Source organism: Thermaerobacter subterraneus DSM 13965 (genome assembly GCF_000183545.2).
GTDB lineage: Bacteria > Bacillota > Sulfobacillia > Thermaerobacterales > Thermaerobacteraceae > Thermaerobacter > Thermaerobacter subterraneus.
This window is the reverse complement of the sequence record NZ_JH976535.1, coordinates 1667179-1782521: the sequence shown is the minus strand read 5'-3', so window position 1 is coordinate 1782521 and position 115343 is coordinate 1667179. Positions and strand designations below refer to the sequence as shown.

The window sequence follows — 115343 nt, the reverse complement described above, 5'->3', positions numbered from 1 at the left end:
GGCCTGGGATCCGGCGGAGGAACCGGCCCCGCCGGCGGGCGGGAGGGCCGGGGCGGCGCCCGCCGGGTCCGGGGTCGCGCCGGCGGCGGCCGCGGTCACGGGGCCGGGAGCGGTCCCGGGGACGGCCACGGCGGCGGGGGAGGCGGCCACGACGGGGCCGGTTCCACGCGCTGGCTGCTCACCTATGCCGACCTCATCACCCTCCTTCTGGCCTTCTTCGTGGTGATGTACGCCATGTCCGAGGTCAACGCCGCCCGCTACCAGGCCCTGGCCGCCTCCCTGCGGGCCGCCTTTGCCACGGCCGGCGAGACCCTGATCGATACGGAGGGGATTTCGCCCGACGCCCGCAAAGTGCTGGACGGCCTCAACCGCGATACGGGCCAGCCCTACCCGCCCGCCCTTCCACCTGCCGGCTCCCCGGAAGCACCCGGCGAAGGTTCCGGTGAACCGTCCGGGGAATGGCCCGGCCTTCCCGGCCTGCCGTCCCCCGGCCAGGGAGCCGGTACCGCGGTGCCGCCCATGTCGGCGGAGGAGCGGGAACGGATGGAGGGGCTGGTGGAACGGGTCAACGAGGCGCTGCGGGAGGCGGGCCTGGGCGGCCGGGCGTCGGCCCGGCTGACCGAACGGGGCGTCGCCATCATCTTCGACGACCAGGTCTTCTTCGACCTGGGCCGGGCCGAACTGCGACCGGAGGGGCGGGACCTCCTGCGCCGCCTGGCGCCGATCCTGGCCCAGGTGCCGGGAACCATCCTGGTGGAAGGGCACACCGACAACCTGCCCATCCGCAGCGGCCGCTACCCCTCCAACTGGGAGCTGTCGACGGCGCGAGCCACCACGGTGGTGCGCTACCTGGCCGAGCAAGCCGGGCTCGACCCGCGGCGCCTGGCGGCCGCCGGTTACGGCGAGTGGCGCCCCCGCTACCCCAACACAAGCGCCGCCAACCGCGCCCGGAACCGGCGGGTGGAGATCGTGCTCCTGCGTCCCAGCCTGGATCCCACGGCGCGGATCGGTGAGGGCGCAGGCGGGGGGACCGGGCCGTGAGCCCGGCCCGCGCCAGGTCCGGCGCCCTGATCTGGGACCCGTGACGCATCTTCCGCCCGAAAGACAGGTCCCAGGTCCCAGGACAATTCCGTTGATGTTCCCAGGGGACCCCCTTAATGTGGTTTACAAATGATGGGTCTGCAGCCGGCAGGCGGGGCCAGATGCCGTCAGGAGCGGCGCAGTGGAACTGGGGGACGCGGCGTTCCGAGCCCCCGGCTCCCCGGACCCCGCCGGGATGGGAGGGGACGAGGTGGTCCGTCGAGGAGGCGGTTCCGGCGAAGCGGCACACCCTGAGCACCGGGGTTCATCCTGGCATCCCCACCCGCGGAGGGATCCAGCCGGTTCGTCCCGGGGAGAAGGGGATACGCCCGGCGCGCAGGCCGCCGCCGTCGAGGATACGGTCTTCATGGTCCGCGAGTCGGCGGCGACCCTGGCCGAGGCGGCCGCGGCGGGCCGGTTCGACCTCCTGGACGAACCGGCCGCCCTGGAGTCCTACACCGTCCGCACCTTCGGGGACAGCCTGCGCCGGACGGGGCCCGCGGCCATCCGGCAGCTCCTCACCGTCCTGGCCCTGTACGACGACCTGACCTACCGGCATAGCCGGCGGGTGGCCGCCCTGGCCTGCCGCCTGGCCCGGCGGGTGGGATGGCGGGGGGAGTCCCTGCGCCTCCTCAACCTGGCCGGGATCCTCCACGACACCGGCAAGCTGGCGGTGGATCCGCGGATCCTCCACAAGCCGGGCCGGCTCGATGCGGAGGAGTGGGAGCTGATCCGGCGCCACCCCCTGGTCAGCGAGCAGCTGGCCCGGCGGGTGGCCGGGGTGCCCACGGTGGCGGCCTGGGTCCGTTCCCACCACGAGCGGTGGGACGGCGGTGGTTATCCCGACGGCCTGGCAGGCCCTGCCATCCCGCCGGCCGCCCGCATCCTGGCGGTGGCCGACGCCTTCGACGCCATGGTGGGCGGGCGCCCCTACCACCGGCAGGTGATCACCGTCGACATGGCCGTGGCGGAGATCGAGCGCAACGCCGGGCGCCAGTTCGACCCCTACCTGGCGGAGGTGTTCGTCGGCATGATGGCGACCGCCCGCGATGCCGCGGCGGGGCTCGAGCCGTAGCGGGCCGGGCCGAACGGGGCAGGGGGGAGGCCCGGTGGCCGCAAGGGGGGGCGAACCGGCCCCGCGGCGACCGGCGATCCGCCCCCATGGCGTCCGGTGAAGGACGGCACGAGGCGCCGTGAACGCCCGGAGCGGTTCGGCGGCGGGAGAGAAAGGGGGGATACCGGTGAAGCGGCTGGTGAAGTGGCTGGTTGGTGCCGGCGTGGCGGCGTTCCTGCTGGCCGGTACGGGCGGGACGAGCGAGGCGAAGATGATGGCCAGCCCCTGGCGGCCTTCCTTCGCGAGCCCGGCAGACTTCTACGACATTCAGGTCGATTGGGGTACGCCGGCGGCGCCCGTGGTAAAGCCGATTCACGATCGCCAGGAGGCGATCTGGCCTGACGCGGCGGATAACGCCGGCCCCAATAAGTAAGGGCAAGGGGGCATGGGGGCGGGCGGTCGGGAGCACGAACCCGGCCGCTCCGCCCATTCCCGCGCGGCCCGTTACCTGATGTCGCGGAGGGCATGATTGTGGGGAGGCGTCATCCAGGCACGATCCCGACCGCTGACGTCAACGCCGACAGGGCCCTTCACGCGGCCTCCATGCGCCGGCTTGTCGAGCGCGGCCTCCAGGCCATGGATGAGCGGGACGGCCTGACCGCCTTGAACTGCTTTCAACGGGCCAGCGACATGGCGTTCAAGTACCGCCTCGGTGCCGAGGCACAGGCAGGAACGCAGCTGAACCTGGCCCTAGCGTACCGGCTCATCGGCGACCTTGAGGGGGCTGCTTCGGTCCTGCAGCGTCTCCTGCAGGGCGACGACCTGGTCCCAGACCAGCGGGCCATGGTTTGGAACATCCTCGGCACCGTCCATTTCGCGTCCGGGCGGTACCGGCCCGCGGCCCACGCCTTGTTGCGAGCATGGCGCTTGATGAGGAACCGCCGCTACGTTTCGGAACTTCGGGTCGAGGTGGCAGGAAACCTGGCTACGGTGTATCTGGAGCTGCGCCGTCCCACCAGGGCCTTGACCTGGGCCTCCCGCGCCGCCTGGCAGGCCCGCCACGCCGGTACGCCCCACCGCCAGTTCGCCACCCTCCAGCTCATCGCCGCCCGCCTCGCCCTAGGCGAGACGGAGCGGGCCGCCAGGGGCATTGCCCGCCTCGAGCGGTCGATCCTGCCCGAGCACGCCAGCCTCTTCTGGCGGCTCTACGCAGACCACGCTTTGCGCACCGGTGACCCACGGCGGGCTATGGCCCTAGCAGCCCGGTCCCTTGATGCAGCCGTATGCGACCTCAGCGCCGAAGACATCACCGCCGCCGCCCGGGCCTTGGCCCGGCACAAGGGCTGTGATGCCGCCCCACATGCGGCCGAGACCCTGATCGCCTATTCCCGCACATACCGCTCCTGGATCACCGCCTTTGCCACGGCCTGTCAGCAGTTGGAGCTGGCCCGCGAAAAGCAGGTCGTGGCCTTACTGGTGGCGGCCGATGGACTGATCCTCACCCGGGCGGGAGGCGAGGAAATTCTTCACAAGCTCACTCTGCAGGGGTACCATGCGGGCGGTCGAATGGATGCCATGCCCGGCGCCGGTCTTTCCCTTGATGAAGCCCCAGCGGACTTATCCACCGGGAGTAACGGGATGTGGGGCTGGGCGCAGATCATAGCAGACCACCACACCGATGGTGTTGCTCCTGCCGGTGGTGGGACCAGCACCCGGGGTCCGACCGCGTTCCGCACGGAGCGGAGGGCCTCGGGAGATTCGCCGCCTGCCTGGGTGTTCGTCTGGCCACCGCAACCCGCCATGGCCAGGGCGATCGCCACTCTGTCCGCCCACATTCGGCAGGTTACCGAAAAGGAGCAGCAACACCACGAAGAGGCCCAGGCCCTGGCCAAGCTTACTGCGTTCCACCGTGCGGCGGTCGCCCTTGGTGGACCTCTGCCGACACCGGAACTCATCGGACGGCTCCTGGCCCTGACCCAGCAGCTCAGCCGCTCCGACGGGGTGGCACTGCTCTTCACCGAGCGCGACCGTGGGATCTGGGATGACGGCTTGGACGGCCGGAAGCTGTGGCGCAGCCGGGTGACTAGGCGGGTGGCCACCACGGGCCGTCCCGGCCGGCTCTCGGTGCACCGGCCCCGGGACCGGGAAGAACTCGGCCGCCTCGGTCTCTCGTCGCTTCTGCTCGTCCCCGTGTTCTTCGGTGGCGACTCGTGCTCCGCCGTCCTGGCCGCAGGCCGCCTGGCCGGGCCCGAATATACCGAGGCGGAATTGGAGTTGGTAACCTTCATCAGCCGGCAGTTCGGTCTCGCCCTGGAAAATGCGGCCCTGCGCGACGACCTGAGCCAGCGACTGGATACCCTTACCCGGGATATGCAGTTGGCTCGGCGGTTGCAGGAGGCATTCCTCCCCCCGCCGGTTCTGCGTCACGAGGGGATTGAGGTGGCCGGCCTGAGCTTGCCGGCCAAGTTCGTCGGGGGTGATCTCTATGACTATGTACGGTTCCCCGGCGGAGGGTGGGCGCTGGTCTTGGGGGACGTCATGGGGAAAGGTGTGGCGGCGGCCATGTTGGCTTCCATGCTTCTCTCTCTGGTCAGGGAGGTGTGGGCTCGCCAGGTGGTCGGTGAGGAAGTCATTCGCCGCCTTGACCTGCGTTTCGCACCGGACCTCCATCGGGCACGTGCCTTGGCGACCTTGGTCATGGCCCATCTTGACCCAGGCAATGGAACCCTTCGGGCTTGGCTCGCCGGCCACGACGGCCCGATCCTCTGGCACCACAAAGGATGGCGTCCCTTGAGCCGGGGAGGGGGTACCGCCCTGGGACTTCAGGCGGGGATCGGGTCCGTAGTCCAGATCGAGACGCGGCTTGAACCTGGGGACGTGGTGCTGTTCTACTCGGATGGCCTTGGTGAACTGCTGCTTGGGCGCCGTGGCGCCGGCCGCTCCAATGAAGTGGCGGGCGTTCTGAACCGATTGGGGCTCAGTCCGCAACCAGAGCGTCTGCAGGCGTTGCTTGGCAAGATTCGTTCGCTGGCCGTCCACCGTACGTTGCAAGACGATGTGACGGTGGTGATGATCAGTGTCGCACAAAGTGTTTCTCGAAGAGTCTCAAGCTGTGCTGACGGCGTGTTGCTGGTATGACGGCGACCGCCTGACGTGGATTTCTTTCCGGGACGATGGGGTATCCGGCGGGCCAGGAACCCGCGGTAACGATCCTCCCGCCACCGATCCGCCGGGGGCCGCTTCCTGTGACGAGGCGGATGCGGCGGATGTCCAGTTCATCGTCTTGGGTACTCGGCACCGGTTAGGCCTGCTCTGGGGGCCGGCGGGGATCCCCCTTTCCGAAGCCCAGCGCCAGATCATTCGCCTCCTGGCCCAAGGACGGCTCGAAGTTGCCGGCGACGCGTTGGCACCGCCCCCCTGGGGTCCGGTGAGAAGTGTCTCGTGCAGAACAGAGCACGGCGATGTTGAGGAAAAAACTGTTAACGGGGGGGGGGGGGGTAATTTCTCCCACTCCCAGGCGATAACCTCTCGGATCTACCGGGCCCGGTTTCGCAAGCCATCGGGTGTCGCGATCGCTCGACGCCGTCTGCAACAACGGCTGCTGGAGCTGGGTTATCCATCCACCTGCATTCAACGGGTCGTCGTCGCTACAGCGGAGGCGATGATCAACGCCGTTCGCTACGCCGGCGGTGGGGAGCTTGACGTGGTCTCCTCCGATTCCCGATTACATGCCGTCATCACAGACTCCGGCCCTGGTATCGCCTTTGACCGGCTCGCCCAGGCCCTCCTGCGGCCCCGAAACCGGTGGAACCTGGGACGGGGTCACGGGTACTGGCTCATGGTCAGTATGGCGTCCCATTGCCGGGTCACGTCGACTCCCGGAAGAACCTGCGTTGAGCTGGTTTTCGATGTTGGTACCTAAGCCGATCCTGACACGGGGGGAATCCCATGGACGACGTCCTGCAACTGCCTGCGGGTTCGGGTCACCGGCTTCTCCTTAACGGCGACCTGGACTTCGAGCGGGCCGAGCGGATTGCAGCCGCGTTGCAGCGTTACGCCGGCGGCCCGGTGGTCCTCGACCTCAGCCGGTGCCAGTTCATCGACTCGACGGGCATCGGGGTTCTCGTCGATGCCCTCCGCTCCTACGCCGCCCGCGGCATCGAGGTGACGGCGGTGCGAGTGCGGCCGGCGGTGTTCGAGGTGCTAGAGATCGTGGGGGCCGTCGACGTCTTCGGCCGCGGCCTGTTCGAGATCGTGCTCGATGAGGGGGAAGACGCGTAGATGGAGGCGGACGACGCCTAGAGGGTGCGCCCTCCGTCGTTCACCACCCTCCATGACCACCCCACCTGACGACGGCCGGTTGCCAACGGCGGTAGCGGGAGGAGGCGGTATCCGGTGCCGGGCACGACGAGCGGCAGTAGTCGGATCATGGAAGAACTGGCCTTCGCGGTCCCGGCCCGCAACGCCGTCGAGGCCTTCGCCCGCGCCATAGAACGCTCCGGTTATCCCCCCGAGCGCCTCGTGCCCCGCCGGGCGGAGGTGGTCCGGCCCGGCCGGCGGCTCGCCTGGTGGTGGATCCGGCCCCCGCTGATGCGGGTGATCCTGGCGGTTCGGCCGGTTCCACCGGCCGAGGGTGCCCAGCCCGAGCAGGATCCGCCGGCTCCGGGTACCCCCGGCCCGGTCCAAACCCCGACCATGGCCCGGGTCCGCCACGGCCGTCTCGAGATCCTGCCCGGTTCCCCGGACGAACCCGCCATCCTCGTCCCCGGCCCCGGGGTGCGGCTGAACGTCAACGGCACGGACGTGGACGAGGCCGTGGCGGTCACGGCGGCGGACCGGGTGGAAGCCCAGGTCGCATCCGGCGCCGGTTGGGCCGCCGGTTCTGCTACAGATTCCATTACCCACCCCCATGCAGACTCCGTTACCGAAACTGTTACCGGTGCCGGTTCCAACGCCAGTGTTGGTGCTGGTGCCGGTGCCGGCGCCGGTTCCGCCGCCGCGCCCATCGAGGTCCGGCTTGCCCCTGACGGGCTGCAGGCCAGCGTACGGGTGCCCCTGGTTCGTCTCCGGGTGCTGAAGGAGGCGGGGCCCACCCGGGTGCTCCACCTGGAGACGGCGACCCTGCAGCGGCCGCCGGCCGGTCTGACGGTCGAGGCGATCATGGATGCCCTGGCCGAGGCCGGCGTCACCGAGGGCATCGACAGCGAAGCGGTGGTCCAGGTGGCGACGGAGGGGGCGCCGCTGCCGGTGACGGTGGCCCGGGGTCGGCCGCCTCGGGACGGCCGAGACGGGAAGCTGGTCGCGGTGGTGGGGGCCTGGGGCTCGGCGAGCCGCAAGACGGCAGCCGAGGCCGGTCCCTGGCCCGCGACGGGGGTCGCCGGGACCGAAGAAGACGGAGCAGCAGGTGGCATGCACGAAGACGGCGCGTCCGCTGGCGCCGCCGATCCCCTGGCGATCGCCGTACCGAAGGCGGATTCCGTGGAGCCCGGGGGTCCGACGCACCCCGACCCCTTCGGCCTGTCGGGCCCGGCGGGCCGGGCCGGTCAGACCGAGCCATCTCCGCGGCCCGTTCGGGACGGCCGTGCTCGCAGTTCGGGTCGGGCCGTGCTTTCGATCCCCGAAGGCAGCCTGGTGGGCTATATCGTGCCCCCGGAGCCGGGGCAGCCCGGGCGGGGCGTCGACGGCCGGGTTCTTCCGGCGAGGGACGGGCGGCCGGCCCAGGTGCGCTGCGGGCAAGGGGTTGTCGTTGTCAAGGGGCCTGGCGGGCGCCAGGAGCTTCGCGCCCTGCGCCAGGGCCGGCCGGTGGTGCAGCGGGTGGGGCGCCTCGCCTGGTACGTCGACGTGGTGCCTCTGCTGGTCCACGACGGCGACCTGACGGCGGCGACGGGCTCGGTACGTTTCGACGGTGACGTCATCGTCACCGGCAGCGTCAGCGAGGGGGCGGCGGTGGTGGCCGGCGGGCGGATCCAGGTCTTCGGCGGGGTCGACCACGGCTTGCTCGAGGCGGCAGGGGACGTGACGGTCGAGGGGGCGGTGATCCAGGCGCGGGTCGTCGCGGGGGCGCGGGCGCGGTTCTACGGTCGGCTGCGTGGGCGGTTGGAGCCGTTGCAAGAGGTCTGCCGGCGGGTCCAGGCGGCCATGCGGCTGGTGGAGGGGGCGGCCTCCTTCCAAAACCGGGACATCGCCCGGTTTGGCCCTGGGCGGCTGGTCCGGTTGCTGGTCGAGATGAAGTTCCGCGACGTGCAGGAGCAGGCGCGGAGCGTCCACCGCCTGCTGGCTGCCCACCGCGGTCCCCTGGACCCGCCCGTCGAGGCGCTGCGGCAGCCCCTGGCCGAGCTGGCCGGCACCGTCGGGGACGGGTTCGACCTGCCCGGGCTCATCGCCGCCCTGGGGGAGGCGGCGGCGTTCCTCCAGTGGTTCGAGACGCCGGCTCCAGCGACGGCCACGGTGGGGTACGTGCACAACGGCGTCGTCGAGGCGACGGGGGCGATCCGGGTCGGGCCTGCGGGGACCTATCACGCCCGGCTGTGGGCGGGGGAGCGGGTGTCGGTCCAGGGGCCGGTGGTGGGCGGGACGGTGGAAGCCGGCCGGGCGGTCCACGTCCTGGAGGCCGGGTCGACAGCCCTCCCCGCCACCGTGCTGGCGGTGGGGGAAGGCGGGATCATCCGCGCCGGGTTCGCCCACGAGAACGTGTGGCTGCGGGTGGGCGAGCGGCAGCGGCGCCTGGCCGAGCCGCGGGCCGACCTCAGGGTGGGCAGCGGGACGAACCGGTCACCGAACCCCGTCCAGGGCCGTGCGGCCAAGGCCTACCCGGATAGCCCGATGGCCAATCCTGTTTCGGGGCACGGCGCCGCGGGGTGAAACCGCCTGGGACGGTGTTGTGGGTTGCTGAGGACCCTGGCCTGGGGGTCCCGGGGTAACGCTGGGTGCTGCGGCTCTTGCACCACGAGCTGAGCGCGCCCCGCCGATGGCGCCCCGCCGATGGTATAAAAGGAGGTGTTGGGGGGCGAGGCCTTGTCGTCGTCGCGGCTGGCCAAATCGGTAGCCATCATCTTCATCATCGGCGTCATCAGCCGCATCCTCGGGTTCTTCCGGGAGATGGTGCTGGCGGCGGTGTTCGGGGCCAGCCCGGTGACGGACGCCTACACCATCACCCTGTCCATCCCCTTCGTGGTTTTCGCCGCCTTCGGCTCGGCCATCACCACGGTGGTCCTGCCTCTGCTCGCCCACTACCGCGCCCGGGGCCAGATGGCCGACCTGGAGCGGGTGGCCTGGACCCTGTTCCACGCCCTTCTGCTGCTGCTGGTCGTGTTCCTGGCCCTGCTCATGGCGGGGGTCGACGTGGTGCTGCGCGTCTTCGCCCCCGGCTTCACCGGCGAGACCTTCCTGCTGGCGCGGGAGCTGGCGCTGATCCTGCTGCCCGGCATCCTGTTCATGGGGATCAACGGCTGGCTGCAGGCGGTCCACAACAGCGCCCGCAGCTTCACCGCGCCGGCCGCCGTGGGAATTCCCCTGAACTTCATCATGATGGCGGGGACCTACTTCTTCGGCAGCTGGTACGGCATCGAGGCGGTGGCCTGGGCGTCCCTGGTGGCCATGGCCTCCCAGGTGCTGGTCCTCTGGCCGGGCCTCAAGCGGCTGGGGCTTACGTACCGGCCCGTGCTGGACTGGCGCCACCCCGACCTCCGGCTGGTGCTGAAGCGCACCGGGCCGGTGCTGCTGGGCACGGGGGCCGTGCAGCTCAGCCAGATCGTCGACAAGGCGCTGGCCTCGGGCCTTCCCGCCGGCAGCGCCGCCGCCCTGACCTTCGCCCAGCGGCTGCAGGGCCTGCCCCTGGGCCTGATCACCTTTCCGATTATTCAGGTCGTGTATCCGGAGCTGGCCACCCGCATCGCCCGGGGTGAGCGCCAGGGCTTCGGCTCCGCCCTCAACCGCGGCCTGCGGGTGCTGATCTTCGTCCTGGCGCCCGTCAGCGCGGGGCTGATCCTCCTGCGGATCGAGGTCACCCGGCTGGTCTTCGAGCGGGGGGCCTTCGACTTCCACGACACCCAGCTGACCGCCTTCGCCCTGCTGTTTTATATGCTGGGGCTGGCCGGCTACGCCTGGCGCGAGCTCCTCAGCCGGGCCATGTACAGCATGGGGGACACGTGGACCCCGGCCTCCACCGCCGCCGTGGCCATGGGGCTCAACATCGCCCTCAACCTGGTCCTGGTGCGGTTCCTGGCCCAGGGCGGCATCGCCCTGGCGGCGTCGGTGGCCATGTGGTGGGGTGCCCTGGTGCTGATGGTGCGGATCCGCCGGCGCATGGGGCAGATCAGCTACCGGGCCGTCGGCAAGGGCGCCTTGCAGGCTCTGGCCGCCACGGCCGTCATGGCCCTGGCGGTCGAACTGGCACGCCGGCTGATCTTCGGCGACCTGGCCCGGGCCGCCCTGGCGGGCGAGCCCGTGGGGTTCGTCCCCCTGGCCCTGGAGGTCCTTGCTCTCACGGCCCTGGGCGGGGTGGTCTACGCCGCCGTCCTGAGGGCCATGGGGGTGGAGGAATGGCAGCTGGTGCAGGACCTGGCCGGCCGGGCCGCAAGCCAGGCGGGCCGGATCCTGGCCCCCCTTTGGCCGCGGCGCCGGCGGGCCGCCGTGGAGGCCCGGGAGCGGGTGGGGGAGGCCGAGAGAGGCGCCAGCCGGGGCCGCCTGCCGCAGCCGGCGCCGCAGGAGCCGGCGGGTCACAGCGGGGCCGCCACGGGGCAGGGTGCGGCGGCCGGGGCGGATGAGGCCGCGGGTCCGCAGGTCCATCTCCGGCCGGGCCCGCCCTGAACCCAACCCGCCACCCCCAACCCGCAACCTCGAAACCCCCGCCGGGTTCCCGTCCAGCCGGCCCCGCCTGCAACAAGCCGGCCGCGTCAACGCGACGGAGAGACGCCGGCCGCGTCACCCGGCTCTCAAGATGTGGATCGCGTCGCCCCACCCCCGTTAAGAAGCCGGGTCCGTCAGGGAGCGTCACTAAGACTTTGGCGCCTTCTGTCGAATACCGGGGAAGACGGCAAAAATGTCCGGACATGGGGCGCCGGCGCCATAGCGCAGCCGGTGGGCAGCAGGAGGGACCGGCAGGATGGGTTGTGGGCGCAGCGGACACGACCAGGCGGGGGGTTGGAGGGGTGCGGCGGCGAAGACGGCCGGGCGGGTGCCTCGGGCGCTATACGGGGCGGCCGGGCCGGCGCAGCGGGCGCCTTCGGAAACAGCCGGGGGCACGCGGGAGGTGCAGCGGGCGCCTTCGGAAACAACCGGGGGCAGGCGGCGGGTGATGCACCGGTTGCAACCGGAGACGGCCCGGTACGCCGGGCGGGCGCGACCGGGATCCCTTTCCCGCACCGCACGCCGGGCGGCCACTACGGCGCTGGCCGTCGCCCTCACCCTGGCGGTCCTCGGGCTCGTGCCCGCTCCTGCTCCCACGTCCGCACCGGTTCCGGCGCCCGCAGCCGCTCCGACGCCCATGGGCGCTCCCGGATCCACGGCCACCTCCACGCCTGCCCCGGCTTCCACCGCAGTCGTCGCGGCCGGCACGGGGCCTGCGGCGACGCAGCCCACATCCACCGGACCTGCGGCGACGCCGCTGGAAACCCCCACCGGGCTCGCGGCGACGCCGCCGGCAACCCCCACCGGGCCCGCGCCGGAGCCCGCCAGCCACCCCGGGACCGCGGCCCAGGCAACCTACCGCCTGGCCGCCCTGCCCGACGACCCCGGCTTCCCCCTCCAGTGGGGCCTGCGCAACGACGGCCAGGCCATCAGCGGCCAGACGGGCACCCCCGGGGCCGACGTGGGCGCCGAGGCCGCCTGGGTCCTCAGCCGGGGCGAGGGGGTCCGGGTGGCCGTGATCGACACCGGTGTCCAGCTGGACCATCCCGACCTGGCGGGCGCCTTCTGGACCAATACGGCCGAGGCCACCGGCCAGCCGGGCCGCGACGACGACGGCAACGGTTACGTCGACGACGTCCACGGCTACGATTTCGTCCACCGCGACGCCACCGTCTTCGACCCCGCCGACGGGGAAGAACACGGCACCCACGTGGCCGGCATCCTGGCCGCCCGCACGGGCAACGGCGAGGGCGTGGCCGGCCTGGCCCCCGGCGTCAAGCTCATGGTGCTCAAGGTGTTCGACGGCGAGGGGCAGAGCGACACCGCCACGGTGATCGAGGCCATTCGCTACGCCCGGCGCATGGGCGCCCGGATCGTCAACATGTCCTGGGGCGCGCCCGGCCCGGCGGACTCCCGGCTTTGCCAGGTCATCGCCGAATCGCCCATGCTGTTCGTCGCCGCCGCGGGCAACGAGGCCCAGGATCTGGACACCACCCCGTTCTACCCCGCCTCGTGCGACGCCCCCAACCTGATCGCGGTGGCCGCGGCGGACAACCGGGGGCAGCTGCCGGTCTTCTCCAACTACGGGCGGCAGGCCGTCGACCTGGCGGCGCCAGGCTGGTTCGTCCTGAACACCGTGCCGGTGCGGGACGAACCGGCCGCCGCCGGCCTGCCGGGGCCCGGCCCCCTGGAGCCCGGCCTGGGCCGGGGCAGCTACGCCTGGCTGAGCGGCACCTCCATGGCCACGCCCTTCGTCACGGCCACCGCGGCCCTGGTGGCCAGCCGCTATCCCTGGCTGACCCCGGTCCAGCTGGCCCAGCAGGTGCTCTCCACCGTACAACCCCTGCCCGGCCTGAGCGGCTGGGTCGCCACGGGCGGGATGGTCTCGGCCCGCGGGGCGGTGTGGGCCGAGGCCGTGGCCCCGCCGCCCTTCGCCGACGTGAGCCCCAACATGGCGCTGGCGGCCGAGATCCTGCGGGCCGCTCGGCTTGGCCTGGCCCAGGGGTACACGGCGGAGCGCTTTGCCCCCAACGAGCCCGTGACCCGGCACCAGTTCGCCAAGCTGCTGGTCGGTGCGGTGGAACGGGCCACGGGCGAGCCCTTGCCCGACCGCCCGGCGGACGGCAGCCCGTCGCCCGATTTCCCCGATGTCGACGAGGAGGACGGCAACCTGGGGCCTTACGTGCGAAAGGCGGCGGTGGCGGGGTTCATCCGCGGCTATGCCGACGGCACCTTCCGCCCCGAACAGCCCATCCAGCGGATCGAGGCGGCTCTCATGGTGACCCGGGCCCTCGGCCTGTCCCAGGACGCCCCCAATCCCTTTGCCGATGTCTCGGGCGCCCTGGCCGGCACCGCCGGGGCGGTGGCCCGGGCGAAGATCATGGTCGGCACGCCGTCGGCCGGCGGGGACGCGGTGTACTTCTTCCCCGGCCGGTCCATCACCCGGGCCGAGGCGGCGGCGGTCGCCCTGCGCGCCCACGATGCGGTGGTGCGGGAGGCGCCGTAAGGGGGGTGTTGAACGCCGAGTCTTGGTGTCCTGGTGAGATGGTGCAAGCGGCGTCGCGACGGCGCCGCGGACTTGAACCAGTCCAGCCGCCTGGTGCGACACCCAGAAAGCGGACTTGTGGAGACAACTTCTAAAAACGTATCCATGAATTTTCGATACCAGGGAGAGGAAGGTTTGCTCCGAGGGCGAATCCTTATCGTGATCGGTTGATCCTGCTGGGGGCAGGGGTACCCGAACTGCGCGAGGTCCTCGAACGGGGCCGGGACCTCGCAGGACCAGCGGTGGTGGGAGGTGGCAGGACCTCCCCCACTTTCGGGGAACAGACCGGTCAACCCGGGGCGGGCCTTCACTGCCGAGGCCCGCCCCGATCCCTTGGTACGGCGCTGGGTGCGCGGCACCGGATCCGGCCGCGCCACCGGGTCGGGGGCGGGTGGGGAGGAGCCCGCCCATGCGCGGATCCCTGGTGCCGTGGAGGACCCAGCCTTCGGCCGTTCCCGCCATCCTGCCTGCGGCGCCCGCCGGTGACCCTCTCAGAGCCCGGGGTGTGGTGCTGGTGGTCACCCGCGCCGACCGCACCGGCGGCGCCCAGGTGCACGTGCTCCACCTGGCGCGGGGCCTTCAGGCCCGGGGTGTGCCGGTCCTGGTGGTCACCGGCCCACCGGGCCCTTTCGCCGAGGCCCTGCGCCAGGCCGGCATCCCGTACCGGTCCTTGCCGCAGCTGGTTCGTCCCATCCGGCCGGTGGCCGACCTGCGAGCCCTGCTGGCCCTGCGCCGCACCCTCCGGCAGGCCAACCCCGCCCTGGTGGCTGCCCACTCCACCAAAGCAACCTGGCTTGCCCGGCTGGCGGCCGCGACCCTGAGGATTCCGTGCGTGATCACCGTCCACGGCTGGCCCTGGGCGACGGGCCAACCCCGGGCCCGGGCGAGCGGGCGCAAGGGGGTGGGGGGTGCCGGCGGGCTGCCTCCCGGCGAAAGGGCTGTCCTGGCCCTGGCCCGGTGGGGCGAGCGCCTGCTGGCCCGGCTGGCTGCGGCTGCCGCGACCATCGCCGTCTGCCACCACGACTACCAGGAGGGCCTCCGCCATGGCCTACTGGATCCCCGGCGGGCGGTGGTGATCCCCAACGGCGTAGCCGACCCGGCCCGGGCCACCCCTGCCAATCCGGCGCCGGCTCCCCCTGCCGGTTCGGGGTCGGTGGCCGCTGCCTATGCGGGCGCCACCGGTGTTGCCGGCCGAGGCCAGACCGCCGCTACCGCTCCGGGCCCGGTTGCCCCTCCCGGTCCAACCCGGACGGCTGCTGCTGAAACGGGTCGCGTTGCTGCTGCCGCTGCAGCCCAGGCCGCCGCTGCCGCTCCAGGCCGCACTGGCCTTGCTGCTCCGCCCTGGACGGACCCTGCCGGTCCGGCCCCCGCGACCCCGCTGCGGATCGTCATGGTCGCCCGCTTCGAACCACCCAAGGATCACCCCACCCTGCTGCAGGCCGTGGCGCTGCTGGAGCGGCAGGGGCTCCAGGCCCCCGGCCGGAGAGCCGGCTGGGTGGTCGAACTGGCCGGCGACGGCCCGCTGCTGCCCGCCGCCAGGCAGCTGGCCGCCAGCCTGGGCATCGACCACCGGGTGCGGTTCCTGGGGGCCCAGCCCGAGGGCGCCGCCGTGGTCCAGGGAGCGGCCGTGGCCGTCCTGTGCTCCCGCCGGGAGGGGTTGCCGCTAGCCATCCTGGAAGCCATGGCCGCCGGGGTGCCCGTGGTGGCCACCGCCGCGGGCGGCATCCCCGAAGCCGTCGAGCCCGGCATCACCGGGTTTCTCGTCCCCCCGGGCGACGCGGTGGCCACCGCTCGCTGCCTCGGCCGGCTGCTGGCCGATCCCAGCCTGCGGCGGCGGATGGGCGCGGCCGGCCGTGCCCGGTACGAAGCCCGTTTCACCGTGGAGCGGATGGTCGCCGCGACGTTGGCCGTCTACCGCCAGGTGTGCGGTGACTGGATCCCCTCGCCAGCCCGCGATACCATGGTCGGCGGAGGCGATGGCGCTGAGCAACCTGCTGCTGCGAGCCGCCGGTCTCGGCCGGCGCCTGCCGGGCACGGGTGACCAGCCCGCCCGGTGGGTGTGGCGCGGGGTGAACCTCACCCTGGCGGAAGGCGAGAGCGTGGCCGTCACGGGCCCGTCGGGCACCGGGAAGACCCTGCTTCTCCGCGCCCTGGCCGGCCTGGATCCAGTGGACGAGGGCGCCGTGTTCCTTGAAGGCCGGCCCCAGGCGGACTGGCCCGCACCGCTGTACCGGAGCCGGGTGGTCTACGTCGCCCAGCGCCCGGCCCTGTTCGACGGCACGGTGGAAGACAACCTGGCCCGTCCCTTCACCCTGGCCGTTCGGCAGCGGGCGCACCGCGGCCGGCGGCGGTGGCCCGCCACGGGTGCCGGCCACCCCGGTGCCCGGCACCCCGGCCGCGCCGCGGCAGTCGGGTTCGAGCGGCAGAAGGCGCTTGATCTGCTGGCTGCCCTGGGCCGGGACGCCAGCTTCCTCGAGCGCCCGGTGGCAGCCCTCTCAGGTGGCGAGGCGCAGATCACCGCCCTGGTCCGGGCGCTGCTGGTGGAACCGGCCATCCTCCTGCTGGACGAACCCACCGCCTCCCTGGACGAGGCCACCGCCCGGGAAGCGGAGGCTCTGATCGCCCGCTGGCGGGCGGCGGCTCCCGGCCGGGCGTGTCTGTGGACCAGCCACGACCGGGACCAGCTGGCGCGGGTGGCGGACCGGGAGGTCGCCCTGGCAAAACCGGTGGGGGAGGCACGGCCGTGGATGTGGGCTACATCCAGCTCGGTTACGGAGAAGTCGCCCTGGCGGCGGGCCTGATCCTGATCAATGGCGCCCTCTCCCTGGCCCTGGGGCTCGGCCTGGAGCGGCGGCTGCTGGTGGCGTCGGTGCGGACCCTCGTCCAGCTCTTGCTCATCGGCTACGTGTTGAAGTTCATCTTCGGGCTGCGGCACCCCCTCTGGGTGGTCCTGCTGGCCCTGGTGATGGCCACCCTGGCGGGCCAGGCGGCGGTGGGGCGGGTGAGCGGCCGGTTCCGGGGGATCTACGCCGGAAGCACCCTCTCGGTGCTGGCGTCGGCCTTCCTGGTGACGGGCCTGGCAGTTGCCGCCATCGTGCGGCCGCAGCCCTGGTACGAGCCCCAGTACGTGATCCCCCTGCTGGGCATGGTGCTGGGGAACGCCCTCAACGGCGTGTCCCTGGGCCTGGACCGGTTCCTGGAGGGGCTGGCCCGCCGCCGCGACCAGGTGGAGGGCCTGCTGGCCCTGGGGGCCACGCGGTGGGAGGCCTGCCGCGACGTGATCCGGGATGCGGTCCGGACGGGCATGGTGCCGACCCTGAACAGCATGGCCGTGGTCGGGATCGTCAGCCTGCCCGGCATGATGACCGGCCAGATCCTGGCCGGCGCCGACCCGGCCGACGCCGTCCGCTACCAGATCGTGATCATGTTCATGATCGCTGCCGCCACGGCCCTCGGGACCCTGGGGGCCGTGGCGTATGCCTACCGGTCGCTCATGGACGGGTATCATCGGCTCCGGCTGGACCGGCTGAGCAGGGCAAAGAGAGACTGAACTCAGCCGATACACTTTATGCTCCATAAGAACTAAGCAGTAATCCCTAAAGTTCCAGGAGGACTGAGGACTTGATAAAAGGAAACACACTCCACTTCAAACACCCATGCAATGAACGGGATCCGAACCTTGCCGTCGATTTTGCGAAAATCCTGACGATACTGAGGTAGATATAAGCCTTCGAATGTAACAAGAGGGATGCCGTACGTCTTTGCAAGGGCAATGTACCATCCATCGTATCCGCGGCTAAAGTCATCCGCCTGGTGTTCCCGGAAATGCGCTCTAACAAATGCTTCGATTTGCGTCAGATAATCAAATGTTGCCGGTAAGGGATCAAGAAGGCGAATTAGTTCGTTATCTGCTAGCGTTTGTATTAACTGGCTAGCAACATCTTTCCGCTTTTCGACCTCACCAATGAGTTCACGTGAGCCAACCAGGTGCCCGCTCGTGAAGGCACTCGTAAACCATTGCTTGAGCCATTCTACAACGGCATCTGTCGAAGAATAGCCCAAAGCCAAGCGAAGCGTGTGCAATGATGGCGTTGCGAACGGTGTGATCATCACATTGGCATCCACAAGGTATGCCATTTATATCCGACGCTCCAAATAAGCGACGAATGTAGAGATCTTAAGCCCCAATAGGGACGCCGCCTGGCCGTATCCCAGCTCACCCCGCAGGGTGGCATCAATCACTTCGCTAGTGAACGTGGGACTGTTATACACCTCGATGTTTCGGAAGGGATTGCCGCCGCGGTTTTCGCTTCTCCGCCGGCGGAGCGCGGTTTGGTAACGTTCCATTAAATCCCGATATTCATCCCTGGCAATGAGGCCAAGTTCTAACGCCCGGCGTGCTACGACCCAGAGGCTGACACAGAACACCCGGCTGCAGTGTTCGGCAACCTTGTGCGGATCGCCGGATGCACTCGCCCAGACGTGCCGGAAGTCCTCTTCCGGAACCAGCAACTCGGCTGCTGCACGGTCGCAAAATTTCTCAACGTCGGTGGGCGTCTCGAGCTCCAAATTGTCGTCCACGCCGCTCTGGCCGAGCCATATGTGCACCAATTCATGGGCAAAGGTGAAGTTACGTCGCGCGACGTAATCCCGCGTGTTGATGAAGATCAGCGGTGCCGTCAGATCGGCCAGGGCGAATCCTGCGAAGTCCTCCGGGTCGAGGGGGCGGTGGGTGTTGTAACCGAGGATTCCACGGCGCAAGACCAGAATGCCGGCCTTTTCCGCAGCGGCAGCAAGCCGGCTCAGAAAGTCGCCCCAATCGCGGGCCTGGCGCTGCTCCTGCTGGACTGGAATGACCTTTCGGATGGCTTCCGCCACGTCGGTAGGTCGGGCTTGCCTCCAGTTGAAACTGCCGACGAAATCCAAGTGCCTTCCCCGGTGTACCTCATGCCACCAGTCCTGCTTGCGCAGGGCGTCATAGAGGATGGTCAACAACGCGGGGCTAGGTTCGTCCATGGCCAGGCGACCACGGCGGAAATCGGCGACGGGCAAGGTGACCCGTTCAGGTGGGGGGAGGAGCAACTGCCCAAGGGAAACGTCAAGCCGCCGGGCAATCTGGCGCGCCTGCCTGTACGTGGGCCGTGCCCTTCCCTCCAGCCACGCCAAGGCTCGTTCGGGCGTCACGCCGACCGCCCGCGCCAACCCCTCCGGCCCGACCTGGGCCCGCTGTACCGCCCAGCGCAAAGTCGCTGGGTGAACCGGAACCTCAATCCTCTGGGCCATGGCCTGGCCCCTTTCCTTTGCCAAACCGCCCGCAGTAACGGGTTCGCGTCATACCGCAGCATACACCAAGATTTACCTGGACGTAAAGATGCGCGATGAAGGTTCTCATCAGGTTCTCATCCGGCCGGCCCTTCAGCGCAGGTTCTCCGGTGCAGGTTTCCCGGTGCGGGCCGCCCCGTCCCACATCCCATTGCCGAGCCCCGCGTCTAGTTACCGGAGCCGGCCCGCCAGTTGCTCTCCGGTCTTGGCGCCCCCACAGCCGGTTCACTGCGGCCCGGTCCCGTAAGCCCAATCCACGCGACCGCCACAACCGGCACAATTTGGCGTCCGCCTCGATCTGTTACACCTCCCCGCCAATTCCCGATCTCCAGGATATCCCGAATCAAGGGACATCCTGGGACCCGTCCCGCCCGAGTCCGGCCTTCCCCGCACGGACCACCGCCGGGACGGATTCCACGGCCGGTCGGCCGCTCAGAGATCGACGGCCGCGCGGCGATCCACGGAAGGAGGACGCGGGGTGGACGGATTCCTCACCACACCCGGCGCCACGGCTGTCCTGGCCCTGGCGCATTTCGCCCTAGTTGCTTTCGCCTTCTGGCGCACCCGCCGCCCGCTGTTCACCGGCTTTCACGTGTTCTTGGGACTCGAGGCGGTGGCCTATGGCGCCCGCCCGCTGCTCAACCTGCTGACCGGCCGCTACCTGCTCTACGGCACCCCCGCCATCCTCATCCCCGGCGGCGCCCCGGTGTCCTTCCTGCCCCCGGCGCCGGTCGAACCGGCCGCCTGGGCGGCCTACAACCGCGGCCTGGCCATGCAATTGGTCTTTGCCGCCATCCTGATGGCCGCCTATGGGTTGACCGCCTATGGGTTGCCCGCCCGGATGCCGGCGAAACGCAGGACGAAGGATGCCCCCGGGCGCCGGGAAGGCGGGGAGAGTGTAAACCAGGATACACTGCCGGCCATTCTGGCCATGCCGGCCACCCCGGCCTCACCCTCGCTGGCCGTTGCTTGGCTCGTGTCCCTGTTGCTCGGCACGGCGGCCGTCGTCGCGATGCACGTCCTCTCCGGCGGCGCCTGGCTCCCGGGTCACCGGGCCGGAACCACGCTGACCGCCGCCGTCCCCTATGGGAAGATCCTCTTCCCCCTGGCCGTGATCCCGCTGGCCGCCAGCTTGCCCCTGGCGCGGATAGCTGCCGCTGTATGCACCATTCGCGAAACCCTCGGGCATCGTACCGGTGACGGTGGTGAGGATGGTGGTGGCAGCGCTGGCGGGGGTGGTGACCGTGATCGCCACCGGAGGGGCTTCCTTTGGGGGCCGGCAGTCTCGGCAGGCTCGGTAGCCCCGGCGGCCCTGGTGGCGGGAAGCCTCTGGGCGGTCGTCTTGCTGCTGCTCCTTTACCAACGTGGCTACCTCTTAACCGCCCTGGTGACCACGGCCTTCGTGGACGAGCGCCTCCGCCCCTGGACCTTCCGCCGCCTGGCCGTCCTGGTCGCCGGGCTCCTCGTCGTCCTGGCCGGTGCCCGGCCCCTGGCGACGGCGGTGGCCGGGGTGGTAGAAGGGGGGCGCCCTACAGCGGCCGCGACGGCCCGATCCGACGGACCCACGATCCAACCCCCTTCCGGGCAGGCGCCGGGTGGGGTTCCCGTCCCAGTCGCAGCTGCAGGTGACGCCGCAATCCCAAGGACGGCCGCGGCCGTACCCGCCTGTGCCCAGCCCTGGATGGCACCCCCTGCCCAGGCTGTACGGCCGGCGTCCGCGGCCAACGCCTCGCACTCCGAACCGCAGCCGGCGCCGCGCCCCGTCCCGGCCGCCCTTCACTTCTTTGCCCGCACCCCCAACTTCGACGGGCCCGACGTCTGGGTGCTGGCCCAGGGCCTCACCACGCAGCACGGGTTCCTAGGGGGCCGGACCCTGGCCGCCGTCCCGGCCCGCATCCTCACCCCCGCCGCCCGCGGCGAGCGTTGCCTGCTGACGGCGGCCGATGTGCTCAACACCTACCGCTGGCGCCAGTTCTACTGGCAGACCGGCTTCGGCTTCAACGTCTCCCTGGCCCAGGAGGTCTACCTGAACTTCGGGCCGGAGGCGCTGCCCGCGGCGGGCGCCCTGGCCGGCCTGCTGGCCGCCGCGGGGGACCGCTATATCACCCGCAGGCGCCCTTGCCCCCGCTGGGACCCTCGATGCAGAGGCTGGCGCCGGCTTCGGCTCGTTGGCGCGCCCTTCCAGATCTACACCGCCTGCGCGGTGCTGGCCGCCGCGGCCTTCACCAAGGAACCCGCCGCCACCCTGCAGTGGACCGCGGCCTACCTGCTGGTGGGGGCCGCCATCGAGGCCGGCGCCCGGCTCGTGGTCGGGCTTGGCTCCCGATTCTTCGGCGGGGATCCTGGCGATGGGGGCGGCACCAGCCGCCGGATCGCCGACGCCGGGCCTCGCCTCGTGGTCCGCCCCGTGACGGCCGATCCGGCCGGTGCCACCGCCCCCCGCCGGACGGGGGCTCCACCGACCCTCCTCCGGCCCGCTTCGACCCCGAGGCAAGCTCCACAGTCCGCCCACCCGCCGGTTGCCCCAGCCCGGATGCCGGCGCCGGGGCAGGCCCGCCAGCTTGCCACCCCCGCTTCCTGCCGCCCCGTGCGGGTGGTGATCTGCCGCTCCAACCCCGTCGACCCCGACCCCCGGGTGGAGCGGGTGGCCCGCAGCCTGGCCCGGGCGGGCTATGAGGTCCAGGTGGTGGGGTGGAACCGAGCCGTCTACGGCCGCGGCCTGCGCCACCTTCCCGCCTGGCTGGGCTGGCAGGCCCGCCTCCTGGGCTGGCTCCTCCGCCACCGCCGCCAGATCGACGTGATCCACGCCTGCGACTTCGACACCCTGGTTCCGGCCTTGCTGACCAAGGCCGCCTCGTACCGGCCGCGGTGGCCCGGCCTCGCGTCCCGGATCTGGACCCGGAGCCGGTCCCCCCACCCGGGTGGCCACCCCACCTGCCGCCCGCCCGGTGCCATCGCCGTGATCTACGACATTTTCGACTGGTATGCCGACACCGTGGCCGGCCTGCCCGGCCCCGCCCGCCGCCTCCTGGCCGTCCTGGACCGGCGCCTCCTCACCCGGGCCGACGCCGTGATCCTGGCGGACGAACGCCGCCTGCCCCAACTGGGCGCCGCCCGCCCCCGCCGCCTGGCGGTGATCTACAACAGCCCGGACTGGGAGGGGGAGCAGCAGGCGAAGCGGGAGGGCGAGGGGCAGCCGGAGCGCCGGGACCAGCCGGAGGGGAAGAGGCAGGGGACCACGCCATCCACGGCCAGGGCACCATCCCACGGAGCCCATCAAGGGAAGAAGCCGGAGGGGGAGCGGCAGGGGGAGAGCGAGCGCGAAAGGGCCGGACGGGCCCCGCGGCAGGGCGAGGGCGAAGCGCCAGGGCCACGGGACGAGGCAGGGACGGGGTGCCGGGATTGGACCGAGGGTCGGGAACAGAGGACAAGGCAAATTCTGCACCGGGCCGCGGCGGGAAGGCCTGCCCTGCGCCTCGCCTACGTGGGAACCCTCCAGCCCGGCCGGGGCCTGCAGAAACTGCTGGCCGTCCTGGCCCGTCACCCCGAATGGCACCTGGACCTGGCCGGCTTCGGTCCGGAAGAACCGGTCCTCCGCCGGCTGGCGGCGGGCCTACCCAACGTGCGGTTTCACGGCCGGGTCTCCCACGCCGGCTGCCGGGAGCTTGACGCCCGGGCCGACGTGATCCCCGCCCTCTACGATCCCGCCATCCCCAACCACCGCTACGCCAGCCCCAGCAAGGTCTTCGAGGCCATGGCCCTGGGGAAGCCGGTGATCGTGGCCCGGGGGACGGGCATCGACCGCCGCGTCCGGCGCCACCGGCTGGGGTGGGTGGTGCCGTACGGGAGCGTCGAGGCGCTGGAGGCCGCCCTGACCGAGGCGGCGGGGTGGACCCCGGCCCGGCGCCGGGCCTTCTCGCGCCGAGCCCGGCGGCTGTACCGCCGTCGCTGGGGCTGGCCTCGGATGGAGCGGCGCCTTCTTCGGCTGTATCGGGACGTGGTGACGGTCCACGAGGAAGAAGGGCATCGGCAGCCCGAACCCTTCAAATCCAATGCATGGGGTTGTACCAGTGGACTGGATTGCACCGAACCCGGGGGCTGCGAACCCGCGAACCCTTGGGCCTACGAACCCGCGGAACCCGGCGGCTGCGAACCCCCGGGCTCCGTGTCCAGGTCCAACGCCGGCCTAGGCCACCCGTCCGTCCACGTTGCCCCGAAGCAAAGCGCCCGACCCAAGGGGACCAGCAACCCGCCACCGGACTCCCCGCCACCAAAATCCCCGCCGCCGGTCTCCCGGTCGCCCGAGCGCCGTCTTCCGGCTCTCCGGACCTCCACCCGCGTTCCCCGGGTCCTCATCGGCCGCCACGTCCCCCCGGCCGCCCGCCGCCAGATCCTCCTGTGGGCGCTGGGCAACGGCATGGCCGTCGACCTCATCCCCGACCCCTACGAGGTGCTGGTCGCTAGCGCCCGGTGGAGCCGCCTGGGGGACGCACCCCTCCTGCGCATTGGCCCCCTCAAGCCGCCCCCGCTGGCCCGCCTGGCCAAGCGCCTTCTCGATGTGGTGGGGAGCCTGGCGCTGCTGGTCCTCTTCGCCTGGGCCTTCGCCCTGATCCCCCTGCTGATCTGGCTGGACGACCGCGGCCCCGTCCTCTACCGCCAAACGCGCCTGGGCCTTCACGGCCGCCCCTTCACCATCCTGAAGTTCCGGACCATGGTGGTTGGAGCCGAACGCCGCACCGGACCCGTCTGGGCCCGGCAGGACGATCCAAGGGTGACGCGAATTGGACGACTATTGCGGGCCACGCATCTCGACGAATTGCCCCAACTGGTCAATGTGCTGCGGGGCGAGATGAGCCTGGTGGGCCCCCGGCCCGAGCGCCCGGAGCTGGCGGCGCGGTTCTCCCTGGACGAACCGGCCTTCCGGCTCCGCGAGGCCGTCAAGCCAGGGCTGACAGGCCTGGCGCAGGTCGAAGGGCTGTACGAAACTTCGCCTGCCGCGAAGGTTCTTTGGGATCTCCGGTATATGGCCGGATGGCGACTGGTTCGGGACATCAGGGTTCTGCTACGCACGGTGGTGAGGCGCCTATTCCGGGTATGGGTCCCCTCCTCCAGGGCTTCAGTTTGGACCACGCTAACGGGTGGGGCCTGGCCCGGGGCTATGCGGCCGAGCACGGGTTCCGCCGCGGGTCGACCCTGGCCGCCATCCCGGCCCGGTTCCTGACTCCTCCCGCCCGGCAGGCTACCCGCTGGCGGACGGCCGCCGACCTGCTCAACGAGCACCGGTGGAAGCGCTTCTACGGGCAGACCCGCTTCGGTTTCAACGTGACCCTGCCCCAGGAGGGCTACCTGAACTTCGGGCCCTGGCCGTTGCCCGCGGCGGGGGTCCTGGCGGGGCTGCTGGCGGCCGGGGGCGACCGGTGGCTCTGGCGCCGCGGGGCCAGGAGAAGTTGTCCCTCCGGCGGGCCGCCGGGACAGCACCGACATCAGCACTGGGTCCGCGGCATGCCCGGCGTAGCCCGGCCCCCTGCGACCAGCCGGAGCGAAGGAGGGGCTTCCCAAGGCTTCAGGACAGGCGCCCGCCTGACGGTGGCCAGTGCGAGGCGCCTGCACCCCGGCATCCCGCCTGTGTTGCCTGGTGGACCCGGCTGGGTCTACGCGGTCTGCGCCCTCTTCGCCGCGGGCGGCTTCGTCAAGGAGCCCGGGGCGACGCTGCAGTGGACCCTAGCATACCTCTTCCTGGGCGGGGCGGTGGACCTCGCCGCCCGGGCCGTGACACGGGCGGCCGCTCCCCGAACGAAGGGAGTGGTGATCCTGAGGTCCAATCCCGTGGCACCCGACCCCCGGGTGGAGCGGGTCGCCCGGACCCTGGCCCGCGGGGGTTTTAAGGTTACGGTGGTGGGGTGGGACCGGGAGGGCGCCTTCCCGGAACTAGAGGGGACCCCCTTTGGCATACTGGTGCGCCTGCGCACGCCAGGCCGCTACGGTGGGGGAACGCGCAACTTGCCGGCCCTGCTGCGCTGGCAGTTGCATCTCGTGTACTGGCTCCTGTTCCACCGCCGGTACTATTCGATGATCCACGCCTGCGATTTCGATACGCTGGTGCCCGCCCTGCTGGTGAAGCTCCTCCTGGGGAAGCGGGTGGTCTACGACATCTTCGACTGGTGCGCCGACACGGTGCGGGGACTGCCTGGATTCCTGCGCCGTTGCCTGGCCCGGGTGGATCGCTGGCTCCTGGGGTGGGCTGACGCCGTGATCCTGGCGGACGACAACCGCCTCCCCCAGCTGGGGAAGGCCCGCCCTCGCCGGCTGGAGATCGTCTATAACAGCCCGGATTGGGATCCGAAGGATGTGATTCGGGGGCTGCCGCCCTGGCGGGGGCTCCGCCTGGCATACATCGGCCTGCTGCAGGCCGATCGGGGACTGCTGGAACTCCTTGAGGTCATGCGCCGGCACCCGGAGTGGGAACTGGACCTGGGCGGGTTCGGGGCGGAGGAATACCTGATCCGGAAGGCGGCTGCGGCCTTGCCCAACGTTCGTTTCCGTGGGCGCGTGCCCCATCACCGCTGCATGGAGGTCTACGTCCGGGCCGACGTGTTGCTGGCTACCTACGACCCGTCCGTCCCCAATTACCGGTACTCCAGCCCCAACAAGCTGTTTGAGGCTATGCGGCTGGGGAAGCCCATCGTGGTGGCAGAAGGCACCGGGATCGACCGGCGGGTCAAAGCCTGGGAGTTGGGGTACGTGGTGCCCTACGGTGACACGGACAGCCTGGAGACCGCCCTGCAGGATGCCGCTGGGTGGACGGGAGAGGAGAGGCGGGCCTTCGCGGTCCGAGCGCGCCGGATTTACGACGAGCATTTCTCGTGGAGGATCATGTCACAGCGTTTGCTAGGCTTGTATGATGACATGCTCACGTCAATCGCGCCCCCGACAAGTTCCCCGTAATGCGGGTTGCCAGCCGATGTCCCGGACAACGGCCGGGAGCCGCAGGAGGGGAGGAGGCAGGAGTGAGGAACGTGCGAAAAAGTAAATCTTTCATCAGGATTGGTACGTAGGAGGAAAATCGACAATTCGCACGAACTGAATGGAATGTTCATGCAAGGGATGGCTTGATACAGTATCCTTAATCTGGGTTTACTAGGGGAGGAGCCGCTGGTTCTGGATGGATTTGCCTCAATGAGCCTGCCATTGTCCGCACAGGCTGATCTTCCTTGAAAGTGGCAGCGACGTGGCATATTCTGGTGAGACGGCTGGGGTTCCTCACGGACGTTACGTTTGTATAAAGGGGACCGGCGGACAAGTTGGGGGGGAAAGTGTGTCATGCGCAGCACCGGGGAGGCCGGGGAACGGCCAACCGGCGACTCACTGTCAGGATTGATCACCCAACCCCACAGGTCCGTCAAGGGCGCGGTTGTACCCGAACTAGGAGCCTTTACCCGTAACGAGCCCGTCATATTACGACGGGTATTCGGCCGACGGTCACGCCGGGTCCTGCTCCTGGCAGGCGACATGATCATTGCCGTAGCGGCCCAGGTGGGGGGGCATTTGCTAGCCGGCGACATGGAGGAACTCCGGGCACTGCTTTTCCGCGGGCCAGTCTCACCGGACGGTTTCGCGGCGGCCGTTGCTACGGTTTCTACCATTGTTCTCCTTGCTCTCTACAGGGGTTATCGCGACCTGCACCGGCCCTTCATGGAGTTAGCTCGGGATGTCACCACGGCGACTCTGTGGTCGGTCCTTATCACCATGGCCGCCCTTTATTTCTATGTGCCTGATCGTGGGGTTTCGAGAGCAGTGGAGGTGACCGCGGGTACCCTCACCGCGATCTCCCTTTCTGTATGGCGGATTCCGTTCGTACGCCGTGCAAAGCACGCGTATTACCAACACCACGTCACCCTTGTGTCCGCCGACCCCCTTGGGTGGCAGGCACGACTACCCGACTACGTTTCGATTCGCCATGCGCTGACGCCGGCTGACTTCCTCGAGGCGCCACCGGCGACTGACCGTGTGGTCCTTGCCCCTGATGTCCCAATGGAGTACCGGGAACGCATCGTGAGTTGGGCGCTACGGCATCAGGTGGACCTCTATGTCGTGCCCAATACGTATGAGATCTTGATGGCTTCTGGGCGGCTGACTCACGTCGGTGACATACCGTTGATGACCGTGTATCGTTTGGCATTGCCGATTGAACTCAGAGCGGTTAAGCGGACCCTGGATCTGGCTGGAGCGCTGTTGCTTTTAGTTAGTCGCGTTCCTTCCCGTCCTCCTGATCGTGCCGCTCCTAATCTGGCTGGAGGACCGGGGACCTGTGTTCTACCGCCAGCGGCGGGTGGGCCGTGACGGGAAGATTTTCGAACTGATCAAATTCCGTACCATGGTACCGGACGCCGAAAAGCTCACGGGTGCCGTCTGGGCCCAAGAAGACGACCCGCGGGTGACTCGCGTCGGAAAGTGGTTGCGAGCGACTCGGCTCGACGAATTGCCTCAGGTCCTCAATGTGTTGCGGGGAGAAATGAGCTTGGTGGGCCCGCGGCCGGAGCGTCCCGAACTGGTGATGGAGTTTGCAGGGCGTAATGCGATGTTCCGGGCCCGGGAGGCCGTCAAGCCCGGGATCACGGGACTGGCCCAGGTACTGGGACGATACGATACCGACCCCGATTCAAAGCTCCGGTTTGATCTGCTCTACATCACACGGTGGGGACTCGGTCTCGACCTGCTGATCATGTTCTGGACGATTCCCGTAATGTTATTCCCGCAGAGCGTCAGCAAGGCAGCCGAGCGGATCACACGACGATTACGTCTGGAGGTATGGTCCTCAGCCGGCATATCTGGCCGTAGGTAGGTCTCTCCCCACTATGTGGCGAGTGTGTTACTCTCGTATACGCACACGGGGGTTAACGTACGGGGCGTGCACTGATGACGGGCAGGATTTAGGGTGGGACTTGCTCTAAATTAGATGGGGACTTGGGCTAGGTGTTCTGCTTTTGACTCGAACGGTAACTACGCATTAACAAGGCGGTTGTTCAGCGTCGATATCCGGAATTGATTAACCAGATATGGAATGTGCATGACGAGTCTAGATCCTAGAGAGACTTGGCACACCGTAGCACTACCCCGCCATAGAAACCGAGTAGGGGCGGGAAGGCGGTTACTCGATTCGGTATGTGATGTATTGGCTTTCAGGGCGAATGGATCATTCTATGGGTGCAAATATAGGGGCACGGAGACTTTGGAGGCGTTACCGTTGGAGAGTCGAGCATGGCCTCTCACTTCAGATTTTGCGGCTGATCCGCGGACGAGAGACCTGACAGCACGGATCGCGTACCCTTTAAGGACTTTGGTTTGCACTCGATCGAGGCCATGGAGATGAGAGATGATGCACAAGATGCCCACTGTGAGTGTGCTCATGACTGTTTATAATGGTGAAAGGTATTTACCAGATGCCCTTGAGTCGTTGAGGAATCAGACCTTTCGTGACTTTGAAGTAGTAATCGTCGACGATGGATCGACGGACCGGTCCAGAGAAATCATCCAATCCTATATCGAAAGAGACAAACGTTTCAGGATGATATGCGCTCAGCGCGTGGGGCGGGCCGCTGCGTTGAATCTGGGGCTGCGACACTGTCGTGGGATTTTTGTTGCCGTCAACGACGCGGATGATATATCTGTGAACAATCGCCTCGAAGTTCAGGTGGAATTTTTGCGTAGCAATCCCAATGTTGTATTGGTAGGCGGATGGGCTGAACTGATTGACGAAAATGGTCGTATCCTTGGAAGGCGGTGCCCGCCCGAAGGTGGTTGGCGCATTAAGAGCCTGCTTTCTTTGGGAAATCCTATTGTTCACTCCACAGTAATGTATCGACGGGAGATATTGTCATTGATTGGTGGTTTTGATGAGACGTTAAGCTGTGCAATTGATTACGATGCCATCGAGCGGTGTATGCGATACGGGCCAGTGTCGTGCTTACCTGTAATCGTAGCGCGGCACCGTCGCCACAAGGGTCAATACTTCCGCGGCAGTATTGCTGCACAAATGCGTTTTCGAACAGCAGCCAAGACTGCTGTTCGAATTGCGTGGAATCATGCGACATGGATGGTGCCGTTGTCCATCATGATATATATTGGGGCCTTCGCACCTTTAAGTTCTCCGTTCATGCGCGTTGCTCAATGCATTCATACACGCATGGTACACGGACGGCACGCCGGTTAGAAGAAAGTGTTAGCGTGATGGTTATCCAGGTTTTCATGGCAGTATATGACTGTGGGTTATCCACAGCGGCGTTGACCCCGGCCACGGGATCGTCGCACGATAAAACGTTTGACAGGTATTGGTTTTTGCTCATGTTTCTGTAGAACGGGGAAATCATGACGTTAGACGACGTAGTAAAGCTCAAGTTCCGTAAGGAGAGGAGAATTTATAGCTTGGTGTACCGTAATGTTGCTGGGAAGGGGCTGCAAGGAAAACGTTAAGTCATAGGACAACGGCGTACACGGCGCGGCATTACTCAGGTTGCTAGAATTGAAGACGCAATTGGAGGCGGCGATGGTGGAGCGCATAGCTCTGTTCATACCGAACCTTGGAGGAGCTGGTGCGGAACGAGTATTTGTACACTTGGCCCGCGGCTTCACGGAGAGCGGTGTAACGGTAGATTTAGTTGTCCTTGATGGAAATGGTCCAATGCGCGAATATCTGGCCCCGGGTGTACGGCTGATCGAGTTGAATGTCCGGCGAACCTTATTGGCAATAAGGCCGCTGGTACGATACCTTAACGAAGTCAGGCCAAGCATATTGATTTCGGCGTTGGACCACGCCAACATCGTGGCTTTGTTGGCGCGTCGTATGGCGAAGAGTGAGTGTAAGGTGGTCGTGACCGAGCATAGCACGCTCTCAATTCATTCGAAAAATGCGAGAAATTTGCAGGGACGTGTCATGCCAATGCTTGTTCGGCGATTCTATGCCGAAGCGGATGCTATTGTGGCGGTATCGGAGGGGGTGAAGAGGGATTTATTGGCTCATGGGTTGCCTGAGGATAAGACGTATGTGATTTACAATCCCGTCGTAACTCCCGAGATGGAGTTATTAATGAGGGAATCCGTAGATCACCCATGGTTTCAGGACGACCAGGACATCCCGGTGGTAATAGGGGCCGGCCGCCTTACGAAAGCGAAGGACTTTCCGAACCTGATTAGAGCATTTGCAAAGAGTTGTCGGAAAACGCCTATGAGACTAGTGATTCTCGGTGAAGGTGAGGAACGCCCGCAACTTGAGGCCCTTGTTCACGAGTTGCGGCTCGAGTCATCTGTATGGTTGGCTGGCTTTGTTTCGAACCCATATAAATATTTTGCACGTGCAGATTTGTTCGTGTTGTCTTCCAGATGGGAAGGATTCGCCATGGTGCTGGTAGAGGCGTTGGCGGCCGGTCTCCCCGTTGTGTCAACAGATTGTCCTCACGGTCCACGCGAGATTTTAGCTGGGGGCGTCTATGGTAGGCTTGTGCCTGTTGGAGACGCCGAAGCTCTGAGTGATGCGATGCTCAGTGCCTTGAGTGAAGATCATAATAGGTCTGTGTTGATTGAGCGTGCTCAGGAGTTTTCGTATCAAGCGGCAGTGACGAGGTACCTTGAACTGATTCAAATGCTAGTCGGTGAATGACACGCTGCAGATGAGGGCGTTCGGTGAGGTCAATATGGAACGAACGATTGGGGGACAGTCGACTCAAAACGCGTGTGTGATGTTATTCATTCTCATCTCTCTGGCACCAGTGTTGCTCTATATCGTGCAAAATGCTATGGCAATGGCACCAGATATCCCGGATAGTAAGCTGTACATGAGCCAATTCGTAGATGGGCTGAGAACTGACAATTTGGCCGTCCGATTCTATTATGTAGTCTATGCTCCTTTGCAATTGGCGTTTGGGCCGGATCCCATAGTCTCTGTCATGCTTAACGGAGTTTTTAATGCGTTAACCGCCGGTGTTTCGTGGCTGGCATATCGCGAGTTGGCTTTGAGGGCTAACGTTAGAGTATTGTTTATTTTCGGTATGCTGTTTTTATTGTGGCCAGCGCTCGCACGATACAGCAGTGCGCCTGTTCGGGAGTCGATGTTCTTGATGACGTGGTCTCTATTTATCTACGGAGCGTCGCGTGGCACAGGTATGCATCTGTTTATGGCGGTTATGGGCGGATTGTGCGTCGTACTGTTGCGGCCCGAGTTTTTACCTGTAGTCCTGTTAGTTCATCTGGTTTTTGTGGTTGCAAGAATAAAGTCTCAGTGGCGAATTCCAATGTTGGTCTTCGGTAGCGTAGCAATGGTGTGGGCCGGGCGGTGGGTAATGGGCTTGTTGAACCTCGATCATCTTCTCTCCCCTGAGAGGATTGCCTGGGAAAGGAACTATGCAGTCATCCGGTACGGTGAGGACAAGGTATATGGCCAAGTCCAATGGACATCGTGGGTGGACGTAGTCAAAGATGCTCCAAAGCTGTTGCTTTGGTTCTTGCTGTCGCCGTTCGGTACTAGTGATAGACCGTTTCAAATGGTGGTAGCGGCCTTGGATGCCGTCTTTTCGAGCTTGGTGATTTTGGCCGGTCTTTGTTCTTTTGTCACTCAAAAGCAACGTAGGGAGACGGTGTGGATGGCGTGCGTGGCGATGGTGGCTATCTCAATGGCGATCGTGGAGTACCATGTAGTGGGCGCGGTACGACACAGAATGCCTGTTATCTTGATGCTTCTACCTCCAGCTGCGAGCGGCATTGAGCATGGCATTCGTAACATTATCCGGAAGTCGAGATTGGGCGGAGAAAGCGTGAGAAGGGAGTGGTCGAATGGTAAGGGCTTTGTCGGTGTTAATCGCTACGAGGAATCGTCCTGATGCGCTAAGGTACTGTCTTTCTAGTGTTGCTCGGCAGGCACGTCCGCCAGGTTGGAATGTAGAGGTAGTGGTGCTAGATGATGCGCCAGAAATTAGTGCTCGCGAGGTCGCTGAAAGTTTTTCGGAGAGTTTACCTATACGATATGTACGTACCGACGCTCGGTTGGGGGTTTCTGGAGCACGTAATCGTCTGGCTGAGGAAGCAAAGGGCTCTGTATTAGTCGTACTAGACGATGACGCAGCATTTGTCGATGATGATGCGCTGGTGCAGGTTGTTAATGCGCTTGACCGCGACAGCTCTATTGGTCTTATTGCATTCTACATTTACGACGATCCAGGTGGCACGTTACACGTGCCGTTTTCGAGGCTAGCGATACGGCGGGATCCGAATATCGTCAGTCAGGAAGGGTATGTTTCCTATTTCAACGGTGGAGGTTATGCCGTTCGGCGTGCCGTTTTGAATGCTGTGGGATTGTATGGTGCGGACATGAAGTATGGATGCGAAGAGTTGGACTTAGCATTTCGGCTAATCGAAACCGGATGGACTATCCTTTATAATCCCAGAATTAAGGTTCGGCATTGCGTGGCCACGAGCAGTTATTCAAGAGAATGGAAAGCATTCTATGGCTTGCGCAATCATCTGTGGGTTGGTAGAAGGTACCTACCGCTTCCTTATAGAGTAGTGTACCTGGTGTCATGGATAGTCTATATGGGTTCCGAATTGATGGTTCGGTACCGACGACCAGACATGGTTTGGGTAGCAATTAAAGAGGGGATTGGTGCCCCGCAACCCAGGCGTATTCTGTCTAGAAGGGCAATGAAATACTTAAGGCAGCATTATGGAAGGCTATGGTGGTAACATGACGACTAATTAGTGGCGTTGTGGTGGAAGTGGTTCTGAATGCAAGGTTTACGGTCCCTTCGCGGGTGCTGTGAGATTGAGAACTTGCACGCGACAGGATGTTGGAGTTTGGGAAGGACCGAAGGCGAGAGAAAAAGGGTTCTAGGTTCAAAGGAAGGGGCCGGGTACCGGTATTATTGTGAATGAATGTTGCAGGTGAGTCCTTTAGGTATGTAGGCTTTATTGTGATGCGAGGTGGTCTAGTTGAGTTGGGAAGTTGGGGATGCCAGTGTTTCGGTTGGCGACTTGATGTCGCCCATATTCCGGCGCTGGCGAACCGTGGCGCTATTGGTAGTCTTCTCTATTCTGGTGGCGGTGGTGCGAATCATAATTGTTACGCCCGAGTTCGAAGCCAAGGCCCGGCTCATCGTCCTGGCTCCTAACGAGGCGGTCACGGATTTGCAAACGTTGCAACTGTACCGCAACTTGGTCCCGGCCTATCAGGAAATCCTGTCCAGTCGGAGGGTTATGGTTGCTGTTCTACAAGAGCTCAAGCTAGATTGGTCCCCGAGTGAGTACCGAAGGAGGGTTCGGATTGAAGCACACGAGGAATCACAAACGTTGGATGTCGTGGTTCGGGCAGGGTCGCCCGCAGAATCGGCCTGGATCGCCACCGCCGCGGCACAGGTTATGACGCGTGTGGCGGCGGACGTTATGCAGGAAGAGCGGCTCGTCCTGCTCGATCCCGCGGCACCGCCGGAGAAGCCCGTGACTCCGCGGCCAGTGCTAGAGCTTGTGCTGGCGTCGGTGTTAGGCCTCATGGTGGGGACCGGAGTTATCTTTGCGTTGGAGATGTTCGACCGCCGCATCAGGGACGAGGTTGCCGTCGAAAGGCGACTTGGCTTGCCCGTCCTCGGCGTGATCCCGCATATTGACCTGTAGAAGGGAGGCGCCGCCTTGGCGGAAGCTTTCGGAGCTGAGCACCAAAACCTGGCTTTACGGTACCGGTCGAGCGGCTCGGAGCGGTTCCGTGCTGCGGATGAAGGTCACGAAGCCGGCTTTTTGGGCGGGCTACAGTCGCATTCCCCGGCCGTGGAGGCCTACCGGCTCGTCCGTACGAATCTGCAGTACCTAGCAGTAGACAAGCCGCTTCGTAGTATCATGATCACCAGCGGACTGCCGGGGGAAGGTAAGTCTCTGACTGCCGCGAACCTGGCTTTGAGCTTCGCCAACGCCGGGAAAGCAACCGTTCTCGTCGATGCAGACATGCGGCGGCCGGTGCAGTCGGCACTGTTCGGGCTGCCGAACGTGTATGGCCTCTCCGCGGTCCTTGCTGGTTCCTGCACCCTGGAAGAGGCGCTGCAGCCTGTGCCCCGTGCCAAGAACCTGTGGGTCCTGCCCGCCGGTCCGACACCGCCCAACCCGGCAGAGCTGCTGGGGTCACGTCGCGCCCAGGAGCTATTCACCGGGCTGATCAATGATTATGAGGTCGTGATCTATGATACTCCGCCGCCAGGTATGGTGGCGGATCCCCTGGTACTGGCACCGCAGGTGGATGGCGTGATTCTGGTGGTCAGTGCCGAGAACTCTGACTACGTGCAGTCTCAGAAGGCTAAGGAGGCTCTGGAGAAGGTCGGCGCCCGCATTCTGGGGGTCATCCTGAACGACGTGCCACTCAAGCGGATGGGTTATTACGCCCGTTATTACCGGCGGCGCTGAGGTCGGAGGTCGGGGGGTAGCCAAGCGAGCCGCTGGCCAAAAGGAGAACACGGTAGAGATAGAGATAAAGAAATGCCGGTCCTGAGTTTGACCGGCACTTTTTCTAGGGTCTAGGTGCCTTCAACGGAACCCGAGCGACTCCACCATCCACCAGATGGCCAGCAATCCGCCCACAGCGGTGATTCCCGCGAGCACCAGCATAGCTTCCGTTAGGAGGGCTCGCTCGGAACCGGAAAGAACCTCTTCCGGGGTTGGACGGTCGTTACGGCTTTCGCGCAGGGCCTTGACGACAACGCGGAACAACTTACCCAACGCCTATTCCTCCGTGAATCTAAAACTTGTCAAGAATGATTGATGTTCTCGAAAGCTGTTGATTGGTGTCTATACAGATTTCCACGGTGGTGCCCTGTTGCCAGATTGGCTACCTCCCCAATGCTGGAGGTCCGGAAACGTGGCTCTGCGGGTGGGATGCCGGTCCTACCACCGGAAGGCAGAAAGGAGGACTCGCCTTGGCCTGGCTTGGTGATACGCCCCAACCCTCCGTGGCTTCCAACGGGTCGCCGTCGTCCCGGTCGTCCCTCTTCAGTAATCGGGATCCATCCCGTCCTGTTTACCCCGTTCGCCACGAGTTCAACGTCCGCGTTCCCATGCGGGACGGAATCACCCTCTCCGCGGACATCTATCGCCCCGATGCCCCGGGCCGCTTCCCCGTGGTCCTGGCCCGGACGCCGTACAACAAGAATTCGCAGCGGGCCTGGCATTACGGGAACTTCTTTGCCAAGCACGGCTATGTTTTCGTCTGGATGGACGTGCGCGGGCGGGGGGACTCGGAGGGGGAGTTCGTCCCTTACCGTAACGACGCCCGGGACGGTTACGACGCCATCGAATGGCTGGCTAGCCAGCCCTGGTCCACGGGTGACGTGGCCACCTGGGGTGGCTCCTATCTTGGCCGCATCCAGTGGCTCACTGCCCTGGAGAAGCCGCCGCACCTGAAGGCGATGATCGTCCACGTGACGCCGTCGGACCCCTACGTGGAGTGGCCCACGGGCACGCCCGGGCCTATGCACGTGTGCTGGAACCGCATGACCGATGGCCGGGTTCTTCAGTACGTGGACAAGATCGACTGGATGAAGGTCTACGAGCACATGCCGCTCTTGACCATGGACGAGGCGGCGGGGTTCGTCAGCCGGCACTGGCGGGAGGACTGCGCCCACCCCACGCTGGACGAGTGGTGGGAGCCCCTGCGCTACCAGCACCGCTTCCACGAGATCGACCTGCCGGTGCTGCACGTCTCGGGCTGGTACGACGACGAGCAGATCGGCACGCCCCTGAACTTTGCCGGCATGGTGCGGCAGGCCCCCAGCGAGCGGGCCCGGCGCGGACAGAAGCTGATCATGGGGCCCTGGGGGCACCAGGTGAATGCCAGCCGCAAGCTGGGCGAGGTGGACTTCGGCCCTGACGCCGTGATCGACCTGGACGGCTACGAGCTGCGCTGGCTGGATTACTGGCTCAAGGGCATCGACAACGGCATCGGCGACGAGCCGCCGGTCAGCCTGTTCATCATGGGCGCCAACTACTGGCGGGACGAGTACGAGTGGCCCCTGGCCCGCACCCAGTGGACCAAGTTCTACCTGCGCAGCGGCGGCCGGGCCAACAGCCGCTTCGGCGACGGCGTGCTCTCCATCGAGCCGCCAGCGACGGACGAGCCGCCGGACGTCTACCTCTATGACCCGGCCCGGCCGGTGCCCTTCATCACCGACCCGCTGTGCCGGTTCGAGATCCCCCTTTGGAGTACCCTCGCTACGGCTCATGCCGGGCGTCCTGGTATGGCGACCGCTGAATGCTGAATCTTTTTGGGATAAGGCTGCCGTAGGCTCCGCCTAGACTTGCCTGTCTTGGCGGGATTCGACATATTGACCTTGTAGACGATCGAGGGGAGGCAAAGCTTTTGGCTGAAGGGCATGCTGTACCGGCACGCGAATCCGGCGGGCCACGGCGGGGAAGGCTGGAGGGGTTCCGGCGCCAGCGAAGGGGGGAGCCGGCGGCAGGCGCAGAGGCGGGGATGATCGGAGGGATTCAGGCTCATTCCCCTGCCATCGAGGCGTACCGGATGATTCGCACCAACCTCCAGTACTTGGCCGTGGACAAGCCGTTGCGGAGCATCCTGGTCACGAGTGGCCTGCCGAGCGAGGGGAAGTCGTTGACCTCAGCCAACCTGGCCTTGAGTTTCGCCAACGCCGGCAAAGCGACCGTACTGGTCGATGCCGACCTGCGCCGGCCGGTGCAGGCGGCGATGTTCGGGCTTCCCAATGTCTATGGGCTGTCGGCCGTACTGGCGGGCTCGTGCACGCTGGATGAGGCGCTGCAATCGGTTCCCCGCGCCCGGAACCTCTGGGTTCTTCCCGCCGGGCCCACGCCCCCCAACCCGGCGGAACTTTTGGGGTCGCGGCGGGCCCAGGAGCTCTTTGCCTCCCTGGCGGGGGACTATGACATCGTGATCTACGACACCCCGCCCCCGGTGATGGTGGCCGATCCTCTGGTGCTGGCGCCCCACGTGGACGGGGTGATCCTGGTGGTCAGCGCCCAGAACTCCGATTACGTGCAGTCGCAGAAGGCGAAGGAAGCTCTTGAGAGGGTGGGGGCATGGATTCTAGGCGTCGTGCTCAATGATGTACCGCTCAAGCAGCTGGGTTATTACGCCCGCTACTACCGCCGGCGATGAGATACCCCGCCGCCAGGCCGAGAACCAGTGGGCGATGGGCGACAGGTGGCCAATCGCCGATACGGGGTAATGGATGGTGGTAGATAAGAGGCCTGGTCATAATTGGGATCGGGGATAAATAATGACGCTTAATGGTCCTGGCAGGTGTGCATCACATGACAGGTGTGCATCACAAGTGTGCATAACCGCAACTACGGCCGGACGCTCCCGTCGATGAGCCACCACAGGCCGAGCACCAGACCCACCATCAGGATCCCTGCGGCCACCAGCAGCGTCTCCCGCAGCAGGGCTTTCTCCGCGTTGGAGAGAACGTCTTCCGGCGTGGGACGGTTGATCCGGTACTGTCGCAAAGCCTTGATAAGGACACGGCAGAATCGGATCAACTTGCCTTCCTCCTGCCATCCGGATTGTGGAAGGAACCCGGCCTGTCGAACCGCGTCGCTCCACGCAAAGGTCTGTTCGCGCTGGCAGGCCCGGTTCCTGTAGCCAGAAGGAGGTTCCCCTTTGGCCCGGCTTGGCGACATGCCCAGACCCAGTGATCGGGCGGCGGCGGGCGGGGTTTACACCGTCCGCTGCGAGTTCAACGTGCGGGTGCCCATGCGGGACGGGATCACGCTCTCGGCGGACATCTACCGTCCCGATGCCCCGGGTCGCTTCCCCGTGGTGCTGGCCCGGACGCCCTACAACAAGAACACCGAGCGGGCGTGGCGGTACGGCCACTTCTTCGCCCGGCACGGCTACGTCTTCGTCTGGATGGACGTGCGGGGGCGGGGGGACTCGGAAGGGGAGTTCGTCCCCTACCGAAACGACGCCCGGGACGGCTACGACGCCATCGAGTGGCTGGCCCGCCAGCCCTGGTCCAGCGGCGACGTGGCCACATGGGGTGGCTCCTACCTTGGCCGCATCCAGTGGCTCACCGCCCTGGAGAAGCCGCCGCACCTCAAGGCGATGATCGTCCATGTCACGCCGTCCGACCCCTACGTGGAGTGGCCCACAGGCACGCCCGGGCCCATGCACGTGTGCTGGAACCGCATGACCGACGGCCGGGTTCTTCAGTACGTGGACAAGATCGACTGGATGAAGGTCTACGAGCACCTGCCGCTTCTTACCATGGACGAGGCGGCGGGGTTCGTCAGCCGGCACTGGCGGGAAGACTGCGCCCATCCCACGCTGGACGACTGGTGGGAGCCCCTGCGCTACCAGCACCGCTTCCACGAGATCGACCTGCCGGTGTTGCACGTCTCGGGATGGTACGACGACAAACAGATCGGCACGCCCCTGAACTTCGCCGGCATGGTGCGCCACGCGCCCAGCGAGCGGGCCCGGCGCGGACAGAAGCTGATCATGGGGCCGTGGGGGCACCGGGTCAACGAGAGTCGCAAGCTGGGGGAGGTGGACTTCGGCCCCGAGGCCGTCATCGACCTGGACGGTTACGAGGTGCGCTGGCTGGACTACTGGCTCAAGGGCATCGACAACGGCATCGGCGACGAGCCGCCGGTGAGCCTGTTCATCATGGGCGCCAACTACTGGCGGGACGAGCACGAGTGGCCCCTGGCCCGCACCCAGTGGACCAAGTTCTACCTTCACAGCGGCGGCCGCGCCAACAGCCGCTTCGGCGACGGCGTGCTCTCCACCGAACCGCCGGCGACGGACGAGCCGCCGGACGTCTACCGCTATGATCCGGCGCGGCCGGTACCCTTCATCACCGACCCGCTCTCCAGCCAGATCGGCGGTCCCGACGACTACTCCGCCATCGAGACCCGCGGCGACGTGCTGGTCTACTCGACGCCGCCCCTGGAGCGGGACGTGGAGGTCACGGGGCCGGTGAAGCTGGTGCTGTACGCCTCGTCATCGGCGGTGGACACCGACTTCATGGCCAAGCTGGTGGACGTGCACCCCAACGGCTTCTGCCAGCGGCTCTGCGACGGCATGGTCCGGGCCCGCTTCCGGGAGGGCATGCACAAGGAGGTCCTGATGGAGCCGGGCAAGGTGTATCGCTTCGAGATCGACCTCTGGAACACGGCCCAGGTGTTCAAGCGCGGGCACCGGATCCGCCTGGAGATCGCCTCCAGTGCCTTCCCCAAGTACGACCGCAACCTGAACACCGGCGAGCCCCTGGCCACCTCGACGCGCATGGTGGTGGCGGAGAACCGGGTCTGGCACACGCCGGCGTGGCCGTCGCACCTGATCCTGCCGGTGATCCCGGAGTAGGCGGCGTAGGGGACCGGAGCAGGGGTTGAAACGCGTGGTTCAGGCGGCGCTTCCCGGGGGTTGGAACCGCGGGGCGCCGCCGTTTCGGTCCGGGGGCCGGGGTCCGGGCTGCCCCCTGGACCGTTGGATTTTCGTTCCGGAAGGATTCGCCCGCCCGAGGACGAAACCACGCCCTGGCGAAGTTCGTTTCGTCATTAACAAAAGTTAGTTCTCGCCGGTTGGTTCGCTGGCTGGAAGAGGGTGCGTCGGGTGGCAGGTGCGGCCGGGCGGTTTCCCGCCCAACGGTTCCCATCGTCTCCTTCCGGGCATCGCTGGGCCATCCTTCACCTGCTGCGCCAGCATGGACCCCTGTCCCGCAAGGATCTGGCCCGCCGCACGGGGCTAAGCCAGCCCCGGGTGTCGGCCCTGGTCCGGGAATTGCTGGACGAGCATCTGGTCCAGGAGGTGGGGACGGGCCGGTCGTCGGGCGGGCGGCGTCCCGTCCTGCTGGACCTCAACCCGGCGGCCTACTGGGTGCTGGCGGCCATGGTGGAGGCGGATCGCTGCGACGTGGCCATGGCCGACCTCAGCGGCCGCCTGGTGCGGGTCGAGACGGTGGACCTGCAGCTGGCGGCCGGGCGGCCCGGCAACGGCCAGGAGGCCCTCGACCGGCTGGCTGAAGCGCTGAAGGGGGTGGTCAAGCGCGCCGGCCTGCCCCCCGACCGCTGGCTGGGAACCGCCGTCGGGGTGCCGGGCATCGTGGACCCGGACACGGGCAGGGTGCGCCGGGCGCCGGGGGTTGGATGGTGGCAGGATGCCGCCGTCCGGGAAGGACTGGAGAGCCGGCTGCCCGGGCCGGTGCTGGTGGAGAACGACGTGAACTTGATGGCCTTGGGCGAGTATGCCCGCGGCGCGGGGCAGGGCGCCCGGTGCCTGGTGCTGATGTACGTGGGCACGGGCATCGGCGCCGCGGTGGTGGCTGGCGGGCGCCTGTTCCGCGGCGCCACCAGCGCGGCGGGCGAGATCGGCTATCTCCCGGTGGGCCTTGTGCCCGATGCCGTGGAGGCCGGGGAGGCCGTTGACGCCAAGGAGGCCGTTGACGCCGAGAGGGCCGTTGGCGCCGGGGACGCCGGGGACGCCCGGGATGCCGGGGATGCCGGGGAAGGTTCGGTCCAGCCTGGCTTCGGTTGCTTCGAAGCGCGCTACTCGGCCCGGGCGGTCGCCCGGTTCCTGGAAGGCCGGGGGATCGCCCCGGATGGCAGGCCGGTGGCGGTCCTGGCCGAGCTGGCGCAGCGGGACGCGGAAGCGCGCCGGTTCTTCCGCCGGCTCATCGCCCACTGGGGGCTGGCGGTGGCGAGCCTGGTGGCTGTGATCGACCCCGACCGGGTGCTTCTGGGCGGAGAGGCCCAGGCCATCGGCCCGGAAGGGCTGGCCGAGCTGCGCCGCGTGGCGGCCCGGTACGTGCCGGACCTCCCGCCCATCGCCTTTGCGGCCCTGGGGGCCCGGGCAGGCCTCGAGGGCGCGGTGTACCAGGTGTTGAACAGCGCGGGCCCCGGGATGGGGCATGGGGCCCGCCCTACCAGTACGGGAGCTGCCAGTACGGGAACAGGAGGGACGCCGTGATGCGTCTTTGGGGCAAGAAGGCCGCGGCCGCGCTGGTCGTGGCCGGGACCCTGGCCTTGACCGCCTGCGGTGGCGGCGGCCCGGCGCCGGCTGGGGAGCAGGGCGGCGCCGGCAGCGGCGGCGGCGAGGAGAACAAGCTGGTGATCTACACCGCCCGCGACAAGGCGGTCTTCGAGTACGTGATTCCCAAGTTCGAAGAGAAGTACCCCGAGTACAAGGGCAACGTGCAGGTCGTCAACATGGGCGCCCAGGAGATCCTGGAGCGGGTGCGGGCGGAGAAGAGCAACCCGCAGGCCGACTTCTGGTGGGGCGGCACCCAGCAGGCCCTGGACCTGGCGGCCCAGGAGGGTCTGCTGGCTCCGGCGCCCGAGTCGGTGACGGCCAAGGTGCCCGCCCAGTACCGGCACCCCGAGGGTCTGTGGGTCGGCGAGATCCTGCTGCCCGAGGTGATCATGTACAACACCGACGCCCTCTCGCCGGATCAGGCGCCCCAGGACTGGGACGACCTGCTGAAGCCCGAGTGGAAGGACAAGATCATCATCCGCGCGGTGCCGGCGTCGGGGACCATGCGGACCATCTACTCGGCCATGATCTACCGCCAGTACAAGGAGACGGGGTCGGTCGAAGCCGGCTACGACTGGCTGCGGCAGCTGGATGCCAATACCAAGGAGTACGCCGCCGACCCGACCACCCTGTACCTGAAGCTGGCCCGCCAGGAAGGCCTGGTCAGCCTCTGGAACCTGCAGGACATCCTGATCCAGGCCGAGACCAAGGACATGCCCTTCGGCTACGTCATGCCAAAGAGCGGCGCCCCCATCCTGGTGGACGGTGTGGCCATCGTCAAGGGCGCCCGGCACCCCGAGGCGGCGCGCAAGTTCATGGAGTTCCTCTTCGACGAGAGCCTGCGCCTGGAGCTGGCGTCCAACCTGTTCCAGATCCCGACCCTGGAGGACCTGGATCCCGCCCAGATGCCGGAGTGGCTGGCCGGCCTGGAGCTCAAGCCCATGGATCTGGACTGGGCCATGCTGGCCGAGAAGGAGCAGGAGTGGATCCAGTACTGGGATCAGAACATCAAGGGCAAGGGCGGCCAGTGACGTGAAGACCGGCCGGTGACGAGCGGGCCGGCCGGTGGTGTGAGGGCCGGGGCGCCGGGTGCGGGACCGCCCGCCCGGCGCCCCCACCCCGCCGGGGGGAGGGGAACGGTGAAGGCGCTGACGCTGGACCGCGTGTCCAAGGCCTTTGGCGACAACTTGGTGGTCCAGGACGTGAGCCTGCGGGTGGAGCCGGGGGAGCTCTTCACCCTGCTGGGGCCGTCCGGCTGCGGCAAGACCACCCTGCTGCGCATGGTGGCCGGGTTCTACTACCCCACCCGGGGCCGGATCCTCTTCGGCGACCGCGACCTGACCACGGTCCCGCCCCACCGGCGCGGGGTCGGGATGGTCTTCCAGAATTACGCGCTGTTCCCCCACATGACGGTGTTCGAGAACGTGGCCTTCGGTCTGCGGCTGCGGCGGGTGCCGCGGGACGAGCTGGCCCGGCGGGTGCGCCGGGCGCTGGCGCAGGTCCAGCTGGAGGGCTACGAGGGCCGCCGGATCGACCAGCTCTCGGGCGGCCAGCAGCAGCGGGTGGCCCTGGCCCGGGCCCTGGTGATCCAGCCCGACCTTCTCCTGCTGGACGAGCCCCTCTCGAACCTGGACGCCAAGCTGCGGGAGGACACCCGCTCCGAGATCCGGCGGCTGCAGCTCTCGGCGGGGATCACCACCCTCTACGTGACCCACGACCAGGCCGAGGCCATGGCCATGTCGGACCGCATCGCCGTGTTGAACCAGGGGCGGGTCCTGCAGGTGGGCACGCCGGAAGCCATCTACCACCGCCCGGCCAGCCGCTTTGTGGCCGGGTTCATCGGCAAGAGCAACCTGGTGGACGCCACGGTGGTGCAGCGGCGGGCGGACGGTGCGGTCCAAGTGCGAGCCGGGGACGTGCTGCTCTGGTGCGAGGCGGGGCGCAGCAATCCGGGCGTGCCCGTCGATGAGGGACGAATCGTCACCCTCTGCATCCGCCCGGAGGCTTTCCAGCCGGCGGCGGCCGGGGCGGCGAACGTGCTGCGCGGCCGGGTCCTGGTGGCGGAGTATGCAGGGTCGCACACCCGTTACCGCCTGGAGGCCGGGGGTCTAGAATGGCTGGTCGACCTCCCGGCGGGAAGCGGTGCCGCGGTGCGGCCGGGCGGGGAACTGGAGGTGGCCGTGGCGCCGGCGCAGATTTTCATCGTCGAAGCGGCTGGCGCCCAGGCGGGCGGTGCGCCGGCCGCTTGAGCAGGCCCGGGGAAAGGGGGGAGACCGGTGGGCAACGGAGGGCGCAGCGGGGGGCCGGGCGCTCATGGAGCGCCGGCTATCAGGTCAAGGCAGGAGGCCAAGGCCGCCCCGGGCGGCGGGCACCGTGCAGGGAGCGCAGGGGCCTGGGCAGGATCGCCGGGGCCGGCCACGGCCGGTGCGGCGGTCCCACACCGCCGCTTGCGGCGGCTGGTGCCGTACCTGGCGGTGCTGCCGCTGGCGCTCATCCTGGGCGGTTACGTGATCTATCCTTTGTGGGCGACCTTCGTCACCAGCCTCCAGGCCGGCGGCCGGTTCAGCCTGGACCACTACCGGGCCTTCTTCGACCGCCAGTACACGGCACCCATGGAGGCCCTGGTCACCAGCCTGGGGATCTCCCTGCTCAGCGTGCTGCTGGCCGGGTTCGTCGGGGTCAGCCTGGCTTTCCTGCTCAACCGCCTTGAGTTTCCGGGGCGGCGGCTGCTGCAGACCCTGGTGCTGGTTCCCATCTCCCTGCCGCCGCTGGTGGGCGTCCTCTCCTTCATGTTCCTCTACGGCGAAAGCGGGATCGTGCCGCGGGCGCTGCAGCATCTTCTGGGCCTGGAGCAGGTGCCCTTCGCCCTGCGGGGGATCGCGGGCGTGCTGGCCGTGCACACCTTTACGATGTATCCCTTTTTCTACATGACCACCGCCACGGCGCTGCAGGGGCTGGACCCGTCCCTGGAGGAGGCGGCGCGCAGCCTGGGGGCCACGGGCTGGCAGGTGTGGCGGCGGGTCACCATGCCCATGCTGACGCCGGCCCTGGTGGCGGGGTCGCTGCTGGTGTTCATGCAGTCCATGGCGTCGTACACCGCGCCGCTGCTCTTTGGCGTCGACCGCACCCTGACCATGCAGATCTACGTGGCACGGACCAACGGCGACCTGGCCATGGCGTCGGCCTTCTCGTCGGTGCTGTCCATGGTGTCCATCGCCTTCCTGTTTTTCATGCGCTGGTACCAGGACCGGCGGGTGTACCGGAGCCTCTCCAAGGGGGTCGCCTACCACCGGGCCGAAGTGCGCAGCCCGCTGCTGCGGTGGGCGGCCATGGTGCTGTCGGTGCTGGGCACGGTGCTGGTGCTGTTGCCGGTGTTCGTCCTGGTGCTGGTCTCCTTTTCGGTCAATGCCCGGTGGACGGTGCAGGTGCTGCCGCCGGAGTACACGCTGGAGAATTACGCGGCCATATTCAGCGACCCGCGTTTCTGGGAACCGGTGCGGACGAGCCTGGAGACCAGCTTTCTGGCGACGGTGGCGGCGGCCCTGTTCAGCGTGGCGGCGGCTTACGTGGTCCTGCGCCTGCCCATCCGCGGGCGCGGGCTGCTGGACGCGGCCATCATGCTGCCGTGGGCCCTACCGGGCACGGTGGTGGCCATCAACCTGATCGCGGCCTTCAACCAGCCGGGGCCCCTCACCCTGGGCCGGGTCCTGGTGGGGACCTTCTGGATCCTGCCCCTGGCCTACTTCGTGCGCCTGATGCCCCTGGTGTTCCGGTCGACCGCGGCGGCCCTGGCCCAGCAGGACCCGTCACTGGAAGAAGTGGCCCGCAGCCTGGGGGCCACCTGGCTCTACAGCTTCCGCCGGGTGGTGCTGCCGCTGATGATGCCGGGGGTGCTGGGCGGCGCGCTGCTGGCCTTCGTGGAGGGGATCGGCGAGTTCGTGGCGTCGATCCTGCTCTACACGCCGGACAACGTGCCCATCTCGGTGGAGATCTTCCGGCGGATGTACTCCTTCGAGTTCGGTACCGCCACGGCCTACGGGGTGCTGCAGATCGTGCTGATCCTGATCGTGCTGGGCATCAGCAACCGGCTCCACGGCGGCGGGCGGGCGCCGGCGGTGATCTAGGCTGGTGGTGCGGCGGCCAGGCCGGAGGCCCGGGGGCCGGGTGGGAGCCCCGTCGGCCCGGGTGGGAGGCGCGGCGGCCCGATGGGAGGCGCGGCGGCCGGCCGGGCTCGTTAGCGTGCCGGCCAAGGGGAAGGCCGGCTCCCGGCGCCGGCAGGCATGGAGCCCGGAGGGGCCCGGAGATGCCGGGGAGACCGCGCCGCGGGCTGCGGGAGGAGGCACGGCGATGCGCAACAGGCAACGCGAGATGGGACCGGAGTCGGCGGCTGCGCCGTCCTGGGCACCGCCGGAGGGACCGGCGTGCGTGGTGCCCATCCACCGGATCCCGGGCGGCCACCTGGAGGCCTGGATCGCCAGGGCGGACTTTGCCCTGCTGCCCCTGGCCAGCCTGGAGTGGCACGGGCCCCACATGCCCCTGGGCACCGACCTGATCCTGGCCGAGGGGCTGGCCCGGCGGCTGCGGGGCGACTTCACGGCGCTGCTCTACCCGCCCTTCACCTACACCGCCTGCCCCGGCAAGACCCGCCACTACCCGGGCACGGTGGCCCTGCGGGCGGAGGTGGCCCTGGCGGCCTTGTGCGACGTGCTGCGGGGGATCCTGGGGGCCGGATTCGTGCGGGTGATGATGCTCAACGCCCACGACGCCAACATGGCCATCGGCCGGGCGGCGGCGGAGGCCGTGTCGGGCGAGTTCCGGGCCAGCATCCTCCTGGTCAACTGGTGGCAGATGGTCACCACCGAGGAGACGGCGGGCATGTTCCGGGCAGAGGCGGGGGATGGGCGGCCCGGGCGCGGCCACGGCGGGCCCTTTGAGGCGGCGGCCACGGCGGCGCTGGACCCGGGCTCGGTCGACCCGGCCCTGGCGGCCGAGCTCCCGCCCCGGCGCCCGCCGGCGGCGGAGCGGCCCTTCGTGCTGGTGGAGAGCCACCCGTCCCCCTGGGCGGGGTACGCGGGGTTCGTGCGGGATGCCACGGAGGCCAAGGGCCGGGTCATCGTGGAGCGGGCGACCCGCCACCTGGAAGACCTGGTGGCCGCCTGGCTGCGGGCGCCGCTGCCGGACGAGCCCGGGCCCCGGCGCGGGGGGCCGGCGGGGGCCGGCGGGTAGCGCCTGGCAAAGCGGGGCAGGGCCGTCCCGCGCACGGAAGCCGCGCGCCCGCTGTACGGGGCCTAGGAAGCCACGGGCGGGGCGGCCGCGGTCTAGGCAGCCGCGGGCCTGGAAGCCGCGGTCTGGGTAACCGCGGCCCTGGCGACTGCGGTCCTGGTAGCCCCGGGTGTGGCAGGCGTAGCCCTGGGCATGGCGGGCGCGGGCGTGCGGCCGAGGCAAGCGAGCCGGGGTCGGGGCGGCCCGGCCCGGTGCGCAAGCGCCGAGGGGCGGGCGCGGCGGCGGGTCGCTCCGGTGCGGCGGCGAGAGGACAGGACGAGGCGAGCCGGGCCGGTGCACGCCGGCCGGTTCGACCGGTGAAAGAGGGCAAGGGAAGTGGGGAAGGGCATGGGGATGTCCATGGAAAGGGAAGAACGGCGGCCCTGCTTGCGGGAAGCGATTCTGGCCCAGGATGGGCGCCGGTTCCCAGGAAAGAGCTACGCCGATGCCGTGCTGGTGCCCATCTTCGAGCAGGCCAAGCGGTATCTGCTGCAGCCCATGCTGGCCATCCACCGGGCGCACCTGGTGATGCTGGTGGAGCAGGGGCTGCTGGAGGCGGACGCGGGACGGCGCATCCTGGCCGCCCTGGATGGCATCGACCCCGCCGAGGTGGCCGCCCGGTCGTACGACGGGCGCTTCGAGGATCTTTTCTTTTACATTGAACAGTTGCTGATCGAGCGGGCGGGGGAGGTGGCGGGGAACCTGCACATCGCCCGCAGCCGCAACGACATGGGCGTGGCGATGTACCGCATGGTCCTGCGGCGGCAGATCCTCCAGGTGGCGGAGGCGATGCTGGCCCTCTACCGCACCCTGGCCGAGCTGGCCGCCGAGCACGTGGACACCCTGACCCTGGCCTACACCCACACCCAGCCGGCCCAGCCCACCACCCTGGCCCACTACCTGGTGGCGGCGGCCGACGTGCTGGGCCGCGACCTGGCCCGCCTGCAGCGGGCTTACGACCTGGTGAACCGCTCGCCCCTGGGCGCGGCGGCCCTGACCACGTCGGGCTTTCCGGTCGACCGCCGCCGGGTGGCGGAGCTCCTGGGCTTCGACGGGCTGGTGGAAAACTCCTACGACGCCATCGCTTCCGTCGACTACCTGACGGAGACCGCGGCGGCCCTGCAGCTGGCCTTCGTGCACACGGGCCGGTTCGTCCAGGACCTCCTGGTCTGGTGCACCCACGAATTCGGGGCCCTGAAGCTGGCCGACGCCTACGTCCAGTGCAGCAGCATCATGCCCCAGAAGCGGAACCCCGTGGGTCTCGAGCACGCCCGGGCGCTCCTGAGCAGCGGGGCGGCCAGCGCCGCGGCGGTCATCGCCATGCTGCACAACACGCCCTTCGGGGACATCGTCGACTCCGAGGACGACCTGCAGCCCCACCTCTGGCAGGCGGCCGAGGTGGGTGCCCGCGTGTTCCGGCTGCTGGCCAACATCACCGGGACGGTGGAGGTGAACCGGCCGCTGCTGGAGCAGCGGGCCCGCGCCAGCTTCGCCACGGTGACGGAGCTGGCCGATGCCCTGGTGCGGGAGAAGGGGCTGGATTTCCGGTCGGCCCACGGGGTGGTCAGCCGGGCGGTGCGCCGGGCGGAAGAACACGGCCGCCAGGCGGCGGGCATCACCGCCGCGGATGTGGCCGCCGCGGCCCGGGAGGTCCTGGGGCGCGAGCTGGCGGTGGACGACGACCTGGTGCGGCGGGCGCTGGATCCGGCGGTGTTCGTGGCGGTGCGCCGGGTCACCGGCGGCCCGGCGCCGGACGAGGTGCGGCGGATGCTGGCGGAACGGGAGGCCACGGCGGACCGGCTGGCCGGCTGGCTGGAGGCCCGGGAGCGGTCGCTGGCGGCCGCCCGGCAGCGGCTGGAGGAGGCGTGCCGGGCGGTTCGCGGGGAGAGGGGGGCCCCGACTTTTCGAGATTGACGGGTGTCTTTTGGCTGGGATAACGTGGTAGCTACAGGGGAGGAGGTGCGCCCGTGTCCGTGTATCCGGGTCCCGGCCGGGCAAGGCCGCTCGGGGGCGCAGAGTTGTACTCCGGCGCCCTTGAGGTTGCTGCGACGCGGTCCGGGGACGATTCGTCCGGGGACGATTCCGAGGCTGAGCTCATTACCCCTCTAGTGGCCGCAGCTCTTCTTGGGATTGGTTCGATCAATACCGTGAAACGGTGGGTTCGTGACGGGCGGCTTGCGGGCACCATTCGGAACGGGCGTTACCTGGTGTACCGCAGGTCGGTGGACCGGCTCATGACGAAGCCAGGGTGAAAGGAGCGGCAGCCGGACACATTCGAGAGGGGATCCCGTTGCCCTCCATTCGTGCCCTGGTCGATACCAGCGCCCTGTTTGTTGCTGGTGTTTATTTCTCCGGACCAGCTGGTCCGGATTGCGATGGACCGTTGGGGAACGTAGCCAGTGCGACCCGGGGAACCGACTTCGTCATCGAGTGGCGGGTTCCGGATGTTACGATCGTTGCTGGATGGGTTCGTGACGAGGCTGAATGGCTCCTTGCCTGCCCAGTGGGCTTGCCCTTTTGACAGGATGCATGTGCCCCGGTATGGGAGTCAGGTTTCCCCGTATTGCGGTGCTTGTCCAACCTGGCGCTAAGGAAACGAAGAGTGTGTTAAACACTGCTCCAGCCTGTCCACTGCCGTCAGGCGGTAGCGCAAGGCGGGGTATCGCTTTTTCTTGCTGTCATCCCCGCCGTGGCAGGCAGCGGCACGCAGCGCCAACAGGGGGTTCGGTTCGGTGCGCATCACGGTGCTGGGCATGGGGTATGTGGGCGCGGTGGCGGCCGCAGGGCTGGCCCGCGACGGCCACCAGGTGCTGGGCATCGACGTGGATCCGGCCAAGGTGGAACGGTACCGGCGGGCGGAGGTCCCATTCTACGAGCCCGGCCTGGACGAGCTGGTCCGGGAGGGGGTCGCGTCCGGCCGCCTGCAGTTCGCCCTTCCCGCGGAGGTCGAACCCGGCCGGCTGGGCGACCTGGTCTTCGTGGCCGTGGGGACGCCGTCGCGCGCCAGCGGGGCCGCGGACCTCAGCCAGGTGGAGGCGGCCGTCGCCTGGGTGGCCGAACAACACCGGAAGGTCAAGGCGGTGGCGGCCGGCCCGTCCGCAAGCGCCGGCCGCGATCCGGCCGGCTCCGATGGCCTGCCCGAGGGCGGGCCCGTGGTGGTGATGAAGAGCACGGTGCCGCCGGGGACGGGCCGCCGCCTGCGCCACCGCTACCTGGAAACCGCGGGGATCGCCTACGTTTCGAACCCCGAGTTCTTGCGGGAGGGTAGCGCCGTCCACGACTGGTTCCACCCCGACCGGGTGGTGGTGGGCAGTGACTCACCATCTGCTGCCCAGCAGGTGGCCCGCCTGTTCCAGCACTACGGTGCCCCGGTGGTGGTCACGGACACCGCCACGGCCGAGATGATCAAGTACGGCGCCAACGCCTTCCTGGCGACCAAGATTTCTTTCATTAATGAACTAGCCAACATGTGCGATCGGGTGGGCGCCGACGTGGAAGAGGTGGCCCGGGGCATCGGCCTCGACCCGCGCATCGGGAGCCAGTTCCTCCGCGCCGGCCTTGGCTACGGCGGCTCCTGCTTCCCCAAGGACGTGGCCGCCCTGGATCATCTGGCCCGGGTGTACGACTACCCCTTCGAACTGCTGCGGGCGGTGATCGCGGTGAACGCCCGGCAGCGGCTGCTGCCGCTCTATGCCTTGCGGGAGGCCCTCGGGTCGCTGGCGGGCGTGCGGGTGGCCGTGCTGGGCCTGGCCTTCAAGCCCAAGACCGACGACGTCCGGGAGGCTCCGGCGCTGGACCTGATCCCCTTGCTGGTGGAGGAAGGCGCGGAGGTGCGGGCGGCCGATCCCCAGGCGGTGGAACGGGCCCGGCCCCTGCTGCCCGCCTCGGTGCATCTCACCCCGTCGGCTCTGGAAGCCTTGGAGGGCGCCCAGGCCGTGGTGCTGGCAACGGAATGGGACGAGTTCGTGCGGCTGGATTGGGAAGAGGCGGCCCGGCGGATGGCGGAGCCGCGGCTGGTGTTCGACGGGCGCAACGCCCTGGATCCCGAGCGGATGATGGCCCTGGGCTTCCGCTACCGGGGCGTGGGCCGCGGGCGGTTCACCGCGCCGTGGGCGGCTGCGGTGCCGGCCGGGCAGCCTGCGGTAGATGGGTTCGGCCGGGACGGTAAAGCGGCGGCTAGGGCCGGGGCGCCGGGAGCGGTGGTGCCCGGCGCCGTGGCGGGCCGATCGGCGTCCAAGGCTGCGGTCGGCGATGTGCCGGTGCACGGCGCTGCATCAGCCGATGGGGCGGGCCCGGGCGGTGCGGCACAGGGTGTGCTGGCGACCCCTGAGGCGGTGCCCGGTGTGGCGGCGGCCCGCGACCGGGATTGAGTTAGGGAACGCAGGGGGAGGGCGATCCGGCTCGTGCGGGTTCTGGTGACGGGTGCGGCAGGATTCATCGGCTCCCATGTGGTGCAGCAGCTAGTAACGGGGGCGGAGTGTGGGGGTGCGGCCGGGGGCGCAGCGGCCACGGGTGGGCCCGGCGCCTCAGCAGCTGGCGGTGAGGCTGGCCCGGCGGAGCCGGGGGGTGGATCTGGCCCGGTGGCCGGAGCAGCAGTTGGCGCGGCACCGGCCGGCGGAGGAGATGAATCCCCGGGTGCCGGCGCTCCCCGAGCCGGCATGGAAGTGGCCTCCGCCGGCGAGGCGAGGGCGGCAGCGGCTGGCGGCGATGGAGTGAGACTGGGCGGCGAAGTCGAACCCGTCGAAGTGCTGGCCGTCGACGACTTCTCCGCAGGCCGGGTCCGGCGGATTGCCGGCGTGACGGTGGAACGGCTGGACATCACCCAGGCCGGCGAGGTGGCGGCGGTCTTTCGTGACTTCCGGCCGGAGGCGGTGATCCACCTGGCCGCCCAGGTCAGCGTCGAGCGCTCCCTGGAGCGGCCGGACCAGGACGTGGACGTCAATGTATACGGCACCTTGAACCTGGTGCGGGAGGCGGTGGCCGCCGGGACGCGCCGGGTGGTGTTCGCCTCGTCGGCGGCGGTGTACGGGGATCCGCAGCGACTGCCCGTTGACGAAGACCACCCGCTCAAGCCCCTGTCCGTCTACGGCCGCTCCAAGCTGGCGGCCGAGTGGCTGATCCAGCAGTACGCCCAGGGAACGGGGCTGGAGGCCGTGATCCTCCGCCTGGGGAACGTGTACGGCCCGGGCCAGCGGCCCGAGACGGGGCCCGTGGTGGCGCGGTTCTTCCTGGATGCCTTGAGCGGCCGGGGGCCGGTGATCCACGGCGACGGCCAGCAGACCCGGGATTTCGTGTACGTGGGCGATGTGGCCCGGGCCTTTGTCCTGGCTCTGGCGGGGCCTGCCGGCGTGGTGGCGAACATCGCCGGCGGCCGGGCCACGGCCATCGGCGAGCTGGCCCAGCGCATCGGCCGGCTGGTGGCGGGCTCGCCGGCGCCCCGTTACGGCCCGCCGCGGCCTGGGGACATTCGCCACAGCGTCCTGTCCAGCGACCGGGCCCGCCGGCTGCTGGGCTGGACGCCGCGGGTCGGTCTGGAGGAGGGCCTGGCCGCCACGTACCAGTGGTACCGGCGGCAGGTGGCGAAGGCCGTGGAACCGGTGGCGGGGTAGGGTGTATGCCGGCCTCACGGGCCTCACGGCTCCGGACTGAGGGTTTCGGCCTTCGCTGTTCACAGCACCCTACAAACCGTTGACCGCCACCTTCAAATGCGACCGGTGTACCAGGCCACGACGAAGCCGAGCACGGTGAGCGCCAGGCCGAGGAACAGGATCAGGGTTTCGCGCATCAGTTGCCGGTTCTCGGGGTTGATGGCCGCCTCCCCGGGGGAATCGGGCGGCTCACCCACCAGGAAAACCTTCGTAAGGGACTCCACGATCACTCGCCAGACCTTCTTCATGCTCGCTCTCCTCACCATGGGGGCTCCAGGATTCGACCCGCGGCCGGACCCGTGCTGTCATCTTTTGTCGAACCCCGTCGATGGAAGACACTTCGGTGTCCAGAAGTGGATCCCTGTAGCCGTAGCGGCTACAAAGCCCCGGCCCGTTGGAAGATTCCGCAGGCTGGATGAGGCGGGCTCTGGCGGCCAGCGGCGAGGCTGGCCGCATGGTGAGGACAGCGCCATGGTGAGGACAGTGGCAAACCGTGGCAACGGGGTCTGGGCTCGCAGGCCCACAAAAGAGGGACGGCGCCCCTTCAGGCCCGTCCCTCGAATTGGGTGCCGTCTGTTTCTTGCAAGGCCTGCCGGGCTCTCTCAGCGCTTTGCTGCAACCACTCGCCAATGGCCCGAGCAGGTTCTGCCGGCAGGAACACTCGTGCAACGACGGTACGCCGCAGGCGGTCCCACCGGCAGCTGCCACCCTGCTGCTCGGGCCTGCGGCGTTCAACCATCGCCGGCCGCCACGCGCCTAGGGGATTCATCCGCCTTCGAGCCTGCGCCTCAACTGCTTCTCCCGCCGCCCTCGCCGGTAAGGGCGGGCCCCTCGCCGGCAAGGGCGGCCCGGTACGCTTCCACCGGATCGCCGGGCAGGTTCCACCCAAAGTGGTGCAGGGTGGCCGCCAGGGCCCGGACGAAGCGCTCGCCCTTCTCGGGCCGGGCGTTTTCGCCCATGTGGCCGGCGCGCCAGATGCGGCCGGCGGCGTCGCCCCAGCTGCCGGCCATGAGGACGCCGTGTTCTTCCCACATGAAACGGCGGATCGCCTGTTCCCGCGGGCGCAGGGCGTCGGGGATGAGCCAGGCGGTGACCGAGCGGGCGGCCGCCTGCGGCGCGGGGTACAGCTCAAGGCCGGCCGCCTCCCCGGCGGCCCGGATGGCGCGGGCCAGGCGCTGGTGCCGGGCCAGGCGCGCGGCCTCGCCTTCTTCCAGGGCGGCGGCGACGGCCGCGTAGAGGGCGTAGACATCGGAGGTCGAGGGGGTGTAGGGGAACTCGCCCTTGTCCAGCCAGAGGTCCTTCCACAGCCGCAGGTTCAGGTAGACGCCGCGGATGGGCGTCCGGCGGCGGGCCATGGCCTCCCAGGCGGCGGGACTTACGCTCAGGAAGGCCAGGCCGGGCGGCGCGGAGAGGGCCTTCTGCGAGCCGCCCAGGACCACGTCGGCGTGCCAGGCGTCGGCCTCCAGGGGCTCGGCGGCGATGGCGGAGACGCTGTCCATTACCGTCAGGATGCCGTGCTCGTGGAGGACGGGCAGGATCTGGTCCACGGGGTTGGTCAGGCCGGTGGGCGTCTCGCAGTGCACCAGGGTCGCCAGCTTGAAGGGCTTCTGGTCTCGGAGGAACCGGCGCAGGGCGTCCGGATCCAGGGGCCGGCGGTCGGGAGCCTCGAAGACGGTGACCTCGGCGCCGTAGTCCCGGGCGAAGTCGGCGAAGCCGTGGCCGTAGAGGCCGTTGGCCAGGGCGAGGACGCGGTCGCCGGGTTCGACCAGCGAGGCGATGGCGGCCTCGAGGCCCAGCAGGCCCTCGCCGGCCAGGATCAGCACGTCGCTCCGGGTGTGGAGCAGCTCCTGCAGCCCGGCGCAGGTGGCCCGGTACAGCTCGGCGAAGTCCGGGTCGAGGTCCGAGTTGGCCACGGGCAGGGCCATGGCCTCGCGGACGCGCGGGGAGACCTCTGTCGGGCCCGGGGTGAAGACCAGCCGTTCTTCCAGTTGCCGCGCGAAATCGAGGGGATGGCGGGTCGTCCGGCGGGCACCGGGTTCCGCGAAGGGCTGGGTCACCGGTCGATCACCCTCCCGGGGGATATGTCGCTCGAACCTTGCCCATCGTTGGCGCAACCTCGGGGAACATTGGTGGTACGACGGCGCCTTGAAATTAGGATGTGCTCGCCGGGCCAGCTTGTCAACGGTGATCGACGTTTCCAGAACAGGATTCATCACACTGGATGAGAATTATTGTACATCCTAACGTGCAAGCGGCCGGCCGCTCCCGGAGGCCCAAGTCGGTGTACGAACTGAGGATGGGTGTCCGCTTCAGCAGGTGGCAGGTGAGCCTGTTGCGAGGTGTGGGGTGTTACAGCACACATGATCGCGAGCGGGGATGAGTGGAGCAGGAAGCCCCTCGGCCCATGGCGATGGGATGTTCCGCATCGTTCGGGCCACGTGGCTTGCCTCATACTTCGGCTATGAGGTGGTGCGCATGAACGAATACCAAAGCCAATATACGATCTATGCAGTCAAGCCAAAGCAACCGTGGGAAGACGGTGCTTCATACTGGCTCCCGCTGTTATACAGCGAGTTACAAGAGGGTAGAGCACGTTTCGGTTGGGGTTACGGGCCTACGTCTGATATCCGGGTTATTAAGAAAAAGATTCAAGACAATGGATTCGATAACCTGACTTCGGATGAACGAGGTGTTTGGTCTCGCGCAGGATTCCTACTAGACGTGAGGCCTGGCGACTATTTCGTTTACATCAATATGCCGGAGTGGGGCCAGTGCACGGTCGTGCAGATTGACGGGGAATATGATTACGATGACGAACCCTGGGATCCAGATCGTGAAGATGACTTTCGCCACCGGCTACCGTGCCACTTTGTGGCCCAATTCGGTCGCAATGACGAGATTGTCCCTCCGATATTATCGCAGAGGCTGAAGCTTCAGGGTGCAAGATACCGCATCGGCTTGCATCGCGAGTTTGAGGAGCTATTAAGACGGCTTGCAGCTGGAGAGAAAGGAACGAACCCCAACGATGCAATTCGCAACATTGTCGGACGTTCCCTTCACGCCATTTCGGAAGAGATCTATCGCCACTTCCCGCGAAAAAATCTTGAGGAATTTGTTGCTCAGCTTTTGAAGAGTCAGCCGAATATTAGAGAAGTGCGTAAGGGACCGGACCGAAACGGAGCAGATTTAGAGGTGGATATTGAAGTGCCTATCGGCCCAGTGTCGTTAACATTATGCTGTGCCGTGCAAGTCAAAGCGTACACCGGGACCATGGACTATACGAGAGCCATTAGGGATATTGAAAAGGCGCTTACGTCTGATTCGCGCTATGACTGTGGGCTCATCGTAACCACTGCGAGTGAATATACACAACAATTCGAGCAGGCCCTCAACGAGCTTCGGGAGAGATGCAAAAAGCCGGTCGAAGTGCTGTTGGGGAGTGACTTGGCCTACACGTTAGTATCGGATTACGTTAACTCGACGAAATAACGGGATGTAACGGTTCGTCGTACGATCGAGTGACAAAACGGGCAGAACTTTCTCTGCCCGTTATGTTTTGGCGTACACAGTATCGAGAAGGTTGCGCTTGACTTCAATCACAAGTGCTGCCCCTCAGGCGGAGAAGCCACCGGGCCCGGCCGCCAGGCGGGCGAACGCCTCCCCGAGGCTGCCGCCGCCCGCGTACCGGCGGCGGATCTCCCCCGGCGGTGCCTCGGCCACCAGGCGGCCGCGGAGCATCATGCCCAGGCGGTCGCACTGCTCGGCTTCGTCCATGTGGTGGTTGGTGACCAGGACCGTCGTGCCCGCGTCGGCCATGGCGTAGATCATCTCCCAGAACTGGCGGCGGGCCCGGGGGTCCACGCCGGAGGTGGGCTCGTCCAGGAGGAGCAGCGACGGCTCGTGGAGGATTGCGCAGGCGAAGGCCAGGCGCTGGCGCAGCCCGCCGCCCAGGCTGCCGGCCCGGGCCCGCCGCTGGCCCGGGAGGCCGGTCCGCTCCAGCAGCTCCGCGATGCGCCGGGCCAGCCGGTCGCCGTCCAGCCCGTACACCTGGCCGTAGAAGCGCAGGTTTTCTTCCACCGTCAGGTCCGGGTAGAGGCTGAAGCGCTGGGACATGTAGCCCACCCGGGCGCGGATGGCGGCGGCCTGCCGGGCGGGGTCCAGGCCCAGCACCCGTGCCCGCCCCGTGGCGGGTATGAGGCCGAGGAGGGCGCGGATCAGGGTGGTCTTGCCGGCGCCGTTGGGGCCCAGCAGGCCGTAGACGGCGCCCGCCGGCACCCGCAGGCTCACGCCGTCCACCGCCACGAAGTCGCCGAAGCGGCAGGTGAGGCCTTCCGTCTCGATGGCGAGCTCGCTGCCGTTTCCGGTCCCGTTCGTGCCCGTGCCGATCATGCGCGTGCCGTTCATGCCCGCGCCTCCTCCTTGCCGGCGGGCTCCTTGCCGGCCAGCTCGCCGGCGAGCCAGACGTAGACGTCTTCCAGTTCGACCTCAGCGGGGACGGCCCGCACGCCGGGCGGGAGCGTGGGATCCGGGGCGCCCACAGGCAGCGCCACGCGCACGCCCTCGCCGGCCGGCCGGGCATCCTGCACGCCGGGCAGCTCCCGGGCGAGGCGGAGCAGTTCCTGGCGCCGGCCCTCGGCCTGCAGGAGCAGCACGCGGCAGGGGACCCGCGCCCGCAGTTCCTCCGGGCTGCCCGCCGCCAGCAGCCGGCCCCGGTGGAGGAGCGCCACCCGCCGGCACCGGCCCGCTTCGTCCATGTAGGGCGTGGCCACCAGCACGGCCATGCCGCCGGCCGCCAGCTGATCGAGGAGCGCCCAGAGCTCGCGCCGGGCCACCGGGTCGACGCCCGTGGTGGGCTCGTCCAGCAGGGCGACGGCGGGCCGGTGGATCAGGGCGCAGGCCAGGGCCAGCTTCTGGCGCATGCCGCCGGACAGGTGGCGCGCCGGGCGGTGGCGGAAGGCCTCCAGCCCCGCCCACGCCAGCAGGCGGCCGGCCTCGGCGGCCAGGGCCCGCCCGTTCATCCCGTAGAGGCGGCCGAAGAAGGTGAGGTTCTCCCATACGGTGAGGTCGGGGTAGACGCTGCTGGCGCCGGCCAGGTAGCCGATGCCGGCGTCCCCGGGGCGCTCCACGCGGCCGGCCGCCGGCGTGAGCACCCCCGCCGCCACGCGGAGCAGCGTGGTCTTGCCCGCCCCGTCGGGACCCACCAGGGCCGTCACCGTGCCCGCGGGCAGGTCCAGGTCGACGTCGCGCAGGACCTCCACCGCCCCGAAGCGGTGGCTCACCCCGGCCAGGCGCAGGACCATGTCCATGGCGGACCGCCTCCCTCAAAGGTCAGGTCACCCGGCCAGCCGCCGCCGCAGGCGCACGGTGGCGACGGCGAGTCAGCAGCACGCCGTACCCCGCCAGCACCGCCGCCTGGGGCCAGAGCACGTCCAGGCCCTGCCCCTTCAAGGAGATCCCGCGGGCGATGGGCACGAAGTAGGTGAAGGGCAGGACCGTCGAGATCCACTGGATGACCCGCGGCATGGAGCTGATGGGGAAGATCAGGCCGGACATCAGGATCTGCGGGAACATCACGAAGAAGGCCAGCTGCATCGCCTGCTGCTGGTTCTCCGAGACCGCTGAGCCGAGCACGCCGAGGCCGACGGTGCTCAGCAGGAACAGCAGGGTCAGCCCGGTGAACAGCGCCAGGCTGCCCGCCGGCTCGAGGCCGAACACGGTGAGGCCTGCCACGAGGACCAGCACGAAGTCGACGCCCGCCAGGACGATGTAGGGCAGCAGTTTGCCGACCTCGAACAGGCGAAGCGGTGTGACCGCCAACTGTTCGAGGGTCCCGTATTCGCGTTCGCGAACGATGCCCAGCGCCACCAGCAAGGTGGTGGCGAGCATCGTTACCATGCCCAGGAGGCCGGGGATCATCACCGGGGCACTCTTGAGGTCGGGATTGTAGAGGATCTCCACGTCGGGCACGAGGTTGGGCGGTTCCGGCAGATCGGCGGGGGCTACGTCGAGGGCGTCGACGTCGGGCGCATCGGTGCGATGGTCGGACCGAAGAAGACGATTTTCCCGGTCGATCGGCTGGGTGTGCCGGAGGTCGAGGGGTAGGCGGAGGCGAAGAAGAACGACCCGGCGACGCTGCATTTGGTGCGGGACGTGGCCGCGGAGGGGACGCTGCCCGGAGCGTACAGGTTCCGTGGGCTTGCACCTGCACCTGCATCTAGACCCGAAGCCGACACGGAGCGGAAGCGGAACATGAACCGTCCCGATGGATCCGCCGATTGCCCGGATCCGGCGGAGCTTCGGCCCTTGATCCGCACCCTGACCCAGGCCGGCTGCCCGGTGGTGCTCGGAGGCAGCGGGCTACTGGCAAGCTTGGGGTTGGTCGATCGGGTCCGTGACTGGGACCTGGTCACCGACGCGCCGCTGGAACGCGTCCTGGCTGCCGTGCCCGTTATCCAGGGATGGAGCGGCTCGTTGCAGGTCCGGAGGCACCCGCCCTTCGCCAGCCGGTTCTTCATTCGATGGACGCCGGTCCCGGGCTCTGAACCCCGCCGCTCTGTGGATCTGATCGGCGGGTTCGCCATCCGCACCGCCGGCGGGATCTGCCATCTGCCGGCGCTGCAGGGCGGGACCTGGCAGGACGTCCCCATCGCCAGCCCCGAAGTGTGGCTGGTCGCCTACCGGCTGATGAACCGCCACGACCGGGCGGACCTTCTGGCCGGCTACCTTCGCCACCACGGGTTCGCCCCGGACCGGGTGCGCCGGCTTCTGCAGGAGCCGCTGCCCGACGCGGTGCGCCGGGAGCTCAAGGCCTTCCTGGAGGACCCGGCCGGCAACCCCTGAGCCACGTGGCGGCGGGGGGAGGACGTCATGGCCAGGCGGTACCCGGGCAGGTGCCCCTGGCGGCGGCAACGAATCGTAACCCAGGCCGCGACGTTCGACCAGTGCAGCGGGCGGCGGGGGATCCTGTTCCCCCGGGGACCCCGGTGTCGCCGGAACCCTGTCCCCCGGAACCCTGTCCCCCGGCCCGGCCCATGAGGAGGTATTTCCCTTGGCCGGTCTCGACTACTACCGCGTCGCCGACCTCTTCACGCCGGAGGAGCGGTTGATCCAGGAGGAGACCCGCCGCTTCCTCGAGGCCGAGGCGGCGCCCCACATCGCCCGGTGGTGGGAGGAGGGGACCTTTCCCCGGCACCTGATCCCCCGTTTCGGGGAGCTGGGCCTGCTGGGCGCCACCTTGCCGGAGGCGTACGGCGGCGCCGGCGCCAGCAGCATCGCCTACGGCCTCATCATGTACGAGCTGGAGCGCATCGACTCGGGTCTCCGCAGCTTCGCCAGCGTGCAGAGCTCGCTGGTCATGTACCCGATCTACCGCTACGGGTCGGAGGAACAGCGGCGGGAATACCTGCCCAAGCTGGCCCGGGGCGAGCTCATCGGCTGCTTCGGCCTGACCGAGCCCGACGGCGGCTCGGACCCGGGCTCCATGAAGACCCGCGCCCGCAAGGACGGTTCGTCCTACGTGATCACCGGCCGCAAGATGTGGATCACCAACGGCAACCTGGCCCACATCGCGGTGGTCTGGGCGAAGGACGACGAGGGGGTCATCCGGGGCTTCATCGTCCCGACGGACACGCCGGGGTTCCGGGCGCGGGAGATCCCCCACAAGATGAGCCTGCGGGCTTCCGTGACCTCGGAGCTCATCCTCGATGAGGTGCGGGTCGACGCGGCCCAGATGCTGCCCGAAGCCCGCGGTCTGGGCGCGGCCCTGAGCTGCCTGACCCAGGCGCGGTACGGCATCACCTGGGGGGCGGCGGGCGCCATCGACGCCGTCTTCCACGAGGCGCTGGAGTTCGCCCGGCACCGGGTCACCTTCGGCCGGCCCATCGCCGAGCGGCAGCTGGTGCAGGCCAAGCTGGTGGAGATGGTCCAGGCCCACACCCAGGCGCTCCTCATGTCCTGGCGGCTCGGCAAGCTCAAGGACGAGGACAAGCTGACCTACGCCCAGGTGTCCCTGGCCAAGCGCAGCAACGTGCGGGCGGCGCTGCAGGCGGCCCGCTCGGCCCGCGAGATCCTGGGCGGCAGCGGCATCACCCTGGAGTACGCGGCGATCCGCCACATGCTGAACCTGGAGACGGTGGACACCTACGAGGGCACCTACGACATCCACACCCTCATCGTGGGCCGCGACGTGACGGGCCTGGGGGCCTTCTAAGGCTGGGCAACGCGCCGGCGGCGGTCACTCGTCCCCCAGGAGCCCGAAGCTGCCTTCCCAGCGCCGGATCAGGCCGATGGGGCAGCGGCGGTCGCCCTGGCCCAGGGGGTTGTCCCGCAGGATGGCCAGCAGGAGCCGCCAGGGGAAGGGGTGGGAGCTGGCCCGGATGGTGCCGCCGTTGTCGTTGATGTCCACGATGTGCACCGGCGCGCCCAGGGCTGCGGCCAGCTCGCGGGCGATGGCCAGGGCCTCGGCCCGGCGCAGGGGGGGCAGCACGTAGCCCTCGTAGGGGCTTCCCGCCCGCATGCCGTCCAGGGAACGGGCCCCGGTGCCCGCCACGTGGTAGAACACGCCCCGGATGCCCAGGGGGCGGGTGAGGGCCGCCGCCGCGGCCGCCGCCAGGATGCGGAGCCGGCCCGTCTCCTCGATGGCCACCTGCATCTTGTGGGGGATGGAGAGGCCCTGGCCCCACCCGGTGGGGCGGACGTACCGGGCCAGCAGGGTGGCCAGCCTGCCGGGCTGGACCTGGTGGGCCGGGACCATTCGGCCGCGCACGGCAATAACGGCCGTCTCGCTGATGATGGCGTGATCGCCCGGCCGCAGGTGCGGTGCCAGGTAGCGGCGCAGGGTGGCGGCCAGGTCTTCCCCGCGCTCGAACCAGTGGGTCCGGATCACCACCCGCTCGAAGGCGTGGGGACCGATCCGCACCCGGGTGATGAACACTTCGCCCGGGGCGGCGGCCAGGGGCCCGGTGCCCGCAGGGTCGGCTCCGGCGTAACCCACGGGCGCCGGTTGCTCCCGGGCGCCTGCAGGGCCGCCGGTACCGGCGGTTTCGGGCTCGCGGCCGGGATCCCGCACGGGCTGGGCCGGCGTTTCCGGCTCCGGGCGCGGGTACACCGCCGGTTCGACCACTTCGGTGGGTGCCACGATGGTGTCGGGCTCCTCCCGCGGCCAGCGGTCGGGTTCCACGTCGGGCCGCGGCAGGGTGGCGGGCTCGTGCCCCGGGAAGGTGAAGGGTTCACCGGGGAGGCGGCTCTGGGGGACGGTCGCGGTGCCCCTGGCCGCGATGGGGGCGCCGGGACCGCCGGCAGCCGGACGCCTGCCGGGTTCATCCATTGTACGGGCCGTGCTACCCGTGGGTTCGCTGCGCAAGCTCGTTGACCTCCCCCCGCCGGTGGCGAAGACCTCCTGCCGGGGGCGCGAGGGGGCGCCCGTCGCGCCCTCCCGGGACCCCGTGGCGCTCTTCATACCCGCGGCGCCCGTCGCGTCCTTTGGGCGCTCCGTTTCCCGGTCGTTGGCCTGGGCCGTGTTTTCCTGGCAGTAGTCTGGGCAGCGTTGCCGGCGGGCATTCGGCCGCCGGCCGGGGCCGGGTGGGGCGCGGCGGGCTTGGGGGACCGGAGGCGGGAGCCCGAGGATGCCGGGAGGCACGAGCCGTGCAGGGTGAGGCACAACTCCCGCAGGGCCCAGGGAGGGCACAGGGCACACGGGGCGCGGGGTGGAGGGCCCGAGCTGCCGGCCGGCAGGGTGGGGGCCCTCCCGGACGGAGGCATGGGCTATACTGGCAGGAAGGGGTTACCGGTCCGAACCGGACCTTGGGAACCGGACCTTGGAACGAAAGGAGGACAGGCTCTTGGCCGACGTCGACCCCGTGGTGCAGCCGGCAGGGCCGGTCCGGGCCCGGGCGGGCGCCGTCCGGGCGGCGGGCGCGCCCCTGACCCCGGCGGACCCGGCCCCGGATCCGGAGGACCCGGCCCGGCGGGAGGCGGGCAGGCCCCGGGCGGCGGCCGGCGCGCTCCCGACCCCGGGGGAGGCTCCGCCGGTGGCGGGCACGGCCCGGGATTCCGCGGGTGCGGCCCCGGAGGGTGCTCCGGCCGCTCAGGTCCTCGAGGGCCCGGGCGGTCCCATCGAGGCGGTGCTGTTCGACCTGGACGGCACGCTCCTGGAACTGGACATGGACCGCTTCCTCCCGGTCTACCTGCAGCGGCTGGCGGCCTGGGTGGCGGACCTGTTCGACCCGGAAGACTTCCTGCGCCAGCTGGTGCGCGCCACCGCCGCGGTGATGCAGAACCGGGACCGCTCGCAGCGCAACCAGGACCTGCTCTGGGAGGTGCTGTGGGCCGGGCTCGACCCGGCGCGCCATCCGGGGGCGCGGCCGGAACGGCGGGACGAGGCCCTGGCGCGTTTCGAGCAGTTCTACCGGGAGCAGTTTCCCCAGCTGCAGTTCATGGCGCGGAGGCGGCCGGAGGCGGCTGCGGTGGTCGAAGCGGCCCGCGCCCGCGGGTGGAAGGTGGTCCTGGCCACCAGCCCCATCTTCCCCATGGTGGCCATCGCCGAGCGCCTGCGCTGGGCAGGGCTCAGCGCGGACCGGTTCGACCTGGTGACGGTGCTGGAGAACATGCACAGCTGCAAGCCCCAGCCGGACTACTATCTGGAGGTGGCGCGCCGCATCGGGGTCGAACCCGGCCGCTGCCTGATGGTGGGCAACGACCTGCGGGACGACATCGCGCCCGCGCGGGTGGCGGGCATGGCCGTGTACGTGGTGGAAGGGCTTGTCCTTCACGAGGGCGAGCCGGGGGCCGCGGGCGCGCCCCGGGGCACCCTGGCCCAGCTGCTGCAATTGTTTGTCAAAAACGGAGCAAACGGTAACATTTTTGCAAAGCCCGAGACCTTGCACGGCAACAACGCCGCACTAGAGTAGGAATTGGCCTCGATCCTGACCAGGTGAACGCCACGGTGCGGCGGTCGGAACCCCCGCCGCGCGGCGCGCGGGCCGGACATGAGCGGAACTGCCCATCCGCTGCCCTCCCCGGGAACCCACCCGGCCCGCCGCACACCCGCCCTCCCCGGAACCCACCGGTGTGCGGCGCCGCGAGTGACCGTCGGCACCTGGTACGAAAGCCCCGCGGGATCCCGCGGGGCTTTTCTCTTCTCGCGTCGTTTTTTCCCGCCCGGGGAGAATCCTAGGACCAGCACCGGATCGCGGCACCGGACACCGGCTCGGGCGGGCCGGCGCCCACCCGGGCTGTTCCGGGCGCACGGCCGGGCCTCTCTCCCTGCCCCCTGGCTCGCCACCCGATGGCGGGGATGGGGCTCCCTGGATACGGTGGAGGGGAGGGGACCCGGGCTCCGGCGAGCCCGGTCCGGGGGGCCCGGGAACATGCCGTGACCCGGGATCGAAAGGGGGCCGGACGGTGGATTCCCTGCTGGCTGCCCGCCTGCAGATGGCCATCTCCCTGGGGTTCCACATGATCTTCGCGTCCCTGGCCCTGGGCATGCCGGTGCTCATGCTCATGGCCGAGGGGTTGTACCTGCGGCGGGGCGACCCGCGCTACCTGGAGCTGGCGCGCACCTGGGCCAAGGTGACGGCCATCACCTTTGCCATCGGGGCCGTGAGCGGCACCGCCCTGTCCTTCGAGCTGGGCCTGCTCTGGCCGCGCTTCATGGAACTGGCCGGACCGGCCACGGGCCCGGCCTTCACCCTGGAAGGCTTCGCCTTCTTCACCGAGGCGATCTTCCTGGGCCTGTACCTCTACGGGTGGAACCGGCTCTCGCCCCGGGCCCACTGGCTGGCGGGCATCCCCGTGGCGCTGAGCAGCGCCGCCTCCAGCGTGATGGTGGTGGCGTCCAACGCCTGGATGCAGAACCCGGTGGGTGTCCAAACCCTGCTGGAAGAACCCCACCGCTTCGATCCGGTGGCGGCCCTCTTCGGCAACCCCGCCTGGCCGGTGATGGCGCTGCATTCCACCCTGGCCTGCTATGCGGCGACGGCCTTCATGGTGGCCGCCGTGTATGCCTGGGCGGCCCTGAAAGGCTACCGGGACCCCATGCGGCGCAGCGCCCTGCGCATGGCCATGGCCATGGGCACCGTGGCCGCGCTGTTGATGCCCGTTACCGGCGACGTCAGCGCCAAGTTCGTCGCCCAGAACCAGCCCGTCAAGCTGGCGGCCATGGAGGCCCAGTTCGAGACGGAGGCCGGGGCGCCTCTGCGCATCGGCGGCCTGCCCGACCCGGAGACGGGCCGGGTGGCGTATGCCGTGGAGATTCCCGGCATGCTGAGCTGGCTAGCCTACGGCGACACGGGGGCCGTGGTGCAGGGGCTCGACCGGGTGCCCCGCGACCGCTGGCCCAACGTGCCCCTGACGCACATCGCCTTTCAGGTCATGGTGGTGGCGGGGATCCTGATGGTGCTGGTTTCGGCCTGGTACTGGTGGGCCGCCTGGCGCCACGAAGGCGGAGCCCGGGCCGGGGCCGCCGCCCGGGCCGGTGCGGCGCGCGGCGGCGCGACGGCAACCGGCTCCGGAGCAGCGGCGGGGGTGCTGGCCGACCGGCGCCTCATGCGAGGCCTGGTGGCGGCCGGGCCGCTGGGCATCGTGGCCCTGGAGGCCGGGTGGATCGTCACCGAGGTGGGCCGGCAGCCCTGGATCATCCGGGACGTGATGCTCACGGCGGACGCGGTGACGCCGGCCCCGGGGGTGGTGACCACCCTGGTGGCCTTCACGCTGCTCTATGTGCTGTTGAGCGTTACCCTGGTCTGGCTGCTGCGCCGGATCGGCCACAAGGACGTCCCCGGGGAGACGGCCGGGACCCACCCGGCCGGCGCCGGCGATCCGGCCCATCCCGCCGGCCCGGGCGGTCCGGGCGGCGGCCGGCCGGCCACTGCGGAGGCAGGTGGTGCGGGTGCCGGCGGCGGCAGGTGATCCCTTGCCCGAGACGGTGGTGGCGGTGGTCCTGATGCTGGCGCTGACGGCCTACGCGGTCCTGGGCGGGGCCGACTTCGGCGGCGGCGTCTGGGACCTTTTGGCCCGGGGACCGCGGGCGGAGGCCCAGCGCCAGGCCATCGCCCGGGCCATGGGGCCGGTGTGGGAAGCGAACCACGTGTGGCTGATTTTTGCCCTGGTGCTGCTGTTCACCGCCTTCCCCCGGGCGTACAGCAGCCTGGGGGTGGCTCTCTTCGTCCCCTTCCACCTGGTGCTGGCGGGCATCGTGCTGCGGGGCGCCGCCTTCGTCTTCCGGGCGCCCGCGGCCACGGCGGCCGGCCCCCAACGGGCCTGGGCCAGCGTCTTCGGTGCAGCCAGCACCATCACGCCCTTTCTCCTGGGCGCCACCCTGGCGGCCGTCTCCTCGGGCGGCATTCGGGTGGGGCCCGACGGCAGCGTGTCGACCAATGCCCTCCACGCCTGGTTCAGCCCTTTCTCGCTGCTGGTGGGGGCGCTGGCGGTGGCCCTGTTCGCCTATCTGGCCGCGGTCTACCTGGCGGTGGAGACCCGGGGTGCGCTCCAGGAAGATTTCCGCCGGCGCGCCCTCGGGGCCGGCATCGCCGTGGCCGCCCTGGCCGGCGCCCTGCTGCCCCTGGCGCCCCGGACGGCCCCCCACCTCTGGGAGCTGGTCTCCGAGCGGGGCCGGGTGCTGGTGGCGACGGGTGCGGCCCTGGCGTTACTCTCGGGCTGGCTCGTGTGGCGGCGCTACTTCCTGCTGGCGCGGGTGACCGCGGTGGCGGAGGTGGTGGTGCTGCTCTGGGGCTGGGCCCTGGGCCAGTGGCCGTATCTGATCTATCCCGATGTGACGGTGTTCAACGCGGCGGCGCCCGACCCCATCCTGCGCTTCGCCCTGTGGGCCACGCCCGCCGGCCTCCTCATCCTGATCCCGTCCCTGTGGCTCCTGTTTGCCGTCTTCAAGGGGGAGAACCCGCAGGCGGGCGAGCCGCCGGGGGCCTTGGACCCGCGGCCGAACCCGGCCCGGCCGGGGGCGGGCAGCGCGGCGGGGAGCCCCGCGGCCGGGCAAGCCACCGCCGGCCCCGTCGAGGGGGATGACGGCGGCAGGGACCGTCCGGCGGGCCCGGCTGGCCCCAGGCCCCTTGGGCAGGACGGGGGGCCTGACGGCGCGCGGGGAACCTGAGCGCAGGGGGCGGGACGCGCGGAGCCCTGCTGCTTAGGGCCCCGCTGCTTGCCGGTGGAACGGCGCCTGGCCGCTGGCCCCGTACGATGCGGGCGGCCCCCGCTCGGCCGCTCCGGGGCGGCCTGGGGCCGGTGGCTACGGCCCGGCCGGCGCGCCGGGGGCGGTGCCGGCGGCGTCCCGGGCCTCCCGGGACGGGCCCGAACCCGGGTTCGGGGCCGGGTTCGTCCCGCCGGGCAGGGAGCCTGGGGCGGTGGCGCGGGCCGTGGTCGCCGCGGGCTCTTTGATGCCCAGCTCGTACAGGACCTGGTTCGTGGCGGGCCAGTCCACCTCGTAGTAATAGATCCCCTTCAGCATGATGCCGTGCCCTTTGACCATTCCCCGGCGGATGCCGTCCAGGTCGGTGTTCCAGGCCAGGCGTGCCAGGGCGACGGCGTCGCGCAGGCCCATGTCCGTCTCCACATACCGGTTGACGATGGCCAGGGTGCGGGGCACGTCCAGCAGGGTCATGCGCGCTTTCAGCTGCCTGGCCACGTCGATCAGGAACTGCTGCTGGCGGTCGGCCCGGCCGAAGTCCCCGTCGGGGTCGTTGTACCGTTCCCGCAGGTAGGCCAGGGCCAGCCGGCTGTCCATGGTGTGGCGCCCCTTCTCGAGGAACGTCCCGTCTTGCAGGCGGAGATCGTAAGGGACGTCGACCTCCACGGGGCCCAGCACGTCGATGAGCTGCAGGAAGCCCGGCATGTCGATCCGCGCCCAGTGATGGACGGGGATGCCGAAGTTCTCCGCCACGGTGCGGGTGGCCAGCTCCACCCCGCCGAAGGCATGGGCGTGGGTGATCTTGTCCAGGCCCCGGCCCGGGATTTCCACCCGGCTGTCGCGGGGGATGGAGAGCATGGCCACCTCCCGGGTGTCCGGGTCGATGGAGACCAGGATCATCGTGTCGGAGCGGGTCTGGGCGCCCTGTTCGCGGGCGTCGATGCCCAGGAGCAGGATGTTGATCCGCTCCGAACGGGCCGGCCGGCTCGGGGCCGGCTCGCCGGCCGGCGAGGCCGGTGCCGGAGCCGCCGGTTCGGCGGGAGCGGTCAATTCGTAGCCGGCCAGGTAAGCGGCGGCCAGGGCGACGGCCAGCAAGCCGGCGCCGGCCACCCAGGCCAGCCGGCGCCATCCCCGGCGCCGCCGGGTTCTTCCAGGACGAACCATAACCATCCCTCGCTGCCGGCCCTGCAGGAAGCCGGAACCGGCGTCACGAATCTATTCCGGACACTTTTCCCGTCGCAGGCGTTGCAGACGTCCATGGACTTTCGCATTCCTGTGCCTTCCAAACGCCCGGCGGGCATCACAACGGGCTCCGCTGCCTGTCCCGTTGCGCTCCGTTTTCGATTGTAACCCATCCAGGCCGCAGTGCGGGTTTGTGCCGGCGGAAGGACGCGCCGGGTGAGCATGTCCAGCGGTTGAGAAGGCGGACCGGAGGCAGCCGGAGGTGCCGGCGGCCGGCGGGTGGGGGGCCTGCCGCCGCGGCGGTTCCGGCAGGGCGGGGCCCGCCTGCGGGCGGGTGGGGAAGCCGCACGGCAAGTGCTGCGCGGGATTCTGGATGTCGGGGGAGTCGCTGCAAGGGGTGGGGTGGCCGGTCAGGGGTCGGACCGGCCGCGCCACCCGACGGCCGGTGGGGAGTTGGGGGGCATGAGGCTGCAAGGCGGGGGGATGGGACCGCGGGGGGATGGTCCCGTCGTCACCCCGGCGGGTGACCGGCAGCGGCCCTGGCAGGGGCCGGTCTGGCCGGCGTTGATTCTCGTTTGGCTGGCTGCGGTGCTGGCGGTGTATGCCGCGGCCGGATGGGTGGAGGTGTGGGTTCTAGCGCCCGTGGCCGGTGTGGCGGCGGCGCGCCGCTGGGGGATAAGGCGGGGAGGTGCGGTGGCGGCGGCGGGCCTTTTGCTGATGGCGGTGGCGCTGCTGGCCCGGCCCGCGGGAGCCACCGGCTGGCGCCTTCTGGCAGCCGAGGCGGCGGCCCTGGCCGGTGCCTGCCTGGTGGCGGCCCGTGGCCGGCCTGCGCCGGCGGTGGCGGCGGTGTCCTGCGGAAGGCCGGCGGCCTGGAGGGAGGCGGCGGCCGCGGAGGCGCTCCTGGGGGAAGCGGTCCCAGGTGACCGGGCGGACCCGGCGGCGCCCACTCCCGGCGCCGCCGCGACGGAGTCCGCCCTGACCGAATCCGAGCTGCAGGCGCTGTACGCCTGCACCCATACCCTGAACAAGGTCACCAGCCTGGACGATCTCATCCGGGAGTTTAACAGCCTGCTCTCGGCCCGCCTGGGCTATCCGTACCTAGCCCTGTTGCTGGTGCAGCCCGACGGGTCTCTGCAGCTGGCCTCGGCGCCCCTGTATCCGCCCGAGGTGCAGGGGGTGGTTCTGCCGGCGGGCAAGGGCATTTGCAGCGCCGTCGTGGAGACGGGGGAACCGGTGATCGTCGACGACGTGACCCGGGACCCGCGCTATTACCCCGGCCTCAACGAAGCGCGGTCGCAGATCGCCGTGCCCGTCCTGCACGGGGACCGGGTGGTGGGTGTCCTCAGCGTGGAATCGCCCCTGCCGGCCGCCTTCACGCGCCGGGACCTGCGCCTTCTTCAGGCCATCGCCGACGAGGTGGCCGTCGCCCTGGAGCGGGCCTGGCTGATGGAGCGGGTGGAGCAGCAGGCCATCACCGATCCCCTCACCGGCCTCTACAACAGAAGCTGCCTGGTCCAGCGCCTGAGGGAGGAGGGCGAGCGGGCCGCGCGTTACGGTCGCCCGCTGTCCCTGCTCTTCATCGACCTGGACGATCTCAAGCTGGTCAACGACCGGTTCGGCCACGAAGCGGGGGACCAGGTGCTGGTGTGGGTGGCCCGGGTGCTCAAGGAGGCCTGCCGGAGCGTCGACTACGCGGCCCGCTACGGGGGCGACGAGTTCGTGGTGGTCCTGCCGGAAACGGGGCCGGAGGGGGCCCGGGCCGTGGCCGCCCGGATCCAGCAGCGCCTGCTGGAAGAACCCGGCCCGCCCGGCTGGGCCTGGGGCAGGCTGGGGGTCGGGGCGAGCATCGGCATTGCCGCGTATCCTGCCCATGCCCGGGACTGGACCGACCTGCTGCGCCTGGCCGACCAGGCGATGTACGGCGCCAAGCGCCGGGCCAAGGCCCGGCGAGGCACGGCCGGTGACGCACCCGGCCAGGACCGCGGAGGCGGGGGCCCGGCAGGCCGGAGGGCCGGTGCGGAGCCGGCGGGAGACGCCGCATCCCAAGGGGCCGGGGACGCCGGGACAGTCCGGCCGGGGCAGGGGCCCCGGCCGGACTCCGAGGCGGAGCGGTACCGGGGCATCGAAACGGCCATCGAAACGGCCGAGGAGGGCGATCCGGGGGATCCCCTGGCCGGCGATGAGGAGGAGGTGGGCCCATGATCGTGGCCCTGCAGTCGATGGCGGAGCTCGAACGGGCGCTGCGCGGTCCCGCGCCCGTGCTGATCTTCAAGCACAGTACTGCCTGTCCCATCAGCGCCGCTGCCTACCAGGCCTTTCAGCGGTTCGTGGCCGCGCACCCTGCCGGAGCCCGCTACTACCTGGTGAAGGTGATCGAGCAGCGGGCCCTTTCAGGCGAGATCGCCCGGAGGCTGGGGGTGCCTCACGCCTCCCCCCAGGCGCTGCTCTGGCACCGGGGCGGAGTGCGGTGGCATGCCTCCCACTGGGCCATCACGGAACAGTCGCTGGCTGCAGCCCTGGCGGGATTGCGGGTGGGAGGCCGGGAGCCTGCCGCGGCGCCGGGGGCCCGCGCGGCGGGAACTCCAACGGCCGGGGCCACTTCCCCGGCGAGGCCTGCCGCGCGATGGGGCGGCCGCCCGGCCGCCCATCTGGAGGCCCTCGGTGGCGGCCGCGCGCCGGCGGACGCCACCGGCCGCCCGGAGGCGGGCCGCGGTGCCCCGGGTGGCCCGGGGAACTGGGGCGCTTCCGGGGCGGGGAGCTGACAAGCCACGCCCGAGGGCTCCGGCGGTGCCGGCGCCTGACCTCGCGGGCACCGCGGCTCTCACCGGGGCCTTGACCTCACCGGGGCCTCGAAAGGATATAAGCCCGCTCAGGGCGAAGGCGGGCTTATATCGGAACCATACGGTGGTGGCCAGCGGCCGGTGCAGAGCACCTTGAGGGGCGTGGCCGCCTTTGCACCGCCCGCATGGTGGGGCAGTTATTGAAAGCAATTGGACGGGCGGGGACCAATTCCTGCCGTCCGGCGGAACTTCTCTCCAAATTCCAGTCGACCCCGAGCGGGTCCTGCGGCGATGCAGGCCGGCCCGGCCGGGGTCGGCCGGAAGCCTGGCGCGGGGGTGGGGCCTTTGGAGCTGGGCTTGCAGGGCAAGGTGGCGCTGGTGACGGCGGCCAGCCAGGGACTGGGCCGGGCCATCGCCGGGCGGCTGGCCGAAGAGGGGATGCACGTGGCCCTCTGCAGCCGCTCGGCGGAGCGGGTCCGGGAGGCCGCCGAGGAGGTGGCCCGCCGCGGCGCCGACCGCGATGTGCGGGTGGAGGCCTGGGAGGCCGACGTGGCCGTACCCGAGCAGGTGCTGGCCCTTTCCCGTCAGGTGGAACAGGCCTTCGGCCGTCTGGACGTGCTGGTGTGCAACGCCGGCGGCCCGCCGCCGGGCGATTTCTTCGACGTGGAGGAAGCGGACTGGGAGAAGGCGTTCCAGCAGAACCTGATGTCCGTGGTCCGGCTGGTGCGCGCCTGCACGCCGCTGATGGAGCGGTCGGGCGGCGGCACCATCGTGACCATCACCTCGACCTCCATCAAGGTGCCGCTGCCGCGTCTGATCCTCTCCAACGTCATGCGGGCGGGCGTCTACGCCCTGGTGAAGAGCTTGGTCCCCGAGCTGGCGGCCCGCAACATCCGGATCCACACGGTGGCGCCGGGGCGCATCGACACCGGGCGGGTACGCAGCCTGGACCAGGACCTGGCCCGGCACACGGGGCGCAGCGTGGAGGAGGTCCGGGAGAGCTTCTACCGCCAGATCCCCCTGGGCCGGTACGGCGACCCGGAGGAGTTCGCACAGGTGGTGGCCTTCCTGGTGTCCGATGCCGCCCGCTACCTGACCGGCCAGGCGGTGTTCGTCGACGGCGGGATGATGCGGGCCCTGTGAGGTCCCGGGCGGGCAGGCCATCCTGATAAGGGGGCCTGGACCCGCTGCCGCCCGGCGGCAGCGGGCGGCCCTCCGGCAGGTGCCGATCGGGCGGGTGCCGGGAGGGATGGCGGCTTGACCTGGCCGGGCTGGGCCGAAGCGGCCCTCTGGGCGCTGGTGGCATCCAGCAGCGGGCTGTGCGGTTGCCTGGGTGGCCTGTTCGTCCCCCTGGGGCGCAGGGTGCTGGCGGCGGTGATGGCCTTCGGCGCCGGCGCCCTCCTGGGCGCCGTGGCCTTCGACGTGCTGCCGGCCGCCCGGGACCGGGGCGGGCCGGGGCCGGCGGTGGCGGGTTTTCTGGCCGGCGCCCTGATCTTCACCGTCATCGACTTTCTCCTGGACCGGCGCGGTGCCGTGGGGCGCAAGCACAGCGGCGACCCGGACGAACCGGCCGGACGCGGGCCGGAGCCGGGAAGCGGTGCGGCGGCACCACGGCGCCCGGCTTCCCGCGGCCCCCGGCCGGGGGCGGCCTGGGCGATCCTGGCGGGAGCCGTCCTGGACGGCGTGCCCGAAGCCTTCGCGCTGGGGGTCGACCTCTTTGCCGGCCACGGGCTGAGCTGGGCGCTGGTGGTCGGGATCTTCCTCAGCACCCTGCCGGAAGGCCTCTCCGGTTCCGTGGGCCTGAAGCGGGCCGGGTATCGCCGTGCCTTCATCGTGCTGCTGTGGGCCGCGGTGGCTGGGGTGGCCGCACCGGCCGCGGCGGCCGGGTTCCTCCTGGCGGAACGGCTGGCCGGCGTGACCGAGGCGGTCATCCTGGCCCTGGCCGGCGGGGCCGTGGTGGCCATGGCGGCCGACACCCTGACCCCCGAGGCATACCGCGAGGGCGGCAACCTGGTCGGCCTGATCACCGCCCTGGGGATGATCCTGACTTTTATCCTGGCCGTCGAGGTCTGATCCCGCCACGGCGGGGGAAGGGCCTGCTGGCGGGCCCGCCCCGGCTCCTGGATTGGGCAGGCAATCGCCCCCATGAAATGCAGCCCAAGGAAAACTTCCGAATTTACAACGAAAAGGTGCAGGAATTGCGAGCCCTCTGAAAGAAAACAACCAGCACGACGGGATTCCTTCTGGTAAGGCCTGTCCCTGGCCCGCCGCCTTGCGTGTCTCGGTGGAGTTCAAGCGTGGCACGCCCGTTCCCGGCCCCGAACCTGCCGGGAGTCCAGCTCCAGTTTCGTGGGTGCGGGCCGCCTTGTGTGCGGGCCGCCTTCCGGTACCGCTGACCGGCAGCGGCGGCCGGTCGGCCGGGGGTTGCCTTGCCCCCGGCCCAGGGCCCCGCGCGCCGGCCCCGCTTTGCTGGGGAGGGATGGTGATTGCAGGGTTTCGTTGACGGCCTGGCGGCCCTGCTCGGTGCCGCCAGCGACATCGTCTGGGGTCCTCCCATGCTGGTGCTCATCGTGGGCACCGGCCTGTTCCTCACCATCCGGCTGCGGGGGCTCCAGTTCCGCGAGCTGGGATATGCCCTGCGCCTGGCCTTCAGCCGGCGGCAGGATCAGACTTCCGAAGGCGACGTCAACCACTTCCAGGCTCTCATGACGGCCCTGGCGGCCACCGTCGGCACGGGCAATATCGCCGGCGTGGCGGCGGCCGTGACCCTGGGCGGCCCCGGCGCGGTCTTCTGGATGTGGGTGACGGCGCTGTTCGGGATGGCCACCAAGTACGCGGAGGCCATCCTGGCGGTGACCTACCGGGTGCGCAACGCCCGGGGCGAGATGGCCGGCGGCCCGATGTACGTGCTGGAACGGGGGCTCGGCCAGAAGTGGCTGGCCGTTCTGTTCGCCGTTTTCGGCGCCGCGGCCGGTTTTGGCATCGGCAACACCGTCCAGGCGTACGAGGTCTCCAACAACATCCAGCAGTACTGGGGCGTGCCCAGCTGGATCGTGGGGCTGGTCCTGGCCTCTTTGACGGGCCTGGTGATCCTGGGGGGCATCAAGTCCATCGGGCGGGTGACCGCCTTCCTGGTGCCGTTCATGGCCTTGTTCTACGTGATCGGGGGGCTCGTCATCCTGGGCCGGCACATCGAGGCGGTGCCCGGCGCCGTCGCCCTGATCCTCAGCCACGCCCTGACAGGCGAAGCCCTGGGTGGCGGGATCGCCGGCGCGGGCGTGCGGGAGGCCATCCGCTGGGGCGTGGCGCGGGGCGTGTTCTCCAACGAGGCCGGCCTGGGCAGCGCGCCCATCGCCGCCGCGGCAGCCCGCACGGACCTGCCGGCGCGGCAGGCGCTGGTCTCCATGACCGGTACCTTCATCGACACCGTGGTGGTGTGCTCCATCACGGGGCTGGTGATCGTCGCCACAGGGATGTGGCAGCAGGCGGATCCCGAGACCCTGACGGGGGCGCAGCTGACGACCCGGGCCTTCGAAGCGGGGCTCCCCGGGCCGGGCGGCATGATCGTGGTGATCGGCCTGATTCTCTTCGCCTACTCGACCATCCTGGGCTGGGCGTATTACGGCGAGAAGTGTTTCGAGTACCTCTTCGGTACCCGGGCCGTCACCCTGTACCGGGCTTTGTGGACCTTGGCCGTCTTTGCCGGGTCGGTGGCCACCTTCGGGATCGTCTGGGACTTTGCCGACGTGATGAACGGGCTGATGGCGGTACCCAACCTCATCAGCCTGCTGGCCCTCAGCGGCGTGGTGGTGCGGGAGACCCGGCGCTTCTTCGCCGAGGGGCGCCAGCTCCAGCCGCCCGCGGCGCGGCGGGCGGCGGCCGGCAGCGCCCCGGCCGGCTGAGCCGGCCCGTCTCGGGCTCCGGCCCGTCGCGGCCGTTACGGCCTGCGGGCCGGGACGGCCCGGTCGGGGACGGGGCTCCTGAAGGGAGTCCGGCGGTGTACCGCAGGGAACCCACCGGTGTACCTTGGCAACCGAGCGGCCCCGCCTTTCGGGCCGTGACCGCGGGTGATCGCCCCCTTCCGGCGGGCAACTTTCCCCGCCGGCGGCGTATCGATGGAATGAGGCCGGGGCGGCCTTGGGGAGCCAGGCCGCCCCGGCCGGTCCGGGTACGGCCGCACGCCGACGGTGGTTGGAGGGGGTGGCCCGGATGGCGGCGGCAACGGCCACGGAGCCGTCAAGTACGGGGTTCGCCGGCACCTGGGCCCCTGGCCGGCGCGGGAAGGGGCCGGTCAAGGGGGCGAGGCTGCTTGCTAAGCCGCCGGCCGCGCCGGTGGCCGCGCCGGGCAGCCTTCCGTCCTGCCGGCCGGCCAGGAAGGAGGTGGAGGGTTCTTCGGCCGGTGACCGGCCGGTGGGGGCGCCGGGAGCTGGAGGCACGTTCCGGTCCTGGCTGCGCAAGCTGTCCAGTCCCGGCCGTCCAGAATCATCCTGCCCCGTCCCGGCGTCTCCGGACGGGGTTTGTCGTTTCTGGGGCGGGGTGGCCATCGCCCAAGGCGGCGGCTGCCGGACCAACGCGCACCTGAGGGGTGACCTGCGATGACGACCGGCACCGGTGTGCGCCGGAGAGAGGGGCGGCTGCGGGAAGAGGTGCGGCTGCTGGCGCCCACCGGGCATCTGGGGTTTACGCCCCTGGAGAAGGAGAGCTTCCTGGCGGGGCTCGAGCGGGACCCGGACTTCGTGGTGGCCGATTCCGGGAGCTGCGACATCGGCCCCTACCCGCTGGGCGCCGACGAGCCGGCCAGCCCGCCGGCCTGGCAGTACCACGACCTGGAGATCCTGCTGGTGGAAACCCGCCGGCGAGGGATCCCGCTGATCATCGGCTCGGCGTCGGATACGGGCACCCGGCGCGGGGTCGACCAGTTCGCCGGGATGGTGGAAGACATCGCCGCCCGGCATGGCCTGCCGCCCTTCCGGCTGGCGCGGATCTACTCGGACGTTCCCGTGGAACGCCTGCGCCGCCTCCTGGAACAGGGCGTCGCCATCCGCGGGCTGGACGGCCGGCCCGACCTGGCCCCGGCCGATCTGGACCGGACCTCCCGGGCGGTCGCGGTCATGGGGGCGGAGCCCATCGTCGCGGCCCTGGACGCGGGGGCCGACGTGGTGATTTGCGGCCGGTCCAGCGATGCGGCCATCTTCGCGGCGGCCGCCCTCTGGTGCGGCATGCCCCCAGCCACCGCCTACTACGCCGGCAAGGTGCTGGAATGCGCCTCTTTCTGCGCCGAGCCCTTCATGGCCAAGGAGTCCGTGCTGGGCACCCTGCGCCCCGGCGAGGTGGTGGTGGAGCCCATGCACCCGGATCAGCGGTGCACGCCGGCCTCGCTGGCCGGGCATGCCCTGTACGAGCGGGCCACGCCCTTCTTCGAGCACGTGCCCGCAGGCGTCCTGGATATGCGCGGCTGCGTCTACCAGGCGCTGGACGGCCGCCGCACCCGGGTCACCGGCTTCCGGTTCCGGCCCGCCGGCACCTATGCCGTGAAGATCGAGGGGGCGGGTCCGGCCGGCGCCCGCTTCCTCGCCCTGGCCGGCTTGCGCGATCCCGAGCTGGTGGCCCGGGTGGACGAGGCCATCGCCTGGGCGCGGCGCAAGGTGGCGGAGCGTTACGGAACCGCCGGTTACGAACTGTTCTACCACGTGTACGGCCGCAACGGCGTAATGGGGGAGCTGGAGCCCCACCCCCGCCCCGGGCACGAGCTGGGGCTGGTGGTCGAGGTGGTCTGTCCCGACCGGCACCGGGGCCGCGAGATCTGCACCATGGCGGCCCGCCAGCTCTTCTACGCCCGCATCGGGGGCCGGACCGGGACCGCCGGCCGGGCCGCCCTGATGACCGACGAGGTCCTGGAGGCCCGGCCCGCCTACCGCTGGACGCTGAACCACGTGGTGCCCGTGGACGATCCCCTGAGCTGGTTCCCCACGGTGCTGGAGCAGGTGGGGCTCAGCGGCCCTGACCCCCACCCCGTCCCCGGTCCGCTGGCGACTCCCGCCGGTGGGCGGGAACCCGTGGGGGCGGGAGCGGCAAGCCGCCCGGCCGCGGCCGGGCGCCCGGGAGCCCGCCCGGGGCACCGGCCGGCGGGCCGGAGGGAGGGATCCGGCCATGCGCCTGCGTGAGCTGGCCAGCACCATCCGGAGCAAGAATGCCGGCGTCGACCTGATCACCTTCGACATCCTCTTCCCGTCGGAGGAGGCGTACCGGCGGGCCTGCCGGAGCCCCGGGCTGACCCCGGAGGCCCTCTGCCGGTTGCTGGGCATCGGCCCCGACCGCCTGTACTGTTTCGTCCATTTTGACCCCGCCCGGGCCATCAAGTTCACGGTCCGGCGGCGCCGCCCGGCGGGAAGCCCGGGAGAGACCGATGTCTTCGGCACCCAGCAGTACGGGCCTCTGCTGGATCTGGAGGTCGAACCGGCCGGGGCGCCGCCCGCGGCGGTGCGGGAGGTGACACCCCCGGCTCCGGTGGAAGGGGCCGCTCCGGCCGCGGTGCGGCCCCTGGGCGGCGGAGTCCGGGCCGGCCGCGGCGGGAGTGCCGCTGGTGACAACCCTTCCGGTGGGCCGTGACGGTGGGAGAGGCAAGGCAAAGGGAAACCGGTCCGGGGGCGGGCGGCGCCCGCCCCCGGGGAAAGGGGGAGGCGTATGGACGGCGGGTGCAGGCCGGCGGGCCGGCGGGGCCGGCGGCCGGAGACACTGGTGCTGGGAGGCGGGATGAGGGGTGTGTTCCGGCGGGGGCCCAGGCGGCGGGCCGCTCCCCACCGCCTGGGCCGGCTGGTCCCGCTGGCGGTGGCCCTGGTCCTGCTCCTGGCCGCCGCGGGTTGCACCGGCGGCGGCCAGGAGCAGGCGGGCGGCGAGGCCGGTTCGTCCCAGGGGCAGGTGCTGAGCATCACCCTGGACGGGGCGAAGAACCGCGAGGCGGAGCTGCAGGTCGTCGCCCAGTACCTCAAGCAGGTGGGCATCGACGCCCAGGTGCGGGTGTGGGAGTACCAGACCCTGGTGGCCGAGGCCCAGAAGGGCACCCGGCAGGCCTACGCCACCGACTGGGGCAGCGCCACCTTCACCCCGGTGGACCTGGCGGTGCCCAAGCTGGAGACGGGCGGTCGCGGCAACTACTCCTTCTACTCCAACCCGGAGGTGGACGCCCTCTTCAAGGAGGCGGCGGCCGCCACCGACGAGGCGAAGGCGCTGGAGGCCTATAAGAAGGCGCAGGCCATCCTTTACGAAGACGCCCCCTGGATCTTCGGCTACTACCTGGACGCCATCGAGGCGGCCTCGGCCCGGGTGAAGAACTGGCAGCCCTCCATGGACAGCCGGATCAACCTGCACGACGTGGAGCTGGAGGGCGGCGACACCCTGGTGGTGGGGTTGCGGGCCGACCGGATCCTGTCCCTGGACCCCGCCGCCTACCGCGACCGGGACACCGAGACGGTGATCCGCAACATCTACGACGGCCTGGTCACCCGGACGCCCGACGGCCGGGTGGTGCCCGAGATCGCCGAGTCGTGGGAACAGCCCGACCCGACCACGTACGTGTTCAAGCTCCGGCGGGGCATCAAGTTCCACAACGGCGAGGACCTGACGGCCGACGACGTGGTCTTCACCTTCCAGCGGATCCTGGCTGAAGACGGCCTGGACGGCCAGCCGTCGCCGCGCAAGGGGCTGGTGGAGCCGCTGGAGTCCATCGAGAAGGTCGACGACTACACGGTGCGGATGAAGCTGGCCAACCCGTCGGCCGCCTTCGTCCAGCTGCTGGTGCACACGCAGATCGTGCCCAAGGACTACGTTGAGGAAGTGGGCAGTGCCGGCCTGTCGGCCAAGCCCGTGGGGGCGGGGCCCTTCCGCTTCGTCGAGGGCAGCCTGGACGGGCAGATCGTCCTGGAGCGGTTCGACGACTACTACGGCGGCTCGCCGGACCTGCCGCCCGTGGGGCCGGCCAAGCTCCAGCGGGTGGTCTTCCGCATGATGCCCGAGCCGGCCACCCGCATCGCCGCCCTGCAGAACGGTGAGGTCCATATCATCCAGGAGGTGCCGCCGGACCTGGTGGCCCAGCTGGAGAAGGACCCCAACGTGCAGGTCAAGGTGACCCAGGGCACGCGGCTTTACATGATCGAGCTGAACAACAAGGTGCTCACCGATCCCCGGGTGCGGCAGGCGCTGAACTACGCCATCGACTGGGACGCGATCCTCAAGGAGCTCTACAAGGGCCACGCCCACCGGGTGGCCACGGCGCTGCTGCCCAGCGGCTTCGGCTACGACGAGAGCCTCCAGCCCTACCCCTACGATCCGGAGAAGGCGAAGCAGCTGCTGCGGGAGGCGGGGTACAAGGTCGATTGACGGGCGGGGGCCGGCGCCGGGCCGCGGCCTGGCCTGCGGCACGTGTGCGGGCCCGGGGCGCGTGGGGAAGAACCGGCGAGCCCGGGCGGTGCAGGGGCAGGCACGGGAAGGGCCCAGGGGCGGTGCAGGACGGGGTCTCGGCCGGCGGTTGCCGTTGCCAGGATGGGGGCGGCTGGCGGGCGGCGGCCGGCGGGCGCGGTGGCCCGGGAGCGCGGTGGCCGCAGGCCGTGACGGGACGGGGAGGTGACCGGATGCGCGGCGGGTGGGTGTTGCGCAGGGTGCTGATGGCCCTGCCGCTGGCGGTGGGGATCGTGCTGGTGAGCTTCGTCCTCCTGCGGATAATGCCCGGCGATCCCGTGGACATCATGCTGCGGGGCGGGGGCACCTCCAGCGAGGCGGAGGCCCGGGCCCTGGCCCGCCAGCTGGGCCTGGACCAGCCCCTGCCCGTCCAGCTGGCCCGGTTCGTGGGCGATCTGGCCCGGGGCGACCTGGGCGAGTCCATCCGCAGCCGCCAGCCCGTGGGCCAGGTGCTGCTGGCCACCTTGCCGGCCACGGTGGAGCTGGCCCTGGCCGCGCTGGCCTTCGCCGTGGCGGCGGGGGTGGCGCTGGGGGTCCTGGCCGCCACCCGCCGCGGCTCCTGGCTCGACCGGGCGGTCATGGCCACCGCCTCCCTGGGGATCTCCATGCCGGCCTTCTGGCTCGGCATCGTGCTGATCCTGCTGCTGGCCGTGGGGACGGGATGGCTGCCCACCTCGGGCCGCATCGCCTCCCAGTATGCCGGCACGGTGCCCTGGCACACCGGCTTCCTGCTGGTGGACACCCTGCTGGCCAAGAACCTGGCGGCCTTCCGCTCGGCGCTGGCCCACCTGGTGCTGCCGGCGGTCACCCTGGGGGCCGAGCTGGCGGCGGTGGTGGCCCGGGTCACCCGCTCCAGCATGCTGGAGGTGATGGGGGCCGAGTTCGTCCGCACGGCCCGGGCCAAGGGCCTCCCCGAAGGGCGGGTGGTCCTGCGCCACGCCCTGCGCAACGCCCTGATCCCCACCGCCAGCGTGGTCGGCCTGCAGGCCGGCGTGCTGCTGGGCGGCAACATGATCGTGGAGACGGTGTTCGGCTGGCCGGGTCTGGGCCGCCTGGTGGTCGAGGCGATCTTCGCCCGGGACTACCCGGTGGTCCAGGGGGCGGTGATGGTCTACGCCCTGACCTTCCTGGTGATGAACCTCCTGGTCGACCTGGCCTACACCTGGCTGGACCCGCGGATCCGGGAGGCCTAGGCGCTCCGGGCGGGGCCGGCGGCCTGCGTGCAAAGGAGGGGAGCGGATGCACGGTGCGTGGAAAAGGCGGCCCGCACTGCGGTGGGTCGAACCGGCGGCGGCCCGGGAGCCCGAGGGCGTTCCCGGTCGCGCTGCGCCCGGGTCGCCCGCCCGGCCGGGCCTCGGGCCCGGGCTCGATCCCGGGGCCGGCCCGGGGACGGGGCGAGGGGCAGGGGAAGGGGCGCCGGGCCTCGACGCTGGTGCCGCAGCCGCTCCCCTGCCCGGCACCGCGGACCCCTGGCGACGGGCATTGCGCCACCCGCAGGTGGCCGCGGGCCTGGCGGTGGTGGCCCTGTTCGTCCTGGTGGCGGTGGCCGCCCCGTGGCTGGCGCCCTACGACCCCGACGACTTCACCTTGAGCGCCCGCCTGGCCCCGCCGGCCTTCCTGCCGGGAGGCCACCCCGAGCACCTCCTGGGCACCGACCGGGTGGGGCGCGACCTTCTCACCCGGCTGCTCTACGGTGCCCGGGTGTCCTTGCTGGTCGGTGCCACGGCGGTGACCGTGGCGGGGGTGGTGGGTTCGGTGCTGGGGGCCGTGGCGGGCTACGCGGGAGGCCTGGTGGACCAGGTGCTCTCCCGGGCGGCCGACCTCTTGATGGCCTTCCCGTACCTGCTCTTCACCATCCTGATGATGGGCATCCTGGGACCGGGCATCGGCAACCTGATCCTGGCCCTGACCTTCAAGGCCTGGGTGGAGTTCTACCGCGTGGCCCGGGGCCAGGTCCTGGCGGAGAAGGCGAAACCCTACGTGGAGGCGGCCCGGGCCATCGGCCGCAGCCACGCCGGCATCCTGGCGCGGGAGATCCTGCCCAACATCCTGCACGCCCTGCTGGTGGTGGCCACCCTGCGGGCCGGGCACATGATCCTGATGGAGGCGTCCCTGAGCTTCCTGGGCATCGGGGTGCCGCCCGACGTACCGGCCTGGGGGTCCATGGTGGCCGAGGGCCGGGACTACCTGAGCACCGCCTGGTGGGTGTCGACCCTGCCGGGGCTGGCGGTGCTGGTGCTGGTGCTGGCGATCAACACCCTGGGCGACGGGCTCAGGGAGCTCTTGGACCCGCGGCTGCGGGTGTAAGGCCGGGCTGTGAGGCCGGGCGGCCCATCCGCAGGGTGGCGCCGTCCGGCCGTCCCGTCCGCAGGGTGAGGCGGACCGGTCATCCTGGGAGATGATGCAGCCATGGCGAGGCCCGTCATCGGCATCGCGGCCTCGGTGGACTTCATGGCCCCCGCCCGTTCCGGCGGGGGCATGCTGCCTTCGGGACCTGGCGCAGGGGGGCACGGTCCCTGCGGGACCGGGGAGCCGCCCCCGCGGCTGGTGGCCGTCCTGCCCATGACGTACGTGGAGGCCGTGGCCGCCGCGGGCGGCCTCCCGGTGATCCTGCCGGTGGCGCGGCCGGGCGAGGCGGTGGACCCCTGGCTGGAGTCCATCGACGCCCTGGTGGTGCCCGGGAATTATCCGTACCTTCCTGCCGGGCTGCGGGCGCTGCCGGGGCTGCGCGAGCAGGCCCCCTACCGCTATGATTCCGATGTGGTCTGGCTCCGGGGTGCCCTGGGGCGGGCCATGCCCGTGCTGGCCATCTGCCGCGGCATGCAGACGCTCAACGAGCTCCTGGGCGGGACCCTGACGCGCCGGGTCCACCCGCCGGGGTCCCACCTGCAGGTGGAACCGGGCGCCGGGCGAGGTCACGGCCTTTGGGTCGAACCCGGCTCCCGGCTCGCCGCCTGCCTGGGGGGCCGCACCCGGGTGCACGTCAACAGCTTCCACGTGGCGGCGGTGCGCCAGCCCGGCCGGGGGCTGCGGGTCAGCGGCCGGGCCCAGGACGGGGTGGTGGAGGCCGTGGAGGGCGAAGGGGAGGCCTTCATCCTGGGTGTCCAGTTCCACCCCGAGCTGCTGTGGCGGGACGAACCGGCCCTGGCGGGGATCTTCACCGGGCTCGTCGAGGCGGCCTGGGTCTACCGGCAAGGCCGCGCCGGCCGGACGGTCACCCCGGCGGCCGTCACCGCAGCAGCGGCGGGCGAGGGGGCCGGTGCGGGCGCGGATGCGGGCGCGGGCGGTTCCGCGCCGCCTGGGGCGGCCCCGGCGGGGGCCGCGGTGAAGGTCGAGCCGGGGCCCGCGGCCGTCCATGGCTGTGATCCTTTGATGCGGTGACCAAGGAAAGGGAGCGGATTCGTGACCACTGCAACGCCCGTCATCACGCTGAACAACGGCGTCACCATGCCGCTCTTGGGGCTCGGCGTCTACCTCACGCCACCTGACCAGGCGGCTGCCGCAGTCGCGGCGGCCGTCGCCTGCGGCTACCGGCTGATCGATACCGCGGCCGCCTACAACAACGAGCGGCAGGTCGGCGAGGGGATCCGTCGCAGCGGAATCGACCGGTCCGCCATCTTCCTCACCACCAAGCTGTGGATCGCCGACTACGGCTACGACTCGGCCCTGCGGGCCTTTGAAGCCAGCCTGCGCAGGCTGGGAGTGGACCACGTCGACCTGTACCTCTTGCACTGGCCGGTGCCCATGCGGTTCGATGACACGGTCGCCGCTTACCGCGCGGCCATCCGCCTGCTGGAGGAGGGGCGGGTGCGGGCCATCGGGGTGAGCAACTTCGGCCCCCGGCACCTGGAGGAGCTGATCGCCCGCACGGGCGTGGTCCCGGCGGTGAACCAGGTGGAGCTGCATCCCTTCTTCACCCAGGTGGAACTGCGCCGGTTTCACGACCGGCTGGGCATCGTCACCCAGGCGTGGTCGCCCATCGGCGGCGTCCTGCGGCGAAGGGGTGAGGGCGGCGGGGGCGACGTGCTGGATCATCCCGTGGTCGCCGGCCTGGCCCGCAAGTACGGCAAGACGCCGGCCCAGGTGGTGCTGCGCTGGCACCTGGAACACGGCATTGCGGCGATCCCGAAGTCGGTGCGGCCGGAGCGCATCCGGGAGAACATCGACATCTTCGACTTCCGGCTGGCGCCGGAAGAGGTGGCGGCCATCGACGCCCTGGACCGGGGCGTCCGGGCGGGGCGCGACCCGGAGACGGCGGACGCGGCCGACTTCAGCATCCGGGTCGAGGACGACTGAAAGGACGGAAACAGGACGGAAGGACCGCCGGCGGGGCCGGACCGTCCGCGCCAGGGCGCCCGGCGCCGGGACGCTCCGCGCCGGCCCAAGGTCACGCTGGACTCGCTGGATCTGCTTACCAGCGGAGCAGTTGGCGGCTCACGAGCCGGGGGCCGGAGCACAGGCCGGAGCCGGCGTACGGGCCGGCGGCCGGCTTACGGGCCGGCGGCGCGTGCTCGGGAGCCGGGGGCGACAGGCCGCTCAGGAAGCGGCCGGCGGGCCGCTCAGGAAGCGGCCGGGGGGCCGCCTCCGCGGCGCCGGCGGGTCAGGGCCGCCAGCACCGCCGGGGCGGCGGTGCCGGCCATCACGGCCGCCAGCGCCGCGGGCCAGGTCAGGCCGGCGTGGGCCAGCAGGTCGCCTGCCCAGGCGGGAGGATCCGGCATGCCGGTCCCAGGGCCGGCGGCACCTGCGCTCCTGGACCCGTTGCCGCTCCTTACAGCACCGCCGGTGTTCCCGTGGCCCGAGGAGAGCCCGCCGGCGGCGGGCGGCGAAGGTTCGACCCACCAGGCACCCGGCCAGTGGCCGGGGAAACTGGTGCCGGGCGGCAGCCCGGCCTCCTGGGTCGGGCTGCCAGCCGTGACGCCCGGCGAGACGGGGTGGGGGCCAGCATCCGGAGCGGGGAGCCGGCCGGGATCCGGTGCAGCCGGCGCTTCGGGGGCCGGCCGGCTGCGGGGAAGCCACGTGCCGGCGGCGTAGCCCGTGGTGGCAAGCCACAGGCTGCCCAGGCCGAACTCCAAGAGGAAGGCGAGCACCCCGGCCGCCAGGGTGGTGCGGGCGCCGGCGGTCAGGATCGCCACCCAGCCCAGCTTGTCGACCAGTGCGCCCGTCAGGGCCAGGCCGGTACCGGCGGCCAGCCACAGGCCCAGTTCGGGAACGCTCAGCCCGCCCAGGGAGCCGCCGGCCACGCCGGCGCCGCCCCAGAGGACGGCGGCCGCCGCAGCCGCCCGGGCCAGGGCGCGGCCGAGGGCCGGCACGGGCACCGGGGCGGGCCGCGGCACGGCCTGAGCTTCCGCTGGCCGGCGGCCGGTCAGCAGCAGGGGCACCGCCCGCCAGGCCACCGCCGCCATGACCAGAAGCCCCAGATACCCCACCAGCGGGTAGACCCGCGTCACCAGGTTGGCGAACCCCACGAAGCTGGCGGCAAAAGCCACTGCCCCGAGCACCACCACCACCGTGCCGTAGCCGGCCTTCTGGGGGGAGCGCAGCCGGGCCGCCACCCCGTAGAGGGAGGTCACGGCGGTGGTGTACACCTCGAGCCACAGGATCGCTGCGTAGACCAACCCCAGCACCGGACCGAAGCCGCGGGCCAGCACCAGCATGGGCACCTCGAACCGGGCGGTGGCGGGCAAGCCGGCCCACACGGCCAGGTGCAGGGCCAGGGCGGCCAGCCCCAGGCCGGCGCCACCCAAAAGCCCGCCGGCATTGAGGGTGGCGGGCCGCTGCACCTCCGCGCCCAGGGGTGCCAGTACCGGCAGGGCCAGCACCAGGTTGAAGCTGGTGTAGAGCAGCGCGGCCAGGGGCCAGAAGGGCGCCGCGCCGGCCACGCCGGTGCCGCCCGGCGGGGTGGCGGGCCAGCCCTCGCGCCAGAGCACCCCGGCGCTGACGCCCAGGGCGCCCACCACCAGGACCGGCGCCACCAGGGAGGTGACGGCCGTCACCCCGCGCAGCCGGAAGAGCACGGTGACCGTGGCGGCAGTGGCCATCACCAGCCCGCCCAGCCCGCCCGGCCAGCCCAGCTGCTCCCGGAAGATGGCGCTGGAACCGGCGATCATCACGGCCGTGCCTGCGAAAAGGAATCCCGTGATCACCCAGTCGGCCAGGGTGCCCAGCCACCGCCCGCCCACGGCCCGGACCAGCTCCCGGTGCGATTCGGCGCCCGTCGCCGCCCCCAGCCGCATCACGGCCACGCCGAAGGCCGCCAGCAGGGCCGTCACGCCCAGCAGGCCCAGGGTGCCCCAGCCATCGAACGCGGTAAAGAAGCGCAGGATCTCCTGGCCCGAGGCAAACCCGGCGCCCACCACGGTGCCGATGTAGGTCGCCGCCACCCGCCAGGGGCCCAGGGCCGCAGCCGGCCGCGTTCGTCCGGCCGAACCGGCTTCGCCCCGCTGCTGGACCTTCCCCACCATGGACCCGCCCCCCAACCTGCACTGTCCCACCAGGATGATCGCCCGCCGGCGGTGAAATCAGAGCTCCGAGACCGTGATGGCACGGGCGCACGGGCCGGAGGCGGCATGGGCCACCGCACGGGAAGGGTGCCCGTCCGGGCCCGGCAGCCCACGAGCCAAGCACGGCCAAGCGTTTGACGGGCCCGGCACTGCAACCCGGGGCGGCCCATTCGGGTACCGCCACGGCGCCCGCATGGTCCCCGGCGGCCTGGCGCCAGCTGCGCCATATCCCCGGCTGGACCGGGGCCAGCCGTTCAGAGGGTGGGGAGTGCGGCCTGCCACGGCCGCCGGCGCCATGCCTCGAGGATGCCGCCAGGCGGTGGGCCGTACCGCCACGCCGTGGGCCGTGCCGCAACGCCGTGGGCCGGGCCGCCTCGTTGCGGGCTGCGCCGGGGCCGGGCCGGCACGCCTCACCGGCGGGGCGCGGCCCCCCAGGCCGTGCCGCTCACCCCGTCCAAGGAGGGAGTACCGTGGCGGAGTTGCCCGCCCCGTGGGGCCCGCGCCTTAAGGCCCTGTTCGGCACTATGGTGGCCTGGTGGCGCCATCTCCATCAGCATCCCGAGCTGTCCTTCCAGGAGGTGGAGACGCCGCGCTTCATCGCCGAACGGCTGAAGGAGGCGGGCATCCCCGCCCGCACCGGCGTCGGCGGGCGGGGGGTGGTGGGGGTGGTCGAGGGCGCCCGGCCGGGCCCGGCGGTGGCCTTGCGGGCCGACTTCGATGCCCTGCCCATCCAGGACGAGAAGGACGTGCCCTACCGCTCCCAGGTTCCTGGGGTCATGCATGCCTGCGGTCACGACGCCCATACGGCGACCCTGCTGGCGGTGGGACGGGTCTTGATGGAAGAGCGCCACCGCCTCCGGGGCCGCGTGGTGCTGATCCACCAGTTCGCCGAGGAGGTGGCGCCGGGCGGCGCCAAGCCCATGATCGAGGACGGGTGCCTGGACGGGGTCGACGTGATCTTCGGCACCCACCTCTGGACCCCGCTGCCCGTGGGGCGGGTCGGCTACTGCCCGGGTTACGCCATGGCCGCCGCCGACCGGTTCGAGATCGAGATCCTGGGGCAGGGCTGCCACGCCGCCGCCCCCCACCAGGGGGTCGACCCCATCCTGGTGGCGGCCCAGGTGGTCACCCAGCTGCAGCAGGTGGTGGGACGGATGGTCGACCCCCTGGAGCCGGCGGTGGTGTCGGTGGGGACGCTGCACGCCGGCACGGCCTTCAACGTGATCCCCGAGACGGCCACCCTGACCGGCACCGTCCGGACCCTGAGCCCGGCGGTGCGGGACCGGATGGAGGTCCTCCTGGAGCGGCTGGTGCGGGGAACCTGCGAGGCCCACGGGGCCGGTTACCGGTTCCGCTACGAGCGGGGCTACCCGGCCCTGTTCAACCACGAGGACATGACGGCCTTCGCCGCCGAGGCCATCGGGCGCTACGCCGGCGCGGAGGCGGTGGAGCGGGTGGCGCCGGTGATGGGCGGCGAGGACTTCGCCTACTACCTGCAGAAGGTGCCGGGCTGCTTCTTCTTCACCGGGGCAGGCAACCCGGAGGTGGGGGCGTCGTACCCCCACCATCACCCGCGCTTTGACATCGACGAGCGGGCCATGCTGGTGGCGGGCCGGGCGCTCTTGGCGGTGACGCTGCGGTACCTGCTGGGGGATGAGGAGCTGGAGCGGGGGATGGCTACCGGCTAGCCCGCGGGCCTGGGAGCACCGTAGCCTCGCGCTGCAGCGGGCCGGAACGGAGTCGTGATTGCCCGCTCCGCAAGCGGCATTGACCCACGGCGGGATCACCGAAGGACATGTTCCCTGTTGAACAGGGATCGCATGGGGCCGGAGGCGGTACCGAGCTGGGGACACGGGGTCACAGGTCGCGATTGCCATAAACTGGCTGATGTGTTACCCTAGGCGTAGGCCTTTTCGCCCGGTTCCTCTCTTTTCCTGTTCACCGTAGGGGGTGATGGCGGTGACAGAGGTCGCGGCCACCCGGGATCCCGGGCCGCCGTCGGAGTCCTGGCTCATCCTGCAGAGGCTCGAGGACCTGAGTGCCCAGGTCAAAGACCTCCGGCAGGACATGAAGGATCTTCGCCAGGACACGCGGCAGGAGCTCGATAAGATGTCCCGCAGCCTGGAGATCTACCGCCGTGACAACCGCGTTGTTCTTCTGGCCATCCTGGGCACGTGGGTGACGCTCTTCGGCACCATCGTGGGGCTGTTTTTTCGCGTGTGAGGTTTCCATCCGCGTGGCCAGCCCCCGCAGGTGATCTTGCGCCGGTCACGTCGCGGTCTCTCCTTCGCTTTTTCCCCACCAGCACCTACTGAAACTTTAGGCAGTCACGGCCGGGTCAACGGGGCGGGGGCGGTGGGACGGGCCAACGAGCCGAGCCGGTCCCCGGGCCGGCGATCCGGGCTGGTGAAGGGAACGCGTAAGGACGAGTGGAACACATAAAGAATGGAACAAGCCCACGATTTCACATCTCTGCTGATCATCACGCTGCTGGCTTTCGCCGTGCCCCTGGTGGCGGGCCGGATCCGGGTGGTCCGCGTGCCCGCGGTGGTGGCGGAGATCCTGGCCGGCATCGTCATCGGGCGCAGCGGCCTGCAATGGGTGCAGCCCGAGCCGTGGCTCGATTTTTTGAGCACCCTTGGGTTTGCTTACCTCATGTTCCTTTCGGGGCTCGAGATCGACTTCAGCCAGCTCAGCGGCGTCCGGCCGGTGACAGGCGGGCGTCGCGGGCGGGGGTGGCGGGACGGTGGTGTGCCTGGAGCCGTGGCGCCGGGGGCTGCCGGTCTCGGAAGCGGGCCGGTGCCCCGCCCATCGGCAGCCGGTGAGCCGGCGGCCGGCGAGGGCGAGTGCGACGCCCGAAAGGGCGGTAGCGCCCATGGCCGGGCGGTCGGCCGCGCCCCCCTGGTGCTGGGTCTTGTCACCTTCGCCCTCACGGTGCTCCTGGCGCTGGGCGTCAGCTTTGTCCTGTTCCGGCTGGGGTTCGTCCGCAACCCGTACCTGATGGCGCTGGTGCTGTCGACCACCTCCGTCGGCATCGTGGTCCCGGTGCTCAAGGAGTACGGGCTGACGGGCACGGACTACGGCCAGACCATCCTGGTGAGCGCCGTGATCGCCGACTTCGCCACCATGCTGCTGATCACAGCCATGGTGGTGCTGATGACGGGCAGCGCGGCGGCCGACCTGCTCCTGCTCCTGGTCCTGTTCGCCGCCGTGTTCCTGTTCTACCGCCTGGGTGCGGCCGTGATCCGCTGGCGCCTGTTGGAGGACCTCCCCCAGGCCACGGCCCAGATGGGAGTCCGCGGTGCCTTCGCCCTGATCCTGGTCTTCATCGCCCTGTCCGAGGCGCTGGGCGTCGAGGTCATCCTGGGGGCATTCCTGGCCGGCGTCATCATCTCTTTGCTGACCGGATCGCAGGGTTCGGCCTTGCATGCCAAGTTGGACGCCATCGGCTACGGGTTCTTGGTGCCCATTTTCTTCATCAACGTGGGCGCCCAGTTCGACCTGAGGGCCGTCACGGGTTCGGACCGGGCCCTCTGGCTGGTGCCCTTGCTGCTGGCGGGCGCCTACCTGGTCAAGTTGGTGCCGGCCCTGGCCTTCCGCTGGCGCTATTCCTGGCGCCAGGCCCTGGCGGCAGGGACGCTGCTCAGCGCCCGCCTAAGCCTCATCATCGCGGCGGCCAGCATCGGGGTGCGGCTGGGCGTCCTCGAGGAGGCGGTGAGCAACGCCGTCGTGCTGGTGGCCATCGTCACGGCCACGTTCTCGCCGCTGCTGTTCGAACGGCTGACCGGCCGTACGGAGGCACCGCCGCCTGCGCGCCTCGTGGTCCTGGTCGGCGGCGGGGAGCGGGCGCTGGTGCTGGCGGACCGGCTGCGGTCCTACGGGCGGCGGGTGCACCTGGTGGACACGCCGGGGTGGCGGCAGCGGGCGCTCGACCGCGGTTACGGTTATACGCCCGTACCGGGCTGGGACGGTGAGGTCATCGCCGGTGTGGAGCGGGTGGTGGAAGAGTTGGGACCGGAGCGGATCCGTACGCTGGCCGCCCTCAGCCGCGAGCCGGAGCTCAACGTGGCCTTGGCCGCTCGGGCATGCCAGCGGGGCGTCGGTCGGGCCGTGGCCTTCATCCAGGGCTCGCCCGAGCTGGCGCGGCGGGCCCGGGAGCTCGGGGTGGAGGTGGTCTCGCCCGCGCTGGCCGAGGTGGCCATGCTGGAGATGCTGCTGGAGCATCCCAGTACCTGGCGACTTCTGGCGGGGGAGGACCGCGACTACGCGCTGGAGGAACTGGAGGTGCGCAACCCGCGGCTGCACGGGCGCCCGTTGCGCCGGGTGCGCCTACCCGGCGACTGCCTGGTCCTGAACGTGATGCGGGGCGAGGAGCGGCTGATTCCCCACGGAGACACGCGGCTGCGCCTGGGTGACCAGTTGACGGTGATCGGCAGCCACGCCGACGTGGCGGAGGCGCGGTTGCTCCTCTCGGGCGAGGACTGATGGAGGCCTGCGGCCCTCGCGGCGGTCCAGCGAGACATGCCGGTGACGGGGGCGGGCCACGATGGCGTCGATGAAGGTACCGGCCATGGATACCAGCGCCTGCCGGGCGGGCTGGTTGATCGTGCCCTCGGCCCCGTGGCAGCAGGCGGATGCCGAAACCTTGACAGGGGCACCGTTGACCACGGCGGCCTTCGAGGCCGCGCTGGGGAGGCCGGGCGCCATCATCGTCGTGGTGGGCCGGATCCTGTTCGCTTACTCGACCATCCTGGGCTGGGTTCCTCCGCCAGGGGCCCTGCGGGCGACCGGAGTCATTTGAGTTGCTCTTTCGGTCCAGGCCCGCCCTCCTGCAGGAACAGCGCGTGGGGGCAGACGGCAGCCTCCATGACGCCCACCGGAGCCGGTTCTACCCGGTCGAACTGGCAGACCCATTCCCGGTTGTAGTAGCAGGCCCGCGTGCGGCAGAGGGGGCGGTAGGGGCCGGCGGCCGCGGCTAGCCCGGGAACAGCCTCCTCGGGGGCCGGCGGGAGCCGCCGCCGGAACAGCTCCACGTACCGCTGCCAGGGATGAACCCAGCCCACCGGCCATTCGGGTGTAAAACTCCCGAAGGGCCGGCCGGTCCGGGTCCGGGATGCCCGCGGGGAATTAGAGTCCGGCCGGGACATGGACCTTCCGCACCTTGTCCTGGAGCTTCAAGATGGCGTGGACCAGCGCCTCCGGCCGCGGCGGGCAGCCGGCCACGTAGACGTCCACCGGAATGATCTTGTCCACGCCGTCCACCACGTTGTAGCCCTGGTAGTACGGGCCGCCGTTGGTCGCGCAGGCGCCCATGGAGATGACGAACTTGGGCTCGGCCATCTGGTCGTAGAGGGTCTTGACCACCGGCGCCATCTTCTCCGTCACGGTGCCGGAGACGATCATCAGGTCCGCCTGGCGGGGCGAGGCGCGGAAGACCGAGCCGATCCGGTCCAGGTCGGTGCGGGTGGCGCCGGCGGCCATCATCTCGATGGCGCAGCAGGCCAGGCCGAAGAGCAGATACCACAGGGAGTTGGCTCGCCCCCAGTTGACCAGCTCCTGCAGGCGGGCGGTGACGATGCCGGGCAGCCACTGCCACACCCCCGGGATCCGCATGGAGGGGTGGGCGTCCAGGCGGCGGACCACGTCGGGCTCCAGCTCGTCTTCCTGGGAGAAGCGGGGCCCTTCGCCGGCGGGGGCCCCCGTCACCTCGGGCTCGGGGCTCTGGGCGGTGATGGCCCGCGCCCGCGCCTGGCGCTCGCGGGCTTCCTCCGTCGCCGCGGGCTGGGCGCCCTGGCCGCTGACGGGCGTGGGGTAGGGCTTGGCCTGGGCGCGGCGCACGGCGGCCCGGAGGTCGCCGGCGCTGCGGTCCCCTTCGCTCGCTTGGGAACTGGCACTGGGGCCGGTGGCCCGTGCACCCGTGCCAGAGCCGGCGCCGCCGGCGAGGGTAGAACCGCTGCCGCGCGCCCGGGTGCCGTGGTCGACGGTGGAACGAGTCGTGGGTTCCTGGATGCCGCGACCGGCTGGGGAACTGGCTGTGGTCGCCCCGGATCCGCCCTTGGCGCCGGTGCCCGCTGCGGTCCCAGGGCCGGGACCCGTCGCTGTGGGGCCTGCACGGTAGCGGTCCCCGCCGTCTCTCGCATTCCTGGCAGCCTCCGAAGTACGGTCGCCGTCTTGGGGCATCGGATCACCCCGCAGTCCAACAGAGTGGTGACGAATACGGCTCCGCGTACGGCTCCGCGCCTGTCCCGTAGCGGCGCTGCGTCCGGTGCCCGCGACTGCGGCTGCGGCCGCGGGGCGGGTGGGGTGCCCAGCAGTCCCCGTCCCAGGCCTGTCCCAGGCTTTTTACGGGCCCAGGCGCGGGGAGCAGACGGGACCTGCCCTCACTTCCGAAGTATGATCAGAATGGGACAAGGCGTTGCGCGAACGAGGTGCTGAACGGGTCGAATCGGACGAACCGGCTGCACCGCCACGACGCAGCCCGCCGGGTGCGGTAGAGCCCGTCCGATGTGTCGCGGCCCGGAATCTCGCGGCCCTGGTGGTCGCAGCCGGGAGTGGCCCGGAGACGTGAAGCACCCGTGGAAACCACCGAGAGCTCACGGGAACCACAACGGGAGAATGCCTTATCGGGAGGGAGCGTAGGGTGACGGCACTGGTCAGCCTGGCCCTCTTCGTCCTGGCGGGCCTGGCCGAGATCGGCGGCGGATGGCTGGTGTGGCAGTCCCTGCGGGAGGGCAAGGGGGTCGGGTGGCTGGTCGTCGGGGCGGCGATCCTCTTTCTGTACGGCGTCATCCCCACCCTGCAGCCGATCCCGCACTTCGGGCGGGTGTACGCCGCCTACGGCGCCTTCTTCATCGTGCTGAGCCTGGCCTGGGGCCGCTGGGTGGACGGATGGATGCCCGACCGCTGGGATCTGGTCGGGGCTGCCGTCGCCGTGGCCGGGGCCGTGCTCATGATCTGGGGGCCGCGGGACACCTAAACCGAGTGGTTCAACAGGGAGAGGATGACTTTGATCTTGCGGAGAGAGAAGCGGAGAGAGAATGGGTTTGATCTTGCGGAGGTGCCGCTGATGCGTAAGGAGGGACCGATCGTGGCCGTTGCCAGGATGACGGAAAAAGGCCAAGTTACCATTCCCGGCGAGATTCGTGAGCGGCTCGGAATCCGTGAAGGGGATGCGGTTTTGTTTGAACAGGTGGGTCAGACGGTGACGATGATCCCGATCAAGCGCCGCAATCCGCTGGAATTGATCGGCATCCTGCCGTCCACCCGGCCCTATCCGGGGACGGATGCCATCCGGCGCGAGGTTCGGGCACAGCTCGTCTCCGCGACCGGCCTCGACGAGGCCCCGCATGAGTGAGAAGGTTTCCGTCGACGCCAACGTCGTCCTGCGGCTTTCTTCCACCCCGCGCGACCGCCGGACCGGTCGCCCGCTGCCGTTGGACGGAGGTGGCCCGCCGCTTCGGCCGGACGGCCCGTGCCGAGAAGCAGTAGGAGGCCCTGACGGCCGGCACTCCGGTGGACCGGCTCTGCGATCCGCCGGATCCGGGCCGTCTTCCTCCTGCGGCAACCCGCGTCCTGGTGGAACACCCGGCGCCCGCCCGTTCGGTCACCGCCCCGTGGCAGGAGGCGTCCCCACCGCCGTGCTCGTTGCCGCAGCATCCTTCTGGCCGTCGCGGCCCCGGCCGCCACCGCTGTTGCCCCCGTCACCGCTGCCCCTACGGTCCTCCCGATCCTTCCCCAGCGCTTTCCGCACCGCCGGCGCGACCTTGGTGCCCAAAAGCTCGATGGCCCGCAGGACCTTCTTGTGCGGCAGGGTGCCCACCGTCAGCTGTAACAGGAACCGGTCGTGGCCGAACAGCTCGTGCTGGTAGAGGATCTTCTCGATGACCTCCTCCGGGTTGCCGACGAAGTCGGCGCCGTGCAGCGACCGGGACCACTCGAACTGCTCCCGGGTCAGCGGCCCCCAGCCCCGCTCGCGGCCGAGGCGATCCATGACCTCCTTGAAGGCGGGAAAGGCGGTGTCCGCCGCCTCCTTGGAGGTGTCCGCGATGAACCCGTGGGAGTTGATGCTCAGCCGCGGCACGGGATGCCCCGCCTCCCGCGCCGCCTGGCGGAAGATCTCCACCAGCGGCCGGAACCGCGCCGGGATGCCCCCGATGATCCCCAGCGCCATGGGGAGACCCATCCGCCCCGCCCGCACGGCCGACTCGGGGGTGCCGCCCACGGCGATCCACACCGGGATGGGGTTCTGGATGGGCCGCGGGTAGACGCCCCGGTCCCGGATGGGCGGCCGGAACTTCCCCGACCAGGTCACCCGCTCCGACTCCCGCAGTTTGAGCAAGAGGTCCAGCTTCTCCTCGAACAGCGCGTCGTAGTCGCGGAGGTCGTAGCCGAAGAGCGGGAAGGACTCGATGAAGGAGCCGCGCCCCACCATGATCTCCGCCCGCCCCCCGGAGATCAGGTCCAGGGTGGCGAACTGCTGGAACGCGCGCACCGGGTCGTCGGAGCTGAGGACGTTGACGGCGCTGGTGAGGCGGATGCGCCGGGTGCGGGCCGCGGCGGCCGCCAGGACGACGGCCGGCGCCGAGACCACGTAGTCCGGGCGGTGGTGCTCGCCGACGCCGAAGACGTCGAGGCCTACCTGGTCGGCCAGCTCGATCTCCTCAAGGAGGCGCCGGATGCGCTCGGCCGGGCTGATCAGCTGCCCGGTCTCGGGGTCGGTGTTGCGATCGCCGAAGCTGTAGATGCCGATCTCCAAGGGTGGCCCTCCTCGCCGGGGCTCTGGGTCCAGTGTGTCCCGGCGCTATGGTCTCCGGAACATCAAGTTACTTTAAAAACGTAAGTCAGGCAACGCTCACCTGCCGGCGGGGCGGCCAGGTCCCGCCGCCGGTGCTTGAGACCCGCCGTCGCTGCTTGCGGCGCGGCGTCGCTGCTTGAGACCGCCGCTGCTGCTTGCGGCGGGCCGTGGCTGCTTAGAGCGCGGGGTCGTGCGCCACGCCGCGGTCCAGCGGTGCCGTGGTGCCGCCGGGTGTCAGGGCACGCAGCCCGCCAGAAGCCGAGCCACCGTCAGGTCCCGGACGAACCGGCCGGCAGCGTCCCAGCAGCTCGCCTTGCCGGCCTACAGCTCCAGTTCCAGTGCCCCGGCCCCTGCGCCCGGCCTGCCCGCACCGCTGCGCCGGTTCCTCTGGTGTCGTATCCTGCAGGTGACGGCCGCCGGCCTGCGAACACTTGGTAAGGCAGGGCCGGGCGCTGCCCGGCTACGGCCGAGAGGAGGAGTGCAGGGTGAACAGCCCCCTGGCCGCCACGGACCCCGAAATCCTGCGCTGGATCCGGGAAGAACACCGCCGCCAGCGCGAGACCCTGGAGCTCATCGCCTCCGAGAACTTCACCAGCGGCGCCGTGCTGGAGGCCATGGGCTCCGCCCTGACCAACAAGTACGCCGAGGGATACCCGGGCCGCCGCTACTACGGCGGCTGCCAGTTCGTCGACCAGGTGGAGGAACTGGCCCGCCAGCGGGCCTGTGCCCTCTTCGGTGCCGAGCATGCCAACGTGCAGCCCCATTCCGGCGCCCAGGCCAACATGGCCGTCTACTTCGCCACCCTGCAGCCAGGCGACACGATCCTGGGGATGAACCTGGCCCATGGCGGCCACCTGACCCACGGCAGCCCGGTGAACTTCTCCGGGCAGCTCTACAAGGTGGTCGCCTACGGGGTCGACCCGGAGACCGAGCAAATCGACTACGACCAGGTGGCCCGGCTGGCCCGGGAGCACCGCCCCAAGCTGATCGTGGTGGGGGCGTCGGCCTACCCGCGGATCATCGATTTCGCCCGCTTCCGCGCCATCGCCGGCGAGGTGGGGGCCAAAGTCATGGTCGACATGGCCCACATCGCGGGCCTGGTGGCGGGCGGCCAGCACCCCAACCCCGTGCCCCATGCGGAGTTCGTCACCTCCACCACCCACAAGACCCTGCGCGGGCCGCGGGGCGGGTTCGTCCTCTGCCGGTCCTCCGAGGCCAGGGCGCTGGACAAGGCGGTGTTCCCCGGCATGCAGGGCGGGCCCCTCATGCACGTGATCGCGGCCAAGGCCGTGTGCTTTCACGAGGCGGCCCAGCCCGCCTTCCGGGAGTACGCCCGGCAGGTGGTGGCCAACGCCCGGGCCCTGGCCGAAACCCTGGCGGCCGAAGGGCTGCGCCTGGTCAGCGGCGGCACCGACAACCACCTCATGCTGGTCGACCTGCGGCCCCTGGGGGTGACGGGCCGCGAGGCCGAGCAGGTGCTGGAGCAGGTGGGCATCACGGTCAACAAGAACGCCATCCCCTTCGACCCCCAGCCGCCCATGGTGACCAGCGGCATCCGCCTGGGCACCCCGGCCCTGACGACCCGCGGCATGAAGGAGGCGGAGATGCGGGAGATCGGCAGGCTGATCGCCGCGGCCCTGCGTCACCGGGACGAACCGGCGGAACTGGAGCGCATCGCGGGGCGGGTCAAAGAACTCTCCGCCGCTTTTCCCCACCCCTCGGGCGCCACGGCGGTCGAACCGGCCGCAGCGGGCGCCGGCGCGGCCGCCGGGGGGACCGCGGGAGCTTGACGCGCCGGGGGGCCAGGGGCAGCTGGCCGGCGGGTCCGTGGGGCGGCTGGCGGGCGGGCCTGGGGGGCGAAGAGCGCGCGGCGGGCGCAGGCGGTGCGCCGGCGCCGCCCTCGCCTGGCGGGCCGGGCGGCCGGGCCGCCCTCACCAGGCGAGCCCGGCGGACGGGGCCGCATAAGGGGCGGCCGAGGCTTCACGGCCACGGCCTCCGCCCCGGGGCCGGAGGCGGATGCGGGGCCGGAGGCGGATGACAGGGTCCTGGCGGCCCGGCCGTGCGACGGCAGGTTCGACGGACGGAGGGACATGGTGAAACCGGAAGGGATCGAGCCGAACCGGTCCCAGGGACAAGCCGTGCCGGGGCTCGAGCCCCGGGTGGCGCCGGCCCCCGGTGCCGGCGAGGCGCCCTGGGGCCGGGTCGACGTGCACAGCCACCTCCTGCCGGGGCTCGACGACGGCGCCGCGGACTGGGACGAGTCCCTGGCCCTGGCCCGGGAGGCGGTGGCCGACGGCACTGCGGAGATCATCGTGACGCCCCATATCTACCCCGAGGTCTACGACAACCGGCCGGACACCATCTACGCCTTGGCCGGGGAACTCCAGCGCCGGCTGGACGGCGCGGCCATCCCGTTGCGGGTGCGGCCGGGAAGCGAGGTCTTTCTCCTGCCGGACACCGCCCTGCGCTGGCGCCGGGGCGGGGTGGTGCCCCTGGGCGGCGAGGGACCTTACGTGCTGGTGGAGTGGAACCTGATGGCGGTGCCACCCTACGCCGAGGGGGTGCTGTTCGACCTCCAGGCCGCGGGGGCGGTGCCGGTGATCGCCCACCCGGAGCGGTACCTGCCGGTGCAGCGGCGCCCCGAGTGGCTGGTGCCCCTGGTGGAGCGGGGGGTGTGGCTGCAGATCACGGCCTCCAGCCTGCTGCGCCCGCGCCGGGATCCTGCCCGCAAGGTGGCCGAGTGGCTGGTGCGCCGGGGGATGGTGCACCTCATCGGCTCCGACGCCCACGGTGCCCGGCGGCCGCCCCGCCTGGCCGAGGCCTACCGGGTGCTGGAGCGGCTGCCCGGCGGCGCCGAAACCCTGGCGGTGGTCGAACAGGCCACCGCGGCCCTGCGGGCCGGCGAGCGCACCGGCCTGCCGCGGCCCGCGGCGCGGAGGCGGCGGCGATTCTGGCTCTGATGGCGCTGCTTACGGCATTCAACCCAAGGAGGGCCAGCCGGTCATGGCTTACTGGCTTCTCAAGACCGAGCCTTCGGTCTACAGCTACGCCGATCTGGAGCAGGCGGGGACGGACTACTGGGACGGGGTGCGGAACAACCTGGCCCAGAAGTACATGAAGCAGATGCAACCCGGCGACCTGGTCCTGATCTACCACACGGGCAGTGAAAAGCAGGCGGTGGGGGTGGCCGAGGTGGTGCGCGGCGCCTACCCGGACCCGACGGACCCCACCGGGCGGTGGGTGGCGGTGGACGTGAAGGCGCGCCTGCGCCTGCCGCGGCCGGTGACCCTGGTGGAGATCAAGGCCGACCCGGCCTTCAAGGACTGGGAGCTGGTGCGCAACGCCCGGCTGTCAGCCATGCCGGTGCCCGAGCCCCTCTGGGAGCGCATCATGCGCATGGCGGGGCTGGGAACGGTGTAGAGTACGGCCACAGCCCTTCTCCCAGGGCCAGCTCCCGGCCGCCAGCCATGCGCCTGCAACCCACCTCCGGGCGGGCCCACCATAGAGTGGCCAAGAGAGCGGCCAAGGAGCAGAAGGGAGGGGAATTTCAAACCCCGCGCCGGCAGCCTACCGCCTGCCCACCCCCTCGGGGCAGGGGCGGCCGCCGGCGCTGGTGCCACTGCGGCCACTGCAGCAGTAGCGCAGTCGGACTTCGCCGGTGCGACCGGTTCAACACGCGGGGGCCAATCAGCCGGCGTGTCCGGGCACTGCGGATTCTGGCACCCCGGCCCGCGGCGCCGTGCCGGCGCCCGGAGCCCGTCCCTCCGAAGAGGCCGGTTCGCCGGAGGCCGGTTCGTCCGGCTCGTAGGCTTCCAGCCACTCGATCACCTTGCGGGTGATCTGGCTCGGCGTGGACGAACCGGCGGTCACGCCGACGCGCCGCGCGCCCCTGAGCCAGGCGGGGTCGATCTGCTCCACGCTGTCGACCAGGTATGCCGGCCGGCGGGCGATCTCCCGTACCACCTGGACCAGGCGGTTGGAGTTGTTGCTCCGCCGGTCGCCCACCACGATGACCACGTCGGCTTCCCGCGCCTGGCGTACCGCCGCTTCCTGCCGCAGCTGGGTGGCCAGGCAGATCTCGTTGTGCACCTCGGCGTGGGGGTAGCGCTTCAGCACCTCGCGGATCAGGGCCTCGGTGTCCCACTTGCTCAGGGTGGTCTGGGTCACCACGGCCACCTTGGGCGTGCTGGCGGGGTCGAGGGGCAGGGTGTCCAGGTCGTCGGCCGTCTCGATCAGGTGGACGTGGCCCGGTGCCTCGCCTATGGCGCCCTCGGGCTCGGGGTGGCCCTTCTTGCCGATGTAGATGATCTCGAACCCCTTGGCCACGCGGTCCTTGATCAGCTCGTGGGTCCGGGTCACATCCGGGCAGGTGGCGTCGATCCAGGTCAGCCCCTTTTCGATGGCCCGGCGGCGCACCTGGGGGGAGATGCCGTGGGCGGTGAAGATCACCGTGCCGCCATCGACCTTCTCCAGCAGGGAGAGCCGGTCCTCGCCGTCCAGGGTGTGAATGCCTTCCCGCGCCAGCTCTTCGACCACGTGATGGTTGTGGACGATCATGCCGAGGATGTAGATCGGCCGGGGGAGGGTGGGGTCGGTCGCTGCCCGGCGGGCCAGGGCGATGGCGTCCACCACGCCGTAGCAGTAGCCGCGGGGCGAGATCTTGATGACTTCCACGGTGCTGGCCTCCTCTGGAGCCGGCCGGCGCCCGGCGCCCTGGCGGGGACAGGGTGCCGCCGGCCTTTTGACACCCGTCCCTCACCGGGGATCGGCGGGCCCGCCCGGCATCCGCTTCCGCCCCCAGTATAGAGGAACGAACCGGCAGCCGATAGGCGATCCGGAGTGAATGGTCGATCCAGACTGGAAAGCACGCCGCGTGGGGCCATTAGCGACGCCGGGCTGACATAATATGGAGCGGAAAAACCGCTTTGCCTTGAATTGAACGAAAAATTGTGATATCAACAAGAAGGATGCAGTTCCCAAATTAGCGGCTGCTGGCTAACAACCGGACCGGCTCCCGCGACAGGCCGGTTTTTTGTTTCCCTCGCGCAGCCCGCATCGGGTCCCCGCTTGACGGGAAGCTGTTGAGCGTGAAAGGGAGGTGAGGACGCGCGTGGCTCGTCTCGTCGTCGACGACGTTTACAAGATTTTTGGCCCGCGGCCCCGGGAGGCGCTGGAGCTGGCCCGCGCCGGCCGATCCAAGGACGAGATCCTGAAGCGCTCCGGCCACACCCTGGCCGTGGCCGGCGCCAGCCTGACGGTCGAGGCCGGTGAGATCTTCGTCATCATGGGCCTCTCGGGCAGCGGCAAGTCCACCCTGCTGCGGTGTCTCAACCGCCTGGTGGAACCTACCGCCGGCCGCATCCTTCTCGACGGCCAGGACATCACCGGCCTGGGCCCGCGGGAGCTCCTGCAGGTACGCCGCCAGCGCTTCGCCATGGTCTTCCAGCACTTCGCCCTGCTGCCCCACCGCACCGTGTTGGGCAACGTGGAATACGGTCTGGAGATCCGCGGCGTCGATCCGGCCCAGCGGCGCCGGCGCGCCCTGGAGGCCCTCGAGACGGTGGGCCTTGCCCAGTGGGCGTCCAGCTACCCCGGGGAGCTTTCCGGCGGCATGCAGCAGCGCGTGGGCCTGGCCCGCGCCCTGGCCACCGACGCGGACATCCTGCTGATGGACGAGGCCTTCAGCGCCCTGGATCCCCTGATCCGGCGGGAGATGCAGGATGAGCTGCTGCAGCTGCAGGCCGAGCTTCACCGCACCATCATCTTCATCACCCATGACCTGAGCGAGGCGCTGAAGCTGGGCGACCGCATCGCCATCATGCGCGACGGCCGGATCGTCCAGGTGGACACGCCGGAGGGCATCCTGGCCCGGCCGGCCGACGACTACGTGGCGTCCTTCACGGAGGACGTGGACCGCAGCAAGGTCTTCACCGCGCGGAACGTCATGCGGCGCCCGGAGACGGTGCGGGAAACCGACGGCCCCCGGGTGGCCCTGCGCAAGATGGAAGAGCTGCAGCTTTCCTCGGTGTTCGTGGTCGACCGCGAGCGCCGGTTGCGGGGCCTGGTGACCGCCGACGACGCCCTGGCGGCGGCGCGGCGGGGCGACCGGACCCTGGCGGGGGTGGTCCGCCCGGAGGTGCCCACCTGCCAGCCCGACACCACCCTGCACGAGCTGATCCCCACCATTGCCCGGAGCCCCTGGCCCGTGGCCGTGACGGACGATCGTGGCCGCCTGGTGGGGCTGGTGGCCCGGGTCCAGGTCCTGGCCGGGATGGCCGGCCACGTACGGGTGGAGGACCGCGGGACCGGTGACGGGGCCGCGGCCGGCGGCGCTCCCGAGGATCCGGGCCGCCCGGTCCCGGCCCCCGGCCCCGCGGCTGCGGCCGGTCAGAACCGGACCGGCCCGCCGGATGCGGAAGCGGCGGTGGAAGGAGGTGAGCTGTCCGTTGCCGGGGATGGTTGAGATCGACATTCCCCTGGGAGAAGGAGCCGAAGCGCTGATCTACTGGTTGCTCCGGGCCTTCGACCCCCTCTGGGACGGCCTGGCGGCCGGCGTGTCCGCTCTCGTCGAGGCCGTTACGGCGCTCTTGCTGGCGGGCCCGGCGCTGGCCGTGATGGCCGTCCTGGTGGCGCTGGCCTGGTGGTTGCGGGGCCGGGGATTCGGGCTCTTCGCGGCGGCCGCGTTCGTCCTGGTCTGGGCCATGGGCGAGTGGGAACCGGCCATGCAGACCCTGGCCCTGGTGCTGGCGGCGACGGTGATCGCGGTGGGCGTCGGCATCCCCCTGGGGATCGCCGCCAGCCGGTCGGCCATGCTGCGGGCCGTGCTGCGGCCGGTGCTGGACCTGATGCAGACCCTGCCGGCTTTCGTCCACCTGCTGCCGGCGGTGCTGTTCTTCGGCGCGGGGGTGGTGCCGGGGCTGCTGGCCACGGTGGTCTTCGCGGTGCCGCCGGCCATCCGGCTGACCGACCTGGGCATCCGCCAGGTGCCCGCCGATGTGGTCGAAGCCGGCCGCGCCTTCGGTTCGACCCCCAACCAGATCCTGCGCAAGATCCAGCTGCCGCTGGCCCTGCCCACCATCATGGCGGGCGTCAACCAGGTGATCATGCTGGCGCTGTCCATGGTGGTCATCGCCGGCATGGCCGGCGCGCCCGGCCTGGGCGCCGAGGTGGTCCGCGGCCTGACCGCCCTGGACATCCCGCTGGGGGTTGAGTCGGGCCTTGCGGTGGTGTTGCTGGCAGTATACCTGGACCGGGTGACCGAGGGCCTGGCCGGCCGGGTCTCCCGGCGGCGCCCCCGCTCCCGGGAAGGGACGGGCGGCGCGGCCCAGGCGGCGTGACGGCCCAGGCGGGGTGATGGGTCGGGCCTGGTGGAACCCACCAGGCAAGGGCGCAGCCAGGTCGCCGCAGGACGGATACCGGGCCTGGGCCGGTGGGCGCGGCCCCGCACCGGAAGTGAATCGGGAATGAAGCGAACCAGGAATCTCATGCGGAGGAATACCATACGGAGGTGAAGGCATGGGCAAGGGAGCGGCCCGCGGGCGAGGACTGCACAAGGTGGTGGCGGTGCTCGCCACCCTGTCGGCGCTGGTGCTGGCGGCATGCGGCGGCGCCGGAGGGACGGGCGCAGGGAACGGCAACAGCAGTGGGGACAAGGGGTCCATCGAGATCGGCTACATCCCATGGGACGAGGACATCGCCGTCTCCTACCTGTGGAAGCAGCTGCTGGAGGAAGAAGGTTACCGGGTGACCCTGACGCAGGTGGAGGTGGCGCCGCTCTTCGCGGCGGTGGCCAACGGCAGCATCGACCTGTTCATGGACGTGTGGATGCCGTCGACCCACGGCCAGTACATGGACCGGTTCGGGGACCAGGTGGAGGTCCTGGGCACCTGGTACGACCAGGCGGACCTGGGGCTGGCCGTGCCGGACTACGTGGAGGCGCGGAGCATCGAAGACCTGAAGCAGTATGCCGACCGCTTCGGCAAGCGCATCGTCGGCATCGAGGCGGGCGCCGGCCTGATGCGGGTGACCCGGGAGAGCGCCATCCCGGGTTACGGGCTCGACGACTGGGAGCTGGTGCAGAGCAGCACGCCGACCATGCTGGCCGAGCTGGACCGGGCGATCCAGAACCGGGAGTGGATCGTCGTCACCCTGTGGCGGCCCCACTGGGCCTTTGCGAAGTATGACATCCGCTACCTGGAGGACCCCAAGGGCCTGATGAACCCCACGGGGGCCGAGGAGATCCAGACGATCGCCCGCCAGGGGTTCAGCGAGGACTTTGCCGAAGTGGCGGAGTGGCTTGGCCGCTTCAAGCTGACCGGGGAGCAGCTGGCGGAGCTTGAGGCCGCCATCCAGGACCACGGCGCGGACCAGCCGGAAAAGGGCGTGCAGGCCTGGCTGGAGGAAAACCGCGACGTCGTGGAGGCGTGGCTCAAGTAAGGCTAGGGCGGAGGAGCGCCAGAAGAACCGTGACGCCCGGTGGGCCGAGGCCGTGCCCACGGGTGGCGCCGGGATCTTCAGCACGATGCTGGCCCCTTCAGGGCGGCGGCGGGGTCTTCCCGCCGCTCGCTCGTTGTTCCGTCCTTTGGCGCCTTTTCCGTCCGTCGACGCCGGACTGACGCCAGACGCCCCGGCTGCGGGTCCCGGTTGCGCACCCGAGGCAAGCCCCCTGCCGGTTATGCTAACGTGGCCTGGGAGGCGGGAACAGACATGGACCAAAACCTCAGCCAGAAGCCCAGCCATTCCGACCCGGGGCAGGGCGCGCCGGCGGCCGGCCCTGGACGGAAGGACCTGGTGGCCTTGCTGGTCATGGCCTACGGCACACCCCAGAGCCTGGACCAGGTCGAACCCTACTACACCCACATCCGGCACGGGCGGCCGCCTACGCCCGAGCTCCTGCAGGAGCTGATCGACCGCTACAAGGCCATCGGCGGCAAGTCGCCCCTGCACGAGATCACGGAAGAACAGGCACGCCAGGTGGCGGCGGTGGTGGCCGAGCGCCTGGGGCGGCCCGTGGAGCCCTTTGTCGGCTACCTGCACATCGCGCCCTTCATCGCCGAGGCGGTGGAACGCCTGGTGGCGGCCCGGCCCCAGGAGGCCGTGGGGCTGGTGCTGGCGCCCCAGTATTCCGCGGCCAGCGTGGCCCTGTATCACCGGGCCGCCCAGGAGGCCCTGGCCCGGCATCCCGGGGCGCCGGCGGTCCATTTCATCGACCACTTCCACAGCCATCCAGGGTTCATCGCCGCCCTGGCCCGACGGGTCGAGCGGGCCCTGGCGGAGCTGCCCGCGGGCTTGCGGGAGGGTGCCGTGGTCATCTTCACCGCCCACAGCATCCCCCAGCCGGTGGTGGACCGCGGCGACCCGTACCCGCGCCACGTGGAGGAGACGGCGGCCAAGGTGGCGGCGGCGGCGGGCCTGTCCCGCTGGCGCGTGGCGTATCAGAGCGCGGGCCGGACGGCCGATCCCTGGCTGGGACCGGACGTGACCGAGGTGATCCGCCGGCTGCCCGGCGAGGGCGCGCGGGCGGTGGTGGTCTGCCCCGCGGGGTTCGTGGCCGACCACCTGGAGGTTTTGTATGACCTGGACATCGAGGCGCGGCAGGTGGCGGAGGAAGTGGGGCTGGCCTTTGCCCGCACGCCCTCCCTCAATGCCGACGCCGACTTCATCGAGGTCCTGGCGGACCTGGTGCTTGACCGTCTCGGGGCGACCCGGCACGAGGCGGCCGCCTCGGGCGCCCGGCCCGAGGACCCCCAGGTGGGATGAGCCCATGGCGCGTCCGGTTCCTGCGGGTGTCGCCGCGCCGCGGGTGGCGGTGGTAGGGGGCGGCATCGCCGGTCTGGCGGCCGCCCTTCGCCTGCTGGAGCTGGCCCGCGGGCACGGTGTGGCCCTGGAGGTCGTCCTGATCGAAGCGGGGGAGCGCCTGGGGGGCAAGGTGCAGACGGAGCGCGCGGGTTCCTTTGTGATCGAGCAGGGGCCCGATTCTCTGGTAGCCTCCAAGCCCCACGGCATTCAGTTGGCCCGGCGCCTGGGCCTGGGAGAAGACCTGGTGGGCCCCGGCCCGGCGGCGGGGCGGACCTTCATCGTCCGGGAGGGGCGGCTCCAGCCCATGCCCGAGGGGTTTGCCCTGGGCGTGCCCGTGGGGGCCCGGGCCTTGTGGGCCTCACCGCTCTTCAGCTTGTCGGGCAAGTTGCGCGCCAGCCTGGAACCGCTGATCCCGCCGCGGCGCGACGGGGCCGACGAATCGGTGGCGGCGTTCCTCCGGCGCCGGTTGGGCCGCCAGGTGACGGAACGCCTGGCGGCGCCGCTACTGGCGGGGATCGCCAGCGGCGATCCCGAAAGGCTCAGCATTCGGGCCACGTTCCCGCAGCTGGTGCAGCTTGAACGGGAGTTCGGCAGCCTGGTGCGGGGCATGGCGCGCCAGCGCCGGGCGCGGGCGGCGGCGGCGCGACCCGCGGCTGCGGAGGCCGGTTCGGCCACCGGGACGCCCGCAGCGGCCGCGGCGGCGGGGGCGCAGGCCCGCCCGGCCGGGGGCGGTCCGGGCTCGGCGGGCGCCCAGGCCCAGGCCTGGACGGACGATTCCCAGCAGGGACCGGAGCCCGCGCCGGAATGGGGGCATGCACCGGCGCCGGAGCGCGGCCCCGCACCGGGACCGGGGCGCGGCCAGGCGCCGGACCCAGGGCGCGGGCGGGCGCCCGGACCCAGTCGGGGACCGGGGGGAAGATCCCCCTTCGTCACGCTGCGCGGGGGGCTCGGCCGGCTGCCGCAGGCAGCGGCACGGCGCATTGAGGAACTGGGCGGCCGCATCGTCACCGGTGCCCCCGTGGTCGCCCTCGAACCGGTGTTCACCCGTCCCGACCTGGGGACCGGCTCCGGGACCGCCGCGCCAAGCGGCACGGCGGAGGGCACCTGGGGCGACCGGGGCCGGGGAGGCCGGGCGCCCGGCTATCGCCTCACGGTGCGGGACGGCGGCGCCGAAACGGTCGACGCCGTGGTGCTGGCGGTGCCGGCCTGGCAGGCAGCATCGTTGCTCGAGCCTTTTCTGGCGGACGTGGCCGAGCAGCTGGCGGCCATTCCCTACAAGCCGACGGCGGTGGTGGCCCTGGCCTATCCGGAAGAGCGGGCCGGTCTGTTGGAGGGCAGCGGCTTCATCGTGCCCCCGGAAGAACGGCGGTTCATCACCGCCTGCACCTGGGTCTCCAGCAAGTGGCCCGGCACGGCGCCGCCGGGCATGGCCTTGCTGCGCGCCTTTGCCGGGCGGCCGGGCGAGGATCCGCTGGTTCTTCCCGACGACGAGCTGGTGGCCCGGGTCCGGGTGGACCTGGCGGAACTGGCGGGGGTGGATGGGGAGCCGGAGCTGGTGAGGGTGTACCGGTGGCCCCGGGCCATGCCCCAGTACGAGGTGGGCCACCTGGACCGGATGGCGGCGGTCCGGGCCGGACTGCAGGAACACCCGCGGCTGGCCCTGGCGGGGGCAGGCTACTTCGGCGTCGGGGTACCCGATTGCATCCGCCAGGGCGAGGCCGCTGCCGAAGCCGTCTGGGCCGCCCTGGGCGGTGCGGCGGGCGCATCGCGGGCGGTGCAGGCCCGGTAGTCCGGCTCACAAGGGGATGGGTGACCGCCTCCGGAGGAAGCGGTTCGGGAACGGCGCCGCGCCCGGGGTGTGTGCCGGTACTTTGGCAAGACATTCAAGGACCCTGATGCCCCGGCCCTTGAGAAGCCGGGAGAGGAGCCCGGCACGGCGACGAAAGGGGTGATCTACCGGGCTCGGATGGGGGCGTTCAAGGCGAAGAACGCCAAGACGCTGGAGGAGAAGGCCCGTAAGGCGGGCTTCGAGGTCTGGATCCACGAGGTCAACGTTGAGCAAGGGAGGCGTTTGCTATGAAGACTCTGGGGCGTCCGGGGCAAAGCACTGTTACCATTACTTGGGCGGTCGGATGGAGGCAACCAACAAGTGACGACTGGTCTCCATATCAGACGATGTCACGCCGAATTGGATCTTCCAACCGTCTATGAGATATTCGCCACGGCACAGGTGGTCAAGCAAAGGTTGGAGAGGCGTGCCGGCCTCGGTTTCTGTCACGCAATGGGGCGTAAGTGTCCACCCACGGCCTGGGTATCCTGGTTGCCAAGCGTTTAATAGGAACAGCCACTGTTGCTCCGGGTTGACGTAGATCGCACGTGTCACCTGGCCGTTCGTTATGGCCTTTGCAAGGCGGAATCCTGAGGGAACTGATACATACTTCAGAAACCCTATTTCTTTTTCCTTAACATCGACTTCTTCCCAAGTGGTCGGAGATGAAGCAAAGAACTGCACCACCTCTTTGATCCACTCGGCCTGCGTCCCAACGACTTGGGTTCCATCCGGGAAGATGTAAACCTGATCCTTTTCGTCCTCGACAATCTGCACGTCCTCTGTGTCCTGCGCCTGGGGGCCGCAGCCGGCGACCAGGAAGACCGCGACGGCCGTGATCACACCCGTCAGTGCGAAAGGGAGTCGCCGAACCCGGTTCATCGCGTCGCCCCCTAAATCTGGCGTAGCATGGCAAGTTTACCACGGCTTCCTGTTCTGCCGCTGGCCTGCCCGTTACAATCATGTTACGGAATGCTCGAACGGATCGCTCAGGTTCTCGCGAAGGCTCGCTTCCGAGCGGATCTCGATCCTGCCGCCCGCTCGGGCCCGCAGGATGTCAAGGGATACCGTGACGTTCCGGGCCCCTTCCTCAATCCGAGCCGGCCTGCGGGCACAGGCGCAGGATGCGGTCGTCCAGAGGGTCCGGCTCGCCCCGCCCGTCCCGGTTGCTGGTGCCAAAGTAGAGGCAGCCGCCCGGCCCCGTCTGGACGGCCCGGATTCGGCCGAACTGGCCCTTGAAGAGGATTTCTTCTTCCACCACCCGGGTGCCCGAGGCGTCCAGGCGAAGGCGGTGCAGGTGCCGGCCCGGGCTGTCGGGCTGAAAGCCCAGGGTTCCGAAAAACAAGCTCCCGTCCCAGGCGCGGATCGGGCCGCGGTAAAAGGCCGCCCCGGCCGGCGCGATGATGGGGTCGTAGCTGCGCAGGGCAGGGGTGAAGCGCCCCCGGTGCTCGCCGGGCGCCACCGCCACGGGCCAGCCGTAGTTGGCGCCCGCCTCGATGCGGTTGACTTCATCCCAGGCGTCGGGGCCGTGCTCCACCGCGTAGAGGCGCCCCGAGGCGGGGTCGAAGGCCAGGCCCTCGGGATTGCGGTGGCCGTAGGAAAACACGGGGTTCCCGGGGCCCAGGGGGTTGTCCGGCGGAACCGAACCGTCGGGGTTGAGGCGGAGGATCTTCCCGTGCAGGCTCTCCGGGTCCTGGGCGCGCTGGGGCTGGCGGGCGTCGCCCGTGGTGACGTACAGCTTGCCGTCGGGGCCGAACTCCAGCTGGCCGCCGTCGTGAATGGCCGCAGCGGGAATCCCATCAAAAACCACCTGCCGCCCCGCCAGCCGGGGCGCCGCACCCGCCGCCCCTGAACCGCCGCCCTCTTCCACGCCGAACCGCAGGATGCGGTTGCGCAGCTGGCCGCCCCGGGTGCGGTACGTCTGGTAAACGTAGAGGTACGGCGGGTCAGGAAAGCCGGGGTGAAGGGCGATGCCCAGCAGCCCGCTCTCGCCGGTGGCCACGGTGTCCGGCAGGGTGGCCAGGGTGACCACCCGGCCGCCGTCCAGCAGGTTGATCCGCCCGGGCCGCTCGGTGAAGAAGAGCCGTCCCCGCCGGTCGAAGGCCATATCCCAGGGAACCTCAAGACCGGTCGCCACCGTCTCCAGGCGCCAGGTCGCCCCGGCCCCGGACGAACCGGCGTTCCCGCCCGGGGCGCCGCCGTCCTGCCCGCCGGCGCTGCCTGGGGCGGGCGACCGCGGGCTCTCCGGACCGGGGGCCGGTTCATCCTCCCCGGGCTGCTTCCCGTTCCCGGCGTCTTCGGGCGCGGGGCGCGGAGGGGCCGGGTCTGGGACCTCGCCGGGGAAAGGCGCCGGCCCCAGGGCTCGCCAGGCCATCACCCCGGACACCAGCAGCAAGACCAGGGCGACGGCGACGAGGCCCGCCGGTCCGGGCCGGTAAGAGCCGCCGTGGAGGTGGGCTTGTGAGCGGCGCCGTGGCATGGACAACCCTCCACCGGCTAGTTCGTTGCCCGGTGCCGGGTTCCTGGCAACGATGTGGCCTGCAGGAGGGTTCGGCATGGTGCTGCGCGGTGCGGGCGGGTGCCGGCGGCCGGCTGGGGCTGCGCCGGGCAAGGGCGGTCGGGCTGAAGGGCGGTGAACCAGGCAGGGAAAGGTCATGCAGGAAGCGCTGACGAGGGCCCGGCCGCCTGGCGCGGCACGGCCGGGCTGCGCGTGGCCTCAAGCGGTCGCGGCCGGGGTGCAGCGGAATCCAGCGGCCTCCAGCGGCCTCCGGCGGGTTCCTCCGGCGGCTTCCGGCTTACGTGGCTGCTGGCAGTTCCAACCGCTTTCAGGCGGTTTCGGGCGGCTTCCGACGAGCGGGCGCGCCGGGCCGGCCGAGGTGGCCCGCGGTGCGGGCCAGGTCGCCTTTCGCCCGCTGGCAGTCCGGGCAGAGCCCCGTAAAGACCAGGGACTGTCCCGTGACGACGAAGCCCGTCCGGGAGACGACCTCCTCTTCCAGCCGCTCCAGCTGGGGGAAGGGAAGGTCTTCCACCCGCCCGCATTGGCGGCAGTGGACGTGCACGTGCAGGTGGGGGTCGCCGTCGAAATGCTCCGCCTCGCCGGGCAACGTGACCCGGCGCGCCAGGCCGAGTTCCACCAGCAGGTCCAGGGTGCGCCGGACCGTGGCGGCGCTGGCCAGGGGCAGAACCCCGGCCAGGGCCTGGTGGACCTCTTCCACCGTGGGATGGTGGTGCCGGGCGGCGAACTCCTGCAGGCAGCGGTAGACAGCCAGGCGCTGGGGCGTCAGGCGCAGGCCCTCGTCCCGCAGCCGCCGGGCCAGCCTCGGGGCGGGGTCGGCCAGGCTCTGCTCCGGGGTGGGGTCGCCCACCGGGCCGGGCCGGTCCTGGCTGGCCCTCGATGTACCCTCCATGGCCATGCCTCCCTTCGTCCCGACTGGGTTGGGGACGAACCGGCCGGCCGGCCATGAGGCCCGTCCGGCACGGTCTCCTCCTGCATCATGCACCTGCCGGCTGATCGAACCCTGAAGAGCAGCTGAGTGCGACCTTAAGGCCCGCCAGAAGGCCCACCGGGTGGCGAACGGCCTGCTACCGGCCGCCCGGCGCCCGGGACAGCCAGGACCGCCCCTGGCGGCGCTTGAGGGTCTGGCACCCGGCTTCCCCCCGCCACGACCGGCGGAAGGCATCACGCCGGCCAGGCCCGGTGCCAGGCGCTGGGCCCTGGCGCGATGCCCGGCGCGGCGCCACCCACGGCGCGTCGCGACCCGCCCGGCCCGTTTCTCAGCCTGCCTTCAGATGCCTTTTATTTGGCTTTCAGCCTCGCCCTGCATGCTGGAGCCAGAAGGAGGCGATGGGCCATGGCGACGACGGGAGGCGCGAGCGCCATGACGCAGGCCCGGCCCGTAGAGGGCATCAAACAGCGGCACGGCGTCTTTACCGAGCCGCCCTTCGCGCGGTGGTTGTTCAGCGACACCCGCTCGGCCTGGATCTGGCTGGTGTTGCGGGTGTGGCTGGGGTGGCAGTGGCTGGAGGCCGGGTTGCAGAAGATCGGCAACCCCGCGTGGACCGGCGACAAGGCCGGTGCGGCGGTGGCAGGGTTCCTCAAGGGGGCGCTGGCCAAGACGACCGGCGAGCACCCGGACGTGCCGGGCTGGTACGCCTGGTTCATCGACCGCGTGGCGCTGCCCAATGCTCCGCTCTTCGGCCACCTGGTGGCGTACGGCGAGGTGTTGATCGGCACCGCGCTCATCCTGGGGCTCTTCACCGGCATCGCGGCCTTCGCCGGCAGCTTCATGAACGCCAACTTCCTCTTCGCCGGTACGGTGAGCAGCAACCCGGTGATGTTCATCGTGGCCACCTGGATCGTGCTGGCCTGGCGGGTGGCGGGCTGGTACGGCCTGGACCGCTGGGCGCTGCCCGCCCTGGGCACGCCGTGGCAGCCGGGAGCCGTCTTCGAGCGCAAGCACTGACCGGGACGGCAGACCGGCTCCCGGCGATGCCGGCTCGGAGGCTGCGCGGTTCGGGGTTCGCGAGCGGTTCCGGGTTCGCGGAAGGCGACCCGGGCGGCATCCAGAGCTGGGGAGGGCACGCGACGGAAGGCACGCGACGGCGCCGGCGGCAGCCGGCGCCGTCGCGCCCGGTCGAGGAGGCGATGGCCATGGCGGTATCCTCATCACCGGACGGGCCCGTACCCCCGGCGGGCGCCCAGCGCGCGGAAGCCCCCGCGCCTGCCGCCGCCGGCACCGCCAGGCGCCGGGGCGCGGGGGTGCCGGCTCTTCCCGCATTGACCGGGATCCGCCCGCCCGGCGACAATGGGAGGCGGAACCGGCCGCGGCGCCAGCGCGGCCTGCGCCCGGGGGGAGACCGCGTGGAGCGAATCCTGGTGGTTGACGATGATCCCGCCGTCACCAGCCTGCTCAAGCGGGGTCTAGCCTACGAAGGTTTTGCCGTCGATACCGCCTCGTCGGGGGAAGAGGCGCTGCGGATCGCCCGGGAGCAGCCGCCTGACCTCGTCATCCTGGACATCATGATGCCGGGCATGGATGGGCTGGAGGTCCTCCAGCGCCTACGGGCGGCGGACCCCGAACTGCCCGTCCTCTTCCTGACGGCGCGGGATGCGCCCGCCGATCAGGTGCAGGGACTGGAGGCCGGCGCCGACGACTATGTGGTCAAGCCCTTCACCTTCGAGGTGCTGGTGGCCCGGGTGCGGGCCCTCTTGCGCCGCCACCAGGCCGAGCGGCCCCAGGTGCTGCGCTTCGCCGACCTGGTGCTGGACACGGGTACCTACACGGCCCGGCGCGGCCAGCGGGAGATCCACCTGACGGCGCTGGAGTTCAAGCTTCTGCCCGAGTTCATGCTCCATCCCCGGCAGGTCCTGAACAAGGACCAGCTGCTGGAGCGGGTCTGGGGCTACGACTTCGGCGGTAACGCCAACGTCCTCGAGGTGTACGTCAAGCAGCTCCGCCAGAAGCTGGAGGCGGAGGGCGAGCCGCGGCTGATCCACACCGTGCGGGGCGTCGGCTACGTCCTGCGGGAGGGATGAGCGCTGCCCCTGCGCTGGCGCCTGGTGGTGTGGTTCGGTGCGGTGATGGCCGTGGTGGTGCTGGTGGGCTCCATGGCCAGCTACGCCTTTCACGCCCGCGCCCACTACGAGGCCATCGACCGCGCGCTGATCACCGCTGCCGCGGTCACGGCGGCCGACCCGGCCGCCTCGGCCCACCTGGGGCACCTGGCCGGCCAGCAGGGGGTGGCCCTGGCCCTGCGGCTCTACGCCCGTGACGGCCAGCTGCTGCAGCGCTCGCCCGACGACGTGGCACCCCCGGTGAACCCGCAGGCCGTCCTGGACCGGCCCGAGGGACCGGCCTACGGCTTCGTCCCGGCCCTGGCGCCGTCCATCGTGGAGGTCCCCCGGAGCACGGCAGGTGCCTTTGCCACCATCCACGACGGCCGCCAGCGCTGGCGGGTCTTCGTCCACCCGGTGGAGCGGGGGGGCGACCCCACCGGGGCCGGGCCGGGGTTCGTGGTCACCCTCTCTCCCCTGGGGGGCCTGGACGCGTCCATGGCCGACTTCCGCGTCCTGCTGACCGGCCTGGGCGCCCTGGGCCTGGTGGTGGCCGGGGTGGGCAGCTGGGCGGTGGCCGGCAGCGCCCTTCGCCCGGTGGCCCGGCTGACGGAGACCGCCCGCGCCATCGCCAGCTCCCGGGACCTGTCGCGGCGGGTCCAGGCCACCGGGCGGGACGAGCTGGCCATGCTGGCTTCCACCTTCAACCAGATGCTCGACAGCATCGAAACCGCCTACCGCCTGCAGCAGCGCTTCGTGGCCGACGCCTCCCACGAGCTGCGGGCGCCCCTGACGGCGATCCTGGGGAACCTCGACCTCTTGCGGCGCCGGCCCGGCCTGCCGCCGGAAGAACAGGCCCGGGCGCTGGAGGAAGCGCGCAGCGAGGCCGAGCGCCTGAGCCGGCTGGTGGCCGACCTGCTCTCCCTGGCCCGGGCCGACGCGGGCGTGCCCCTGGTGATCAAACCTTTCGACGTGGACGCCGTGGTCCTGGAAGCCTTTCAGGAGGCCCGGCGGCTGGCGCGGGGGCAGGAGCTGGTGCTGGATCCTCTGGAGCCCGTGCACGTGCCCGGAGACCGCGACCGGATCAAGCAGCTCTTGCTGATCCTGCTGGACAACGCCATCAAGTACACCCCCGCCGGCGGCCGGATCACCCTGGGCCTGCGGGGCGCGGGGGACGGCGGGGCCATTCTCACGGTGGCCGATACCGGCGTGGGCATCCCTCCGGCCGACCTGCCCCACGTCTTCGAGCGGTTCTACCGGGCCGACCCCGCCCGCAGCCGCGACCCCGGCGGCACGGGGCTCGGCTTGCCCATCGCCCGCTGGATCGTGGAACAGCACCAGGGCCACATCACCATCGACAGCGCCCCGGGCCGCGGCACCACGGTGACCGTCCGCCTGCCCGGCTGAGCGGCTCCGCACCCGGGAGACCACCGGAAATCAGCCCATCCTCAGGTTGCCCTCAGGTTCCTCCGCTACACTGGTTCTTCTGGAAGAACCGGCATGCCGTGCTGCTCCGGAGGGCCGGCGGGGGCAGCCGCCGTCACGGCGGGAGGCGATCCGCCCGCGGGCGGGTCGCCGGCCCTGCGGCCGGCCGGGGACGGGTGGCGGGCCGGGGACGGGAGGCAGAGGAACGGTGGGAGCGGAGAACCGGAACGGCAACGGGGACCGGCTGGCGGCGGCTCGGAACGGGGTGGTGGAAGGGACCGGGACATCCGGGGCGCCGGCGCCGTCCGCGGGGCCCGAGGCGCCCCTCTACGATGTGGCCATCATCGGGGGCGGGCCCGCGGGCCTGTTTGCGGCCTTTTATGCAGGCCTGCGCGGCATGCGGGCGGTCATCCTCGAGGCGGCAGGCCAGCTGGGCGGCCAGCCCGCCCTGGTCTATCCGGAGAAGTGGATCTACGACGTGGCGGGCTTCCCGCGGGTGCGGGCCCGGGAGCTGGCCGAGCGGCTGATCGAGCAAGGCCTGCGCTTCGGCGCCGACGTGCGGCTCAACACCCGGGTGGAGACCCTCATCCCCGAGGCGGCCGGGAGCGAGACCGGGGAGCCGGCCGGGCCGGAGCGGGCCACCGGCGGGGCCGGGCCGGAAGACCTGGTGGCTTATCGCATCGGCCTCTCGGGAGGCGGGTTCGTCCGGGCCCGGGGCGTGGTGGTGGCGGCGGGGCTCGGTGCCTTCGAGCCCAAGCGGCTGCCGGCCCGGGGGCTTGACCGCTGGGAGGGGCGCGGCCTGATGTACGGCGTCCAGCGGCTGGAAGACCTGCGGGGCAAGCGGGTGGTCATCGTGGGCGGCGGCGATGCGGCCGTCGACTGGGCGCTCATGGCCCTGGAGGTGGCGGAGTCCGTCACGCTGGTCCACCGCCGCCGCCAGTTCCGCGCCGTGGAGGAGAGCGTCCGCGCCCTCCAGGCCAGCCCGGCCCGGCTGGAACTGGATGCCGAGGTGGTGGGCGCGGGCGGCGACGAGCAGCTGGAGTGGGTGCGGGTGGCCCGCAAGGACACCGGCACCACGGTGGACCTGCCCTGCGACGTGCTGGTTCCCTGCCTGGGCTTCAAGGCGGACCTGGGCAGCCTGGCCGGCTGGGGCTTTGAGGTGCAGGGCCACGAGATCGTGACGGGCCCCGGTGGCGCCACCTCCTTGCCCAGGGTGTACGCCGTCGGCGACGTGGCCACCTATCCGGGCAAGATCAAGCTCATTGCCGTGGGTTTCGCCGAGGCGGCCATGGCCATCAGCCAGCTGAAGACCCGGCTGGACCCGGAGGCCTCGCTGCAGCCGGCCCACAGCAGCGACCTGCGGCTCTAGGCGCCCAACCGGTCACCGGTTGGGGTGGCGCAGTTGGGCGCCCACCACAATGGCTTATCAGCGCAGGGGCGCAAGGGGGCTTATCAGCGCAGGGGCGCAAGGGGGCGGCCCCGCCCGCGCGCCCGGGCGGGCCGGAAGCGACGCGGTCCGACCCGGGCGCCCGGCAGGGCGGGAAGCAGGCCGGCCATGCCCATGCGCTCCCTAGGGCCGCGAGCGGCGCGGCGATCTGCTCGGCGATGCTCTTTGCGAAATGGCGCGGGTGCCCACGGGTTCCCTAGGACCGTGAGCGGGGCGGCCGCCAGGCCGGGGGAAGCCCCAGGAGGTCGGCCGCCTCCGGCGTGCGGGCCACCAGGTCCGAGCGGTCGACGGCCCGCAGGCTGTCGCGGCCCAGGGCCCGGGCGGCCTCGGCCATCTCCAGGGTGCAGGCCTTCAGGAAGTTGGCCACCGTCCGTGCACCCTGGCCGGGGTCGAACCGGCCGGCCAGCTGGCCGCTGGCCCACGCCAGCTGGGTGATGGGCTCGAAGGGGATCGCCTTGCTGAGCTGGCCGTGGGTGGCCGCCATGATCACCGCTGTGCCCAGGTACACGGCGTCGGCGCCCAGGGCCAGGGCCTTCAAGAACTCGCCCGGCGTCCGCAGGCCGCCGCCGGCCAGCAGGCTGACCCGTTGCCGGACGCCTGCGGCCTCCAGCAGGGCGGCGGCCCGGACCAGGGCGTAGAGGGTCGGGATGCCGAAGTCGTCGGCCAGGATCGGCGGGGTTTCGCTGGTCCCGCCCTCCGAGCCGTCGATGGCGATCACGTCAACCCCCGCCTCCAGGACCCACAGGAGGTCGTGCTCCAGGTGGTGGGTGGCCACCAGCTTGATGCCCACCGGGGCCCCGCCCGTCGAGTGGCGAAGCCGGTCGACCAGTTCCCGGAAGGTCCGCAGGTTTTCGGTTTCAGGCAGGGGGGCCTCAAGCAGCAGCGACTTGTGCCCGGCCGCCCCCATGCGCCGGCGGGCCTCCTCCGGGAGTCGATCCGGGCGGACCAGGCGGCCCAGGGCGCCCCGGGCACCGTGCCCCAGCCGGATCTCCACCATGGCCGCCCGGGCCAGTTGGTCCGGGACCTGGTTCCACGGGCCTCCCGTGTACTGGAGGATTACCGGGCCCCCGGCCTCCAGGATCTCGGGCACCACGGGTCCGGATCCCGCGTTATATGCCGTTCCGGCCTGGTGGGCGCCCCGGGCCAGGGCGAGGGCCACCGCCTTGCTGACCCCGATGCCGTATCCCATGGCGCTGACCAGCAGCGGCGTCGCCAGGTGAAGGGGACGCGCCGCCCGGGGACCCAGGACGGCCGACGTGTCGACCTGCGCCCCGGGGGGCAGGGGCCGGCGGGCCAGCTGGGCCGGGTTGAAGGCGATGTCCTCCCAGCGGCTGTAGCGGCGGAGCCCGCCCAGGGGGCGTTCCAGCAGTTCGCCCTTGTCGGCCCGCAGCTCCAGTTCCAGGAGCAGCGGCGGCGGGATCCGCTGCATCCCGACGGCCAGATCCCACAGGTTCTCCCGGTAGGGGTCCTTGAGGAACCGGCGGACCACCCGGTCGGCGAGGCGGTCCAGCAGCAGGCCCCGGGCCAGCCAGAGCACGGCCGCTGCCACGCCCAGCGACACCAGCACGGCGATCATGACGATGATGAACAGCCGCCCATCCCCGGGCGAGAGGGCCGGTGCGGGGGGCATGCCATCCCTCCTTCCACCGGGTGCCGGGG

General features: G+C 70.3%; 89 protein-coding genes and 1 pseudogene (1 of these 90 running past the window's edge). 70 read left to right on the top strand and 20 right to left on the bottom strand.

The genetic code is table 11. The features are described 5' to 3' along the window. The 12 genes from THESUDRAFT_RS07325 to THESUDRAFT_RS07270 all read left to right on the top strand — a co-directional run. Positions 1-1041, top strand: the 3' portion of a protein-coding gene (locus THESUDRAFT_RS07325) for a flagellar motor protein MotB (protein ID WP_006904132.1). Its footprint begins 54 nt before the window's first position; 1041 of the gene's 1095 nt are visible here — the last part of the coding sequence; the start codon falls outside the window, past its left edge; it ends in the stop codon at positions 1039-1041. A 250-nt stretch (positions 1042-1291) separates the two neighbouring features. Beyond that, positions 1292-2155, top strand: a complete 864-nt coding sequence (locus THESUDRAFT_RS07320) for an HD-GYP domain-containing protein (protein ID WP_242823272.1) — start codon at positions 1292-1294, stop codon at positions 2153-2155. A 166-nt stretch (positions 2156-2321) separates the two neighbouring features. Next, the gene (locus tag THESUDRAFT_RS07315) at positions 2322-2567 is read left to right on the top strand and encodes a hypothetical protein (RefSeq protein WP_006904131.1); all 246 of its coding nucleotides are present in this window, start codon (positions 2322-2324) and stop codon (positions 2565-2567) included. Positions 2568-2770: 203 nt separating this feature from the next. Further along, on the top strand, positions 2771-5272 hold the full coding sequence (locus THESUDRAFT_RS07310; RefSeq protein WP_169328714.1) for a SpoIIE family protein phosphatase: 2502 nt from the start codon (positions 2771-2773) through the stop codon (positions 5270-5272). After that, entirely contained in the window at positions 5211-6056 is an 846-nt protein-coding gene (locus tag THESUDRAFT_RS15285; RefSeq protein ID WP_006904129.1) for an ATP-binding protein, read from the top strand. Before THESUDRAFT_RS07310 ends, THESUDRAFT_RS15285 begins: the two co-directional genes overlap by 62 nt. 26 nt (positions 6057-6082) lie before the next feature. Next, positions 6083-6415, top strand: coding sequence for an STAS domain-containing protein (locus THESUDRAFT_RS07305; RefSeq protein ID WP_006904128.1), 333 nt, complete (start codon positions 6083-6085; stop codon positions 6413-6415). Between the two features lie 114 nt (positions 6416-6529). Continuing rightward, positions 6530-8995: a FapA family protein gene (locus tag THESUDRAFT_RS07300; protein WP_006904127.1), complete on the top strand. Its 2466-nt coding sequence runs from the start codon at positions 6530-6532 to the stop codon at positions 8993-8995. 153 nt (positions 8996-9148) lie between these two features. Next, positions 9149-10942 (top strand): murein biosynthesis integral membrane protein MurJ, encoded by a 1794-nt coding sequence (gene murJ, locus THESUDRAFT_RS07295; RefSeq protein ID WP_006904126.1) that lies wholly within the window; start codon positions 9149-9151, stop codon positions 10940-10942. 487 nt (positions 10943-11429) lie between these two features. Then, complete coding sequence (locus tag THESUDRAFT_RS07290; protein WP_242823271.1) at positions 11430-13487, top strand: S8 family serine peptidase; 2058 nt, start codon at positions 11430-11432, stop codon at positions 13485-13487. 448 nt (positions 13488-13935) lie between these two features. Continuing rightward, complete coding sequence (locus THESUDRAFT_RS12330) at positions 13936-15567, top strand: glycosyltransferase (RefSeq protein ID WP_006904124.1); 1632 nt, start codon at positions 13936-13938, stop codon at positions 15565-15567. Further along, positions 15503-16327: an ABC transporter ATP-binding protein gene (locus THESUDRAFT_RS07275; RefSeq protein WP_083855378.1), complete on the top strand. Its 825-nt coding sequence runs from the start codon at positions 15503-15505 to the stop codon at positions 16325-16327. The genes THESUDRAFT_RS12330 and THESUDRAFT_RS07275 overlap by 65 nt, the downstream gene beginning before the upstream one ends. After that, positions 16270-17076, top strand: coding sequence for an ABC transporter permease (locus THESUDRAFT_RS07270; protein ID WP_006904122.1), 807 nt, complete (start codon positions 16270-16272; stop codon positions 17074-17076). The genes THESUDRAFT_RS07275 and THESUDRAFT_RS07270 overlap by 58 nt, the downstream gene beginning before the upstream one ends. Positions 17077-17108: 32 nt before the next feature. Here the strand turns inward: THESUDRAFT_RS07270 and THESUDRAFT_RS12910 are convergent, their stop codons facing one another. Then, on the bottom strand, positions 17109-17663 hold the full coding sequence (locus THESUDRAFT_RS12910; RefSeq protein WP_083855377.1) for a DUF4411 family protein: 555 nt from the start codon (positions 17661-17663) through the stop codon (positions 17109-17111). After that, positions 17664-18728 carry a helix-turn-helix domain-containing protein gene (locus tag THESUDRAFT_RS07265; protein ID WP_156821753.1) on the bottom strand — a complete coding sequence of 355 codons (1065 nt, stop codon included), beginning with the start codon at positions 18726-18728 and terminating at the stop codon, positions 17664-17666. Between the two features lie 598 nt (positions 18729-19326). Between THESUDRAFT_RS07265 and THESUDRAFT_RS07260 the strand changes: the two genes are divergently transcribed. The 9 genes and pseudogenes from THESUDRAFT_RS07260 to THESUDRAFT_RS07235 all read left to right on the top strand — a co-directional run bounded on the left by THESUDRAFT_RS07260 (position 19327) and on the right by THESUDRAFT_RS07235 (position 34277). Further along, entirely contained in the window at positions 19327-24069 is a 4743-nt protein-coding gene (locus THESUDRAFT_RS07260) for a sugar transferase (protein ID WP_006904120.1), read from the top strand. Continuing rightward, positions 23970-25793, top strand: coding sequence for a glycosyltransferase family 4 protein (locus THESUDRAFT_RS07255; RefSeq protein WP_169328685.1), 1824 nt, complete (start codon positions 23970-23972; stop codon positions 25791-25793). The genes THESUDRAFT_RS07260 and THESUDRAFT_RS07255 overlap by 100 nt, the downstream gene beginning before the upstream one ends. A 1309-nt stretch (positions 25794-27102) precedes the next feature. After that, positions 27103-27690 (top strand): annotated as a pseudogene (locus THESUDRAFT_RS12325) (sugar transferase); the annotation flags it as partial. Positions 27691-28221: 531 nt separating this feature from the next. Next, entirely contained in the window at positions 28222-29058 is an 837-nt protein-coding gene (locus tag THESUDRAFT_RS12905) for a glycosyltransferase family 2 protein (protein WP_083855375.1), read from the top strand. 333 nt (positions 29059-29391) lie between these two features. Continuing rightward, a complete protein-coding gene (locus THESUDRAFT_RS07245) occupies positions 29392-30501 on the top strand; it encodes a glycosyltransferase (RefSeq protein WP_006904117.1) in 1110 nt (369 codons plus the stop codon). Between the two features lie 34 nt (positions 30502-30535). Further along, positions 30536-31717 (top strand): hypothetical protein, encoded by a 1182-nt coding sequence (locus THESUDRAFT_RS13445; RefSeq protein WP_006904116.1) that lies wholly within the window; start codon positions 30536-30538, stop codon positions 31715-31717. Continuing rightward, a complete protein-coding gene (locus THESUDRAFT_RS15280; RefSeq protein WP_006904115.1) occupies positions 31671-32576 on the top strand; it encodes a glycosyltransferase family 2 protein in 906 nt (301 codons plus the stop codon). Before THESUDRAFT_RS13445 ends, THESUDRAFT_RS15280 begins: the two co-directional genes overlap by 47 nt. 246 nt (positions 32577-32822) lie before the next feature. Next, positions 32823-33500, top strand: a complete 678-nt coding sequence (locus THESUDRAFT_RS12320; protein ID WP_006904114.1) for a YveK family protein — start codon at positions 32823-32825, stop codon at positions 33498-33500. Positions 33501-33515: 15 nt separating this feature from the next. After that, a complete protein-coding gene (locus THESUDRAFT_RS07235) occupies positions 33516-34277 on the top strand; it encodes a CpsD/CapB family tyrosine-protein kinase (RefSeq protein ID WP_006904112.1) in 762 nt (253 codons plus the stop codon). 120 nt (positions 34278-34397) lie between these two features. Here THESUDRAFT_RS07235 and THESUDRAFT_RS07230 read toward each other — a convergent pair whose 3' ends face one another. Beyond that, positions 34398-34589: a hypothetical protein gene (locus THESUDRAFT_RS07230; protein WP_006904109.1), complete on the bottom strand. Its 192-nt coding sequence runs from the start codon at positions 34587-34589 to the stop codon at positions 34398-34400. A gap of 197 nt (positions 34590-34786) precedes the next feature. On the opposite strand from THESUDRAFT_RS07230, the gene THESUDRAFT_RS07225 reads away from it, so the two are divergent. Together THESUDRAFT_RS07225 and THESUDRAFT_RS07220 are read left to right on the top strand one after the other, a co-directional pair. Beyond that, positions 34787-36124 (top strand): CocE/NonD family hydrolase, encoded by a 1338-nt coding sequence (locus THESUDRAFT_RS07225; protein WP_006904108.1) that lies wholly within the window; start codon positions 34787-34789, stop codon positions 36122-36124. Between the two features lie 263 nt (positions 36125-36387). Beyond that, positions 36388-36999, top strand: coding sequence for a CpsD/CapB family tyrosine-protein kinase (locus THESUDRAFT_RS07220; protein WP_242823270.1), 612 nt, complete (start codon positions 36388-36390; stop codon positions 36997-36999). A gap of 191 nt (positions 37000-37190) precedes the next feature. On the opposite strand, the gene THESUDRAFT_RS07215 is transcribed toward THESUDRAFT_RS07220, so the two are convergent. Then, positions 37191-37382: a hypothetical protein gene (locus THESUDRAFT_RS07215; protein WP_006904106.1), complete on the bottom strand. Its 192-nt coding sequence runs from the start codon at positions 37380-37382 to the stop codon at positions 37191-37193. A 121-nt stretch (positions 37383-37503) separates the two neighbouring features. Here THESUDRAFT_RS07215 and THESUDRAFT_RS07210 point away from each other — a divergent pair, with 121 nt between their 5' ends. The 10 genes from THESUDRAFT_RS07210 (at position 37504) to THESUDRAFT_RS07165 (ending at position 51746) form a co-directional block, all read left to right on the top strand. Further along, on the top strand, positions 37504-39210 hold the full coding sequence (locus THESUDRAFT_RS07210) for a CocE/NonD family hydrolase (protein ID WP_006904105.1): 1707 nt from the start codon (positions 37504-37506) through the stop codon (positions 39208-39210). Positions 39211-39459: 249 nt separating this feature from the next. After that, positions 39460-40812: an ROK family transcriptional regulator gene (locus THESUDRAFT_RS07205; protein WP_006904104.1), complete on the top strand. Its 1353-nt coding sequence runs from the start codon at positions 39460-39462 to the stop codon at positions 40810-40812. Continuing rightward, a complete protein-coding gene (locus tag THESUDRAFT_RS07200; RefSeq protein ID WP_006904103.1) occupies positions 40812-41906 on the top strand; it encodes an extracellular solute-binding protein in 1095 nt (364 codons plus the stop codon). Before THESUDRAFT_RS07205 ends, THESUDRAFT_RS07200 begins: the two co-directional genes overlap by 1 nt. A 108-nt stretch (positions 41907-42014) precedes the next feature. After that, positions 42015-43124, top strand: coding sequence for an ABC transporter ATP-binding protein (locus THESUDRAFT_RS15030; protein ID WP_006904102.1), 1110 nt, complete (start codon positions 42015-42017; stop codon positions 43122-43124). 198 nt (positions 43125-43322) lie between these two features. Beyond that, complete coding sequence (locus THESUDRAFT_RS07190; RefSeq protein WP_156821750.1) at positions 43323-44999, top strand: ABC transporter permease; 1677 nt, start codon at positions 43323-43325, stop codon at positions 44997-44999. A 223-nt stretch (positions 45000-45222) separates the two neighbouring features. Beyond that, positions 45223-46101 (top strand): creatininase family protein, encoded by an 879-nt coding sequence (locus THESUDRAFT_RS07185; protein ID WP_006904100.1) that lies wholly within the window; start codon positions 45223-45225, stop codon positions 46099-46101. Positions 46102-46491: 390 nt separating this feature from the next. Then, positions 46492-48051, top strand: coding sequence for an argininosuccinate lyase (gene argH, locus THESUDRAFT_RS07180; RefSeq protein ID WP_242823269.1), 1560 nt, complete (start codon positions 46492-46494; stop codon positions 48049-48051). A 53-nt stretch (positions 48052-48104) separates the two neighbouring features. Continuing rightward, entirely contained in the window at positions 48105-48389 is a 285-nt protein-coding gene (locus tag THESUDRAFT_RS15275; RefSeq protein WP_006904097.1) for a helix-turn-helix domain-containing protein, read from the top strand. Positions 48390-48869: 480 nt separating this feature from the next. Continuing rightward, a complete protein-coding gene (locus tag THESUDRAFT_RS07175) occupies positions 48870-50507 on the top strand; it encodes a UDP-glucose dehydrogenase family protein (protein WP_006904096.1) in 1638 nt (545 codons plus the stop codon). A 342-nt stretch (positions 50508-50849) separates the two neighbouring features. Next, on the top strand, positions 50850-51746 hold the full coding sequence (locus tag THESUDRAFT_RS07165) for an NAD-dependent epimerase/dehydratase family protein (protein ID WP_006904094.1): 897 nt from the start codon (positions 50850-50852) through the stop codon (positions 51744-51746). A gap of 92 nt (positions 51747-51838) precedes the next feature. Here the strand turns inward: THESUDRAFT_RS07165 and THESUDRAFT_RS07160 are convergent, their stop codons facing one another. Both THESUDRAFT_RS07160 and THESUDRAFT_RS07155 read right to left on the bottom strand, forming a co-directional pair. After that, positions 51839-52033 (bottom strand): hypothetical protein, encoded by a 195-nt coding sequence (locus THESUDRAFT_RS07160; protein ID WP_006904093.1) that lies wholly within the window; start codon positions 52031-52033, stop codon positions 51839-51841. Positions 52034-52573: 540 nt separating this feature from the next. Further along, a complete protein-coding gene (locus THESUDRAFT_RS07155; protein ID WP_006904092.1) occupies positions 52574-53842 on the bottom strand; it encodes a pyridoxal-phosphate-dependent aminotransferase family protein in 1269 nt (422 codons plus the stop codon). Positions 53843-54260: 418 nt separating this feature from the next. Between THESUDRAFT_RS07155 and THESUDRAFT_RS13440 the strand changes: the two genes are divergently transcribed. Beyond that, positions 54261-55274 carry a restriction endonuclease gene (locus tag THESUDRAFT_RS13440; protein ID WP_006904091.1) on the top strand — a complete coding sequence of 338 codons (1014 nt, stop codon included), beginning with the start codon at positions 54261-54263 and terminating at the stop codon, positions 55272-55274. A gap of 123 nt (positions 55275-55397) precedes the next feature. Here the strand turns inward: THESUDRAFT_RS13440 and THESUDRAFT_RS07150 are convergent, their stop codons facing one another. Genes THESUDRAFT_RS07150 through THESUDRAFT_RS07140 form a run of 3 tightly spaced genes read right to left on the bottom strand, consistent with a single transcriptional unit; the run spans position 55398 to position 57752 of the window. Then, positions 55398-56189: an ABC transporter ATP-binding protein gene (locus THESUDRAFT_RS07150; RefSeq protein WP_006904090.1), complete on the bottom strand. Its 792-nt coding sequence runs from the start codon at positions 56187-56189 to the stop codon at positions 55398-55400. Beyond that, positions 56186-57091: an ABC transporter ATP-binding protein gene (locus THESUDRAFT_RS07145; protein WP_006904089.1), complete on the bottom strand. Its 906-nt coding sequence runs from the start codon at positions 57089-57091 to the stop codon at positions 56186-56188. The genes THESUDRAFT_RS07150 and THESUDRAFT_RS07145 overlap by 4 nt, the downstream gene beginning before the upstream one ends. A gap of 22 nt (positions 57092-57113) precedes the next feature. Then, positions 57114-57752, bottom strand: a complete 639-nt coding sequence (locus THESUDRAFT_RS07140; protein ID WP_169328712.1) for an ABC transporter permease — start codon at positions 57750-57752, stop codon at positions 57114-57116. 336 nt (positions 57753-58088) lie between these two features. On the opposite strand from THESUDRAFT_RS07140, the gene THESUDRAFT_RS07135 reads away from it, so the two are divergent. After that, positions 58089-58625, top strand: coding sequence for a hypothetical protein (locus THESUDRAFT_RS07135; RefSeq protein WP_006904087.1), 537 nt, complete (start codon positions 58089-58091; stop codon positions 58623-58625). Between the two features lie 208 nt (positions 58626-58833). Further along, the gene (locus tag THESUDRAFT_RS07130; protein ID WP_006904086.1) at positions 58834-59994 is read left to right on the top strand and encodes an acyl-CoA dehydrogenase family protein; all 1161 of its coding nucleotides are present in this window, start codon (positions 58834-58836) and stop codon (positions 59992-59994) included. Between the two features lie 24 nt (positions 59995-60018). On the opposite strand, the gene THESUDRAFT_RS07125 is transcribed toward THESUDRAFT_RS07130, so the two are convergent. Then, on the bottom strand, positions 60019-61146 hold the full coding sequence (locus THESUDRAFT_RS07125) for a hypothetical protein (protein ID WP_006904085.1): 1128 nt from the start codon (positions 61144-61146) through the stop codon (positions 60019-60021). Positions 61147-61624: 478 nt separating this feature from the next. Here THESUDRAFT_RS07125 and THESUDRAFT_RS07120 point away from each other — a divergent pair, with 478 nt between their 5' ends. From THESUDRAFT_RS07120 to THESUDRAFT_RS07110, 3 genes are all read left to right on the top strand, one after another. After that, positions 61625-62692, top strand: coding sequence for an HAD family hydrolase (locus THESUDRAFT_RS07120; RefSeq protein WP_006904084.1), 1068 nt, complete (start codon positions 61625-61627; stop codon positions 62690-62692). A 493-nt stretch (positions 62693-63185) separates the two neighbouring features. Beyond that, positions 63186-64691 carry a cytochrome ubiquinol oxidase subunit I gene (locus THESUDRAFT_RS07115; RefSeq protein WP_006904083.1) on the top strand — a complete coding sequence of 502 codons (1506 nt, stop codon included), beginning with the start codon at positions 63186-63188 and terminating at the stop codon, positions 64689-64691. Further along, entirely contained in the window at positions 64666-65889 is a 1224-nt protein-coding gene (locus THESUDRAFT_RS07110) for a cytochrome d ubiquinol oxidase subunit II (protein WP_006904082.1), read from the top strand. Before THESUDRAFT_RS07115 ends, THESUDRAFT_RS07110 begins: the two co-directional genes overlap by 26 nt. Before the next feature lie 135 nt (positions 65890-66024). Here THESUDRAFT_RS07110 and THESUDRAFT_RS07105 read toward each other — a convergent pair whose 3' ends face one another. Further along, positions 66025-67086: an LCP family protein gene (locus THESUDRAFT_RS07105; RefSeq protein WP_006904081.1), complete on the bottom strand. Its 1062-nt coding sequence runs from the start codon at positions 67084-67086 to the stop codon at positions 66025-66027. Positions 67087-67566: 480 nt separating this feature from the next. Here THESUDRAFT_RS07105 and THESUDRAFT_RS07100 point away from each other — a divergent pair, with 480 nt between their 5' ends. From THESUDRAFT_RS07100 to THESUDRAFT_RS07045, 12 genes are all read left to right on the top strand, one after another. Continuing rightward, a complete protein-coding gene (locus tag THESUDRAFT_RS07100; RefSeq protein WP_156821748.1) occupies positions 67567-69306 on the top strand; it encodes a sensor domain-containing diguanylate cyclase in 1740 nt (579 codons plus the stop codon). Next, positions 69303-69866, top strand: a complete 564-nt coding sequence (gene ytxJ, locus THESUDRAFT_RS14475; protein WP_006904079.1) for a bacillithiol system redox-active protein YtxJ — start codon at positions 69303-69305, stop codon at positions 69864-69866. Before THESUDRAFT_RS07100 ends, ytxJ begins: the two co-directional genes overlap by 4 nt. A gap of 363 nt (positions 69867-70229) precedes the next feature. Further along, a complete protein-coding gene (locus THESUDRAFT_RS07090) occupies positions 70230-71027 on the top strand; it encodes an SDR family oxidoreductase (RefSeq protein WP_040827226.1) in 798 nt (265 codons plus the stop codon). A 114-nt stretch (positions 71028-71141) separates the two neighbouring features. Further along, positions 71142-71957, top strand: coding sequence for a ZIP family metal transporter (locus THESUDRAFT_RS07085; RefSeq protein ID WP_006904077.1), 816 nt, complete (start codon positions 71142-71144; stop codon positions 71955-71957). Between the two features lie 413 nt (positions 71958-72370). Further along, positions 72371-73786 (top strand): alanine/glycine:cation symporter family protein, encoded by a 1416-nt coding sequence (locus THESUDRAFT_RS07080; protein WP_006904076.1) that lies wholly within the window; start codon positions 72371-72373, stop codon positions 73784-73786. Positions 73787-74479: 693 nt separating this feature from the next. Beyond that, the gene (locus tag THESUDRAFT_RS07075; RefSeq protein ID WP_006904075.1) at positions 74480-76048 is read left to right on the top strand and encodes an acyclic terpene utilization AtuA family protein; all 1569 of its coding nucleotides are present in this window, start codon (positions 74480-74482) and stop codon (positions 76046-76048) included. Further along, positions 76035-76493, top strand: a complete 459-nt coding sequence (locus tag THESUDRAFT_RS15025; RefSeq protein ID WP_006904074.1) for a DUF4387 domain-containing protein — start codon at positions 76035-76037, stop codon at positions 76491-76493. The genes THESUDRAFT_RS07075 and THESUDRAFT_RS15025 overlap by 14 nt, the downstream gene beginning before the upstream one ends. Before the next feature lie 144 nt (positions 76494-76637). Continuing rightward, complete coding sequence (locus THESUDRAFT_RS12310; protein WP_242823268.1) at positions 76638-78260, top strand: ABC transporter substrate-binding protein; 1623 nt, start codon at positions 76638-76640, stop codon at positions 78258-78260. 251 nt (positions 78261-78511) lie between these two features. Next, a complete protein-coding gene (locus tag THESUDRAFT_RS07060) occupies positions 78512-79531 on the top strand; it encodes an ABC transporter permease (RefSeq protein WP_006904072.1) in 1020 nt (339 codons plus the stop codon). Between the two features lie 46 nt (positions 79532-79577). Next, positions 79578-80645 (top strand): ABC transporter permease, encoded by a 1068-nt coding sequence (locus tag THESUDRAFT_RS07055; protein ID WP_006904071.1) that lies wholly within the window; start codon positions 79578-79580, stop codon positions 80643-80645. A 102-nt stretch (positions 80646-80747) separates the two neighbouring features. Next, on the top strand, positions 80748-81719 hold the full coding sequence (locus tag THESUDRAFT_RS12305) for a gamma-glutamyl-gamma-aminobutyrate hydrolase family protein (RefSeq protein ID WP_006904070.1): 972 nt from the start codon (positions 80748-80750) through the stop codon (positions 81717-81719). Positions 81720-81740: 21 nt separating this feature from the next. Then, positions 81741-82634 carry an aldo/keto reductase gene (locus THESUDRAFT_RS07045; RefSeq protein WP_006904069.1) on the top strand — a complete coding sequence of 298 codons (894 nt, stop codon included), beginning with the start codon at positions 81741-81743 and terminating at the stop codon, positions 82632-82634. 263 nt (positions 82635-82897) lie between these two features. Here THESUDRAFT_RS07045 and THESUDRAFT_RS12300 read toward each other — a convergent pair whose 3' ends face one another. Beyond that, positions 82898-84799, bottom strand: a complete 1902-nt coding sequence (locus tag THESUDRAFT_RS12300) for a YkvI family membrane protein (RefSeq protein ID WP_006904068.1) — start codon at positions 84797-84799, stop codon at positions 82898-82900. Between the two features lie 563 nt (positions 84800-85362). Here THESUDRAFT_RS12300 and THESUDRAFT_RS07035 point away from each other — a divergent pair. The 4 genes from THESUDRAFT_RS07035 (at position 85363) to THESUDRAFT_RS07020 (ending at position 89639) form a co-directional block, all read left to right on the top strand. Beyond that, positions 85363-86526 (top strand): amidohydrolase, encoded by a 1164-nt coding sequence (locus THESUDRAFT_RS07035; protein ID WP_051009309.1) that lies wholly within the window; start codon positions 85363-85365, stop codon positions 86524-86526. Positions 86527-86797: 271 nt separating this feature from the next. Then, entirely contained in the window at positions 86798-87061 is a 264-nt protein-coding gene (locus tag THESUDRAFT_RS07030) for a hypothetical protein (RefSeq protein WP_006904065.1), read from the top strand. Between the two features lie 222 nt (positions 87062-87283). Further along, positions 87284-89323: a monovalent cation:proton antiporter family protein gene (locus THESUDRAFT_RS07025; RefSeq protein WP_006904064.1), complete on the top strand. Its 2040-nt coding sequence runs from the start codon at positions 87284-87286 to the stop codon at positions 89321-89323. A 61-nt stretch (positions 89324-89384) separates the two neighbouring features. Then, positions 89385-89639: an alanine:cation symporter family protein gene (locus THESUDRAFT_RS07020; RefSeq protein ID WP_156821747.1), complete on the top strand. Its 255-nt coding sequence runs from the start codon at positions 89385-89387 to the stop codon at positions 89637-89639. Here THESUDRAFT_RS07020 and THESUDRAFT_RS07015 read toward each other — a convergent pair. Then, the gene (locus THESUDRAFT_RS07015) at positions 89632-89901 is read right to left on the bottom strand and encodes a hypothetical protein (RefSeq protein WP_040826367.1); all 270 of its coding nucleotides are present in this window, start codon (positions 89899-89901) and stop codon (positions 89632-89634) included. The genes THESUDRAFT_RS07020 and THESUDRAFT_RS07015 overlap by 8 nt on opposite strands. Positions 89902-89965: 64 nt before the next feature. Then, the gene (locus tag THESUDRAFT_RS07010; RefSeq protein ID WP_040827213.1) at positions 89966-90451 is read right to left on the bottom strand and encodes an NADH-quinone oxidoreductase subunit B; all 486 of its coding nucleotides are present in this window, start codon (positions 90449-90451) and stop codon (positions 89966-89968) included. Between the two features lie 1036 nt (positions 90452-91487). Between THESUDRAFT_RS07010 and THESUDRAFT_RS07005 the strand changes: the two genes are divergently transcribed. Together THESUDRAFT_RS07005 and THESUDRAFT_RS07000 are read left to right on the top strand one after the other, a co-directional pair. Further along, complete coding sequence (locus THESUDRAFT_RS07005) at positions 91488-91814, top strand: YnfA family protein (RefSeq protein WP_040827211.1); 327 nt, start codon at positions 91488-91490, stop codon at positions 91812-91814. Between the two features lie 111 nt (positions 91815-91925). Continuing rightward, positions 91926-92192: an AbrB/MazE/SpoVT family DNA-binding domain-containing protein gene (locus THESUDRAFT_RS07000; RefSeq protein ID WP_156821746.1), complete on the top strand. Its 267-nt coding sequence runs from the start codon at positions 91926-91928 to the stop codon at positions 92190-92192. Between the two features lie 249 nt (positions 92193-92441). Here the strand turns inward: THESUDRAFT_RS07000 and THESUDRAFT_RS06995 are convergent, their stop codons facing one another. After that, a complete protein-coding gene (locus THESUDRAFT_RS06995; protein ID WP_006904058.1) occupies positions 92442-93593 on the bottom strand; it encodes an LLM class flavin-dependent oxidoreductase in 1152 nt (383 codons plus the stop codon). A gap of 524 nt (positions 93594-94117) precedes the next feature. Here THESUDRAFT_RS06995 and THESUDRAFT_RS06990 point away from each other — a divergent pair. The 3 genes from THESUDRAFT_RS06990 to THESUDRAFT_RS06980 all read left to right on the top strand — a co-directional run bounded on the left by THESUDRAFT_RS06990 (position 94118) and on the right by THESUDRAFT_RS06980 (position 97052). Further along, the gene (locus THESUDRAFT_RS06990) at positions 94118-95422 is read left to right on the top strand and encodes a serine hydroxymethyltransferase (RefSeq protein ID WP_006904057.1); all 1305 of its coding nucleotides are present in this window, start codon (positions 94118-94120) and stop codon (positions 95420-95422) included. A 300-nt stretch (positions 95423-95722) separates the two neighbouring features. After that, positions 95723-96592 carry a tyrosine-protein phosphatase gene (locus THESUDRAFT_RS06985; protein WP_242823267.1) on the top strand — a complete coding sequence of 290 codons (870 nt, stop codon included), beginning with the start codon at positions 95723-95725 and terminating at the stop codon, positions 96590-96592. A gap of 43 nt (positions 96593-96635) precedes the next feature. Beyond that, positions 96636-97052 (top strand): EVE domain-containing protein, encoded by a 417-nt coding sequence (locus THESUDRAFT_RS06980; protein ID WP_006904055.1) that lies wholly within the window; start codon positions 96636-96638, stop codon positions 97050-97052. Positions 97053-97319: 267 nt separating this feature from the next. Here THESUDRAFT_RS06980 and THESUDRAFT_RS06975 read toward each other — a convergent pair whose 3' ends face one another. Further along, positions 97320-98306 (bottom strand): 4-hydroxy-3-methylbut-2-enyl diphosphate reductase, encoded by a 987-nt coding sequence (locus THESUDRAFT_RS06975; RefSeq protein WP_006904054.1) that lies wholly within the window; start codon positions 98304-98306, stop codon positions 97320-97322. Between the two features lie 436 nt (positions 98307-98742). Here THESUDRAFT_RS06975 and THESUDRAFT_RS06970 point away from each other — a divergent pair, with 436 nt between their 5' ends. From THESUDRAFT_RS06970 to THESUDRAFT_RS15020, 6 genes are all read left to right on the top strand, one after another. Next, positions 98743-100095 (top strand): quaternary amine ABC transporter ATP-binding protein, encoded by a 1353-nt coding sequence (locus THESUDRAFT_RS06970; RefSeq protein ID WP_006904053.1) that lies wholly within the window; start codon positions 98743-98745, stop codon positions 100093-100095. Continuing rightward, positions 100079-100969, top strand: a complete 891-nt coding sequence (locus THESUDRAFT_RS06965; RefSeq protein ID WP_006904052.1) for an ABC transporter permease — start codon at positions 100079-100081, stop codon at positions 100967-100969. Before THESUDRAFT_RS06970 ends, THESUDRAFT_RS06965 begins: the two co-directional genes overlap by 17 nt. 178 nt (positions 100970-101147) lie before the next feature. Continuing rightward, the gene (locus tag THESUDRAFT_RS06960; RefSeq protein WP_006904051.1) at positions 101148-102068 is read left to right on the top strand and encodes a glycine betaine ABC transporter substrate-binding protein; all 921 of its coding nucleotides are present in this window, start codon (positions 101148-101150) and stop codon (positions 102066-102068) included. A gap of 270 nt (positions 102069-102338) precedes the next feature. Continuing rightward, a complete protein-coding gene (gene hemH, locus THESUDRAFT_RS06955) occupies positions 102339-103391 on the top strand; it encodes a ferrochelatase (protein ID WP_006904050.1) in 1053 nt (350 codons plus the stop codon). A gap of 4 nt (positions 103392-103395) precedes the next feature. Further along, positions 103396-105219, top strand: coding sequence for a protoporphyrinogen oxidase (gene hemG / locus THESUDRAFT_RS12295; protein WP_006904049.1), 1824 nt, complete (start codon positions 103396-103398; stop codon positions 105217-105219). A 159-nt stretch (positions 105220-105378) separates the two neighbouring features. Further along, on the top strand, positions 105379-105510 hold the full coding sequence (locus THESUDRAFT_RS15020; protein WP_278199613.1) for a hypothetical protein: 132 nt from the start codon (positions 105379-105381) through the stop codon (positions 105508-105510). Positions 105511-105546: 36 nt separating this feature from the next. Here the strand turns inward: THESUDRAFT_RS15020 and THESUDRAFT_RS13430 are convergent, their stop codons facing one another. From THESUDRAFT_RS13430 to THESUDRAFT_RS06930, 3 genes are all read right to left on the bottom strand, one after another. After that, positions 105547-106140, bottom strand: coding sequence for a hypothetical protein (locus tag THESUDRAFT_RS13430; protein WP_006904047.1), 594 nt, complete (start codon positions 106138-106140; stop codon positions 105547-105549). A gap of 208 nt (positions 106141-106348) precedes the next feature. Then, complete coding sequence (locus THESUDRAFT_RS06935; RefSeq protein WP_006904046.1) at positions 106349-107737, bottom strand: PQQ-dependent sugar dehydrogenase; 1389 nt, start codon at positions 107735-107737, stop codon at positions 106349-106351. 346 nt (positions 107738-108083) lie between these two features. Then, positions 108084-108665, bottom strand: coding sequence for a Fur family transcriptional regulator (locus THESUDRAFT_RS06930; RefSeq protein WP_006904045.1), 582 nt, complete (start codon positions 108663-108665; stop codon positions 108084-108086). A 444-nt stretch (positions 108666-109109) separates the two neighbouring features. Between THESUDRAFT_RS06930 and THESUDRAFT_RS06925 the strand changes: the two genes are divergently transcribed. The 4 genes from THESUDRAFT_RS06925 (at position 109110) to THESUDRAFT_RS06910 (ending at position 113606) form a co-directional block, all read left to right on the top strand. Continuing rightward, positions 109110-109721 carry a DoxX family protein gene (locus THESUDRAFT_RS06925; RefSeq protein ID WP_006904044.1) on the top strand — a complete coding sequence of 204 codons (612 nt, stop codon included), beginning with the start codon at positions 109110-109112 and terminating at the stop codon, positions 109719-109721. Between the two features lie 398 nt (positions 109722-110119). Continuing rightward, a complete protein-coding gene (locus tag THESUDRAFT_RS06920) occupies positions 110120-110794 on the top strand; it encodes a response regulator transcription factor (RefSeq protein ID WP_040826363.1) in 675 nt (224 codons plus the stop codon). A 24-nt stretch (positions 110795-110818) separates the two neighbouring features. Beyond that, entirely contained in the window at positions 110819-112219 is a 1401-nt protein-coding gene (locus tag THESUDRAFT_RS06915) for a sensor histidine kinase (protein ID WP_006904042.1), read from the top strand. Between the two features lie 226 nt (positions 112220-112445). After that, on the top strand, positions 112446-113606 hold the full coding sequence (locus tag THESUDRAFT_RS06910; protein ID WP_006904041.1) for an NAD(P)/FAD-dependent oxidoreductase: 1161 nt from the start codon (positions 112446-112448) through the stop codon (positions 113604-113606). A 274-nt stretch (positions 113607-113880) separates the two neighbouring features. On the opposite strand, the gene THESUDRAFT_RS06905 is transcribed toward THESUDRAFT_RS06910, so the two are convergent. After that, positions 113881-115314, bottom strand: a complete 1434-nt coding sequence (locus THESUDRAFT_RS06905; protein WP_006904040.1) for an FMN-binding glutamate synthase family protein — start codon at positions 115312-115314, stop codon at positions 113881-113883. Positions 115315-115343: the final 29 nt, after the last annotated feature.

Coding starts and splice junctions, on each gene's coding strand:
- THESUDRAFT_RS07310 (WP_169328714.1), top strand. CDS start 2,771: ATGGATGAGCGGGACGGCCTGACCGCCTTGAACTGCTTTCAACGGGCC.
- THESUDRAFT_RS07305 (WP_006904128.1), top strand. CDS start 6,083: ATGGACGACGTCCTGCAACTGCCTGCGGGTTCGGGTCACCGGCTTCTC.
- THESUDRAFT_RS07290 (WP_242823271.1), top strand. CDS start 11,430: ATGCACCGGTTGCAACCGGAGACGGCCCGGTACGCCGGGCGGGCGCGA.
- THESUDRAFT_RS12330 (WP_006904124.1), top strand. CDS start 13,936: ATGCGCGGATCCCTGGTGCCGTGGAGGACCCAGCCTTCGGCCGTTCCC.
- THESUDRAFT_RS07275 (WP_083855378.1), top strand. CDS start 15,503: ATGGCGCTGAGCAACCTGCTGCTGCGAGCCGCCGGTCTCGGCCGGCGC.
- THESUDRAFT_RS12910 (WP_083855377.1), bottom strand. CDS start 17,663: ATGGCATACCTTGTGGATGCCAATGTGATGATCACACCGTTCGCAACG.
- THESUDRAFT_RS12905 (WP_083855375.1), top strand. CDS start 28,222: ATGATGCACAAGATGCCCACTGTGAGTGTGCTCATGACTGTTTATAAT.
- THESUDRAFT_RS07245 (WP_006904117.1), top strand. CDS start 29,392: ATGGTGGAGCGCATAGCTCTGTTCATACCGAACCTTGGAGGAGCTGGT.
- THESUDRAFT_RS13445 (WP_006904116.1), top strand. CDS start 30,536: ATGGAACGAACGATTGGGGGACAGTCGACTCAAAACGCGTGTGTGATG.
- THESUDRAFT_RS15280 (WP_006904115.1), top strand. CDS start 31,671: ATGGTAAGGGCTTTGTCGGTGTTAATCGCTACGAGGAATCGTCCTGAT.
- THESUDRAFT_RS07220 (WP_242823270.1), top strand. CDS start 36,388: ATGATTCGCACCAACCTCCAGTACTTGGCCGTGGACAAGCCGTTGCGG.
- THESUDRAFT_RS07200 (WP_006904103.1), top strand. CDS start 40,812: ATGCGTCTTTGGGGCAAGAAGGCCGCGGCCGCGCTGGTCGTGGCCGGG.
- THESUDRAFT_RS07185 (WP_006904100.1), top strand. CDS start 45,223: ATGCGCAACAGGCAACGCGAGATGGGACCGGAGTCGGCGGCTGCGCCG.
- argH (WP_242823269.1), top strand. CDS start 46,492: ATGTCCATGGAAAGGGAAGAACGGCGGCCCTGCTTGCGGGAAGCGATT.
- THESUDRAFT_RS07160 (WP_006904093.1), bottom strand. CDS start 52,033: ATGAAGAAGGTCTGGCGAGTGATCGTGGAGTCCCTTACGAAGGTTTTC.
- THESUDRAFT_RS13440 (WP_006904091.1), top strand. CDS start 54,261: ATGAACGAATACCAAAGCCAATATACGATCTATGCAGTCAAGCCAAAG.
- THESUDRAFT_RS07150 (WP_006904090.1), bottom strand. CDS start 56,189: ATGAACGGCACGCGCATGATCGGCACGGGCACGAACGGGACCGGAAAC.
- THESUDRAFT_RS07145 (WP_006904089.1), bottom strand. CDS start 57,091: ATGGACATGGTCCTGCGCCTGGCCGGGGTGAGCCACCGCTTCGGGGCG.
- THESUDRAFT_RS07105 (WP_006904081.1), bottom strand. CDS start 67,086: ATGGTTCGTCCTGGAAGAACCCGGCGGCGCCGGGGATGGCGCCGGCTG.
- THESUDRAFT_RS07100 (WP_156821748.1), top strand. CDS start 67,567: ATGAGGCTGCAAGGCGGGGGGATGGGACCGCGGGGGGATGGTCCCGTC.
- ytxJ (WP_006904079.1), top strand. CDS start 69,303: ATGATCGTGGCCCTGCAGTCGATGGCGGAGCTCGAACGGGCGCTGCGC.
- THESUDRAFT_RS07075 (WP_006904075.1), top strand. CDS start 74,480: ATGACGACCGGCACCGGTGTGCGCCGGAGAGAGGGGCGGCTGCGGGAA.
- THESUDRAFT_RS15025 (WP_006904074.1), top strand. CDS start 76,035: ATGCGCCTGCGTGAGCTGGCCAGCACCATCCGGAGCAAGAATGCCGGC.
- THESUDRAFT_RS12310 (WP_242823268.1), top strand. CDS start 76,638: ATGAGGGGTGTGTTCCGGCGGGGGCCCAGGCGGCGGGCCGCTCCCCAC.
- THESUDRAFT_RS07060 (WP_006904072.1), top strand. CDS start 78,512: ATGCGCGGCGGGTGGGTGTTGCGCAGGGTGCTGATGGCCCTGCCGCTG.
- THESUDRAFT_RS07055 (WP_006904071.1), top strand. CDS start 79,578: ATGCACGGTGCGTGGAAAAGGCGGCCCGCACTGCGGTGGGTCGAACCG.
- THESUDRAFT_RS12305 (WP_006904070.1), top strand. CDS start 80,748: ATGGCGAGGCCCGTCATCGGCATCGCGGCCTCGGTGGACTTCATGGCC.
- THESUDRAFT_RS12300 (WP_006904068.1), bottom strand. CDS start 84,799: ATGGTGGGGAAGGTCCAGCAGCGGGGCGAAGCCGGTTCGGCCGGACGA.
- THESUDRAFT_RS07035 (WP_051009309.1), top strand. CDS start 85,363: ATGGTGGCCTGGTGGCGCCATCTCCATCAGCATCCCGAGCTGTCCTTC.
- THESUDRAFT_RS07025 (WP_006904064.1), top strand. CDS start 87,284: ATGGAACAAGCCCACGATTTCACATCTCTGCTGATCATCACGCTGCTG.
- THESUDRAFT_RS07020 (WP_156821747.1), top strand. CDS start 89,385: ATGGCGTCGATGAAGGTACCGGCCATGGATACCAGCGCCTGCCGGGCG.
- THESUDRAFT_RS07010 (WP_040827213.1), bottom strand. CDS start 90,451: ATGCGGATCCCGGGGGTGTGGCAGTGGCTGCCCGGCATCGTCACCGCC.
- THESUDRAFT_RS06985 (WP_242823267.1), top strand. CDS start 95,723: ATGGTGAAACCGGAAGGGATCGAGCCGAACCGGTCCCAGGGACAAGCC.
- THESUDRAFT_RS06980 (WP_006904055.1), top strand. CDS start 96,636: ATGGCTTACTGGCTTCTCAAGACCGAGCCTTCGGTCTACAGCTACGCC.
- THESUDRAFT_RS06960 (WP_006904051.1), top strand. CDS start 101,148: ATGGGCAAGGGAGCGGCCCGCGGGCGAGGACTGCACAAGGTGGTGGCG.
- hemH (WP_006904050.1), top strand. CDS start 102,339: ATGGACCAAAACCTCAGCCAGAAGCCCAGCCATTCCGACCCGGGGCAG.
- hemG (WP_006904049.1), top strand. CDS start 103,396: ATGGCGCGTCCGGTTCCTGCGGGTGTCGCCGCGCCGCGGGTGGCGGTG.
- THESUDRAFT_RS13430 (WP_006904047.1), bottom strand. CDS start 106,140: ATGAACCGGGTTCGGCGACTCCCTTTCGCACTGACGGGTGTGATCACG.
- THESUDRAFT_RS06935 (WP_006904046.1), bottom strand. CDS start 107,737: ATGCCACGGCGCCGCTCACAAGCCCACCTCCACGGCGGCTCTTACCGG.
- THESUDRAFT_RS06930 (WP_006904045.1), bottom strand. CDS start 108,665: ATGGAGGGTACATCGAGGGCCAGCCAGGACCGGCCCGGCCCGGTGGGC.
- THESUDRAFT_RS06925 (WP_006904044.1), top strand. CDS start 109,110: ATGGCGACGACGGGAGGCGCGAGCGCCATGACGCAGGCCCGGCCCGTA.
- THESUDRAFT_RS06905 (WP_006904040.1), bottom strand. CDS start 115,314: ATGCCCCCCGCACCGGCCCTCTCGCCCGGGGATGGGCGGCTGTTCATC.